Here is a 115,343-nt window from a genome sequence, read left to right on the forward strand (position 1 = left end):
GGTTAATTTAAGCCGCCAGTTCTCTCTGATATCGATTTGCCTGTACCCTGTTATCACGGTGGGCAATTGGTATCTGTTTACTCCCTGAATATCTTAGTGACTTAATTATCTGACAATAATTTTATTTTTTTATTTCAGAGATTAAATATTCATTTTTGTGACACGGTCAGTTACTTTTATTATCGATTGCCGGTATTCTGTCAGTTCTGTGATTATTGCTCAGGTGACGAGAGTTTATAAAATTTACAGGCGTGTTATTTAAGCATGATAACGTATAACAGCCAGTAATAGTTCTGGTGTCAGAATATTATCAGGTATAGCTGTTACTTAAATAATGAATATGATATTAGCAGTAAAGTTAACCTTTTAAAACAGGATGGTCAATGGATACCGTCGAACAGCTGAATGGAACATATTTTTATGCGGGTAAACCAAATATTATTGCCGCGGAACTATTCTTCATGATTTTTTGTGAGAATACAGCCAGGCAATTCGGTATCGGTATAGCTGATTTCGGGGCCGTTGTCGCTATTGTTTCCGGGAGAAACAACCTGGTGACAAGAGCTAAACCGGCTAATGCTATCAAAGGTACATCTTATGCATCGAGGGGGGCCAGAGCCGTTTTCGGGAAAATAAAATTTCCTTTCGGTATCTCGTTACCTACCTGGCCGGGAGGCTATACACCATGGACAGCGCGTCGTGTGATGGTGCGTAATCTTGCACCCTTTGTCGGCCGTTCAATACCTTTATTTGGGATAATTATTCTGGCTTCAGATGTCACACAAATCACTTATCTGACTGTGCGTGACTACAATACGATAGCCCGGGGCGATGATAAGTTATGGTAGAAACTATTGTGCAACGGGTTTATATGCTGGTACGGCCGTATGCCGGTACTTATCTTTTCAACCTTAAGACGGTGATATTAATGCCTGAAACCGATCTTGATACTGATCTGGGTATTGATGAACTTGAAGCTGAAGATCTGATGAATGATTTCTTCACACAATTTAACGTTGAACGGGGCAGTTTCAGAATTGAAACCTACTATCCACCGGGCACTTTGTCCCTGAATCCTTTCGCAAAAAAAACACTGATACCGGTCCCTGACTTTACTATCCGTATGCTGGTTGAATCAGCAAAGGCCGGGCGCTGGCTATTCGATTAACGCTACATAAGGGGGGTATAATGGCAGAACCTGTTTATTTATTTTTAACTGATGATCGCAGGGCGATTTTACCCGCGCTAACCAGTCCCGGTGAGCGGAAAATTGCCGGGTTTGAAGAGCATCACACTGCCCGACAACCTGTTTTACCCGCCGGTCGCCAGTCGTGGCTGATAACATCACAGATAACAAAATGTCTCGAGATTCAGGCTTCAGTGACATTTAGTAATTAATTATTAATATGATAATAATTCGCATTTACAATCATTAATATCGCGTCCAGATTAATCGTTATGGCGGGTGCATGGTGCGGCCGCAGGCAGTAATCTGTCAGGAGCGATAAGCAGAATGAAATCTTCAAAATTACTTATTGGTGTGGCCGCGGGGTCGGTGATGTTTTCGGCGACAGTGCTGGCCAAAGAGTATCCGATTGGCGGGCCAGTTGAACATCAGGGAATGCAGATTGCCTCATCTTATCTGCTGAATATCGAAACCAGTCCGTCACCGGAGTCGATGGTGATGGGTAACGATGTTATTCATCTGGAAACCGATGTCCATGCGACTAAAAATAATCAATGGGGATTTTCTGAAGGGGAGTGGATCCCCTATCTGTCGGTAGATTATGTGGTACAGAAACAGGGTGACAGCCATTTCCTGGAATTCGGTCAGTTGCTGCCGATGTCTGCTGACGATGGTGCGCACTATGCCCATAGCGTAAAAATGGCCGGCGCGGGTACCTATAAAGTCACCCTGAAATATAACGCCCCGGATGAACAGGGCTATGCACGCCATACTGATAAAGCCACCGGAATTCCGCGCTGGTTTGCCCCCTTTACCGAAACCTTTACCTTCCATTACCCCCAATAATCGCCGCACGGCAGGCGCACTGGCCTGCCGTCACTTTTCCCGAATCCTGTCCGTCCGTACTGCTTAACCGCACTTTTCCCGCTGATTGCCGCAACCCTTCTCTGAGGGCGGTGTACTGATCATACTGCCGGCTGCAAATCTGTAGCGGATGACAGCGCTCTGCACTGAGGGCCTGGCCGGTGGTAAATATTTATAGCCTGCTTAATAATAAATATCTTTGATGATGATTATCATATTTCCCGGGCAGAGGAAAAATAAAAACCAGTTAAATCAATGTGAATATTTTCGCGCGGGTTATTTATTGCGATATAACCGAATGTTTACCAATAAATAATTAATCAATCGTTCGGAAGATACAAAAAATGCGCTTCTGGTTTTATTTTTTCAATGCTTGAGTCAGATCCCATATTGAATGCTTAACTCTCTTAAAGCGTCATTTTATTGCAAGCTATGATTTATATTTCTCACGCACTCCGGTCTGCAGACAGCAAAAGGAAAAGTGATGAACCGTTTAATTATTATCATCCAGCATTATGACTGGGGCAGTAAAACCGCCCTGACAGAACTCTATGGTATTGAAAATTCAGCCGGTCAGCCGATGGCCGAATTATGGATGGGTGCCCACCCTGATGCCAGTTCGTCAATAATCACCGCGGGCCGGCAAATCAGCCTGGCCGATGTTATCCGTGATGATCCGCAGCAAATGCTCGGGGCAGAGGTTGCGCGGCGTTTTTCGGGGCTGCCGTTTCTGTTTAAGGTACTCTGTGCCGCCAGTCCGCTGTCCATCCAGGTGCATCCCCATAAAGCGGCGGCAGAGCAGGGCTTTGCCCGTGAGCAACAGGCCGGCATTCCCCATGACTCACCGTTACGTAATTACAAAGACCCTAACCATAAACCGGAATTACTCTATGCCCTGACGCCTTTTCGGGCGATAAACGGCTTCCGCTCGCCCCGGCAGATTGCCGGATTACTGACCCCGCTGGCTGGTACGGATCCGCTGATTGCCGCCTTTGTCGCCCGGCCGGGGACAGAGGCGCTGAAAGCGCTGTTTGCCGGTCTGCTGGGGATGCAGGGACAGGATGCTGCCAGGGCGGTACGTCGCTTATCAGAAGTCAGTGCTCACTTACCCGGTGAGGCATGGCAGGCAGTGCGCGAACTGCAGCAGTATTATCCGCAGGATATGGGGCTGTTTATGCCATTGTTATTGAATGTGGTGCAGCTGCAGCCCGGAGAAGCGATGTTTCTGTATGCGGGCACGCCCCATGCCTATCTTTCCGGCTGCGGGCTGGAAGTGATGGCCAATTCTGACAATGTACTGCGGGCCGGACTGACACATAAACATATGGATATTACTGAGTTACTGGCGAATGTTGATTTCACTGTCAGTCACCCGGAACAGCTGCGTGTCACTCCGGTTGTTTCGCAGGGTGAATTTAGTTTTCCGGTACCGGTCAGTGACTTCAGTTTCGCGGTGCATCAGTTGCAGGCCGTGCCCTGCGCCTTGTCATGGGGCGGACCGCTGATTGTATTCTGCCTGCAGGGCGAGGCCCTGTGTCAGTGCGCCGGGCAGCAGCTGAGCCTTCACGCCGGACAGTCAGCCTTTATTGGCGCCAGCGAACGGCCCTTGCTGGTCAGCGGCGACGGACGTCTGGCCGGGGCGTATTGTGAAATTTATTAATTATTTACTTTACCGGCAGCGCACAGTTTTTTCCCTGTGCTATATTTTTATCAATACCGGTTACCCGGAGAATGAAAAATTTAAATTTATTTAAATCAAAGTTATAAAAAAATGATCTGCCGCATTGTCAGCAGCTGAGTGCTCTGCCGGGCAGTATGATTTTAATTAACCTGTGTGAAATAATATATTCACCTGAGGCTAATATATTATTTTAAATAATAATTATTCATCTCCGTGATGCGCCGGTCGCCTCGTTTTACTGAGTCCCGTCACATATTTTATTTTTTTTAGGGAATAAAATAACTCTGTTTCCGAATACACTTTCCTGATATTTGCGTGTTTTTATCCTGACCATTGCAGATGCAGGACCTTTGAGAAAGATGTAGTTGATACGGGAGGTAGCAAGTGACTATTGCTATTGTCATTGGTACTCACGGTTGGGCGGCAGAACAATTGCTGAAAACCGCAGAAATGTTGTTAGGTGAGCAGGATAATGTCGGCTGGATTGACTTTGTCCCTGGTGAGAATGCTGACACCTTAATCGAAAAATATACCGCGAGGTTAGCAGCACTGGAGACCAGCCAGGGCGTGTTATTTTTGGTGGATACCTGGGGCGGCAGTCCGTTTAATGCGGCCAGCCGGATGGTAACAGAGAAAGAAAACTATGAGGTGATTGCCGGAGTCAATGTGCCGATGCTGGTGGAAACCTTTATGGCACGGGACGATAACCCGGCATTTAATGAACTGGTGGCGATCGCGCTGGAAACCGGACGTGAAGGGGTCAGGGCACTGAAATTTCAGCCAGAAACGGCCACCCCCGCCGTTGCCCCTGCCAGCCCTCAGCCGGTGAAAACCGCTACCGCACCGGCCCCGCAAAAGCCGATGAGTGACAGTGATTATATGGTGATTGGTCTGGCTCGTATCGATGACCGTCTGATCCACGGACAGGTGGCGACCCGCTGGACCAAAGAAACCAATGTGTCGCGCATTATTGTGGTCAGTGACGAGGTGGCCGCCGATCAGGTGCGCAAAACACTGCTGACCCAGGTGGCCCCGCCGGGAGTTACGGCCCATGTGGTGGACGTCGCCAAAATGCTGCGGGTTTATAACAATCCTAAATATGCCGGCCAGCGGGTTATGCTGCTGTTTACCAATCCCACGGACGTCGAACGTCTGGCCGCAGGCGGGGTGAAATTTACCAGTATTAATATCGGGGGGATGGCGTTCCGCCAGGGGAAAACCCAGGTCACCAATGCGGTGTCGGTCGATGCGCAGGATATCGGGGCCTTTAAAAAGCTCAATAGTCGCGGGATTGAGCTGGAAGTGCGTAAGGTCTCTTCCGATCAGAAAGTAAAAATGATGGATCTTATCGGCAAACTGGGCCAGTGATTGCCCGGCAGTCTGTCGTCTTATCAGTTTAACCTCACAGGAGAAGTACAATGGAGATAACCACACTTCAGATTGTACTGATATTCATCGTTGCCTGTATTGCCGGTATGGAATCAATACTGGATGAGTTTCAGTTTCACCGGCCCCTGGTGGCCTGTACCTTAGTCGGTCTGGTGCTCGGCGATATGAAAACCGGCATTATTATCGGCGGTACTCTGGAAATGATTGCCCTTGGCTGGATGAATATCGGGGCGGCGGTTGCCCCCGATGCGGCACTGGCATCGATTATTTCGACCATTCTGGTGATTGCCGGTCACCAGGGGATCGGGGCCGGTATTGCGCTGGCGATCCCGCTGGCGGCGGCCGGTCAGGTATTAACCATTATCGTGCGTACTATTACCGTTGGTTTCCAGCATGCGGCCGATAAAGCGGCCAATAACGGCAATCTGAGCGCATTATCCTGGATCCATGTGTCGGCGTTACTGCTGCAGGCCATGCGTATCGCTATCCCGGCACTGATTGTCGCGGTATCCGTCGGCACCAGTGAAGTGCAGTCGATGCTGAATGCGATTCCGGAAGTGGTGACCAATGGCCTGAATATTGCCGGTGGCATGATTGTGGTTGTCGGTTACGCGATGGTGATCAATATGATGCGTGCCGGCTATCTGATGCCTTTCTTTTATCTCGGATTCGTGACGGCGGCCTTTACCAACTTCAACCTGGTGGCGCTGGGCGTTATCGGCGCAGTCATGGCGGTACTCTATATCCAGCTGAGCCCCAAATATAACCGTTCTGCGGCCCCGGTGGCGGCATCGGGTAATAACGATCTTGATAACGAATTAGATTAAGAGGTGAGAGAAATGGTTGATACAACCCGTCCGACAGAGAAAAAGCTCACCCCCGGTGATATCCGTGGCGTCTTTATTCGTTCGAACCTGTTTCAGGGGTCGTGGAACTTTGAACGTATGCAGGCGCTGGGGTTCTGCTTTTCGATGATACCGGCGATACGCCGCCTGTATCCGGAAAATAACGATGACCGCCGTCAGGCAATCCGGCGTCATCTGGAGTTTTTTAATACCCATCCGTATATGGCGGCCCCGGTACTGGGGGTAACCCTGGCGATGGAGGAGCAGCGTGCCAATGGTGCCGCGATTGATGATGCGGCAATTAACGGCATTAAAGTGGGCCTGATGGGGCCGCTGGCCGGGGTAGGTGACCCGATTTACTGGGGAACGGTCCGTCCGGTATTCGCGGCTCTGGGCGCAGGGATTGCCATGAGCGGCAGCCTGCTCGGTCCTTTGCTGTTCTTTGTGTTGTTTAATGCCGTCCGTCTGCTGACTCTGTACTATGGTATTTCTTACGGATACCGCAAAGGGGTCGATATCGTAAAAGATATGGGCGGTGGCTTTCTGCAAAAACTGACCGAAGGAGCATCGATTCTCGGGTTATTTGTGATGGGGGCGCTGGTGAATAAGTGGACCCATGTCAATATACCGCTGGTGGTGTCGACGGTTGTCGACCCGAACGGGGCTGAGCAGGTCACCACGGTACAGACCATTCTCGACCAGTTAATGCCGGGGCTGGTGCCTTTGCTGCTGACGTTTGGCTGTATGTGGCTGTTGCGCAAAAAAGTGAATGCGCTGTGGATCATTATCGGCTTCTTCGTTATCGGTATTGCCGGTTATGCGGCCGGCCTGCTGGGAATGTAATCGCAGACAGGGCGGGGGCGATGGCTGCCCCCGCCGTTGAGGAGTGAGAAATGTCACTAACCGACAGCGTACTGGTGTTATTGAGTGTCTGCCTGCTGGGCTGGCTGCTATTTGATCAGGTCATCACCGGCTGGCTGAAAGGGCCGACCCTGCTGAAAGTGAGTCTGCTGCGCAGTAAGCGGATTGACGGGGCTATTTTTATCGGGCTGCTGGCGATTCTGCTGTACAACAATATCAATTCTGCGGGTGAGCCCCTGACCGGCTGGCTGTTATCCGTATTGCTGGTGGCCGGGGTGTATCTGGTGTGGCTGCGGCGTCCGGCACTGTTACTTAAGCCTCAGGGGTTCTGGTTGTGCTCGCTGTTTATCCCTTATCGCGCCATTCATAATATCCGTCTGTCAGAAGACGGGGTGCTGGTTATTCGTCTGGCATCACGTAATCTGCTGATCCGCGTACGTAATATTGATGATCTTGAACATATTTACCGCACCATGATTGCCACCAGCGACTAAGCGGTGCTACTTTAGCCATTCTTTTCCCCGCGGCGGATACCTCCCAATTCCTAAAAGCAGAAAAAATCTCATTATTTGTTTGGTGGTTGCCGCTGCGGACGGCACAATAGCTGTCATTATTCCGCTCTGCCTGAGCTACGCAGAGTATGGCAGTTTTACGCTTACTCAATGGATGTATGGACTATGAAAATTGCTATTGCCGGTACCGGTTACGTCGGGCTTTCGAATGGTATTTTGCTGGCACAACATAATGAAGTGGTGGCGTTAGATATTGACCAGAGCAAGGTCGATAAATTAAACCAGAAAATCTCACCTATCGTTGATAAAGAGATCGAACTTTATCTGGCGACCAGACAGCTTAACTTCACAGCCACCACAGATAAGACCCTTGCTTACCAGGGCGCTGATTTTGTGATTGTCGCGACCCCGACCGATTACGATCCGGTAAACAACTACTTTAATACCAAAAGTGTTGAGTCGGTGATCAGTGATGTGCTGGCGATTAATCCGCAGGCGACGATTGTGATTAAATCGACCATTCCGGTCGGCTTTACCCGTGCCCTGAAACAGCGTCTGGGGGTGGATAATATCATTTTCTCTCCGGAGTTCCTGCGTGAAGGCCGTGCACTGTATGACAATCTGTACCCGTCACGGATTGTGGTCGGCAGCCAGACCGAAGCCGGTAAAACCTTTGCTGCCTTGCTGGTTGCCGGTGCCGAGAAGCAGGATATTGAAGTACTGTTTACGGACGATACAGAAGCAGAAGCGATTAAACTGTTTGCCAACACTTATCTGGCCCTGCGTATTGCGTATTTTAACGAGCTGGACAGCTATGCTGAGCATCACGGTTTAAACAGCCGTCAGATTATTGAAGGTATTGGCCTGGATCCGCGTATCGGCAGCCATTATAACAACCCGTCTTTTGGTTATGGGGGATACTGCCTGCCAAAAGATACCAAACAGTTACTGGCTAACTATCACAATGTGCCGAACAACATTATCAGCGCGATTGTTGATGCCAACCGTACCCGTAAAGATTTTATCGCCGACAGTATTTTAAAACGTCACCCGAAAAAGGTCGGTATTTACCGGCTGGTGATGAAAGCCGGTTCCGATAACTTCCGTGCCTCGGCGGTACAGGGCATTATGAAACGCCTGAAGTCTAAAGGGGTGGAAGTGATGGTTTATGAACCGGTACTCGACGAACCGCTGTTCTTTAACTCGCAGGTGACCCACGACGTTAACGAACTGAAACAGCAGTGTGATGTGATTGTCGCCAACCGGCTGGTTGATGAGCTGAAAGATGTCAGCGATAAGGTCTATACCCGCGATTTATTTGGCAGTGATTAATCAGTAGCCATATTCATCCGTAGCCATAAAGAAAGCCCCGCAGCCACTGGTTGCGGGGCTTTACTTTGACTCCCTCAATTACGCCGCAGTTGCCCGTCTGTCTGCCTGCCAGCATCCTTGCTGGTCTGGTGTCATCCGGTTGAAGGCGCTGACTGCTGGTTTAACGTCACAACTGAAAGTGTGTTCAGGTGTTATGACTGTTAACTTCTTACTGCTTACTGCTTACTGCTTACTGCTTACTGCTTACTGCTTACTGCTTACTGCTTATTCTGCTGCTTTACTTAGTCTTCAGCGGTGGCCGTATCTCCCACTGCCACCGTCACCGCAATCTCAGCCCTGATGTTGTCTGCGATCCGCCAGCAGCTGATCAACACACCGGGTATCGTCCGCCTGGGTGGCTTCGATACGGGCAATATCATCACTGAACAGGGGCAGATATTTTTTATGGGCATAGAGTAACTGGTCGAGCAGTTGTCTGGCGTTATCACCGGCCCGGATCAGCGGGTTGATGGTAAAGGCATGCAGTGCCGCGCCATAGTCGCCACTGACCGCGGCCTCAATCACGGTCTGTTCCATGGCTTTCATCACCTGCAACATACCGCGTGCCGCAGGCGGGAACGTACCCCAGTTGAGGGGTTCAGCCCCGTGGGAAGTAATAACAGAGGACACCTCAGCAATACTGTCATAGGGCAGGTCGCTGAGTGCACCATTGTTACGGGTACTGACCACCATCATTTTACGGCTGTCATTATAAATTGATTCAATCAGGTCACAGGCGGCATCGCTGTAGTGAGCGCCGCCACGATCTGCCAGCTCGGCCGGTTTCTGTTTCAGGTTCGGATCTTTATACAGTTCAAATAACCGCTGCTCGGTGGCTTTCACCACTTCGGCACGGGTGGCATAACCGGCAAAATCCTCTACCGCGTGTTCCAGCATCTGCTGTTCCAGATAATAGTAACGGTGGTAGCCGCAGGGCAGCAGACCGAGGTGACGGACCTGCTCAATATTAAACGGGATCTGATGAATATTACGCAGCCCTTCATTCAGCTGCTGACCACCGTAGATGGCCTCCAGCAGACCGGCAGTATGTTCGGTGCCTTGCTTGTCCCATACCCGGTGCCAGTGGAAGTGGTTTAACCCGGCAAATTTAAAAAACAGAGCGTCTTCCGGCTGATTAAGCAGGCTGGTGGCCTGTTCAATATGGCTGAACGGGACATTACACAGGCCGATGGTTTTTTCCCACTGGCCGTAACGGATAGCCGCCTCGGTGACCATTCCGGCCGGATTGGTAAAGTTAACCAGCCAGGCATTGGGGCACTGCTGACGCATATCTTTAATAATATCGAGGATCACCGGAATGGTACGCAGGGCTTTCATGATGCCCCCGGCACCGTTAGTTTCCTGGCCCAGGTAACCATGGGCTAAGGGGATACATTCATCCTTTAGCCTGGCATCCAGCAGCCCGACGCGGAACTGGGTGGTGACAAAGTCTGCATCTTTCAGGGCCGCTTTACGGTCCAGCGTCAGCCGGACCTGCCACGGCAGCCCGGCAGCCTCAATCATCCGGCGGGCCATATTACCGACAATCTCCAGCTTCTCTTGTCCTGCTTCAATATCGACCAGCCAGATCTCTTTCACCGGCAGTTTATCTTTACGCAGAATCAGTCCTTCAATCAGTTCCGGGGTATAACTGGAACCGCCGCCGATAGTCACTATTTTCATTAGGCATCCTTTCTCTGTGAGTTGAGTGAATAAAACTTCTGGTATAACGCGACGATCTCTTCGGCCATTTCACGGCATAACATGGCATTCATAATATGGTCCTGGGCGTGCACCATAATCAGGCTGACCGGCACCCTGCCGGCACCTTCGTCCTCGCCGATCAGCCGGGTCTGCATATTGTGACACTGACTGGCCGCCGCGCCGGACTGTTGCAGAAAATCTTCTGCTTGCTGCCACTGGCTGTTGCGGGCTGCGCGTATGGCTTCCATGGCACAGGATTTCGATTCTCCGGCGCACAGGATCAGGTTAATAATGGTCTCTTCATCTATTTCCATATCAGTTCTTTCCATATCATTCTCCGCTGACGGTTTCTGCCGCCAGTAAACTGCGCTCATAAAGCTTATAGAACGGGTAGTAGATCAGGGCTGAACTTAAGGTCAGCAGCACCACCAGTAAGGCGGCGTTAATATCCCAGCCGGTTGCCCAGGCTGCGCCTATCGGGCCGGGAGAGGTCCAGGGGGCGAGGGAAATGATATGGGCCACCAGTCCGTACTTAATGGCAAACCAGGCAATAATGGCGTTAACCATTGGCGTGAGGGTAAAAGGGATAAAAAACAGGGTGTTCATCACGATAGGTGAGCCAAAAATCACCGGCTCGTTAATATTAAACAGCGACGGGACCAGCGATATTTTACCGATAGCCCGCAGATGGGCTGATTTGCTGCGCAGATAGAGCAGCACCAGCCCGATAGTCGCCCCGGAACCACCGAGGGTGACAAAAAACGACCAGAAAGGTTCGACAAAAATATTCTCTGCCGCCTGACCGCCGGCAATATTCATCTGATTCAGGCCAAGGTTCGTCAGCCAGAATGCCTGTAAAAAGCCGCCGACAATATTGGCGCCATGGATCCCGGCAAACCACAGGATATGACAGATCAGTACCGCAATAATGACCGCCGGCAGTGAGTCAGAGGCGGATAACAGCGGGCTGAACAGGTCCATAATCGCCTGAGGGATCAGCATGCCGCTCAGGGATTGCACCGCGAGGCTGATCGGGAATAACAGCAGCAGTATCAGAGATAACGGAATCAGCTGGTTAAAGGATTTACGGATATTATCCGGCACCTGCTCCGGCAGCCGGATACCGATATTATGTTTATGCAGCCAGTAAGATATTTCTGTCACACTGACCGCGACAATAATCGCGGTAAAGATACCGGAACCGCCGAGATAGCTGGCAGACATCACACCGTCGGTCAGGGGGCTGCAGACCAGCAAAAAAGCCACCAGTGACAGTAATGCGGTGTTCAGGGCTTCCATCCGGTAATGGCGGGCCAGTGCATAACCAATCGCCGGGCATATATAGACGGACATTATCCCCATAGTCATATTATAGGGCGTCAGCAGCTGTTGCTTATATTCTGCGGCAATATATAGCCAGCCACGGGCAATAAAAAAGTTATTCTGTTCAGAGAATGGCGGGTAGGCAAATATAAGCACAAAGGATCCGATAATCATAAATGGCATCACGGAAATAAAACCATCACGGATAGCCATGATATGTCTCTGGGCCGATATTTTTGCCGCCAGCGGCAGCATTACTTTTTCCAGCGCAGAAAAAATGCGATTAATATCCATATGTCCCCCGGCTGAATTACATGGCTAATGCTGATTGCAGAACTTTATCACCGCGCATCATTCCATAGTCCATTGCATCAATCACCGAGACGGGAATATTAAGAGGTGCCAGTTTTTCCTGAACTTCCGACAGTTTATATTTTACCTGTGGCCCGAGCAGGCAACAGTCAGTCTGTTGAAGGTTATCATCTAATTCATTGATACTGATGGCTTTGATATAAACATCGATCTGATTTTCACGGGCATACTTTTGCATGCGGGTGACCAGCATACTGGTCGACATTCCGGCGGCACAACACAGCAGTATATTTTTCATAAACCATCCCTGAGTCAATGGACATTCATCCTGAATAAACAGTCACCGTTGCTGTTTATACACGCGCCGGTAATTCTATATTGTGCGTATAATCACACGCGGAGAAATATTTTATTTTCTTATGTCTGGTAATGATATTTATCCGGGGACTGTAATTGATTTATTTAACCTGTCTGAATTACATGCTGTGTTATTAATTTCGGTTGATTTCTGACATTTTATTTTTATTACTCTGTTCTTTTTAAGACAGTAATAGTGCGGATAACCGGCAGACGGATATGTGCCGGTCACCGCAGTTAACAGGCCTGTAAAGCCGCTGGCAGGGGCACACAACCGCAGCAGGCAGGGCAGACTTTTGCACTCGCTGCAATAATGCTTTGCCGTAACCGCTATTTGATCTGTGGTACGGCTGTGCTTAACTGATCTGTATCACATTTTAGTGTTATCTGACGGTTCCCCGGGCTTGTCTGCTGCCACACGGGGAATTTCTATCATTATCACAGGAGTATGTATGCCCGTTGCGTTACTGGCTCTGGCGCTGAGTGCGTTTGCTATCGGAACCACCGAGTTTGTTATTATGGGATTACTGCCCGGGGTGGCAGAAAACCTGCATGTGTCGATCCCTTCGGCCGGGTGGCTGATCAGTGGTTATGCGCTGGGGGTGGCAATAGGTGCGCCGGTAATGGCATTACTGACCGCCCGGTTACCACGTAAGCGAACCCTGTTGCTGCTGATGCTGATTTTTATTGCCGGTAATCTGCTGTGTGCCACCGCTTCTGACTATCACCTGCTGATGGTAGCGCGTATTGTGACCGCCCTGTGTCACGGCGCATTTTTCGGTATCGGGGCGGTGGTGGCTGCCAGCCTGGTCGCTCCGGGCCGGCAGGCATCGGCTGTGGCCTTAATGTTTACCGGGCTGACGCTGGCCAATGTGCTGGGGGTGCCGCTCGGGACCTGGTTTGGGCAGTTATATGGCTGGCGTTCCACTTTCTGGGCGGTCAGCGGCATCGGGGTGCTGGCGTTTATCGGGCTGATCCTCAGTCTGCCGGTCAACCGTGACGAAAAACCGGTCAATCTGGTGAGTGAGATTGCAGCCCTGAACAACGGCAGGCTGTGGTTATCATTACTGATGACGGTCTGTTTTGCCGCGGCGATGTTTGCTCTGTTCAGCTATATTGCCCCGTTACTGTTACAGGTGACCGGGCTCAGCGAAAGCGGGCTCAGCTGGACCCTGTTTCTGGTCGGTGCGGGGCTGACCCTGGGGAATATTTTCGGCGGCTGGCTGGCCGATCGTAAACTGTCTTTCAGTTTACTGCTGAGTTTTACCCTGATGGCGCTGTTTTCGCTGCTGTTCCGCTGGACCAGTGGCGGATTCTGGCTGGCAGAGATCACCCTGTTTATCTGGGCGTTAGCCACTTTTTCGACCGTACCGGCCCTGCAAATTAACGTGGTACGTCACGGGAAGGAAGCACCGCACCTGGTATCGACCCTGAATATTTCGGCCTTTAATCTCGGTAACGCTATCGGTGCCTGGCTGGGCGGGGTAGTGATCAGTCAGGGGGCTGGCCTGACCTCAGTGCCGGTTGTGGCCGCGGTGCTGGCCGTCGCCGGTCTGCTGACCGCCGTGATCACTTTCCGTGGAGCGGCCGATAACAGCCCGCGTGAACTGCGTCAGTAAGCTGGCGCGGGCGGTTGCAGTTGCTGTTCAATCTGCCGGGTAAATATCCCCGCCTGTTGTTGTAAATGACGGACAAAACTGCCGGTCAGGGCAGAGGCTGGCCGGTGCAGCGGCCGGATCAGACTGACGGTAAAAGGCACGCTGATACTGAACCGTCGCATCACCACGCCGTGACCGGTGTAATCCAGTGCCGTCAGAGGATTAATAATCGACACACCAATAGCGGCTTTTACCATGGCACAGACCGAAGCCGCACTGTGGGTTTCCATCCGCAGCATGCGGCTGACCCCTTGTTCACGAAACAGGCTGTCCAGTAACTGACGGTAACTGTCATCTTTTGACAGGCTGATAAACGGCAGCCCGGCAAAATCCTGCGGGGTCAGCTGACTGCGTGCCGCCAGCGGGTGCTGTTCCGGCAGCACACAGACCTCGTCCACTGTCAGCAAGGGCAGCAGCTCGGTCCCGGCCGGCCGCTGGCGGGTTTCCGTCAGCCCGAGGTCGTAACGCTGCGCCGACAGCCACTCTTCCAGTAACGGCGATTCACGGGGAATAATATTCATACTGACTGTCGGATAACGTTCCAGAAACGGCTGACACAGGGCGGGCAGCAGTGACTGGGAAAAAGCCGGCAGGCAGGCGACTGAGAGTTCGGCCTGATGAAAGTCACCCAGCCCTTCGGCCGTTTCCCGTATTCTTTCCATGCCGTACCAGCTGCGTTCCACCTCTTCAAATAACCTGAGTGCCTGCACCGTCGGCTGCAGACGGCCGCCGATACGGCTGAACAGGCTGACCGCCAGCTGTTGTTCAAAGCGAGCCAGTTCGCGGCTCAGTGTGGGCTGAGAGGTATGCAGAAATTCAGCGGCCCGGGTCAGGTTATCGCGGGTCATGATGGCGTGGAAAATTTCAATCTGCCGCCAGGTTATTTTTTGCATCAGTGTATCTGTCCGTACCCGTGTACCTGCTGGCAGGGCGGGGAGAGTGAGTGGCGGTGGCCGGGGGCGCACCGGGCGCGGCAGCCCGCGCAACCTTCCATATCAGAAATGAATAGATAACAGATGAAATGATATTTTTCAATATGCATGGTCTGTGGCTTACTGTCTGTATCAGCACAGGAGAAGCGAACTTATGCCACGCCCGTTAACCACCAACGATACCGCCCTTAACCGGGATAATTTATTACCACTGGCACAACACTACCAGGGGCCGTTCTGGGCCTACGACGGCGATGTGATCCGCCGCCAGATTGCACGGCTTACGGATTTTGACGTGATCCGTTTTGCCCAGAAAGCCTGCTCGAATATTCATATTCTGCGGCTGATGCGTGCTGCCGGGGTAAAAGTTGACTCAGTTTCTCTCGGGGAAATCGAACGGGCGTTAGTGGCCGGTTATCCGGCCGGCGGTGACGATATTGTGTTTACAGCCGATGTGCTGGATAACGCCGTATTGCAGCGGGTGGCAGAACTGAAGATTCCGGTCAATGCCGGTTCTGTGGATATGCTGCATCAGCTGGCGGCGGTGTCTGCCGGTCATCCGGTCTGGCTGCGGATTAACCCCGGCTTTGGTCATGGCCACAGCCAGAAAACCAATACCGGTGGCGAGAACAGTAAACACGGTATCTGGTATCAGCAGCTGGATGCGGCATTACAGGTGGTACAGGATAAGGGGCTGACGCTGGCCGGTCTGCATATGCATATCGGTTCCGGTGTCGATTACCAGCACCTGCAGCAGGTGTGTGATGCCATGGTTAGCCAGGTGATCAGCAGCGGCGCGGATGTACCGGCCATTTCTGCCGGCGGTGGTCTGTCGGTGCCTTATCATTATGCAGAGGATGAGATAGACCCGGCCCACTATTTCAGCCTGTGGGACGGAGCCCGTCAGCGGATTGCCGCACATCTCGGCCATCCGGTGACTCTGGAAATTGAACCCGGCCGTTTTCTGGTCGCCCAGTCAGGCGTGATGGTCAGCCAGGTGCGGGCCGTGAAACAGATGGGTAGCCGCCATTTTGTGCTGGTGGACGCCGGATTCAGTGACCTGATGCGTCCGGCGATGTACGGCAGCTACCATGAAATTTCCCTGATGCCTGCCGACGGCAGCCCGCCGGATACCACCCGGTTGTGTGAGTCGGTTGTCGCCGGTCCCCTGTGTGAATCGGGTGATGTCTTTACCCAGTTGGAAGGGGGGATGGTTGAACCGCGTTGGTTACCGGCGGCGAAGGTCGGCGATTATCTGGTATTTCATGATACCGGTGCTTACGGGGCTTCGATGTCCTCGAACTACAATAGCCGGCCGCTGATCCCGGAAGTGTTGTTCAGCGGCGGGAAAGTGCGTGAAATCCGCCGGGCTCAGACCATCGGTGAATTACTGGCGCTGGAATCCGATGTCGCGGGCGAATAATCGTCGGCCGGGTCTTTAGCCCGGCGCGTCGTTACAGGTGGCCACCGAGTGACGGATCACCAGTGTCGGGTGGAACAGATGGGTGGTTTGCGGGGCTGGCTGCTGTTTTGATAATGCCAGTGCCAGCGAGGCAGCCTGCCGGGCCATGGTCACCACCGGATAACGGATGGTGGTCAGGCGCGGCCGCACATAGCGCGAAACCAGCACATCATCAAAGCCGATCAGCGACATCTGTCGCGGAACCTGAATACCGTTATCATTGAGGGCGGCCAGCGCCCCGGCCGCCATCGAGTCGTTATAACAGGCGACGGCGGTAAAGGCTTTCCCCTCCGCCAGCAAATGGATCATCGCCTGCTCACCGCCGGTTTCATCCGGGTCACCGTAAGCAATCAGCTGCGGGTTTAGCGGAATCTGATGTTCGCTGAGCGCCCGGTAGTAGCCCTCCAGCCGGTCACTGGCATCGGAAATCGCATGGTCGGAACAGATAAACGCGATATTCTCATGGCCCTGCTGAATTAAATGGCGGGTTGCCAGCCAGCCACCGTAGTTATCATCCAGCGCCACACAGCGCTGCTCAAAGCCCGGCAGAATCCGGTTAATCAGTACGATACCGGGGATATGGCGCATCAGTTCTGAAAGTTCATCATCGGGAATTTTTTTGACATGCAGCACCATGGCTTCGCACTGATGACGGATCAGCTGTTCGATGGCCAGCCGCTCCTGGTGCTCGTCATGATAGCCATTACCGATCAACAGAAAGTTATTGGTCTGGCTGGCGACCTCATCGACGGCCTTTACCATCGCGCCAAAAAACGGGTCGGAGACATCGGCGACGATCAGGCCGAGGGTGGCGGCGGTTTGTTGTGCCAGTGCGCGGGCATTGGCATTGGGCTGGTAATGCAGTTGCTGCATCGCGTCCTGCACGGCCTGACGTGAAGCGTCACTGGCTTTTGGCGAGTGGTTGAGCACCCGGGAGACAGTGGCGACTGATACACCGGCCAGTCTGGCAACATCCTTTATGGTAGCCATTGGTTTTTTTTCCGGTAAAGCGTTTACACATCGGGCCAGTGTTACGGAAAAGCGCATCCACTGCAAGGGAATAAGACGCAGCAGGGCCGCTGGCGGAGGCTGTCTGCGGCCGGTATTACCGGGCAGACCCCGGGGGAGGGTACGGACGGCCGGCAGCGGCAGGATTATGTATTTAAAGCGTTAATCTCTAAATAGCTGCTTACATTTTGCGGACAACTGTTGCGTTTATGTTGTGGAGCCGCGCAGCCATTAACGGGTAGATTAACAGTCCCAGAGGTATTGATGGGTGAACATCAAACATATTTGATTACACCAGCCTGCGCTGACGCGCAGGTTTTTTTTTGCCCGCGGTTTCTCATTTCTTCCCGTAGCCTGATATGCTGTCAATGTTTACTCTGCTTAACGATTACCAACTGATACACACTTTCGCTGTGATCCTGCGGGTAAATTGATTATAAGACAGGGTTAATACGCCTTAATTGTTTATAATTCAGCGGAATGTTATGCCCCGGACCAAGAAGACGCTGGGAAAAGACCAGACAAAAGCAACATTTAACCCTTTTCGATTTCGCCTGGTGTGCCTCGGTGTGGTCGCTTGCCTGGTCTTCCTGATTATGCGGGTCGGTGATCTGCAGTTGCTGGATCGCCCGATGCTGGAAAAAGAAGCCGACCAGCGCTCCCTGCGTGAAGTGGTTTTGCCGACTAACCGCGGCACCTTGCTGGATCGTAATGGCGATACTCTCGCCCTGAGTGTTCCCTCCCGCGACATTATCGCTGACCCCCTGAAAGTGCTGGAAGCTAATCCGGATTTTTATGACGCTAAGTGGACGTATCTGGCGTCGGCACTGAACTTACGTCCGGCAGAGCTGGCTGCGGCGATCACCGCCAGCCCGAAAAAACGTTTTCTCTACCTCGGCAGAAAAATTGAACTGGGGATTGCCAAAGATATCTCCGGACTGCATCTGGCCGGGATTTCCAGTGTCTATGATGACAGCCGTTTTTACCCGATGAGTGATGCGGCAGCGCCGCTGATCGGTATTGTCGGGGCAGATAACAGCGGCCTGAATGGAATAGAGCGCAGTTTTGATAAAATTCTGCAGGGCGAGCCCGGCAAAGAGAAGTACCGCCAGGATCGTCACGGCAATATTATCTCGATGATCAGTTACCAGCCACCGACCCAGCCGCCGACGGTACAACTGAGTATTGATAAATATATCCAGTACACCATGTACAGCAAACTGCGCGACGGGGTACTGCTTAACCAGGCCGATTCCGGGGCCGCAGTAATGGTACGGGTGGATACGGGAGAAATCCTCGGTATGGCATCTTACCCGTCCTATAACCCGAATAATTATGACGATGCAACGCCGGTTCAGATGCGTAACGTGGCGATTAACGATAGCTTTGAACCCGGCTCTACGGTTAAACCGCTGGTTGTGATGGAAGGTTTGCAGCGTCATCTGGTGCGGCCTGATTCGGTACTGGATACCACGCCATATACGGTTAACGGGCATCTGATCCGCGATGTCGGCCACTGGCCGCGTCTGACCATGACCGGTATTTTGCAGAAATCGAGTGATATCGGGGTCTCCCATATAGCTCTGGCAATGCCGGCGGATGTGTTAGTCAATACTTACCGCTCTTTCGGGCTGGGACGCCCCACCGACTTAGGCCTGACCGGAGAGAGTACCGGTTACTTCCCGCTGCACCGCCAGCGCTGGGCTGATATCGAACGGGCGACTTTTTCGTTCGGCTATGGGCTGCGTGTCACGCCGTTGCAGATTGCCCGCGAATACGCCACCCTCGGGTCATTTGGTGTCTACCGTCCGTTGTCGATAACCAAAGTAACGCCTCCGGTGCAGGGCACGCGGGTGGCTGACGATGATGTGGTGCGCAGTGTGGTGCATATGATGGAAAGTGATGCACTGCCCGGCGGCTCCGGGGTACGCGCAGCGGTGCCCGGCTATCGTCTGGCAATTAAGACCGGTACTGCAGAAAAAATGGGCAGTAACGGTAAATATGATGGCGGTTATATTAACTACACCGCAGGGGTCGCCCCGGCCAGCCATCCGGTGGTGGCACTGGTGATTATGATTAACCACCCGACGGCGGGGGCACACTTCGGTGGCTCAGTGGCCGCGCCGGTATTTGGTAATATTATCGGCCCGGTACTTAAGTATCTGAATGTACCGCCGGATGCCCTGTACAGCACCAATACGGATATTGCTTCCGCGCCCGCGCCTGTTACCGCACACTGAGTACAGGCTTTATCACCGGCCACCACATCTGCGGTGTGGCGGCCGGACGGTCGGCACTGACAGTCTGTTTTTTCTGATATTTATCGTCCGTATCCGCACCATTTTCTGCCCTCTGCCAGCCTGAGTAACAGGGTAGGTAACCTGTTGTCCTTACAAGGTTTAACCAAAACCTTACGTTTTGCCGGTGGAAAAACAGCACAGTAATTGTCAATAATACACCGGTTAATATGTTCACTTTACTGCACAAATATGGCTTCTGTCTGCTGTGTCCTCTTTCTCTGATAATCACGAAATCTGATGACAAATAACATAAGTAAACCGGTTCGACATCACTGGCTGAGATGGCTGTTATTACTGCTGTTGTGTGTGGTTATCGGCGGCGTGGTCTGGCGGGTCTGGTTTTCCGCGGGCGGCGGCGCAGGGCCGGGCGGGCACGGTTTTGGCGGACCCACCCTGGTCAATGCCGGCCAGGCCGGTGAAGCGGATGTCCCCGTCTACCTGAGTGCACCCGGTACGGTTATCCCTAATGCCAGCGTTACTGTGACCAGCCGCGTGGAAGGCCAGCTGGATAAGGTGTTTTTTACCGAAGGGCAGCGGGTTAGCGCCGGACAGCTGCTGGCACAAATTGATGACCGTGGTTACCGCGCCACTCTGGCCCAGTATCAGGGGGCACTGGCGCAGAATCAGGCTTTGCTGACCAATGCCCGTTTAACCCTTGCCCGTTACCGGAAGCTGTTCGCTGAGGATTCATTATCCCGCCAGGATCTGGAAAGCCAGCAGGCGACTGTCGGCCAGTACAGTGGTGCAGTGCAGGAAGATCAGGCACAGATTGACAGTGCGAAAGTGAATATCGGGTATGCCAGAATCACCGCCCCGGTCAGCGGCCGGGTCGGTCTGCGGCTGGTTGACCCGGGGAATATGATCCAGAGCGCCTCGACCACCGGCATAGTAACCATTACCCAGATGCAGCCCGCGGCGGTAACTTTCAGTGTGCCCCAGAGCAATATTCCGCGGCTGGTGGAAAAGCTGCATCATGACCAGCCGTTACCGGCGACAGCGTTTGACCAGAACGATACCACTCCGCTGGCACAGGGGGAGGTGCGGTTTATGAGTAACAGCATTGATACCAGTACCGGCAGTATTGAGCTGAAAGCGACATTCCCTAACCAGGATGAAACCCTGTATGCCAACCAGTTTGTTAACCTGCGGCTGCAAACGGATATTCTGAAACATGCCACCGTCGTCCCGGCGCAGGCCGTGCAACTGAGCAGTGACGGCAGTTTTGTGTTTGTGATCAATGCCGATAATACGGTGACCCGTACCGCCGTCACTCCCGGGCCTGCCTATGGCAGTGACCAGCAGGTAGTGCTGAACGGTGTGAAACCCGGCGATCGTCTGGTGACCGACGGCATTGACCGTCTGACGACAGGGGCCAGAGTCTCGGTAGCCAATGATCCGGCCAATACGGCCGCGGACAGCAGCGGACAGCCGCAGGCCGGTAATTAATGAATCCGTCCAGACTCTTTATTCAGCGACCGGTCGCCACCATTTTACTGATGGCCGGTATTCTGTTATCCGGCCTGTTCGCCTACCGTTTTCTGTCGGTGTCGGCATTACCGCAGGTCGATTACCCGACCATTCAGGTGACCACCCTTTATCCGGGGGCCAGCCCGACAGTGATGTCGACGTCGGTGACCGCGCCTCTGGAACGTAATCTGGGAGAAATGAGCGGCCTCAGCCAGATGACATCGGAGACGTCCGGCGGATCTTCACTGATCACCTTACGCTTCGGGCTGGATATTTCGCTGGATGTGGCTGAGCAGGAAGTGCAGGCCGCGATTAACAGCGCCAACAGCCTGCTGCCTGATGATTTACCGAACCCTCCGACCTATAAAAAAGTGAACCCGGCAGATACGGCGGTGATCACCCTGTCGGCCACCGCCGATAACCTGCCCCTGACGCAGGTGCAGGACCTGGTCAATACCCGTGTGGCACTGAAACTGTCACAGATTAACGGGGTAGGGATGGTCAGCCTGGCCGGGGGGAATCAGCCGGCGATTCGGGTGCAGTTAAACCCGCAGGCGCTGGCAGCCCATAATCTGACCCTTGCCGATGTGAACACGCTGATTAATAACAGTAATGTTAATGGCTCTAAGGGCGGATTTGACGGTAAATATCATTCGGTGACTATCGACGCCAATGACCAGCTGAGAACCCCGCAACAATACGCCAATCTGATCCTCACCTGGCAAAACGGTGCCGCCCTGCGGCTGAAAGATATTGCCACCATTACGCAGGGGGCGGAAAACCGCTTTCAGGCCGCCCGTGTTAACAATAAACCGGCGATTATCATTAATGTCCGGCGTCAGCCGGGTGCCAATGTTATTCAGGTGGTTGACAGTATTAAAAAGCAGCTGCCGTCACTGCAGGCGGCATTACCGGACGGGGTGACACTGTCGGTGGTCTCTGACCGCACCCGGACCATCCGGGCTTCGATAGCCGATGTACAGTTTGAACTCCTGTTATCGGTGGCTCTGGTGGTGATGGTGACCTTTCTGTTCCTGCGTAATCTGTCGGCGACCCTGATCCCCAGTGTGGCGGTGCCATTGTCACTGGTCGGCACTTTCGGTGTGATGTATCTGCTCGGTTTCAGCCTGAATAACCTGTCGCTGATGGCCCTGACGATTGCCACCGGGTTTGTTATTGATGATGCGATTGTGGTGGTGGAAAATATTTCACGACGGCTGGAAGAGGGCGAACCGCCGATGGAAGCGGCCCTGAAAGGCTCGCAGCAAATCGGCTTTACCCTGATTTCTCTGACCTTTTCTCTGATTGCGGTGCTGATCCCGCTGCTGTTTATGGGCGACGTGGTCGGCCGGTTATTCCGCGAGTTTGCCATTACCCTGGCGGTATCGATTCTGGTGTCGCTGGTAGTGTCACTGACCCTGACACCGATGCTCTGTGCTTATCTGCTGCGCCATATCCCGCCACAGAAACAGTCCCGCTTTGCCCGTAAGGGCGAGGCCGTGTTTGAGCGTATTATCCGCGGCTATGACCGGTTACTCGGGGGGGTTCTCCGCCATCAGAAAATAACCCTGCTGGTGGCGCTGGCGACATTTGCCCTGACGGCGGTACTGTATCTGCTGGTGCCGAAAGGTTTCTTTCCGCAGCAGGATACAGGACTGATCCAGGGGGTGACCGTGGCTTCCCAGGATATTTCATTCCGTGAAATGTCCCGTCAGCAACAGGCATTGGCTGAGCAGATACTGAAAAATCCTGCGGTGGCGTCCCTGACGTCGGTGATTGGGATTGACGGCACCAATACCAGCCTTAACCGCGGGCGGTTGCAGATTAACCTGAAACCTTTTTCACAACGCAGCCTTAGCGGGGCGCAGGTGACTGAGCAGTTACAGCAGGCGGCGAAGCAGGTCGCGGGGATTAAACTCTATATGCAGCAGGCTCAGGATCTGACCGTCAACGATCAGGTCACCCCGAGTCAGTATCAGTTCACCCTGGCCTCACTGGACAGTGAAACCCTGGTCAGCTGGACACCGAAGCTGGTGGCAGCACTGGAGAAACGCCCTGAATTTAACAGTGTGATCAGTAATCTGCAGGATCAGGGGCGGATTGCCTATCTGGATATAGATCGTGATAAAGCGTCGCGACTGGGGATCACCGCCTCCGACGTGGATACGGCGCTGTATAATGCGTTCGGCCAGCGACTGGTATCGACGATTTTCACCCAGTCCAGCCAGTACCGGGTGGTACTGGAAGTGGCCCCGCAGTATCAGAATAGCCCGCAGTCACTGAACGATATTTATCTGCCAACCTCAGTGACCGACAGTACGTCACCGGCGACGGATTCATCGTCCTCCGGCAGCAGTTCCGCGGACAGCAGCAGCTCCGCGACCACCACCCGCAGCGGGATGGTGAAACTGACGTCAATCGCTACCCTCCACCAGCGGCCAGGCGCACTGATGAATATGCGTCTGAACCAGTATCCGGCGGTTATGGTGTCGTTTAATCTCAATCCGGGCTACTCCATCGAACAGGGGCAGCAGGCGATCAGCGAAGTCAGCCAGCAACTGAAATTACCGGCATCGGTTAACCTGCAATATCAGGGTGAGGCAGCGGCCTTTAAGCGCGCCACCGGTAATACATTGTGGCTGATCCTTGCCGCCTTACTGACCATGTATCTGGTGCTGGGGATTCTCTATGAGAGCTTTATTCATCCGGTGACCATCCTGTCGACCCTGCCTTCGGCGGCGATCGGCGCGTTGCTGGCGTTACTGTTCAGCGGTACGGAATTCAGTCTGATTGCATTAATCGGGGTGATCCTGCTGATTGGGATAGTGAAAAAGAACGCCATTATGATGATTGATTTCGCCCTTGAGGCGGAAAAAACCCGCCATCTGTCGGCGCGTGAGGCGATCCATCAGGCCTGCCTGCTGCGCTTCCGGCCCATTCTGATGACCACCATGGCGGCCCTGCTCGGTGCTCTGCCACTGATGCTGGCCAGCGGTTCCGGCTCTGAATTACGTCAGCCGCTGGGGCTGGTGATTGTCGGCGGTTTAATTGTCAGTCAGGTGCTGACCCTGTTCTCCACCCCTGTCATTTATCTGTGGTTTGACGGGTGGTCGCGACGTGGTCAGCGCTTTATTAAACGCCGCCAGCAACACTCGCGGGAGGGGCAATGAGTATTACCCGGCTGTTTATTTTCCGGCCGGTTGCCACGCTGCTGCTGACGATGGCGATCCTGCTGCTCGGGGCGCTGGGTTACCGGCTGCTGCCGGTGGCCCCGTTACCGCAGGTGGATTTCCCGACCATTATGGTCAGTGCCAGCCTGCCAGGGGCCAGCCCCGAAACGATGGCGGCCACGGTGGCCACCCCGCTGGAGCGCGCGCTGGGCGAAATTTCCGGGGTCACGGAAATGACGTCCGACAGTTCTCAGGGCTCCACCACTATTATTTTGCAGTTTGATCTGAGCCGGAATATTAACGGTGCGGCACGGGATGTTCAGGCGGCGATTAATGCGGCCCGCAGCCTGCTGCCTGGCAGTATGCCGTCGCTGCCGACCTACCGCAAAGCTAACCCGTCTGACGCACCGATTGTGATGCTGGCCCTGACCTCCTCCAGCCGGACGCCCGGTGAACTCTACGATATTGCGGAAAGTCAGGTCGAACAGGTGCTGTCGCAGGTTAACGGCGTAGGCTCGGTGTCTCTGATGGGCAGCTCTTTACCGGCGGTACGTATTGATCTGCAGCCGGAAAAACTGACCGATTACGGAATTTCGCTGGATGCGGTACGCCGTGCCGTCGCCGACAGCACCTCCGACTTACCGAAGGGCTACCTGCAGGGCGATACCCTGTCCTGGTCTATCGACAGTAACAGCCAGCTGGACAGTGCCGCCCGCTACCGGAACCTGATTGTCCGTTATCAGAACGGCACTGCGGTACGTTTACATGATGTGGCGACGGTTTATGACGGGGTTCAGGATAAATACAGCGCCGGTTTTCTGAACGGTAAGCCGGCTGTGATGGTCGGCATCACCCGCCAGGCCGGTGCCAATATGCTGCAAACGATTGATGCCATCAAAGCGCAGCTGCCGGGGTTACGGGCTTCGATACCGGCCGATACAGATCTGCAATTGGTCATTGACCGGGCCCCTCTGGTTCGCGCCTCGCTGTACGATACAGAAGAAACTCTGCTGACAGCGGTACTGCTGGTGATCGGGGTAGTGTTTGTTTTTTTACGTCACTGGCGGGCGGTGGTCATTCCGGCCCTGGCGTTACCCGTGTCACTGATTGGCACCTGTATGGTGATGTATCTGCTGGGGTACAGCCTCGATAACCTGTCACTGATGGCGTTGATTATTGCCACCGGATTTGTGGTGGATGATGCGATAGTGGTGCTGGAAAATATTATGCGCCATATCGAAGCCGGACTCGGGCCGGTACGGGCGGCGGTGCGGGGCGCGCAGGAAGTCAGTTTCACGGTCCTGTCCATGACCGTCTCGCTGATTGCGGTGTTTATCCCGATTCTGCTGATGGGCGGGATTGTCGGACGTCTGTTCCGCGAATTTGCCGTCACCCTGTCAGTCTCTCTGGTGATCTCCATGCTGGTTTCCCTGAGCCTGACACCGATGCTCTGTGCCAGGTTACTGAAACGCCAGCCCCCGGCCACACGGCCGGTGCATCCGGTATTTCGCTGGACAGAGCAGCAGCTTAACCGGCTGCTGAATGCCTATACCAGGGCACTGCGGCTGGTGATGGCGCATCAGAAACTGACCATTTTCAGTCTGCTGCTGACCATTCTGCTGAACCTGTTCCTTTATTCTGTCGTGCAGAAAGGCTTTTTCCCCGACCAGGATACGGGGCTGCTGATGGGGGTGGTGCGTGCGGATCAGAATATTTCTTTCCAGGCAATGAAGCCGAAGGTGGAGCAGTTTACGGAGATTATCCGTGCCGACCCGGCGGTGGACACTGTGATGTCCTCAATGGGCGGCGGGATGTTTGGTTCACGAAATACGGCGAACTTCTTTATCCGGCTGAAAGATTTTAACCAGCGCACGGCGACGGCCACCGAGGTGGCAAACCGGTTGACCCAGAAAGCCCGCCAGGTTGCCGGGGCTCAGATGTTCCTGATGGCGGCCCAGGACTTGCATATCGGCGGGCGCAGTGCCAATGCCACCTATCAGTACAGCCTGCAGGCCGATGACCTCGACCTGTTACGGCTCTGGACACCGAAAGTCACGGCCGCATTACGCGCCATTCCGCAACTGACCAGTGTGGATTCTGATTCACAGACCGGCGGGCAGGAAGTGATGATTGATATTGACCGCGACCGTGCCAGCCGGTTAGGGGTCAGCGTGAGTATGCTGGATACCCTGCTGAATAACTCGTTCAGCCAGCGGCAGATTGCCACTGTCTACAAAACCCTCAACCAGTATCATGTGGTGATGATGCTGCAAAGCAGCGCGACCAGCGACCCGTCTGAGCTGCAACACCTGTATGTGATTAATAACAGCGGTGATCGGATCCCGCTATCGGCCTTTGCCCGTTTCAGCGGCGGCAATGCTCCTTTGTCGGTGGCCCATCAGGGACAGTCGGCGACCACGACTATTGCTTTTAACCTGGCCAACGGCGTATCCCTCGAACAGGCTCAGGGGCTGATCAGACAGGCGATGGCGAAGATTGCCCTGCCGGGCACCATCCAGGCGGGTTTCCAGGGCACCGCCAAAGCGTTCAGCGACCTGACGGCCACTATGCCGTGGCTGATTGCGGCGGCACTGGCGGCGGTGTATATCGTGCTGGGGATGCTGTATGAAAGTTATATTCATCCGCTGACGATCCTCTCGACCCTGCCGTCGGCGGGGGTCGGTGCCTTACTGTTATTACTGCTAACCCATACTCAGCTGACAGTGATTGCGCTGATCGGCATTGTGCTGCTGATTGGCATTGTCAAAAAGAATGCCATTATGATGATCGATTTTGCGCTGGAGGCGGAGCGTAAGCAGGGGCTCAGCCCGCAGCAGGCAATAATGCAGGCCTGTATTCACCGTTTCCGGCCGATTATGATGACCACACTGGCCGCGTTTTTCGGGGCACTGCCTCTGGCTCTGGGCCACGGCGGGGATGCAGACTTACGCAGTCCCCTCGGGCTGGCAATTGCCGGTGGTCTGGCCCTGAGCCAGTTACTGACGCTTTTTACCACCCCGGTGGTGTACCTGTGGCTGGACCGGTTAAGCCGGGCCACCAAACGACAATGGCACCGTGTACGGGCCTCAGGATCCTGACCGATGAAATTTGCTAAAAAACTGACTCCGCTCTGTCTGGCATTACTGCTTAGCGGCTGTATGGCCGGGCCGGATTATCATCGTCCTTCGGCCGATATTCCGTTGCAGTTTAAAGAAGCCAAAGGCTGGCAGCAGGCCAGTCCACAGGATGACCAGCCGAAAGGGGAGTGGTGGCGGGTATACCATGATCCGCTGCTGGATCAGCTGATGCCACAGGTGGCGATTTCTAACCAGAATATTGCCATGTATATGGCACAGTACCGGCAGGCACAGGCACTGGCGGCGTCTTCCAAAGCCAGCCTGTTTCCTGCCCTGACCGCCAGTGCCGGGTCTTCCCGTGCCGCCAGTCACAGCAGTGGCAGTTCGCCGGTTCAGCGTCTGTCTGACAGTCATTCAGCCAGTCTCAGCGCCAGCTGGGAACCGGACCTGTGGGGAAAACTGCGACGTCAGCTGGAAGAGAACCGCGCTTCAGCGGCAGCCAGCGCCGCCGAACTGGCTAATGCCACTCTCAGTGCACAGTCGGAACTGGCACAGGACTATTTTCAGTTACGGATTATTGACCAGCGTATTGCCCTGTATCAGCAAAGTATCGCTGCTTATGAAGGTTATTTACGGGTAATTACCCATAAATATCAGGCCGGCAGTGAGGATCGCGGCACTCTGGCCCAGGCACAGATGCAGCTGTCCTCGGCGCAGGCATCGGCACTCGACTATCACTGGCAGCGTGCCCAGCTGGAACATGCCATGGCCCTGCTGATCGGAAAAACCCCGTCACAGTTCTCGGTTGCAGCCGCGCCGTTACAGGCGACACTGCCGCCGGTTCCGTCTGTGCTGCCCGCCAGCCTGCTGCAACGTCGTCCGGATATCGCCTATGCCGAACGTAATGTGGCGGCTGCCAATGCGGCGGTCGGGGTGGCGATTGCCGGATACTTCCCCGACCTGACCCTCAGTGCCAGCGGCGGGTTTACCTCATCCGTATTACACAACCTGTTTTCATTACCGCAGCGGGTATGGTCTCTGGGGCCGGAGCTGAGCGGGACGGTGCTGGATTTCGGTGCCACCACGGCGGCGGTTGACCAGGCGCGGGCAGCCTATGATGCCCGCGTAGCGACCTATCGCCAGACGGTGCTGACGGCGGTACAGGGGGTGGAGAATAACCTGGTGGAACTGACCACCCTGCAACAGGAAATTGCCGCGCAACAACAGGCCACTGATGCCGCCGTGGAGTCTGCGCGGGTGACCCGTAACCAGTACAATGCCGGCATGATCGACTACCTCGATGTGGCGACCACGGAAAACAGCAGTCTCAGTGCCCGCCAGAGCCTGCTGGCATTACAGAGCAGCCAGTGGGTCACCAGCGTGGCGCTGATTACCTCGCTGGGCGGCGGCTGGGACAGGGCGACCCTGCCCGACACGGCGGAATCCCGTCATCAGTAATTGCTGATCCCTTTCTGAAATAACCTGTGTGCCTCAGGTGCCCGCGGCGCGGGAATCTGAGGTGCAGCACATTTTGCCACCGAAAAAGCGACATTTTCTGTCGGGGAATTGTTTACGGCGACACAAACGTGTTTAATCCGTCATATTGCGGTTTGAATCTTAAGGAGAGAGGATGTTTAGCTTATTGCGTGGCCTGTGCCGCTTGCTATGGCGGGTACGGCTGCACGGTGATTTATCGGTACTGAATAATCCCCGCGTACTGATCACCCCTAATCATGTTTCTTTCCTCGACGGTATCCTGTTAGGGCTGTTTTTACCGGTAAAACCGGTGTTCGCAGTCTGGTCCGGCCTGTCCGATAGCTGGTATATGAAAGCGCTGGGCGCGCTGGTGGATGTGGTCAGCCTCGATCCGCTGAAACCTATGTCAGTCAAACAGTTGATCCGTCTTACAGAGCAGGGCAGACCGGTGGTTATCTTTCCGGAAGGCCGGATCACCGTGACCGGCTCATTAATGAAGGTATACAGCGGTGCCGGTTTTGTGGCGGCGAAAACCGGTGCCAGTGTGGTTCCCGTCAGGATAGAAGGGGCAGAGTTCAGCTGGTTTGCCCGTAAAAGTGGTGACATCCGCCGCCGTGCTTTTCCGGACATTGCTCTGCATGTGTTACCCGCTACCCGTATTCCTATGCCGTCTGCGGGCAGTGCCAGACAGCGCAGAGCACTGGCCGGGGAGCATCTGCACCATATTATGATGGAAGCGAGAATGGCGGTCCGTCCCAGACATACCCTGTTTGACGCTTACCTGAGTGCGGCCAAACGTTATGGCTGGCGGCGGGCCTGTGTGGAAGATATCCGCTTTACACCCGACAGCTACCGCGGGTTACTGAAAAAAATGCTCGGGGTGGCCCGGCTGCTGGATAAACACTGTCCGCCCTGTGCGACCCCGGGTCTGTTACTGCCCAATACTGCCGTGACCCCGGCGGTGGTATTCGGGGCAATTCTCTCAGGCCGTGTGCCGGCGATGCTGAACTATACCGCAGGGGTTAACGGATTACAGGTGGCGGTAACGGCTGCACAGATCACCACCATTTTTACCTCTCGTCAGTTTCTGGAGAAAGGCAAACTGTGGCATCTGACGGAGGCGATCCGCGGGGTCAGCTGGGTGTATCTGGAAGATTTGAAACCGGCGCTGCAGTTACGCGATAAGTTGTGGGTTCTCTGGCATCTGCTGGTGCCCGGCCGGGCACAGGCCGCACAGCAGCCGGAAGACGCCGCGATGATCCTGTTTACCTCCGGCTCGGAGGGCAACCCGAAAGGTGTCGTTCACAGCCATAAAAGTCTGCTGGCCAATGTTGAACAGATCCGTACGGTGGCAGATTTCCGGCCAGGGGACCGTTTTATGTCATCCCTGCCGTTATTCCATGCCTTCGGCATGACTGTCGGCATGCTGACCCCCTTGTTTACCGGGGCTGAGACTTTTCTCTACCCCAGCCCGCTGCATTACCGGGTGATCCCTGAGCTGGTCTACGACCGTAACTGTACCGTGTTGTTTGGCACCCCGGCCTTTCTGACCCGTTATGCGCAGTTTGCCCACCCTTATGATTTAGCCAGAGTGCGTTATGTGGTGGCCGGGGCCGAAAAACTGCGTGATTCGACCCGTGATCTGTACCTGGAAAAGTTTGGCCTGCGGATCCTCGAAGGCTATGGCGCGACAGAATGTGCGCCGGTGCTGTCGATTAATGTGCCGATGGCAGCCCGCTTCTCCACGGTTGGCCGTATTTTACCGGCCATGGACTTCCGGCTGATTTCGGTGCCGGGCATAGAGAACGGTGGCCGTCTGCAGGTCAGCGGGCCGAACCTGATGAAAGGCTACCTGCGGCTGGAAGCGCCCGGGGTGATTGAACCGCCGGTGGCGGATAACGGCGAAGGGGTCAAAGAGCCGGGCTGGTACGATACCGGCGATATTGTCAGTTTTGATGAGGACGGTTTTTGCCAGATTCAGGGCAGGGTGAAACGGTTTGCCAAACTGGCCGGTGAAATGGTGTCGCTGGAGGTGGCCGAAAGCCTGGCTCTGCGGGTGTCGGCCGGGTATCAGCATGCATCTTCGCTGAAAAATGATCCCCTGCGGGGTGAGGCTCTGGTGCTGTTTACCAGCGATCCGCAATTAACCCGCGAGCGGTTATTAGAGGCCAGCCGTGAACTCGGCTACAGCGAGTTAAATGTGCCGCGTGATATCCGCTTTCTGTCACCGCTGCCGATGCTGGGCAGCGGTAAACCCGACTACCTGCAACTGAAAGCGCTGGCGGCGACGCCAGCCGAAAACGGAAATAACAATGAATGAATTAAGCTCAGGCACTGCTGCTGGCAGGGCTTCTGGCTTACGTCCGGTATTACTGGCACAGTTTTTTTCGGCATTCGGCGACAATGCCCTGTTGTTTGCCACCCTGGCACTGATGAAAAAAGACAGCTATGCGGACTGGACTCAGCCGGTACTGCAGATAGTGTTTGTGGTGGCTTATATCCTGCTGGCACCGTTTGTCGGACAGCTGGCCGACAGTTTTCCCAAAGGCCGGGTGATGATGGTGGCGAACGGGCTGAAATTTACCGGTGCGGTACTGATTGGTCTCGGTGTTAATCCCTTTGCCGGTTACGGGCTGGTGGGGATTGGTGCGGCGGCGTACTCGCCCGCCAAATACGGTATTCTCGGCGAACTGATCGATAAACAGCAACTGATCCGGGCGAACGGACTGATGGAAAGCTCGACCATCGTCGCTATTCTGCTCGGTTCGGTAACCGGCGGCCTGCTGGCCGACTGGCATATTTCCACCGCGTTACTGTTATGCGCGGTGATTTACGCTCTGGCGGTGGTTGCTAATATGCTGATACCCGGCTTACGGGCAGCCACACCGGACAAAAACTGGCGCTGGCGGCAGCTGCTGTCACGCTTCCGCCATGATGCCGTCAGCCTGTGGCAGGATAGCGATACTCGTTTTTCGTTAACCGGCACCAGTTTATTCTGGGGAGCCGGGGTCACCTTACGTTTTTTGCTGGTACTGTGGGTTCCGGTGGTGCTGGGGATCACTGATAATAAAACCGCGACGCTGCTGAACGGGATGGTCGCGGTGGGGATTGTCGGCGGAGCGTTGCTGGCAGAACAGCTAATTTCACTGCAGCATACTCAGCGCTGTATACCGGCGGGGATACTGGTTGGCGGACTGGTGATTATGTTTACCCTCAGCACACATGAGTATAGCGGTGGTTTCTGGCTGTTACTGCTCGGCGTCTGTGGCGGACTGTTTGTGGTGCCCCTGAATGCATTATTACAGGTGCGTGGCAGAGAGTCGGTCGGCGCGGGTCCGGCGATTGCGGTACAGAATTTTGGTGAGAATATTGCCATGCTGCTGCTACTGGCCCTGTATACCCTGACCATCCGGCTCGGGGCCTCAGTCATTGTTACCGGGATGGCTTTTGGCGGGCTGTTTTCGCTGGCGATTGCCGGTTTATGGCTCTGGCAGTGGCGCGGTAAATCTGCGGTGCGGCAGTAAGTCAGAGGCTGCACCGCGGCCGGGGCCGCAGTGCAAAACCGGTCAGGGAGCCGGATACGTATAACGGCGATGGATGGCTTCCAGCTGCTCCATCAATTCACTGCTCAGGCTGAGGTTAACGCTGTCGATGTTTGCTTTCAGCTGTTGCAGTGTGGTGGCCCCCAGCAGAGTACTGGCGACAAACGGTTGCTGACGAACAAAGGCCAGTGCCATCTGTGAAGGGTCGAGCCGGTGTTGTTTTGCCAGCGCGACATAGGCAGCGACTGCTTCAGCAGACTGCTGCCCCGAATAACGGGTAAAACGGCTGAACAGAGTATTTCTGGCATTGGCCGGTTGTTGCCCGTTGAGGTACTTACCGCTCAGGGTGCCGAAGCCCAGAGCAGAATAGGCCAGCAGCTCCACCCCTTCGTACTGGCTGATTTCGGCCAGTCCCACTTCGAAACTGCGGTTCAGCAGGCTGTACGGGTTCTGGATGGTGACAATCCGCGGTAACTGATGCTTTTCTGCCAGTTGCAGATAGCGCATCACTCCCCAGGGGGTTTCATTCGAAACACCGATATAACGGATCTTTCCGGCGCGGACCTGTTCTGATAACGCGTCCAGGGTTTCCAGCAGGGTAACGGGGATATTTTCTTCCGTGTACTGGTAGCCGAGACGCCCAAAGAAGTTGGCCGGGCGTTGTGGCCAGTGCACCTGATAGAGGTCGAGATAGTCAGTATTCAGCCGTTTCAGGCTGGCATCCAGTGCGGCACGAATATTTTTGCGGTCCACCACCTGGCCTGCGCGGATTTGGGCATCGCTGCCGCGTGCCGGTCCGGCGACCTTACTGGCGAGGATGATTTTGTCGCGGTGACCGGTTTTTTTCAGCCAGCTGCCGATATAGGTCTCGGTCAGCCCCTGAGTTTCAGGGCGGGGAGGGACCGGATACATTTCTGCCGTATCGACCAGGTTAATGCCCTGACTGAGCGCGTAATCTAACTGGGCATGGGCATCGGCTTCACTGTTTTGCTCGCCGAAGGTCATGGTGCCCAGACCCAGTTGACTCACTTCCAGCGAACTATGGGGAATACGATGGTAGAGCATGGCTGGCTTCCTTTTGTCATGATGGGTTAAGGGAAATCTACACCGGCACCGGGGGCAAGTCTACAGCAGGGCGTGTTACGGGAAGTGTCGCCGGGCCGCGCTGAGTGGTGACGGCAGTGTTACCGGCTCGTCAGGTTATTCCGCGGATTAAGTCAGGGAGACGGTATGGATAATGTGCAGCGGCCGGGCGGGTGTTCCGGCCGGACAGCGTCAGCGTTCGATAATGCCGGAGATATCGTCGCCGTTAATCTGAATTTTGTTGCCGGCTTCGTCCGTATACTGTACCAGCCCGGTATCTTTATCGATTTGTGGTTTACCGTCGGTCATTATCATCCGGCCATCTTTGGTGGCCATAACATAATGACTGCTGCAACCGGCTGACAGAACGGTCCCCAGTAATACACCGCACAGTGCGGTGATTTTTATCATTTTCATCTTGTCTCCCGACGTAAATTTATACGTTACCGCTATCAGTAATAAATGATTTCTGTGCAGTAAACAAACCAGACGGGTCTGAAACAGGCAATAAACATCAGGCAGGCAACAAAATTCACGGGCTGAGTAACAAAAGCAGCGTGCCGCGACGGGCGGCACGCTGTTTCGCGGGCGGCTACGATCAGTGGTTTTTTTTGTTGCCGCGCAGCAGGTTGAGTAATTCGACACCCATTGAAAAGAACATCGCAAAGTAGATATAGCCTTTGGGAACATGCACCGAAAAACTTTCCAGCATCAGGGTAAAACCGACCAGGATAAGAAAAGCCAGCGCCAGCATTTTTATGGTCGGATGACGCTCGACAAATTCGCCGATCGCTTTTGCGGCAAACATCATCATAATCACCGCCACGATCACTGCCGCCATCATAATAAACAGATGATCGGACAGCCCGACGGCAGTGATCACCGAGTCGAGGCTGAAAATGATATCCAGCAACATGATTTGCACAATCGCGCCGAAGAATGAATGTACGCGACTGGCTCTGACCTCTTCACCGCCTTCAATCGTTTCATGAATTTCTTTGCCGGACTTCCAGATCAGGAACAGTCCTCCGGCCAGCAGGATCAAGTCACGGGCGGAAAACTCATGACTGAACAGGGTGAACAGGGGGGTAGTCAGGCGTACAACCCAGGCAATTGAGGCCAGCAATGCCAGCCGCATCAGCATGGCGGCCATCAGACCCAGACGGCGGGCTCGGTTTTGCTGGTGTGCAGGCAGTTTTGCCACCACCAGTGAAAGAAAAATAATATTGTCGATACCGAGAACGACTTCCAGAACAATCAGTGTCCCGAGCGCCAGCCAGGCATTAGGGTCCGCAATCCACTCGAACATACTCACATCAATCCTAAACAAAAGCTAAACGAAGAGTATAACCGGGCAGTATTCCCTGACTAAAGTAAAAAATGACGGGCCAGCAGCGGGCCGGTAAAGGTTTTCTTTAAGTAAAAACCCCGTGGCAGGGTCAGTACCGGCTGCCCCTGCGGGCCAATAGCTTCAGTCAGGGCCTTACTGTTGGCGGCTTTGGGACGGATTTGCAGGTACTGACCGTGGCGGGCGGTAATATTCTCTACCCTGCCCAATACGATCATCTCCATCAGTTCTTCCCAGTCTGCGCGCAGTTGCTGTTCTTCTTCCGCCGAAGGACGCCATAACAGCGGGCTGCCGATACGGCGATCTTTCAGCGGAATTGCGCGGTCGCCTTCCACCGGCATCCACAGTACACATGAAAGTTTATGCCGCAAATGGCAGTGTTGCCAGTCAACACCGCTATTACCGGTCAGGGGGGCTACGCAGACAAAGGTGGTTTCCAGCGGCCGGCCAAGACGGTCAACGGGGATTGTTTTCAGTTCAATCCCCAGATGGGAGAAATCCTGCTCTGCTTTACTGCCGGCACTGGCACCGAGGTGGCGTTCGAGTAATGTGCCAATCCAGCCTTTATCGCGGCGCAAGTCGGCAGGCACGGTTATCCCCAGCCTGCCGGCCAGCTCTTCCATCGATTGTCCGGCCAATGCACAGGCCCGTTGCATTAAGATCTGTTCGCTTTCCGGCGCAGACAAAGGTTCAGGAGAATAAGACATTCGGCCTCATGAGTTGGTTAAAAAACACTCGCCGTGGTACAGGCGCGGATCTGCAGAATAAATTATCGGGGATAAAGCTAATAATAGCATGATTAATCATGGTTTTTTAATCCGTTTTCGGTTGTACCCTCTGACCTGTGACCGGTTTATACCCTGTTGTCATCGATAATAAACAGGATTATCCGCCCAGTTATCCACAGAAAAACTGGATAACTGTGTATTAACCTGACTACTGGTTCGATTTACAGCCTTGACTTTGCCACCCTGTGCCATTTTTCAGGCAGTAATGGATAAGTTATCACCATAAAATGTGGATAAAAATGCCGGTGGTTATTTTTTGTTCAGTGAGTTAAGTTATCTTTATAGCTGGCAGCTAATCCGGCTTTTTTTATCGCGCTTATATTAATTATCTATTTGTAATTTAAGTGTTTTATTTCTGTCTTTTTTTATGGGGAATCGGGTTTTACTGGTCTATTATTCATTAAATTCCCGCGTTCTGCACAAAGCTATCCACAGAAAAGGTGCATAAAATTGTCTCCGGCTACCGGCTGCTGTTTATAACTTGGCTAAGAATTGTGAGTTATTCCGGAATTATTCTGATGAAACCCTGACAGCCAATGGTTTACCGTCTGTAAGGAGTATGAAACAATCAGGCTATCTGAAGATAGATTTGAGGTAGTCTGGTGATCGATGATGATGGCTACCGCCCGAATGTTGGGATTGTGATCTGTAACAGGCAGGGACAGGTATTGTGGGCCAGGCGCTTTGGACAGCATTCCTGGCAGTTCCCCCAGGGAGGTATCAACCCCGGGGAAACGCCGGAACAAGCGATGTATCGCGAATTGTTCGAAGAAGTCGGATTGCATCGTAAAGATGTCAGAATTATTGCATCGACCCGCAACTGGCTGCGTTACAGGTTGCCAAAACGTTTGGTGCGTTGGGATACCCGGCCGGTGTGCATCGGCCAGAAACAAAAATGGTTTCTGTTACAGCTGCAATCTCATGATGGTGCCATTAACGTACAGGGAAGCAGTACCCCCGAGTTTGATGGCTGGCGATGGGTGAGTTTTTGGTATCCGGTTCGCCAGGTGGTCTCTTTTAAACGTGATGTTTATCGTCGGGTGATGAAAGAGTTCGCTACCGTAGTGATGTCTGTCACGGAAAATTCACTGCAACGCAGTCAACCCTCCGGCCGAAGAAAAAGAGGATAGGGCATGCCGCTGATGCTCACCCAGTTGCGCGATATTGTGGAAAAGGTTGCCGGTGCTTCCCGACTCAATGAAGCACTGGAAATACTGGTTAATGAGATCTGCCGGATGATGGATACCGAAGTCTGTTCGGTGTATCTGGCTGACCATGAGCGTCAGTGCTACTACCTGATGGCGACACGCGGTTTAAAAAAACCGCGTGGCAGAACCATTACCCTGGCTTTTGACGAAGGCATTGTCGGGCTGGTCGGGCGTCTTGCCGAACCGATTAACCTCGCCGATGTTCAGAGCCACCCCAGTTTTAAATTTATCCCGTCAGTGAAAGAAGAAAATTATCGTTCTTTTCTCGGTGTGCCGGTAATTAACCGCCGTCAGGTGACGGGGGTACTGGTGGTACAGCAGCGGGAACTGCGTTCCTTCGACGAATCGGAAGAGTCTTTCCTGATGACCCTCGCGACTCAGGTCGGCGCATTACTCTCCCAGTCGCAGACCGGACAGTTGTTTGGTTTGTTCCGCCAGAGCCGTATTAAAGCTATCGCCGCCTCGCCCGGGGTAGCCGTCGCCCCCGGCTGGGTTGACCATGTACAGCCGACCCTTGATCAGGTATCGCGCGCATCGACACTCGACAGCGAGCAGGAGCGGGAGCGTCTGTTACTGGCGATCAGTGAAGCCGGTGACGAGTTCCGTCGCTACAGTAAACGTTTTACCAGCAGTGTGCAGAAAGAAAGTGCGGCTATTTTTGACCTCTACTCGCACCTGCTGAGTGACCCGCGCCTGAAGAAAGATCTGCTGGCAGAAATAGATCGTGGTTCAGTCGCCGAATGGGCCGTGAAAACGGTGATTGAACAATACGCGGGTCAGTTTGCCGATTTAAAAGATGCCTATCTGCGGGAACGCAGTGGCGATATCCGTGAACTTGGGCAGCGGCTGCTGTTTCATCTTGACGACAGCCTGCAGGGCACGAATGCCTGGCCGGAACGTTTTGTTCTGGTAGCCGATGAACTGACCGCGACGGCCCTGGCCGAAGTTCCGCCGGAACGTCTGGCCGGTGTGGTGGTACGTGACGGTGCCGCCAACTCCCATGCGGCTATTTTAACCCGTGCCATGGGGATACCGGCGGTGATGGGCGCGGATATCCGCCCCGAACAGCTGCACAAGCAGTTACTGATTGTTGACGGCTACCGTGGTGAGTTGCTGATCGATCCTGAACCTATTCTGATTAAAGAATATCAGCGGCTGATCCGTGAAGAAAATGCCCTGAGTAAAACCGCCGAAGCCGAAGCGGAACACCCGGCAATGCTGAAAAGCGGCGAAGCGGTGGAAATTCTGCTGAATGCCGGGCTGAGTGCCGAGCTGGAACAGGAAATGAACAGTTGGGTGGATGGTGTCGGCCTGTATCGTACCGAAGTGCCGTTTATGCTGCAAAGCGGGTTTCCGTCCGAAGAAGAGCAGGTAGCCCAGTATCAGGGGATGTTACAGCTGTTCAATAATAAGTCTGTCACACTGCGCACCCTGGATATCGGTGCCGATAAGCAACTGCCTTATATGCCGATCAGTGAAGAAAACCCCAGCCTGGGGTGGCGGGGGATCCGCCTGACTCTCGATCAGCCGGAGATTTTTCTGGTACAGGTCCGTGCCATGCTGCGGGCCAATGCCGCCTCAGGCAACCTGAATATTCTGTTACCGATGGTGACCAGCATCGACGAAATCGATGAGGCGCGTAAACTGATCGAACGTGCCGGTCATGAAGTGGAAGAGATGCTGGGGTATGTGATCCCGCGTCCGAAAATCGGCATTATGATTGAAGTGCCCTCGATGATATTCCTTATCCCGCAGGTGGCCCGTAGTGTCGATTTTATCTCGGTCGGCAGTAATGATCTGACCCAGTACCTGCTGGCTGTCGACAGGAATAATACCCGGGTGGCAAACCTTTACGATTCATTACACCCTTCAGTATTACAGGCCTTGTATCATATCAGCGCCGAAGCCCGTCGCCATAACCTGCCGCTCAGCCTGTGTGGTGAGATGGCCGGTGACCCGATGTGTGTGGCACTACTGACAGGTATGGGATTCCGCCATTTAAGTATGAACGGCAAAAATGTCCCGCGGGTGAAATATCTGCTGCGTCATCTGGATTGTGACGAAACAGAACAGCTGACCGCGCAGGTATTACAGGCCAGTACCGCCAGCGAGGTGCGTTATCAGGTGGTGGTGTTTATGGAGCGGCGGGGGCTGGGAGGCTTAATCCGCGGCGGGCGATGAGACTCATTGCTGTTTACATTTGCCGGTCACACGCCGACAGCGGCTGTGCTATGATGCGCAACTCTTTACGGCCAGCGCGGGAGATCTCTCAGTACCGGCTGGCTTTCAGATAGAAAAATAATGGTGAAAGATGACAAACGGCTACCTCGCTTTTCCAAAATTTGACCCGGTGATTTTTTCTGTCGGCCCGGTTGCTCTTCACTGGTACGGTCTGATGTACCTGATCGGATTTATCTTTGCCATGTGGCTGGCAGGACGCAGGGCCAGTAAGCCCGGCAGTGGCTGGACCAAAAACGAAGTCGAAAATTTACTGTATGCCGGTTTTCTCGGGGTATTCCTCGGCGGCCGTATCGGCTATGTGTTGTTTTATAACCTGCCGCTGTTTCTCGCCAACCCCCTGTATTTATTTAAGGTCTGGGATGGCGGTATGTCATTCCACGGCGGACTGATTGGTGTGATCGTGGTTATGCTGGTATTTGCCCGCCGCACCCACCGGACTTTCTTCCAGGTGTCAGACTTTATTGCCCCGCTGATCCCGTTTGGGCTGGGTGCCGGTCGTCTGGGGAACTTTATTAACGGTGAATTATGGGGCCGCGTGGACCCGAATTGTCCGTGGGCGATGCTGTTTCCCGGCTCCCGCAGCGAAGACCTGGCGCTGGTGGCGACCCACCCTCAGTGGCAGTCACTGCTGGATACCTACGGTGTGCTGCCGCGTCATCCGTCACAGATTTATGAGCTGTTACTTGAAGGGGTGCTGTTATTTATCATCCTGAATGTATTTATTCGTAAACCGCGTCCGCGGGGAAGTGTGTCTGGTTTGTTCCTGATTGGTTACGGCGCTTTCCGGATCATTGTTGAGTTTTTCCGCCAGCCGGATGCCCAGCTTGGGTTATTTGGCGGCGTAATCAGTATGGGGCAGATCCTGTCCATACCAATGATTCTGGCCGGTGTTATTATGATGATTTGGGCTTACCGTAGCAGCCCCCTGAAACAACCGGGTGAAGTAAAATGAAACAGTATCTGGATCTGATGCAGAAAGTATTAAACGAAGGTGCATCAAAAGATGACCGTACCGGCACCGGTACCCTGTCGATCTTTGGCCACCAGATGCGCTTTGATCTGCAACAGGGATTTCCGCTGGTGACCACCAAAAAGTGTCATCTGCGTTCAATTGTGCATGAGCTGCTGTGGTTCCTGCAGGGTGATACTAATATTGCCTATCTGAAAGAAAATAAGGTCAGTATCTGGGATGAGTGGGCCGACGAAAACGGTGATTTAGGGCCGGTTTATGGCCAGCAATGGCGCAGCTGGCCGGCGGCCGATGGCCGTCATATTGACCAGATCAGCGAAGTGATCCGTCAGCTGAAACAGGACCCGGATTCACGGCGGATTATTGTTTCTGCGTGGAATGTCGGCGAACTGGATAAAATGGCGCTGGCTCCCTGCCATGCTTTCTTCCAGTTTTATGTTGCCGGGGGGCGCTTAAGCTGTCAGCTGTACCAGCGCTCATGCGATGTTTTCCTCGGTCTGCCCTTTAATATTGCCAGCTATGCTTTACTGGTACATATGGTCGCTCAGCAGTGCGATTTAGAGGTCGGTGATTTTGTCTGGACCGGCGGGGATACCCACCTGTACAACAACCATCTGCAACAGGCGCGCCTGCAACTGACTCGTGAACCGCGTCCGCTGCCGACCCTGAAAATTAAGCGTAAACCGGACTCTGTTTTCGACTATCGTTTCGAAGACTTTGAGATTGAAGGCTACGATCCGCATCCGGCGATTAAAGCCCCGGTCGCTGTCTGAACCGATACGCCTGAGGCTGGCTGAAAAGGCGGCAGAGCATTATTGCTCTGCCGCCTTTTTTATCGCAGCCGATAAACCCTGCAGTGGATCCGGCGTTTCGGCAGAATGTTGTTATCTGCGGTAATTTAATTACGGCGGGTTACGCACTCAGCGGCCTGACTGCTGTTGTTCTGACGGAAGAACCTTCAGTATAGGGGAATGAAAACCTACTGCCCGGCAGGGGACGCTGCCGGATTTACCTTACCGGAACTGGCGCTGGTGCTGCTGATTATTGCAGTGCTGACGGCCGGTGGCGGATATTACCGGCAATGGTCAGGCTATCGTCAGCAATTATCAGACACTGCCAGCCAGTTGCATCTGTTTCTGGCCGGGGTACGGGAGAATGCGAACCGTACTCACCGTGATCTGCCACTGAGGGTACGTCAGACCGCTGATGGCTGGTGTATTGATGCCAGTCCGTCGCCTTCGCCCGGAGACTGCCAGACCCGCGGGCGTTTTGTCTGGCAGGCACCTTACCCGCAGGTCGCGCTGCTGGCCGTGAATGGTCAGCCGGGGTTTTACGGGCGGCGCAGTGTGGCGCGGGCCGGCAGTATTGAGTTTGGTCAGCCGCGACAGGCGTGGCGGATTATTATTTCTGCGCGGGCACGGATCCGCGTCTGTCAGCCAGCACAGGAGGGATGCCAGTGACCGCACCGCAACCTGTACCGCCCTGTTGCCAGCGGGGATTTACCCTCAGTGAAATGCTGCTGGCGATGCTGATCTGCGGGGTGGTTTTACTGGGGGCGGCACAGTTTTTTCCGCGACTGTTTCAGCAAAGCCGTCAGTTACAGCAACAGAATCTGCTGACTCAGGAGCTTCGCCAGCTGATGCTGGTACTGGAGAAAAATCTGCGCCGTGCCGGGTTCTGCCAGCAGAGTCCCTGTGCCGGCCGCGGGGTGACAGTCAGTGACCAGGGACGCTGTCTTATCCTGCGGCTGCAGGAACGGCGCTATCCGGCGGACGGCAGGCCCGGCGGACTGGCCAATGAAAGTTATGGATACCGCTGGCGGGACGGCAGTATCGAAACTCAGCGCGGTGTGCAGCACTGCCGGGAAACGGGCTGGGAACGGCTGACGGACCCGGCCACATTACGGGTGGATGCCCTGCGCTTTGAGTCTCAGCTGCCACGGGTCGGTATTTATCTGCGGATATCGTCGGGCTCGGGAGTGACGGTCAGCCGTCAGCACTGGCTACTGGCAGAAAACCTGTGAACCGGCAGGGTAGCAGTCCGCTGGTGATGGTATTGATTCTGTTACTGAGCGGGACGTTATTACTGCATAGCAGTGCCCGTTTGCTGACCAGGGGGATGGCAGGAGCCGCGGATGAATCACAATATTTGCAGGACTTTTATCAGGCGCAGTCTTCTCTGGCGTGGGGGGAGCGTCAGTCATGGCCGGATAACAATGGCTGGCAGTGCCGCCGGGTACCGGTCGCGGGTGGCTACAGCTGTTTATTATGGCAAACGGCGGATAGCGGGTTGTTACTGGGCCAGTCGCGTAATGCGGAAAAACAGATCTGGCGTATTATCCGCCGTGCGTTCCCTGACCAGCCGCAGATTATGGCGGTTGCCGGTGGCTGGACCGATCTCTGTCCGCTGGCCGATGAGAAGCGCTGTACGGTTTCAGTCGCAGGGGTTCAGCCTGACCGAAAGCCTGATAGCGCTACTGATCCTGTCCCTCGGGGTAGTGATGTTATCCGGTTACCATCAGCAACTGGTGACGGCCTATCGGCTACAGTGGGCGCAGCGCGACGCGGCCTGGGCGGCGACCCGGTTGCTGGCCGGTAAGCCGGTGGCTGGCTGGGAAAATGAACTGAAACAGGAGGTCACCGCCGAAGGCTGCCGCCTGGTAACGGCGCAGGTCAGGGGCCGGTTTAACCGCCATTTCAGGCTGCAGCAGTTGTTTTGCCCGCCTTTCGGTCAGCGTTTACCGGAATAACTGCTGCTAATGCTTGCAACCGCTAAATCAGAAGGTACAGTGACGGTCACCGCCGGCAGCCGTTTCAGGAGACAGTATGTTCAGTGTTTACCATTCCAATCAGCTGGATATTTTAAAGGATCTCACTGCCCATCTCATCAGGATGCAGCCCCTGAGCGATCCTTTTGCCAAAGAAGTTGTGCTGGTGCAAAGCCCCGGCATGGCTCAGTGGCTACAGATGGCGCTGGCTGACGAGTTCAGTATTGCCGCCAATATCGAGTTTCCCCTGCCGGCAACCTTTATCTGGCAGATGTTTATGCAGGTGCTGCCCGGGATTCCCCGGCAAAGTGCCTTTAATAAAAGTGCCATGAGCTGGAAGCTGATGACCTTACTGCCGGAGATGCTGGCGCGGGACGACTTTTTACCCCTGCGCCATTACCTGAATGATGATGACGATAAACGAAAACTGTTCCAGCTCAGCAGCCGGATAGCCGATTTATTTGACCAGTATCTGGTGTACCGTCCTGACTGGCTGAACCAGTGGCAGCAACAGCAGCTGGTAGAGGGATTAGGCGACGCCCAGCAATGGCAGGCTCCCTTATGGCGGGCGCTGGTGGAATATACCGCCGAACTGGGGCAGCCTGAATGGCACCGTGCCAATCTGTATTCACGGTTTATTCAGGCCCTGGAGACCGGTGATACGCCGCCGCCGGGGCTGCCGCCACGGGTATTTATTTGCGGTATTTCGGCCCTGCCCCCGGTATATTTGCAGGCTTTACAGGCCCTGGGACGGCATATTGATATTCATCTGTTGTTTACTAATCCGTGCCGTGACTACTGGGGCGACATCCGTGACCGGACGTTTCTTGCCCGACTACAACACCGCCAGCGTCAGCAGATTAACTCTTCGCAACAACGGCCGGTGTTCCGTGAACCAGAGCAGGCCGCCTCGCTGTTTAATGAGGACGGAGAGCAACAGCTGACCCAGCCGCTGCTTGCTTCCTGGGGAAAGCTGGGACGCGATAACTTATATCTGCTGGCTCAGATGGATGCACTGGATAATGAAATTGATGCCTTTGCCGGGCCGGGGGAAGACAGCCTGCTGCATTGTCTGCAACAGGATATTCTGACCCTTGAGGACCACTCGGTCAGCGGGCTGACCAGCGAACAATATAACCACAGCGGCAGTAAACGCCGGTTATCGCCCGAGGATGATTCGTTTTCGCTGCGTGCCTGTCACAGCCCGCAGCGTGAAGTTGAAGTTTTACAGGATTACCTGCTGGGACTGATGGAGGCCGATCCGCAACTGAAACCGCGGGATATTATCGTGATGGTCGCCGATATTGACAGCTATTCACCTTTTATCCAGTCGGTATTTAACGGGGTTAATCGTCAGCGGCATATTCCGTTTGCCATCTCCGATCGCCGTGCCAGTCAGGCCCATCCGGTGATCCAGGCCTTTTTACAGTTACTGTCGCTGCCCGACAGCCGTTTTACGTCGGAAGATGTTCTGGCCCTGCTGGAAGTGCCGGCGCTGGCTGCCCGTTTTTCGATTAATGAACAGGGGCTGCGAACCCTGCGCCACTGGGTGGATGAATCCGGGGTGCGCTGGGGGCTGGATGACAGCAGCGTCAGTGACCTGTCGTTACCGGTGACGGGCCAGCATACCTGGCAGTTTGGCCTGCAACGTATGTTGCTGGGGTATGCCCTGGAAAGTGAGCAGGGTGACTGGCAGGGGATTCTGCCTTATGACGAGTCGGCCGGACTGATGGCCGAACTGGCCGGGCAGCTGGCCGAACTGCTGAGTTGCCTGGCTTATTGGCGTCAGCGTTTACGCCAGTCTCTGTCTCTGCGGGACTGGCAGCCCTGTTGCCGCGAGATGATTGATACCTTTTTTAGCGGCGACACAGACAGTGAAACCGCACTGGCACTGATTGATGAACAGTGGCGGCAGCTGACAGAGCAGGGGATTGAAGCACAGTATCCGGCTCAGATTCCGGTGACCATATTGCGGGATGAATTACGCGGTCTGCTGGACCAGCAGCGTATCAGCCAGCGTTTTCTGGCGGGGCAGGTGAATTTCTGTACCCTGATGCCGATGCGTTCCATTCCGTTTAAGGTAGTCTGCCTGCTGGGAATGAATGACGGTGTTTATCCCCGGACGCTGACCCCTTCCGGATTTGACCTGATGCAGCAATCGACGCGCCGTGGCGATCGCAGTCGCCGGGATGATGACCGTTACCTGTTTCTTGAAGCGCTGGTATCAGCCCGCGACCGTCTGTATATCAGCTATATCGGCCGCAGTATTCAGGATAACCGTGTGCGTCTGCCATCAGTACTGGTGAGTGAACTTTGTGAATATATCTCTCAGAGCTTTTGCCTGCCCGGCGATGAAGCCCTGAACGTGGATGACAGTGCACAGCAGGTACTTGAGCACCTGCTGCATCAGCACAGCCGTACCCCGTTTGCGGCCGAAAACTTTATGCCACAGGCTGCGCGGCAAAGCTTTGCCAGTGAATGGCTGCCTTCTGCCCGCGGTCAGGGAGAAGCCCTGCCATCCTTTGTTCAGCCGCTGGCGGAGTTTTGTTGCGACGAAATATCCCTGGAGGAGTTACTGCGTTTCTGGCGGCATCCGGTGCGGGCCTGGTTTACCCGGCGGCTGGGGGTGAGTTTTCTGGCGGAGGAAGATGACCTGCCGGATACGGAGCCTTTTGTACTGGATAATCTGCAGCGCTATCAGATCAACAGTCAGCTGCTGAATGCCCTGATTTATCAGCAGGACAGTGAGCAGTTTTTCCAGCGGCAGCGGATGGCGGGTCATCTGCCTTACGGGCCTTTTGGCGCCCTGTTCCGCGAAAAACAGTTAGCCGATATGCAGGAGATTGCCAGTCAGGTGAGCGGACAACTGGCCGATACCCGCAGTATTGAGGTGGATCTGGAATTACAGGTACGGCTGACGGGCTGGCTGACCGGGGTACAGGATGACGGTATTCTGCGCTGGCGGCCGGGAGAGCTTAATCTCAGTGATGGCCTGCTATTATGGATTGAGCACGTGGTTTACTGTGCCCTCGGTTACCAGGGGATCAGCCGCATGTACGGACGTAAAAACAGTGGCTGGCGTTTTCTGCCCCTACCGCCGGAGCAGGCCCTGCAGCAGCTGGAACAGCTGATCGATGGCTTTCTGCAGGGGATGAACCAGCCGTTGTTACTGCTGAACCGTTGCGGTGGCAGCTGGCTGACCAGCAGCCTGAGTGCTGATAAGCAGCAACTGCTGACCGATGAAGAAACCCGGCGCAAGGCATTACAAAAACTGACGGATGCCTGGCAGGGCAGTTTCCAGGTGCCGGGCGAAGGCAGTGATCCTTATTTGCAGCGTCTGTGCCGTGAACCCGGCCCGCAGGTGATTAGCGAAATCTGTGCGGCGGCCGGACAGTGGTATCTGCCGGTGATCCGTGCCCATGTGGCCGAATAACTGCAGCCTGACAGGCCGGACTAAATTAATCATAAGTAAGGGATGATGAATATGCAGCAGGCAGAAGCACTGGACCCGTTAGTTTTACCGTTGCAGGGCCAGAGGCTGATTGAAGCATCTGCCGGGACCGGCAAAACCTACACTATAGGTATTCTCTACCTGCGTTTGTTGCTGGGGCTGGGAGGTGATCATGCATTTCACCGTCCGTTATCGGTGGAAGAAATTCTGGTTGTGACCTTTACCGAGGCGGCGACTGCCGAATTACGTGGCCGTATCCGTAATAATATTCATGGTCTGCGTATTGCCTGTATCCGGGCTGCCGAACCGTCTCCGGCGGAAAGCGGCGGGGCGCTGGCGGAGCAGGATGCCGCCTGGCAGCCATTGCTGGCACAAATTACTGATTTTTCTGGCGCGGCGGCACGGCTGCTGGCGGCAGAGCGGCAGATGGATGAAGCCGCTATATTTACCATCCACGGTTTCTGCCAGCGGATGCTGAATATGAATGCATTTGAATCAGGGATGCTGTTTGAACAGCAACTGGTCGAAAATGAACAGCCTTTGCTCGGGCAGGCGGCCGCAGATTTCTGGCGGCGCTATTGTTACCCGCTGGATGAAGATGTTGCGCGGATCGTACTGGAAACCTTTAGCGGCCCGGAACATTTATTAGCCTCTCTGCTGCCCTGGCTGCAGGGGGAAATGCCGGTGATTAAGTCAGCTCCGGCCGAAGAACAGAGCCTGACCGGGCGGCATGAGCAGAATATTCAGCGGATTAATACACTGAAACAGGCGTGGAGCCAGGCCGCTGACGATCTGCGGGATATTATCGAACAGTCCGGTGTTGATAAGCGCAGTTACAGTAGTAAGCACTTACCTGTATGGCTGGATAAACTGAAACAGTGGGCGGCTACCCCGACCCGCGATTATCAGATCCCTAAAGAGCTGGCGCGTTTCAGTCAGCAGGTACTGGCCGAAAAAACCAAAAAGGGTGAGGTTCCGCAGCATCCGCTGTTTAGCCAGGTCGGGGACTTTCTGCAGCAGCCTGTCACCCTGTATGACTGCCTGGTCAGCCATGCCCTGCGGGAAATCCGTGCCTCCGTGGGATTGCAAAAACGTCAGCATGCCCTGCTGAGTTTCGATGACTTACTGAGTCGTCTGGATTATGCCCTGCAACATGACAGCGGACCGGCACTGGCAGAATCGGTGCGTCAGCGTTATCCGGTGGCGATGATTGATGAATTCCAGGACACAGACCCGCTGCAATACCGGATTTTCAGCACCCTGTATGGCGGTCAGCCACAGCATGCCATGTTACTGATCGGTGACCCGAAACAGGCGATTTATGCATTCCGCGGGGCGGATATTTTTACTTATATCTCTGCCAGAAAAGAAGTCAGTGCTCACTATACCCTGGGGACTAACTGGCGCTCGTCGCCGGGGATGATTACCAGTGTTAATCGCCTGTTTTCGGCAGCCGCACAGCCGTTTATTTTCGACGAAATTCCGTTTCAGCCGGTGGCTGCCAGCCCGAAGAACCATGCCCTGAGCCTGCGGCTGGACGGGGTCAGCCAGCCGGCAATGCGCCTGTGGCTGGCTCCCGGTGAAGGTATGGGGGTAAGTGAGTACCAGCAATTTATGGCCAGCCAGGCGGCAAATGATATTGCCCGCTGGCTGATCGCCGGGCAGCAGGGAACCGCCTGTTTTGTTGACAGCCAGCAACGTGAGATGCCCGTGACCGCTGCCGATATTACCGTACTGGTCCGCAGCCGCCAGGAGGCCGGCCTGATACGCGAGGCCTTACAGGCTAACGGGATTGCGTCGGTGTACCTTTCCAGCCGCGACAGTGTCTATCAGACTGCTGAAGCGCGGGAACTGTTGTGGATTTTACAGGCGGTGCTGGCCCCGGAACAGGAACGTACCCTGCGTACCGCCCTGGCAACCTCGGTGATGGGGCTGGATGCCGCGGCACTGGAACAGATAAGCCAGCACAGTGAAGGCTGGGATGCGATGACCGATCTGTTTGCCGGCTGGCAGCAGCTGTGGCGTCAGTCGGGGGTGCTGCCGATGCTGCGGGATGTGATGATAAAACAGCAACTGGCAGAAAATCTGCTGGCCAGTGAGGGCGGCGAGCGGCGGCTGACGGATATTATGCATCTGGGCGAACTATTGCAGGAAGCGGCAGTACAGCTCGACAGTCCGCACGCGCTGGTGCGTTTTCTCAGCCGTCAGATACTGCACCCGGACATTAATGGCAGCAGTCAGCAGTTACGCCTCGAAAGTGACCGTCATCTGGTACAGATAGTCACGATCCATAAATCGAAAGGGCTGGAGTATCCGTTAGTCTGGCTGCCGTTTGCCGCCAGCTGGCGGCCTGCAGATGCGGCCCTGTATCATGACCGGGACAGTTTAGCCGCGGTTCTGGATTTACAGCAGGAACCACAGAGTATGCAACTGGCCGAACAGGAACGACTGGCCGAAGATTTACGTCTGTTGTATGTGGCACTGACCCGGTCAGTCTGGCATTGCAGCATCGGGGTGGCCCCGTTATTCCGTGGTAACCGCAAACCACAGGGTGAAACCGACCTGCACCACAGTGCGATTGGTTATTTATTGCAACAGGGGCAGCCTGCCAGTGCCACTGAATTATCGGCGCGGTTAACACAACTGGCCGATGACAATATTGCCATTAGCGTGGCGGATAACCCGCCGGCCGCCCGCTGGCAGGACAATGTTGCGGCAGATCCGCAACTGGCCAGCCGTCGCCTGACCCGTTCACTGAATGATTTCTGGCGGGTGACCAGTTATTCCGGCCTGCAGCGTCACGGCAGTGCACGTTTACTGGATGTTATGCCGGGATTTGATATTGATGCGGCCGGAGAGCAACAGACAGAGCAACCGCCGCAGCTGACGGCCCACCATTTTCCCCGTGGCGCGGGGCCGGGAACCTTTTTACACAGCCTGTTTGAACAGCTGGATTTCAGCCAGCCGGTCCCTGAGCCCTGGCTGGCTGAACAGGTCGCTGCCCATGGCTATCCGCCCCACTGGGTGCCGGTATTGCAGCAGTGGCTGGAGACTTTGCTGACCACGCCGTTACTGGATGAAGGCCTGTCCCTGTCGGCGCTGCCGGCGGGTGACCGGCTGGCGGAGATGGAGTTTTATCTGCCGATTAAGGGGCTGTTACAGCCGCAGGCGCTGGATGCCCTGATGCGGCGCTATGATCCTCTGTCACAACAGGCGGCTCCGGTGGATTTTTATCAGGTACAGGGGATGCTGAAAGGTTTTATTGACCTGGTGTTCCGCTGGCAGGGTAAATATTATTTGCTGGACTATAAATCTAACTGGCTGGGGGCTGACAGCAGTGCCTATACACCTCAGGCGATGCAACAGGCGATGACTGACCACCGTTATGATCTGCAGTATCAGCTCTATAGCCTGGCGCTGCACCGTTATCTGGCCCACCGTATCCCTGACTATGACTACCGGCAGCATTTCGGCGGGGTGTTCTATCTTTTCCTGCGCGGGATGGGCGGTGAACAGCCGGAGAACGGCGTGTTTTTTACCCGCCCGGCGGAAGCGTTTATACAACAGCTGGACAGTCTGTTTGCCGGACAGGAAGGAGTCAGCGATGACTGAATTTGAACAGTTACTGAAACAGGCGCAGGAAGCGCAGATGTTCCGTCCGCTGGATGTGCGTTTTGCACAGCTGACGGAGAACAGCGGTTCTGCGCCGCGCCTGCTGGCCGCCGCCTGCCTCAGTGCCAGTACCGGCGAAGGGCATGTCTGTCTGCCGTTAGCCTTGCTGCATCCGGAGGCGTTATACAGCGGGCGTCAGCTGACGCTGGCGCAGGCCCTGTGGCAGGCAGCCGGTGCGCCGCAGACGGTCAGCCAATGGCAGCAGCTGCTCAGCGAGTGGCAGGCGGTCAGTGAGGGCTCACTGGCGACGCCGCTGGTGTTATCCGGTCAGCGGCTGTATCTGCACCGCATGTGGCACTATGAGCGACAGGTGGCCGGATTTTTCTCGGCTGATTTTCGTGCCGATCCTCCGGACAGCCGGCAAATACGGCAGGTGCTGGATCAGCTGTTTGGTGAAGCCGGCGATAACTGGCAAAAAGTGGCGGCTGCGGTAGCCCTGACCAGGCAGCATGCCGTGATTTCCGGCGGGCCGGGAACCGGCAAAACGACCACCGTGGCACGACTGCTGGCGGCCTTATTACTGCTTGAACCGCGGCGCTTACGTATCCGTATGGCGGCCCCGACCGGTAAAGCCGCGGCCAGGCTGACTGAGTCACTGGGCAAGGCCCTGCAGGCTTTGCCGGTGGATGATACCCTGAAAGCACGTTTTCCTGATGAGGCGACCACCCTGCACCGGCTGCTGGGGGCACGGCCGGGGACCCGCCGGTTACGTTACCATGCGGGTAACCCGCTGCACCTGGATGTACTGGTGGTGGATGAAGCGTCTATGGTTGATTTATCGATGATGGCATCGCTGATCAGCGCCTTACCGGCCACTGCGCGGGTGATTTTTCTCGGTGACCGCGATCAGCTGGCCTCGGTGGAAGCCGGGGCGGTACTGGGAGATATCTGTCGTTGTGCAGAGTATGGTTACAGCCCGCAACGGGCCAGAGAACTGGCACAACTGACGGGGGCGCAGCTCACCGGGCAGGAGATACCGGATGCGCCACGGGTCCGTGATAGTCTGTGTCTGTTACAACAGAGCTACCGGTTTGCTGCCGGATCAGGGATTGGGCAACTGGCTGCAGCGGTGAATCAGGGCGATACCGCCCGGTTTAACCGGGTGCGGCAGGAGGGCTACCAGGATATCGCATTACAGCCTCTGGAGTGTGCTGAACACTGGGTAACTATGCTCAACGATATCAGTGATGGCTACGGGCCGGTACTGGAAATGATCCGGCGTCAGGCACCGGCCGCAGAGGTATTGCAGGCGTTCAGCCGTTATCAGCTGTTATGTGCATTACGTGAAGGGCCTTTTGGGGTCAGCGGCCTCAACCAGCGCATTGAACAACGGCTCCGTCAGCAGCAGCGGCTGGCAACCAGTGCAGGAAACAGCCACTGGTACAGGGGACGGCCGGTAATGATCACCCGTAATGACAGTGCGCTGGGGTTATTTAACGGTGACATTGGTATTACGATGGCCGATAACAGCGGTCAGCTGAAAGTCCACTTTATGCTGCCTGATGGTAACGTCAAAGCGGTGCAACCCAGTCGTTTACCTCCCCATGATACGGCATGGGCGATGACCGTCCATAAATCTCAGGGGTCCGAGTTTGACCATACGGCACTGGTACTGCCGCCACAGTTCAGCCCGGTACTGACCCGTGAGCTGGTATATACGGCCATTACCCGCGCCCGCAGGCAACTGACCATTTACAGTGATGAACGGCTGTTTCTCCGGGCGATACAATCACGGACGCAGCGGCGCAGCGGGCTGACCGATCAGCTTTCTCGCGACCCGGCAGCATAATATCTCCCCCTGCCCGCAGGCGGGGGAGTTAAGGTATCAGGTCAGGCTCAGCATCAGTACTTTGGAGCGGCGCTGATAGTTGTACATTTTCTTTTTTGTTTCAGGTAAAGAGTCGATATCGACCGGCACAAAACCCCGCTCCTGGAACCAGTGGATGCTGCGGGTGGTCAGGACAAAAATTTTCCGGAGCCCCGCCATTCTTGCCTGCAGGCAGATGTGCTGTAACAGCAGGTCGCCGCGCGAAGAACTGCGGTATTCCGGATGCACCGCCACACAGGCCATTTCACCAATCATTTCATCGGCGAAAGGATAGAGTGCCGCACAGGCGATGGTCAGATTATCGCGTACCACGACGGTGAATTTATTAATCTCCATTTCCAGTTGTTCCCGTGAGCGGCGCACGAGGATCCCTTGCTGCTCAAGCGGCTGGATCAGATCCAGGATGCCACCGATATCATCGATCGTCGCTTTACGGATCTGTTCAGCAGATTCCATAACAACCTGAGTCCCAATCCCGTCGCGTGAGAACAGCTCCTGTAACAGGGCACCGTCTTCCTGATAGCTGATCAGATGACTGCGGCGAATACCACTGCGACAGGCCTGTACAGCTCCCCGTAAAAAACGCACGGTACCGGACAGATAGTTGCCCTGTTGTTCAAAAGCATCAATCCGTTGCTGTGCCTGATTCGGGAACATTTCAGAGACAATGTTACCTGCCTCGTCGGCGACCCCCTGTCCGGAGCAGAAACCGATCATTTTTTCGGCTTTCAGCTTTATCGCCACCTGAGTGGCAATTTCTTCTGATGGCAGGTTAAAACTTTCTCCGGTGACCGACACGGCGACCGGGCCGATTAACACAATGGCATCGTTATCCAGCTGACGGTGAATCGCCTGATGATCAATGCGGCGGATACGTCCTGAATGGCAGTAGTCGACCCCGTCATCGACGCCCAGCGGCTGAGCAATCACAAAATTGCCGCTGACAACATTAATATGGGCGCCCTGCAAAGGCGTATTACCTAGACTCATGGAAAGGCGGGCAGTGATTTCCAGTTGCAGCCGGCCAGCGGCCTGTTTTACCAGTTCCAGGGAGGCAGCATCGGTGACACGGGTGTGTTTGTGATACCGGGGGGCTATCTGATGGTCGGCCAGGTTGGCATCAATTTGCGGACGTGCGCCGTAGACCAGCACCAGGCGAATACCCAGGCTATGCAGTAAGCCGATATCGTTCACAATACCGGAAAAGTTGTCATGCTCGATGGCTTCACCACCCAGCATAATGACAAAGGTCTTGCCACGATGGGCATTAATATACGGGACCGTATGACGAAACCCCTGCACTAATTCGGTACTACGTTCCTTCACGGCACACTCCGGAGTGAATTGTTATTCGGTTTTTATGTATTTTTATTCTTTTCCGGAGGGATTTGCAAGGGCTGAAACTGACGTTTTTTTACCAATTTAATCGTGCCAAACCAGGTAATAAACTTCATTATCATGGAGTTCCGTAAATATTGTACCGGCCGTTAAGCAAAATTGTTTTCTTTCACCAGCCACTGTTTGTTCTCTTTTTAACCCTATGGACAGGATGTCTATGTCAGCAGAATATCCGTTTTTCAGCCGTCGCCGGTTATTACAGGCCACTGCCGTATCAGCCTTACTGGCAGTTACCCGTACCCGCGGTGCGGCAGGGCCGGTGATGATTGCGGTGCGTATCTGGCCGTCATCAGCCTATACACGGGTTACCCTTGAATCGAGCGGGCCATTACGTTATCGCCAGTTCAGGCTGAATGATCCTGAACGTCTGGTGGTGGATATTGAAGATGTGCAACTGAACCAGGTGGTGAAACAGGCGGCCGGCAGCGTCAGCAGTACCGACCCGTATCTGCGTGAAGTGAGGGCCGGACAGTTTACGGCCACGACACTACGCATTGTGCTGGTGCTGAAGCAGCAGGTCACGCCGAAAATATTTGCCCTTACCCCGGTTGCTGATTTTAAGCACCGGCTGGTGGTCGATCTTTATTCCGGCCTCAATACCGACGGTGACCCGCTGACCGCCTTTCTTGCCCGTTATTCCGCCGGCGAAGCCGTGACGCCGCCAGCGCCGGGTAAAGCTGGCCGCGATCGTCCGCTGATCGTGATGATCGATCCCGGCCATGGCGGGGAGGATCCGGGCGCGCGTGGCAAAGCGGGCACCCGTGAGAAAGATATTGTACTGAGTATCAGCCGCCGTCTGAAAAAACTGATAGATAAACAGCCACTGATGACCGCCTTTATGACCCGCAGTGATGATGTTTTTATTCCGCTGCAGGTCCGTGTGGCCAAAGCTCAGCGCCTGAAAGCCGATATGTTGATATCCATTCATGCTGATTCTTTTACCCGTCCTGCCGCCAACGGCGCTTCCGTATTTGCCTTATCAACCCGCGGGGCCACTTCGGCCGCTGCCCGCTTTCTGGCGGACAGTCAGAATGCCTCGGACAGTATTGGCGGGGTTAATCTCAGTGGTGATCTTTACCTGGATCGTACCCTGTTCGATATGCTGCAACGCCGGACCATCAGCGACAGCCTTAAACTGGGGCAGCATATGCTGCGGCATATGGGGAAAATAACCCGTCTGCATAAACAACAGGTCGATCAGGCCGGGTTTGCCGTATTAAAAGCACCGGATATTCCGTCTGTACTGGTAGAAACGGCATTTATCAGCCATCCGCAGGAAGAGAAAAAACTGCGCACAGCAGGTTATCAGCAGCAGGTGGCAGAGGCGATTGTCGGGGGAATTAAAGATTATCTGGCAGAGAGGCGGAACGTTTAAGGCATTTTCCTCTGCCAGTGGCAGAGGAAAATATGAAGGGCACAATCAGACGGCGGATTTCACCTTATCTCCGGCATCCCGTCCGGCGAGGAATCCGTAAAAGATATAGCCCAGCAGGGTGATAATAGTGCCGCCGAAAACGGCTTCCACACCGCAGGAATACACACCGTAGATACTGTACAGCACGGCGAAAGTACTGACGATGGAGGCAACCCGGTACTGAGATTTCGTCACATGGTTTTTCTGCATCATTACCTGCAAACCGGTCATGGATAATACGTAAGGCACCATATTAATAAATACCGCCAGGTTTAACAGCATGTTGAACTGTTTCAGCAGGTTAGGCGAAATAGTCATGGAAGCCAGTAACAACTCCAGTACCAGCATAATCAGCATACCGGCAACAGGCGCATCGCTTTTGCTGACTTTAGCGAATACCTGCGGGAATAATTTATCATCGGCCGCAGATTTCGATACCTGCGCATTGGTGAACTGCCAGCCCAGCAGGGAACCGATACAGGCAATAACCGCCAGTGCGGTAATAATCTGACCTACCAGCGGGGTAAACATCATTGAGAATACCAGCCCGAAAGGAGCATCGGAGGTTACCAGTTGTGCATTCGGGACAATCCCCTGAATAACTGTGGTGGAGGCGATATAAACAATAGCGGCAAACCCGGTACCAAACAGACATGCCAGCGGGACATTACGTTCCGGATTTTCTACCGCATCAGAGTTAGCCCCTGCCGATTCAACACCGAGGAAAGCCCACAGAGTCAGTGAGATACCTGAAGAGATAGCACCACCGGTAGACATGTAATGAGGGTTCCAGGCCGCACTGAAGATAGCCGGATCGAACCAGAACCAGCCGAGTACAGACAGCCCGGCAACCGGAATAATGATACCCCAGATAGTAATGTTCGAGATTTTACCGGTGATTTTAGGCCCTTTAAAGTTAGCAACCATAGTGACGACCAGGATGGCGACAACTGTCAGGAAGGTATGCACCGGTGAACTTTTGATCCAGGGGGCAAACGGAGCCATATAACCCGCAGCGGAGACAGCAATAGCCACACAACTGATAACCAGACAAATATAGTAGGTATAAGAGGCAATAAAGAAGGCCGATTTTCCGTGGGCTTCTGCGGCATAAGCGGACATCCCGCCTGAGCGGCGGCACAGTGCACCACATTTGGCGAAGGTATAGGCGATACACATCGCACCGACGACAGTAACTGCCCACGATAAAATGGAAATTGCACCCGTTTCCGCAAGGCTGGCGGGCAGCATGATAATGCCTGAGCCCATCATATTTACGGCCACGAGAACGGTCAGGTCAACGACCCCCATTTTCCTGGAATTTGAAGCCATAACATTCTCCTGGTTTAATGTAATCCGGCAGATTTATTATCAATATTTAAATTCATTTATTGTGAATTTAAATATTTATGGTTGTTTTATTAATTAGCTTTTTGCTGGCTATAAAGTAAAGGTAATTACCGGAAATTAAAATTGATCAATATCAAGAAATAATCCTAAAAAATTATTTTTATATAAATATTCAGATATCATCTTTTGATAAATCCATATTCTAATGGTTTGTTTTTATTGTGTTTTTTGTTTTATCTTCTGCAAATCATTGATATTAAAAAACAGGCCATTTGAATGACTATTTAAATATTTTTTTTCGGCAAAAAATAGGCTGGAAAAAATAAAGTCTATAGTTTAATTTCCTCTTCATCAGGTCAGTGAGTTTATTGATAATCTCTCTTTCACCAGGTATCTGAACATTTATTGCTTACTTTTATAATAAGTAATATCCGCCCTGATCATTTATACAAAGTATAATAATGAGGATCTTATGTGTGATAAAAACTATTTAGTGGTTGTGAATAAGGCTATAAGCACCACAACACCACTGACGCCGATAGAGCAAACTGTCGAAAAAATCACCACGTCGTTGTTTAGCAAAGGGGAGCAGGTCAGATTCTCTGCCAACTATGCTGAAGCCACTAACTATGTCAGCTCCACCGCCCCGGTCGACTGCGTGATGCTGGAGTGGGCTCCGGAGAAAAGTGCAGAAATTACTGCATTTTTAAAACAGTTACGTATCCGTCACGAAAAAGCCCCCGCATTTCTGCTGATTAATTCTCACCAGGATAATGCATCAGTCACAGCGGAAGTGATGGGTGATGTCAGCGAAACGTTCCTGGTTCTGGACGATACCACTGACTTTATTGTCGGCCGTTTACAGTCCGCCGTCGCCCGCTATGAAAAAGTCATTATGCCGCCACTGATGGCGGCAATGATGAAATATGCCAAAGAGAAAGAATATTCATGGTCAGCGCCGGGACATCAGGGCGGTATTGGCTTCTGTAAAACGCCGGTGGGCCGTAAATTCTTTGATTTCTACGGTGAGAATATCTTCCGTACCGATATGGGTATTGAAAGGGCGTGTCTTGGCTCGATGCTGGATCATACGGGGGCTTTTGGTGACAGTGAAAAATATATTGCCGGTGTATTTGGTGCCGACCGCTCTTATTCACTGGTCGTCGGGACGTCCGGGGCTAACCGTACCATAATGCAGGCTTGCTGTACCGATCAGGATATTGCTATCTGTGACCGTAACAGCCATAAGTCCATTGAACAGGGATTAATGTTAACCGGTGTTCATCCGGTATATATGACACCGACCCGGAATGCTTACGGCATTATCGGACCTATCCCGAAAGCACAGATGCAGCCGCAAGCATTACAGGCACAAATTAAACAGAACCGGTTTGCCAGTCACGCGGCTAACCCGCGTCCGGTGTACAGTGTGGTGACTAACTGTACCTACGACGGTCTTATCTATAACGGTGATACTATTCAGCATCTGCTGGGTCAGAGCTGTGACCGTATTCACTATGATGAAGCCTGGTTCGGTTATTCCCGCTTTAACCCGATTTATAAAAGCTTCCATGCAATGCGTGGTGATAAAGCGGCACATACGGCCGATCAGCCAACAATTTTTGCCACTCACTCGACCCATAAATTACTGAATGCACTTTCTCAGGCGTCTTATATTCATATCCGTGAAGGGCGCGGTAATGTGAAACCGGCTCAGTTCAGCCAGGCGTATATGATGCATGCCACCACCTCACCGCTGTATTCTATTGCGGCGTCTAACGATGTGGCAGCAGCGATGATGGAAGGTAATCAGGGGGTTAATTTAACCACCGAAGTTATTGAAGAAGCCGTTGAGTTCCGTCAGGCAGTGGCCCGTGCTTACCGTGACGCAGAGCAGAATAATGACTGGTTCTTTAAACCGTGGAACGCTGAGACGGTAACCTGTCCGCGGACCGGCAACCGCTATGCGTTTGCGGATGCACCGGAAGAGTTACTGGTGAAAGAGCAGTCGTGCTGGACCCTGGATCCGCAGGACAGCTGGCACGGGTTTAATGATCTGGATGAAAACTGGGTGATGCTGGATCCGGTGAAAGTCAGTCTGCTGACACCGGGCCTGAACGGCGATGGCAGCCTGCAGGATAATGGTGTCCCGGCCGCGCTGGTTACTGCTTATCTGTCCAGTCTCGGGATTGTGCCTACCCGGACCACCGATTTCCAGGTCATGTTCCTGTTCTCTATGGGGGTGACCAAAGGTAAATGGGCAACTCTGATGAACAGCCTGATTTCGTTCAAAAAACATTATGATGCTGATGCATTGTTATCTGAAGTTTTACCGGGACTGGTCGAAACAGATCCTGAATTGTATGGCACGATGACCATGCAGCAACTGGGTCAGCGGATGATTAGTTTCCTGAAAACCCATAATCCGAGCGAACAGCTGAATAAAGCCTATTCAACTCTGCCACAGATGGATATGCTGCCACGTGATGCCTATACCCAGCTGGTCAGAGATAATACTGAACTGGTATCCATCTATGATCTGGCGGGCCGTACTGCCGCGAACTCGGTAATCCCTTATCCGCCAGGAATTCCGATGCTGATGTCCGGTGAAAACTTCGGTGATAAAAACAGTCCGCAGATTGCTTACCTGCAGGCGTTACAGGCATGGGATGATGCCTTCCCGGGCTTTGAACATGAAACGGAAGGTGCCGAAAAAGAGCAGGGTGTTTATCACGTCATGTGCGTCAAGGCAGTATAACGCTACGGTTCTGAGCATTCAGTATTTATAAGTACAGCGATATTATCTGTACTTAGCATCGGGCAGCAGGGGATACTTTGCTGCCTTTTTATTCTCAGGACGTAAAAATAATTATTCATTTATAAATGTTCAGAGTTATTTATATAAGAACTTCTTAGATCAGTATGTTTGTCATTAAAAGTTATCGGATGTATTTATTTGTGCGGCTTCTGTACATATAATGCTATAGCCGCTGAGATACATGATTAAAGTCAATGAATGATTAGTATATGAATATTTATCGGGAATATTCTGGCCGGAAATGGTATTTCTGTGCGCACAACAATAATATTCCCTATGTATTAATTAATTCAGAGAAACACCATGGCCGATATCATAAAAAACATTAAACATTTAGACCTCGATAAAGCATTTCAGCAGCTATTAAGAGAGGAACGATTTGGCTCTCAGGCCGAATTTGTCGATTATCTGACTGCCAATGGCTTTGAACATATTAACCAGTCCAAAGTTTCCCGTATGCTGACCAGCTATGGCGCGGTACGCACCCGTAATGCGCGGATGGAAATGGTTTATTGTCTGCCCGCCGAACGGGGTATTCCCACGGCAAAAACTACCCTGAAAAGCTCAGTTCTGAGTGTTGAAACCAATGACTGGATGGTCGTTGCCCATACGGTGCCCGGAGCGGCTCCCCTGATTGCCCGGTTACTTGATTCCTGTGGTAAATCTGATGGAATATTAGGTACAGTTGCCGGTGATGATACTATTTTTGTCGTTCCTGTAATTGGTATTAATTCTCAGCAGTTACATCAGTCAGTGGTCAGTATTCTTAATTCCGACGGATAATGGAAATAACTATCCGTATTCAGTGAATAAATAATGGATTATATTTTCTGTGGTCAACTTATATGAAGGTGATTTATGGATATAAAATATATTCTGGCTGAAAAAGTCAGACAGGCAATGACACAATGTCATATAACCACAGATAAGCCGGTTTCAGCCCGTCCTTCAGCCAGGCCAGAATATGGTGATTATCAGATAGACAGTATGATGGCAATTGCCAAATCACAGGCAACGGACCCGCTGAAATTAGCGCAACGGGTTGCCGGCGAGCTGATGAATAATTCACAGTACCGGCATATTATTGCCCGGGCAGAGGCCGTTCACCCCGGGTTTATTAATCTGTTTCTTAATGATCGCTGGTTACTGGAGCAGGCAGAGCTGGCATTTAATGATCCGCGTTCAGGGGTGGCCAGACAACCGGCACAACATGTGGTGGTGGATTATTCTTCACCGAATGTCGCCAAAGAGATGCACGTCGGGCATTTACGCTCGACCATTATCGGTGATGCCAGTGTCAGAACTCTGGAATTTCTCGGTCATAAGGTGACCCGGGTAAATCATATTAGTGACTGGGGAACTCAGTTCGGGATGCTGATCACTTATCTGGAGCTGGCCGAAAACGACGGAAATATTTCGCTGTCTGATCTGGAGGGTTTTTATCGTGCGGCGAAAAAACGCTACGATGAGGATCCGGCCTTTGCCCTGAAAGCCCGCAGTTATGTGGTGAAATTACAGCAGGGCGATGAATATTGCCGCCGGATGTGGCATAAGCTGGTGGATATTTCCATGGCCCAGAACCAGAAGAACTATGACCGGTTAGGGGTATCGTTACAGCGCAAAGATATCCGCGGCGAAAGTGCTTATAACGATATGCTGCCGGAGATTGTGGATGATCTGCTGGAGCGGGGGATTGCCACCGCCGAACAAGAGACGGTTATGGTTTTTCTGGACAGTTACCGTAATAAGCAGGGAGAACCGATGGGGGTTATTGACCGTAAGCAGGATGGCGGATACCTGTACACCACCACGGATATTGCCTGTGCCAAATACCGTTATCAGGCCCTGCACGCTGACCGGATCCTTTACTATATTGATGCCCGGCAACACCAGCATTTAATGATGGCCTGGGAAATTGTGCGCCGTGCCGGTTATGTTCCCCCGTAGGTCAGCCTGGAGCACCATAAGTTCGGTATGATGCTGGACAAAGAGGGTAAACCCTTTAAAACCCGTGAAGGGGGAACCATACGGCTGGCAGAGTTACTGGAAGAAGCGGTGGTGCGTGCTCATAAACTGGTCAGCGAAAAATCCCCCGACTTATCGGCAGCAGAGCTGACGGAGCTTTCAGAAGTGATAGGGATTGGGGCGGTAAAATACGCCGATCTGTCGAAAAACCGTATCACCGACTATGTGTTTGACTGGGATACCATGCTCAGCTTTGAAGGGAATACGGCCCCTTATATTCAGTATGCCTGCGCACGTATCAGTTCGATATTGCGCAAAGCGGAAAGCAGTCACCCGCTGGCCGCGACCTTATCAGGTGATTTGCTGTTCAGCTCGGCAACTGAACGTTCCCTGACAGTGAAACTGCTGCAGTTTGAAGAGGCGCTGCTGGCGGTGGCGAAAGAGGGGATGCCGAATATTATGTGTAATTACCTGTATGAACTGGCGTCGCTGTTCTCTGGTTTTTATGCCAGTTCACCGATCCTCAGCCATGATCATCCGGCGGAACGGCAAAGCCGTCTGGCACTGGCCGCGCTTACCGGGCGGGTATTACGTCAGGGGATGGATGCCCTGGGGTTAAAAGCGCCGCAAAGAATGTAATGTTTAACCGCAGGCCGTCAGGCCTGCTATATTGCAGACCAAAAAAAAGCTTATCAAATATGATTTGATAAGCTTTCTTAGTATTGGTTGCGGGGGCCGGATTTGAACCGACGACCTTCGGGTTATGAGCCCGACGAGCTACCAGGCTGCTCCACCCCGCGTCCGTGGATGCGCACTATACTCTTCATGGCCTCTGATGCAACCCATTTTGCAGAAAAACCGTAAAAAAAACCGCGGGCTGCTGAATTTTCCGGCACTTTTTGTTTTTTTATGTAAATCCCCGGCACCGGCCGGACGGATGATTTAATTATTATCATCCCTCTGCTATCTTCGCCTCAGATTATCTATTGAAGGCAGCGTAATGAAAGGAAACTGGGCGAAATATGCAGTGACAGGGGCATTTCTGGCCATATTAGCCGGATGTTCTTCAAAACCCACTGATCGAGGTCAGCAGTATAAAGACGGAATACTGGAACAGCCGTTTGCATTAGTGAATCAGCCTAATGCCAAGGGGATACCGGTCAATGCCCGTGATTTTGCAGAGCAGGTCCGGCAGATCCAGCTGGCGTCCGGCGGATTATTTAACCGTAATCTCGGGACTTATCAGGCGATTGAGAACTGGCTGGCGGCCGGAGGAAATACCCGGCAATTACGTCAGTTCGGGGTAAATGCCTGGCAGATGGAGGGAATGGATAATTACGGTAACGTGCAGTTTACGGGCTACTATACGCCAGTGATCGAAGCCCGTTATACCCGACAGGGTGAATTCCAGTACCCGATCTATCGTATGCCGCCACGCAAACGGGGATATAAATTACCCAGCCGTGCTGAAATTTATAACGGAGCTATCAGTTCACGTTACGTGATTGCGTGGAGTAATTCATTAATTGATAACTTTATGATGGATGTGCAGGGCAGTGGTTACGTCGATTACGGTGATGGCCGGCCACTGACCTTTTTCGGCTATGCCGGTAAAAATGGCTGGGGCTACCACAGTATCGGTAAAGAACTGATCGATCGCGGCGAAGTAAAGCGTGAAGATATGTCGATGCAGGCGATCCGCGAGTGGGCTCAGAACCATTCCTACCCGCAAGTGCGTGCTTTGCTGGAAACAAACCCGTCGTTTGTGTTTTTTAAACCCGAAGAATATACCCCGGTGCGGGGCGCCAGCGCGGTACCGCTGATTGCTAAAGCCTCGGTGGCTTCCGACCGCTCCCTTATCCCGCCCGGTACTGTGTTACTGGCGGAGATCCCGCAACTGAATGATAAAGGGAAATTTAACGGCACTTACCAGATGCGGCTGATGGTTGCGCTGGATGTCGGCGGGGCGATAAAAGGACAGCATTTCGATATTTATCAGGGGATTGGCCCAGAAGCGGCACATCTTGCCGGTTTTTATAATCACTATGGCCGCGTCTGGGTGTTAAAATCAGCCCCGGGGACAGGTGTTCTGACCCGGTAACGGATCCCGGCGGCGGGGCCGGTCAGCCGATTATCCGCCGGGCGGTGTTGCTCGGCGGCAGAAAATAAAGTGAACAGAAAGAGGATCTATGCCGGAAGTTACCGAAGCCTGGCGCCAGCGTTTTGGCGGTACTGGCCGCCTGTATGGTGAGCAGGCGCTGAATTTTTTTGCTGAGGCTCGTTTTTGCGTTATCGGTATTGGTGGCGTCGGGTCATGGGCGGCTGAGGCATTAGCCCGCACGGGTATCGGCAGCCTGACATTGATCGATATGGATGATGTGTGTGTGACAAATACCAACCGGCAAATTCATGCATTGCGCGCTAATACCGGTCAGTCTAAAACGGAGGTGATGGCGGAGCGTATCCGGCAGATTAACCCGCAGTGTGAGGTTGTGTGTGTGGATGATTTTGTGACGCCGGACAATGTTGCACAGTTAATCGGTGACGGGTTTGATTATGTCATTGATGCGATTGACAGTGTCAGACCAAAGGCTGCCTTACTGGCCTATTGCCGTCGTCACAAAATACCGCTGATCACCACCGGTGGTGCGGGCGGCCAGACTGACCCGACACAGATTGCGGTGGCTGACCTGGCGAAAACCATTCAGGATCCGCTGGCAGCCAAACTGCGTGAACGGCTGAAATCTGATTTCTCAATAGTCAAAAACAGCAAGGGTAAGCTGGGAATAGACTGTGTGTTTTCCACCGAAGCGCTGGTCTACCCGCAACCGGACGGCAGCGTATGTGCCTCGCGCAGTACAGCGGAAGGCCCGAAGCGCATGGATTGTGCCTCGGGTTTCGGGGCAGCAACCATGGTTACTGCCAGCTTTGGTTTTATTGCTGTTTCCCATGCCCTGAAAAAGTATATTGCCCGTAAACAGCGTCAGCTGGCTGCCGTGGCAGCACAGGAATAAGCGGGTATCAGGCGGTGGCAGCCCTCAGACGGATGGCGGCGGCCAGAGCATCCAGTCCGCTGCTGCGGCTGGCACTTAGCTGGTTTTTCAGGCCCAGCCGCTCAAATATCTGTAACGGATCAAGCACAGCCAGTTCACTGGCTGTTTTCCCTTCGCACTCCGTCAGTAACACGGCCAGCAGTCCTTTGACGATCCGCCCCTCACTGTCACCGTAAAAATGAAAGCGGCCATTATCCAGTAACTGGCTGCCGAGCCAGACACGGTTTTCACAGCCGGAAATTTCAATCTCAGGTTGTTTCAGCTCTTCCGGTAGTGCGGGTAATTTTTTACTCAGCAGGATCAACTGCCGGTAACGTTCTTCCCAGTGGCTGAATGCAGAAAACTGCTCAGCTAACTGTGCGGCGGTGATTTCTGTGGCAAACGGATGCGGGGCAATCACAGGGGACATAAAGTTACTCACTTAGTAGCTGAATAGCAGTACTGACTGCACGAACCAGCGCGCTGACATCCTGCTGATTATTATAAGGGGCAAATGACGCGCGTACGGTACCTTCAGTATGCAGCGCGGTCATCAGCGGTGCGGCACAATGCTGGCCGGCACGCAGGGCAATCTGCTGCTCGGCTAGTAAGGTGACCAGATCAGATGCATGGATCCCCTGCACCGTAAAGGAGAGCAGCGGTGCGTTATGCTGGCGGAAACTGCGGAATCCCGGCAGCGCTGCCAGCTGTGTTTCTGCCGCCTCTGCCAGTGCACGGCTCCAGTGTTCGGCGGCCTGATGGTCGAGCGCGGATAAGAAATCGAGGGTTGCAGCGAAGGCATACACCCCGGCAATATTGGGGGTGCCTGCTTCAAAGCCCCAGGGGGCCGGCCGCGCGGTGAAGCCGTCAAAACTGACCTGCTCGATCATTTTTCCCCCGCCGACCGAAGGGGTCATCTCCTGCAGCCGCTGTTCTCTGGCAAACAGGACACCCAGCCCGGTCGGGCCGTACATTTTATGGGCAGAAAAAACATAGAAATCAATCGGCAATGCCTGTAAGTCAGGGGGCTGATGTACCACGCCCTGGGCACCATCAACCAGTACTTTTACGCCGGCCGCCTGCGCCAGCCGGGTGATTTTTTCCAGATCCGGCATAACACCGGTGACATTTGACATCTGGCTGACGGCCAGTAACCGGGTGCGTGCATTCAGCAGTGCCGGCAGCAGGTCATAACGGGGTAAACCGGCAGAGGTGACCGGCCATTTGACCACTTTTGCGCCGCGGGCTGCGGCCACCATCAGCCACGGAATAAGGTTCGCGTGATGTTCCATTTCACTGACCAGTATTTCGTCGCCGGGCTGCAATTGCCCGGCCAGCCAGCTATTTGCGACCAGATTAATGGATTCTGTGGTGCCACGGGTCCAGATGATTTGTTGTGTCGCTCCGGCATTCAGCCACTCTGCAACCTGCTGGCGGGTATTTTCATAGCGCCTGGTCATCCTGCGGGCTCCGCTGTGCTGGCTGCGATGGACGGTACCGGCACTCTGGTAAAATGCGGTACTGGCGTTGATCATTGCCAGTGGTTTCAGGGCTGTCGCAGCACTGTCCAGATAAATTTCATCTTTGTCCAGCGCCGGGAACTGGCGGCGGAAGTCCGCAGGGTTAAAACCATTCATAACGTACTCTTGTCCGATAAATTTAAGATAAGGCTGAAAACCGGGCCGCTGACTGGCAAGTTGCCCGGTTTGTCATATGCTTTATGTAGCCGACTGTTGTCACTACAGGACGACAGTGCTGATAGCGATCAACAGTCAGGTCGCACCATGAAATAATGGCTGACAGTGTAAGATACTCTTAAGGAGATAATAAATGAAAAAGCCAGTCGCAGCAGTTTTCGTTATTTCAGCGCTTGTGTTCACTCTGGCCGGTTGTTCTTCTAATTACATTATGCATACCAGTGATGGCCGTACCCTGGTGGCTCAGGGGAAACCGGTGCTTGATGATGATACCGGTATGATGGTTTATAAAGACAGTAATGGTCATCAGCAACAGATTAACCGTGCTGATGTAAAAGAGATGAGCAGGGTCGGCCAGTAACCCTGGTGGTCGCAGCCGTGGTGTCACCGGCGGCTGCTCTGTTTTTCTGAGACTGTCGCTCCCACCGCCGGTCTTTTTTATCCGCGAATTTTTCCTCGGAATATTACCGGCGCAGCCCCTCTTTTTCAGCAATCACTGTCCGGATATTCATTAAATAAATCTATCCAAAAATGCGTTTACATGCCGCGCAAACGATTGTTATCTGTCGTTGTGTGATTGGCTAATCAAAAATACTGAATTTTTATTGCCTGCCAGTGGGATATGCCGCCAGGGGAATTTCAGGCAAAAAAAAACACCGCATAAAGCGGTGCTGTAAAAAATATAAACTATGGACAGACAGGGTATATCACAGGAAATAAACAGGTCTGAAAAACAGACCAAATGCAAACACAACATCACCACCCAAAGCCAAAAGCAAGCGGTCTGACAGAGACTGAATGCTTTCCGTTCCGGCTCAGGAAAGTGCGGCAACTATAGGTATTTGCTGGAGCTTCCTCAATGGACAATTTATAATGCTTCGGATAAAAAAAACTAATGCCTGGTGCTTTGCTGCCCCGGGTGTCTCTTTAGTCTTTGGGTCTGAATATTGTTATGTCAAAACGACTGCCTCCGCTAAATGCCCTGAAAGTGTTCGACGCCGCAGCACGGCACCTGAGTTTTACCCGTGCTGCCGAAGAGCTGTTTGTGACTCAGGCCGCTGTCAGCCACCAGATTAAGTCGCTGGAGGATTTTCTCGGATTGAAACTGTTTCGCCGCCGCAATCGTTCGCTGCTGCTTACCGAAGAAGGGCAGAGTTACTCGCTGGATATTAAAGACATTTTTTCTTCCCTGAATGATGCAACCCGTAAGTTGCAGGCCCGCAGTGCCAAAGGGGCCTTAACCGTCAGTCTGTTACCCAGCTTCGCCATTCAGTGGCTGGTTCCCCGCCTGTCCAGCTTCAATCAGGATTGTCCGGGGATTGATGTCCGTATCCAGGCTGTCGATCGTGAAGAAGATAAACTGGCGGATGATGTGGATGTGGCTATTTTTTATGGCCGGGGCAACTGGCCGGGATTGCGGGTGGAGAAATTATATGCAGAATATCTGCTGCCGGTCTGCTCTCCGGCGTTACTGACCGGGGAACATTCCCTGAAAAGTCCCGCTGATTTAATTCACTTTACCCTGTTACATGATGCGTCACGGCGCGACTGGCAGGCTTATACCCGGCAGCTGGGGTTGTCACAGGTGAATGTGCAGCAGGGGCCAATTTTCAGTCATTCATCGATGGTTTTACAGGCCGCGATCCACGGACAGGGGATCGCACTGGCGAATAATGTTATGGTGCAGAGCGAACTTGAGAGCGGGCGACTGATCAGCCCGTTTAATGATGTTTTAGCCAGTCAGAATGCTTTTTATCTGGTTTGTCATGACAGTCAGGCAGATCTGGGTAAAATAGCCGCTTTCCGGCAATGGATTCTGGCAAGAGCCGCCAGTGAGCAGGAAAAGTTTCGTTTCCGGTATGATGAACACTCCCCGCAGTGGCCCGCTGGCACGATGAGGAACAGGTAATGTCCAGCCGTACAATGTTTATTTTTGTCGCTATCAGTGGGTTTCTGCTGGTGGCATTCGGGGCATTTGGCGCCCATGTATTAAGTAACACTCTGGGAAATAATGAAATGGCCTGGATCCACACCGGGCTGGAATATCAGGCGTACCACACCCTGGCAATACTGGGTCTGGCGGCGGCGATGCTGCGCCGGGCCAATATCTGGTTCTACTGGAGTTCAGCGATGCTGGCTCTGGGCACGGTGTTATTCAGCGGCAGTCTGTACTGCCTGGCGCTGTCTCACCTGAAAATTTTTGTATTTGTAACGCCTGTCGGAGGTCTTTGCTTCCTGGCAGGATGGTTTTTGATGTTGATTGGCGCCCTGCGTCTGAAACGAAAGGCGAGCAGCCATGAATAAAGTTTTATTATATTGCCGGTCCGGTTTTGAAAAAGAATGTGCGGCTGAAATCACTGCCCGTGCCACGGCATTAGAAGTGTACGGTTTTGCCAGAGTTAAAGATAACTCCGGTTATGTTATCTATGAATGTTATCAGTATGAAGATGCCGATAAACTGATCCGCGAAATTCCCTTCCGGTCGCTGATTTTTGCCCGGCAGATGATTGTCGCCGGTGAACTGCTGCGTGATTTACCGCCGGAAGACCGTATTTCGCCGATCAGCGGTATGCTGACCGGTGTGACAGAGAAAGGCGGTGAACTGCGGGTTGAAGTTCCGGATACTAACGAAGCTAAAGAGTTACTGAAGTTCTGCCGTAAATTTACCGTACCGTTACGCGCGGCATTACGGCAGAACGGTATTTTGCTGAAATATGAAAGCAATAAACGGCCGGTGGTGCATGTGTTCTTTATTGCGCCCGGAACCTGTTATGTCGGTTATTCTTACCCTGATAATAACTCGGCATTATTTATGGGGATCCCGCGGCTGAAATTTCCGTCTGATGCCCCGAGCCGTTCGACCCTGAAACTGGAAGAGGCATTTCATGTGTTTATCCCTGCGGATGAATGGGATGAACGGCTGGGCAGCGGGATGTACGCGGTGGATCTCGGTGCCTGTCCCGGTGGCTGGACATATCAGCTGGTGAAACGCAGCATGATGGTATACGCCGTGGATAATGGTCCGATGGCACCTTCCCTGATGGATACCGGGCAGGTGATGCATCACCGGGAAGACGGATTTAAATTCAGGCCACCAGGATCGAATATCAGCTGGCTGGTCTGCGATATGGTAGAGAAGCCGGTCAGGGTAGCGACACTGATGACTGAATGGCTGGTAAACGGCTGGTGCCGGGAAGCTATCTTTAACCTGAAATTACCGATGAAAAAACGTTATGAAGAAGTGACCAGTAATCTGCAGATGATCGAACAGGCGCTGGCTTCAAACGGGGTTAATGCACAGATTCAGGCGCGCCAGCTGTATCATGACAGGGAAGAAGTGACTGTGCATATCCGCCGTATCTGGAGCGCAACCCCGGGACGGCTCGACGAGCGTCACTGATCAGCGTCGCTGCCGGCGGGCAGATAACGTAAACTTTTTAAATTGCCCTGCAGGTTCAGGCCGGTGGATAAACGTGCCACCCGGCGTGACAGCAGGGCGATTTGTTCTGTCCCCTGCAGTTTTTTCTGCCACTTCTCCGGTACCTGATCGAGTTGCTGATACAGCTGTTCAAGGGTATTAAACCGGTTAATCAGTTCGCTGGCGCTTTTCGGGCCTATACCGGAAACACCCGGAATTTTACTGCTACTGATCCCGCATAATCCCCAGTAATCAGGCAACTGCTGCGGACTGACACCATATGTTTCGCGGATAAAGGGCACATCCAGCCAGCGTTTCTGAAAGTAGTCCCGTAACCGGATATCCGGAGCCAGTAACTGACAGTATCCTTTGTCCGTAGAGACAATGGTGGTCTGATGTCCGGCCTGAGACATTTTGCTGGCCAGGGTTGCGGCCAGATCATCGGCTTCATCCTCTCCGGCCTGCCAGCAGTGAATACCAGAGGCTTCGAAAAGCTGTTGCAGAGAAGGCATCAGTTGTTTTAAGTCATCCGGCATGTCCGGGCGACCGGCTTTATAGCCACTGAGTTGCTGATGACGCCAGCCCCGGCGCTGGTGAGGATTATCAAATACCGCCACCACATGGGTCGGCTGACTATGCTGCAAAAGCTGGCGCAGGGCAGAGCGGGTACCGGCAGCACAACTTCCGGCCTGCACCGCGTGAATACGGCGGATAAGATTTAATGCGTCAATAATCAGTAAATGGAGTGTCATAATCGCCGGAGAGTCGCTAAAGGGGACCAAAACCGCCAGTGGCGGAAAGTCTGCCGGCGGGATCCCCGGCCGGCAAACATGCTGTCTTATTTGATAATTTCGTAGCAGGGAATATAGGCACTGCCCGGTAATTTCATCCGGTGCTGTGCAATAAAGCCCTGCAACAGGGTATCCATCCGCTGCATGATATCTGCATCGCCATGAATTTTAAACGGCCCGTGGGCGTTAATTTCGCGGATCCCGCTGTCTTTTACGTTACCGGCGACGATACCGGAAAACATCCGCCGCAGGTCAGCGGCCAGTTTATCCCCGGGCTGATCTTTATACAGGTTCAGGGCTGCCATATTGGCATGGGTCGGCTGAAACGGCAGTTGCAGATCCGGCTCAATCCGTAATGACCAGTTAAAGCTGTAAGCATCGCCGGTTTCGCGTCGATACTCTTTGACGGCGGGCATTGCCTGTCTGATAGTTTTAGCTACAGCCGGTGCATCGCCGATAATGATTTTGTAATGGCGGGTCGCCTCTTTACCGAGGGTATTTACAATAAAGTCATCCAGTATCCGGAAATAGTCGGCACTTTCTTCGGGGCCGGTCAGGATCAGAGGCAGCACCTGTTGACTGTTAGCCGGGTGCATCATAATACCCAGCAGATAAAGCAATTCTTCGGCAGTGCCGACCCCGCCCGGGAAGATAATAATACCGTGGGCGATACGGACAAATGCCTCCAGACGTTTTTCGATATCCGGCATTATGATCAGTTCATTGACCAGTGGATTTGGCGGCTCAGCAGCGATAATTGAAGGCTCTGTCAGGCCGATAAAACGACCGTCACGGTAACGCTGCTGGGCATGGCCGACGGCGGCACCTTTCATCGGGGCTTCCATAACTCCGGGGCCGCAGCCGGTACAGATATTCAGTTCCCGCAGGCCAAGCTGAGTCCCGACATCGCGGCAGTACTGATATTCCACCGGGTTGACCGAATGTCCGCCCCAGCACACAACGTTATTCGGTAACTCACCGATATGCAGCGCACGGGCATTACGTAAAATGGAAAACACCATATTGGTGATAAATGCTGAATCTTCACTGTGCGGGTCACGGAAGCGCCGGGAGTTGTTCAGTTGTCCGGTAACAAACAGAATATCCCGCAGTACTGCAAATAAGTTGGCTTGTAAGGAACGGATGATTTGCCCGTCGACAAAGGCATCTTCCGGCGGATTAATCAGTTCCAGTTTTACCCCGCGTTCGCGGCGCAACACATTAATATCAAAATCGCCGAAGCGTGAAAGTAATTGCTGGCTGTTATCTGTCTGACTGCCTGAATTGAGTACCGCCAGCGAACAGTTACGGAACAGCTGATATAAATCGCTGCTGGCTGTTCTTTTCAGCATATCGACTTCCATTTGTGAAAGCAGATCCATGGCCCCTAACGGGCTGATATGTGTAATCAAGAGAACTCCTTACTCCCCCGGAGGGGCTGCTGCATCACACAGCGGCTGAACATTGATTTGCCGTGACGCCGGCTCCCTGTCCGGTTATCTCAGGGATCACCGGGTTATCAAAGTATCGCTGTAGTCTCAGTTTTCACAAGGTTTTTACGTGCCTATTCTGTTTGCAGCCAGGAAGTTGCGGCCTGTTTCCCGGTCACTGACAGTGATATTGCGGTAATGACCGGGCAGTTTGCAGACAGTATTACTGGCGGGCCAGCCGTACGTCCGGGGCATCAAAGGGAACATTACTGCGCCACGGGTTGATATCCAGCCCGCCACGCCTTGTGTAACGGGCATAGACCGTCAGTTCCTGTGGCTGACAGAAGTGCAGTAAATCATTAAAAATACGCTCTGCACATTGTTCATGGAACTCGTTGTGCTGACGGAAAGAGAGCAGATAACGTAACAAGGCTTCCCGACGAATACGCGGGCCACGGTAGCGAATCATAACGGAGCCCCAGTCCGGCTGGGAGGTAATCAGACAGTTTGATTTTAACAGATGGCTGACCAGGGTTTCTTCGACCAGTTGCTGGTCCGTAGCTTCAGCCAGTAGTGTATTGTCGAAATGGTAATTGTCGACGCTAATCGGCAGGTCATCGATACATTCGCCGTCAAAGGCACCGATCGGCTGGCCGGCGTATTCACTCAGGCCATGCAGGGTGATGCGGACAGTGCCTTGCGCACAGGCGGCGAGATCCTGTTCCAGGGTACGCCTTACGCTGTCACGGTCAGCGAATTTTGTCTGGTTGAAGCTATTGAGATACAGTTTAAAGCTTTTAGACTCAATCAGATTCCGGCTGTCGGCGCTGAGGGCCATATTACCGATGGCGACTTGCGGAACACCCTGATTATTCAGCCATGACAGTTCATAAAGTGTCCACAAGTCTTCGCCGTGAAATGGCAGGTTATCGTCCCGCAGATTCAGTGCATCACGGTTAAGGCTGCGGGGAACCGCCTGTAATAACTGCGGTGCGTAATGTTCCGTATAGGATGTTTGTTTACCCAGAGTCAGTCCGTCGAGCGCCTGATGATGGTCATAATGATTCATAACAGTACCACTGATAAAATAGAGTTGTGCTCAGTGTACCCGATCAGAAGTGAGAAAATGAATGATGCAGCAAATCTCAGAGGCGATGGCGGGTTTTACCCGCCGTTATTGCGACCAGTGGCAGCAGCAAACCGGCCATTTACCCTACAGTGAAGCATTGTATGGCATGGACTCTCCCTGTATTACCGCCAGCGATCAGCATGGTGTTTACTGGCAACCGCGGGAATTTACTTTACCTGCCACCCTGGATGCAGTGGAACGCGGGCTGGGGATTGTGATTCAGCCTGCCGTTGCCGGCTGGTATACCAGCCAGTTTGCCGGCGATATGCATGCTGCATGGCAGGGAGCACCTCTGACCCTGTTACAGGCATGGAATGAAGATGACTTCAGTCGGGTACAGGAGAATCTGATTGGTCACCTGGTGATGAAACGCCGTCTGAAACAGACGCCGACACTGTTTATCGCTGCTACCGATCTGGACACTGAGATTATTTCGGTCTGTAACCTGAGCGGGGAAGTGATCAGAGAAGCACTCGGCACTAAAAAACGTGAAGTTTTGTCGAAAACTGTCGATGATTTTCTTAGTGAATTAGATGTTGTTGTAACAAATTAAGCAGTTTGTTTGTTTTCGATGGTGAGAGATCCCTGATACAGAGCGGAGTACAGGGAAAAGTCCCCCTTTATTTATCGACGAAGAGTGTTTATAAATCCTTATTTATTAAGTGGTTTATTTTTAAAGTCGTTGAATTATATGAAAAAATAAGATTATTTCAGTGTAAATTTTGTTGCGAAAAACCACAACTCTGCCAGAATGGCTTCCACGGGCAGGATGCCAGGGAAGTCAGGTTTTCAGGAAGAAAACAACCCAGGGATGGTGGTGTTTTTACAGGATGTAGAACACCGCAAGGTTATTTCAGGAAGAAGTAACCTGCTCTTATAAAAGAGCAAAATACACCTCCGCAGGAGGGGAATATAGCTGTAGTGGATATATGGCACCTCAATGGACCAGATGACCGTCAGGATGATACGGTAGCAACTGAAAAAATCCATTGAATCGCAGGGAGCACCAACGTAGCCGGATTGCTGCAAACAGATTGGGAGTACTGTTTTTACAGTACTCCCTTTTTTATCTCCATCACTTTTCAGCTCTGCAATGGTATGCTGGCGCGGTTTTTATCAGTATTAAGGAGAAAAGCTGTGGCTTTGCACCCCATTATCCTTCAGCGCCTCGTGCAACTGGAACAGATTTTACGTGACTATCAGCTGTGGCAGCAGAATGCACCTCATCCGCAGGCGATGCAAAGTGATCAGCCTTTTTGCCTGGATACCCTGCACCCCCTTGAATGGCTGCAATGGGTTTTTATTCCGCGCCTGACGGCCATGATCGATAGCGGCGGCCCGTTACCCGATAATCTGGCGATTGCGCCTTATTTTGAAATGGCACTGGATCCGCAACTCAGTGTTCGTCCGGTTTTGTTAGTGACCTTGAGAAAACTCGATGGCCTTTTCACACAAGAATCCCCGTAATGCTTGAAATTATTTATCAGGACCGATGGCTGGTGGCGGTGAATAAACCCGCCGGGATGCTGGTTCACCGCAGCTGGCTGGATCGCCATGAAAAGACCTTCGTTATGCAAACGTTACGTGATCAGCTGGGACAGCATGTGTTCACGGTTCACCGGCTGGATCGCCCGACGTCCGGGGTGTTGTTATTTGCATTGTCCGCGGATGTCGCCCGGTTATTATCCCAGCAATTTGAACAGCATCAGTTACAAAAAACCTATCATGCGGTGGTGCGTGGCTGGCTGAAAGACGCCGGGACCCTTGACTATCCGCTGATGGAAGAGCTGGACAAAATCGCCGATAAACATTCTCAGGCCCCGCGAGAGGCGCAGTCAGCCGTGACCGGTTACCAGCCGCTGGCAGAAGCCGGGCTGCCGGTGCCGATTGGCCGTTATGACAGTTGTCGTTATACCCTGATGGAACTGACACCCCATACGGGGCGTAAGCATCAGCTCCGACGGCATATGTCCCATTTACGGCATCCGATTATCGGTGACAGCAGGCATGGCGATTTACGGCAGAACCGGGGGGCAGCCGAGCATTTTGGCTGCCGGCGGCTGATGCTGCATGCCAGCTGTTTATCCCTGACGCATCCGCTAACCGGGCAGCCTTTACAGTTGCGGGCGGGTCTGGACAGGGTCTGGCAACAGGCCTTTGTACATTTTGGCTGGCAGGAGTTACTGAATCGCTTCCCGCTGGCTGCCGAACTGGCAGAATGGGATGACAGTCGATCGACAGACACGGGAGAGGGCTGATGGCAACTATCGGAATTTATATCGGGACCGTCTACGGGAATGCTTTGCTGATTGGCGAACAGGCGGAGCCTTTACTGGCAGCCGCAGGGCACCGGGTACAGTTATTTGAAGAACCGACCCTCAGCCAGTGGCTGGATGAGAGTATCCAAATCAGGCTGATTATTACTTCGACCACCGGACAGGGCGATTTTCCCGACACTATTGGCGGATTGTTTTCAGCGATGAAAGAGCAGCAGGGTTATCAGCCTGAGGTGCGTTACGGTCTGATTGCTCTCGGCGACAGCAGTTACCCGGATTTTTGCGCCGCAGGGCTGGCATTTGACCAGTTATTACAGCAGCAGCTGGCCCGGCGTATCGGTGATGTTCTGATGATCGATGCCGGTGAATATCCTGAGCCGGAAATGGCCGCTCTGCCCTGGCTTGAACAGTGGGTTACTTTGTTGTAAACGTGTCTTTTTCTGCCGTTTTGGTTACCGGCATGCTGTATCCGGCTGCCGGTGACGGAACTTTTTGCCCCGCCCCCGGCCGGAAGTGGCCTGAACGCCGGGAGAGTTGTCATTTGCCCGGAGATATTTTTGTATTTTTTAACGCCACGTTAGCGTGTTTTTACGTATCATTAATCTCAGAAGCAGCAGCGGGCCGGATGTTATCATCGTCCCGCACAGCATATCCTAAGCGGACCTGCGTCATCTGCCGCCACTGCCGACTCAGCATCAGAAGGTGTGATTGTTGTCTGAGGGCATATACAGCGGATTTTGATTGTCGAAAACCGTGATGTCACTGACAATAATGGCAGGGAACGGGGCAGTTGCGGGCAGTCGCTATTATGACCGTTTATTGTAAACATAAACTATACATCAGGAACCTGCCAGCCGTCAGACAGCACCGATATCTGCGTGCCCGGTTTTAATAAAAACGACTGACGGGTTCCATTCGTTCCCTGACATTTGCCGGACAATTTTCCGGCAGCCATCGGGCAATGTGCAATATTAAGAGAATAAATAACTGATGGTGCAATTTTACTCATCCGCGAAACGTCCCGGCCCCCGCAAAGAGCTGGTGGTTACTATTGATGACCTTGACCCTTTTGGTCAGGGGGTTGCCCGTTATCAGGGAAAAACATTGTTTGTCAGTGGTGCACTGCCGGGTGAAAAAGTACAGGTCAGGGTACTGGAAGATAAACGTCAGTACTCGCGCGGTAAAGCAACCCGCATACTGACAGGCAGCCCGCAGCGGGTGACACCTGCTTGTCCCCACTTCGGGGTATGTGGTGGCTGCCAGCAGCAGCATGTTGCCGAAGACCTGCAGCAGCAGAGCAAGGCCCGTGCTTTACAGCGTATGCTCAGCCAGTCAGCCGGAGGTAATATTGAGGTGCAGAAAATTATCCGGGGGGATAGCTGGCATTACCGGCGTCGTGCCCGGCTGAGTTTGCGGTGGAATAAACAGCAGCATCAGCTTGATATGGGGTTCCGTAAAAATGGCAGTAGCGAGATCGTCAATATCGGGCAATGCCCCGTATTGGTGCAATCTTTGTCAGAACTGCTGCCGGCACTCAGGCAGTGTTTAGGCGGTTTGCAGGCAGTTCGTCAGCTGGGTCATATTGAACTGGTACAGGCTGATAATACTGCCGTACTGGTGTTACGCCATCTGCAGCCACTTTCTGCAGGCGATATTGCAAAACTGGAACGATTTTCGCAGAGTCATCAGCTGACATTGTTTTTTGCTGCTGAGAATGACACTCTGCAGCATGTTTGCGGAGAACTGCCTTATTATCAGTCGCATAACCTGAAACTGACTTTCAGTCCACAGGACTTTATTCAGGTGAATGATACGGTTAACCAGCAGATGGTGACTACCGCGATTGACTGGCTGGCATTACAACCCGACGACAGGGTATTAGACCTGTTTTGTGGCATGGGCAATTTCACCCTGCCACTGAGTAAGCAGGCAAAAAATGTAGTGGGTGTTGAAGGGGTTGCAGCATTAGTTCGTCAGGCAGCGTATAATGCGCAGCATAATAATTTGCAGAATGTCACATTTTGTCAGCATGACTTAGAACAGGATGTGGCAGGACAGCACTGGGCGGCACAGGGGTTCAGTAAAGTACTGCTCGACCCTGCCAGAGCCGGTGCTGCCGGCATTATGTCGCATATTATTGCGCTGGCACCTGAAAGAATTGTTTATGTGTCTTGTAATCCGGCAACCCTTGCCCGCGACAGTGAACCTTTACTGGCGGCAGGTTATTCCGTGCAACGGGTCGCCATGCTGGATATGTTCCCGCATACCAGCCATTTGGAATCAATGGTGCTGTTTAGCAGAACCTAAACGACCGGACCGGTCGTCATGCAGGAGAAGTTATGGTTGCGGTACGAAGTGCGCATATGAATACGGAGGGAGAATTTGCCCTCGAACAGTGGATTGCCAGCCTGGGGATTGCCAATGAGCAGTCCTGTCAGCGACTGGCGGACTGCTGGCGTTATTGCGAAACGGAAACCAGCCACCATCCGCTTCAACCGATGTTACTGTGGCGCGGTGTTGAAATGGTCGAAATTCTGACTGAACTCAGTATGGATAACGACACATTGCGGGCGGCATTACTGTTTCCGCTGGCAAATGAAAATGTGGTTACTGAGGAGCAGTTAGAAGAGCGCTTCGGCCCGGGCATTGTTTCACTGGTACATGGTGTCCGGGATATGGATGCCATTCGCCAGCTGAAAGCCACACATAATGATTCGATGGCATCAGAACAGGTGGATAATGTTCGTCGCATGTTACTGGCGATGGTGGAAGATTTCCGCTGCGTAGTGATCAAACTGGCCGAACGGGTTGCTCATTTACGGGAAATGAAAGATGCCCCGGAAGATGAACGGGTACTGGCGGCCAAAGAGAGTACCAATATATATGCTCCCCTGGCGAACCGGCTGGGTATTGGTCAGTTAAAATGGGAGCTGGAAGATTACTGTTTCCGTTATCTGCATCCGGATGAATATAAGCGGATAGCCAGACTGTTACATGAACGGCGTATTGACCGTGAACAGTATATCGAAAATTTTGTAGACGGCTTGCGACAGGAAATTGCCCGTGAAGGGGTAAGGGCGGAAGTGTATGGCCGGCCAAAGCATATTTACAGTATCTGGCGAAAAATGCAGAAAAAATCTCTGTCTTTCGATGAGCTGTTTGATGTGCGTGCGGTGAGGATTGTCGCTGAACGTTTGCAGGACTGTTACGGTGCGCTGGGAATTGTTCATACCCTGTATCGTCATTTACCCAGTGAATTTGATGACTATGTGGCAAATCCGAAACCGAACGGTTATCAGTCAATCCATACGGTAGTGCTCGGCCCGCAGGGCAAAACTGTCGAAATACAGATCCGGACCCGGCAGATGCATGAAGATGCTGAGCTTGGAGTGGCTGCTCACTGGAAATATAAAGAAGGGCCGGGGATCACCAGTGCCCGTGGTGCGGCTGGCCATGAAGAGCGTATTGCCTGGTTGCGCAAACTGATTGCCTGGCAGGAAGAGATGGCAGACAGTGGCGAAATGCTGGAAGAAGTCCGCAGTCAGGTGTTTGATGACCGGGTGTACGTCTTTACCCCGAAAGGGGATGTTATTGACTTGCCTTCCGGATCAACGCCCCTCGATTTTGCTTACCATATTCATAGTGATATTGGTCACCGCTGTATCGGTGCCAAAATTGGCGGCCGGATTGTGCCTTTTACCTATCAGCTGCAAATGGGCGATCAGGTCGAAGTGATAACCCAGAAACAGCCAAATCCAAGCCGTGACTGGCTGAATCCTAACCTCGGCTATATTACTACCAGCCGCGGCAGGGCGAAAGTGCATGCCTGGTTCCGCAAACAGGACAGGGATAAAAATATACTGGCCGGACGTCAGATCCTGGACAGTGAATTGAGTCAGCTGGATATCAGCCTGAAAGAGGCCGAAAAACTGTTGTTGCCGCGCTATAACATGACGTCTGTCGAAGAGATTCTGGCGGCGATTGGGGGCGGCGATATTCGTCTGAATCAGATGGTTAATTTCCTGCAGGCGAAACTGAACAAGCCGACAGCCGAGGAAGAAGACCGTATCGCGTTACGCCAGCTGACCCAGAAAAGCCATAGCCAGCAAAACAGTAGCAAAGAGAGTGGCCGGGTGGTGGTGGAAGGGGTCGGAAACCTGATGCATCATATTGCCCGTTGCTGCCAGCCGATTCCGGGGGATGATATTGTCGGCTTTATCACCCAGGGACGCGGTATATCTATTCACCGTGCCGACTGTGATCAACTGGCAGAGCTGATTAACCATGCGCCGGAACGTATTGTGGATGCGGTGTGGGGAGAGAGTTACTCGAGTGGTTATTCGCTGGTGGTACGGGTAGTTGCCAATGATCGCAGCGGCCTGCTGCGGGATATCACCACCATACTGGCCAACGAAAAAGTGAATGTACTGGGTGTCTCCAGCCACAGTGATACTAAAAAGCAGCTGGCGACCATTGATATGGATATTGAAATTTATAATCAGCAGGTACTGGGCCGGATTCTGGCCCGCCTGAATCAGGTACCTGATATTATCGACGCCAAACGTCGTCATTAACCCACTGGCGGTAGTGGCATTCGCCTGTCGCGGGAGAATGCCGTTACTGTCAGGCCAGCCTTTCTTTTTACCGGACTGACCAATGAATCAATCAGATACCGCACTGCAACGTCTGCTGGATATTATGCAGCAGCTTCGAGACCCGCAGCAGGGTTGCCCGTGGGATAAACAGCAAACCTTTGAGACTATCGCCCCTTATACCCTCGAAGAGACTTATGAAGTGCTGGATGCGATTTTCCGTCAGGATCACCATGATTTGCGTGAAGAACTCGGGGATTTACTGTTCCAGGTGGTGTTTTATGCACAGATCGCCCGCGAGCAACAACTGTTCGATTTTTCCGATATCTGTAGCGCTATCAGCGAAAAGCTTGAACGGCGTCATCCGCATATTTTTGCCGGTAACAGCGTGACCGGGGTCGGTGAGATTAACCAGCGCTGGGAACAGCTGAAACAGCAGGAGCGTGAGCAGAAATCGCTGACTTCTGCGCTGGATGATATTCCGCGGGCGATGCCAGCCCTGATGCGGGCCTATAAAATTCAGAAGCGTTGCAGCAATGTCGGGTTTGACTGGAATGAAACCGGGCCGGTGCTTGACAAAGTACATGAAGAAATTGCTGAAGTGATGGAAGAAGCGACCCGGGAAGAGATTAATCCTCAGCGTCTGGAAGAAGAACTCGGTGATTTATTGTTCGCCACTGTTAATCTGTCACGTCATCTTGGCAGTAAAGCAGAGACAGCATTGCAAAAAGCCAATGATAAATTTGAAAAACGGTTTCGTCAGGTTGAACAGATTATTGCCGGACAAGGACTGAGCCTGCCGGAGGCGACATTATCGCAGATGGAGGCCGCCTGGCAGCAGGTTAAACAGCAGGAAAAAAACGGTCAGGGAACGAATAACTGACAGCGACGGATCTGTTTTTCAGTGCCGCTCTGCCGCCGGGCAGGCTGGCTGCTGAAACGGGTCACTCTCCAATCCCCGACAGCGTCTGTTTCCGGCCCCGTCACCTGCAGCAGAACTTTCTGCCACCCCGATGGAGCCAGCGGGCCGGAGATGTTTTCCTGCCATCAGGTGACGTTTTTTTACTGAATAATACCGGCAGAAACGGATTGTCCGTTCTATAATTACCGGTGTTTTTGTACATCCGGCCGTCGATTCAGCCACTCAGATGATTAATAACACTTTTTATTCCGTAGCTAACTCGTTTCAGCTTTTTGCGTAAAAGGGATAAAATTGTGATTAAAATCAATCCCGGTGCTGATCATATGCCGTAATGTGTGACTTACGCAGAGTGAAGAGTAAATGAATCATCAATTGTGGCGGATGCGGCTTTCGGGTAGACTGTGTTCCCGTCCTGGTGATTCCACCATCTTTAAACCTTAACTCTCAGGTTCAGCATGACAACGAACTATATTTTTGTGACCGGCGGGGTCGTTTCCTCTCTGGGTAAAGGCATTGCTGCAGCCTCCCTGGCAGCTATTCTTGAAGCTCGTGGTCTGAAAGTGACCATTATGAAGCTTGACCCTTATATTAACGTCGATCCAGGCACCATGAGCCCAACCCAACATGGTGAAGTATTTGTCACTGATGATGGTGCAGAAACGGATCTTGACTTAGGACACTACGAGCGTTTTATCCGCACCCGTATGTCCCGTCGTAATAACTTTACCACCGGACGAATTTACTCCGAAGTGTTGCGTAAAGAACGTCGTGGCGACTACCTGGGGGCGACTATCCAGGTTATTCCTCATATCACTAATGCGATTAAAGAACGCATTATTGAAGGCGGCGAAGGCCACGATGTGGTGCTGGTGGAAATTGGTGGTACGGTCGGTGATATTGAATCACTGCCATTCCTCGAAGCTATCCGTCAGATGGCGGTGGACGTTGGTCGTGAACATACCCTGTATATGCACCTGACCTTAGTCCCTTACCTGGCTGCCGCCGGTGAAGTGAAAACCAAACCGACTCAGCACTCGGTAAAAGAGTTGCTGTCGATTGGTATTCAGCCGGATGTTTTAATCTGTCGTTCAGATCGTGCGGTACCGGCCAATGAGCGGGCGAAAATTGCGCTGTTCTGTAACGTGGCAGAAAAAGCGGTTATCTCGCTGAAAGATGTTGATTCAATTTATAAAATTCCGGGTATGCTGAAGTCTCAGGGTCTGGATGATTTTATCTGTAAACGTTTTAACCTGAATGCTCCGCAGGCTGATTTGTCTGAATGGGAACAGGTTATTTACGAAGAAGCCAATCCGGGCGGTGAAGTAACCATCGGGATGGTCGGTAAATACGTTGAATTACCTGACGCCTATAAATCAGTTATTGAAGCCCTGAAACATGCCGGACTGAAAAACCGCGTGACAGTGAACATTAAACTGATTGATTCTCAGGATGTTGAGACCCGTGGTGTTGAGTTACTGAGTGGCCTGGATGCGATTCTGATCCCTGGTGGCTTCGGTTCCCGTGGTATTGAAGGTAAAATCATCACCGCACAATATGCCCGTGAAAACAACATTCCGTATCTGGGCATTTGCCTGGGAATGCAGGTTGCACTGATCGAATTTGCCCGTAATGTGGCAGGTATGACCGGAGCCAGTTCAACAGAGTTTGAACCTGACTGTAAATATCCGGTTGTTGCGCTGATCACCGAATGGCGTGACGAAGAAGGTAATGTTGAAGTTCGTGATGAGAAGAGTGACCTCGGCGGGACGATGCGTCTTGGAAGCCAGGCTTGCCAGTTGTCTGATGACAGCCTGGTCAGCCAGATGTATGGCTCTCAGACGATTGTTGAACGTCACCGTCACCGCTATGAAGTGAACAATCTGCTGCTGAAACCTATTGAAGCTGCAGGTTTACGGATTGCGGGTCGTTCCGGAGATGACCAGCTGGTAGAAATTATCGAAAACCCGAATCATCCGTGGTTTGTGGCCTGCCAGTTCCATCCGGAATTTACCTCTACACCGCGTGATGGTCATCCGCTGTTTGCCGGTTTTGTCAAAGCATCGGTTGATTATCAGAAAAGTCTGGCGAAGTAAGCTTATCATGGCAACGCGCGAACTTTTCGCGCGTTGCTTGTCTTAAGATTGAGAAGTTTCAGCTTAACTTGTACTGAGGAAAAACGAATGTCCAAAATCGTAAAAGTCATCGGTCGTGAAATTATCGATTCACGTGGTAACCCGACTGTTGAAGCAGAAGTACATCTGGAAGGTGGTTTCGTTGGACTGGCAGCTGCACCGTCAGGTGCTTCCACGGGTTCCCGTGAAGCGCTGGAACTGCGTGATGGCGATAAATCTCGTTTCCTGGGTAAAGGCGTGACTAAAGCAGTCGCGGCGGTTAATGGCCCGATCGCTGACGCGGTAACCGGTAAAGATGCCAAAGACCAGGCAAATATCGATAAGATCATGATCGAGCTGGATGGTACCGAAAATAAATCTAAGTTCGGTGCTAACGCAATTCTGGCCGTTTCTCTGGCGGCAGCAAAAGCAGCTGCAGCGTCTAAAGGTCTGCCTCTGTACGCCCATATTGCTGAACTGAATGGTACTGCCGGTAAGTTCTCTATGCCACTGCCGATGATGAACATCATCAATGGCGGCGAGCATGCGGACAACAACGTAGATATTCAGGAATTTATGATCCAGCCGGTTGGCGCTTCCAGTGTCAAAGAAGCTATCCGTATTGGTTCAGAAGTTTTCCATCATCTGGCAAAAGTACTGAAGGCGAAAGGCCTGAATACGGCAGTCGGTGATGAAGGTGGCTATGCACCTAACCTGGCTTCTAATGCTGAAGCACTGGCTGTTATCGCCGAAGCGGTAAAAGCTGCCGGTTATGAGCTGGGCAAAGATATTACTCTGGCGATGGACTGTGCCGCCTCTGAGTTTTATAACAAAGAAACGGGTAACTACGAGCTGAAAGGCGAAGGTAAGACCTTCACTTCTCAGGAGTTCACCCACTATCTGGAACAGCTGACCGAACAGTATCCGATCGTTTCTATCGAAGATGGTCTCAACGAGTCTGACTGGGATGGTTTTGCTTACCAGACGAAAGTCCTTGGCGATAAACTGCAGCTGGTCGGTGATGACCTGTTTGTCACTAATACCAAAATCCTGAAAGAAGGTATTGAGAAGGGTATCGCTAACTCTATTCTGATCAAGTTCAACCAGATCGGTACTCTGACCGAAACTCTGGCTGCGATCAAAATGGCGAAAGATGCCGGTTACACCGCCGTAATTTCTCACCGTTCCGGTGAAACAGAAGATGCCACGATTGCTGATCTGGCGGTAGGTACCGCAGCCGGTCAAATCAAAACCGGTTCAATGAGCCGTTCTGACCGCGTTGCAAAATATAACCAGCTGATCCGTATCGAAGAAGCACTGGGCCAGAAAGCCCGCTTTAACGGACGTAAAGAGATCAAAGGCCAGGCATAAATTTTCTGCCACCTGCTAAGGTTATCAGCCCCCGGCGCTTCAGGGCCCGGGGGCTTTTTTATGTGCGGATTTTAATAACAGACGTCTGACGCATCCTGTAACTGCAGATTAATTTTCTCTATCTCCGCGAAACTGAGTAAATCAAACGGATAAATAATCCCGGCCCGTGCCTGCCGTTTTTCCTGCGGGACGAGGCGAAAGATATCTACCGGAAAAAAGTAACGATTAATCAGCCCTTCGGGCAACTGACGGATCCCGGTATGAAAAGTCAGGAATCCACTATTTTCGCTGCCATCATAATCCATACCCGGCCATCGTTGCTGTATTCCTTCCTGTGCCAGAGCCACTTTCTGTTGCCGGGCTTGCAACCGGCCGGTCAGGTATTTCATAAAGTGCGGAGAATCAAGGAACGAACTGAGCAGCGCACTGGTCAGCGGATTGGTATCACTGGTCAGTAACGGGATAAATTGCCGTATCAGCTGTATAAATTGCGGAGATGCGGCGATACAGCAGACATTAATACCGCTGCCGGTCAGCTCAGCCAGATGGGTAAGATAGATGATATGCGGGTCAGGGTACTGATGCCTGAGGGCCGGGGTCACGGACTGGCCAAAGCCCAGCATCGCAAAGCAGTCATTTTCTATGATCAATGCATTATGACGACATGCCCATTCATACAGGGTGTGGCGTCTGCTGTCACTGAGAGAGACCCCCATCGGAAACTGACGCGCCGGTGAGGTAAAGATAAGGTCAGCGCCAGCCGCAGGGAAATCTGCGACACAGATCCCTTGCTGATCGACAGCTATCGGAAGTACGCGGAAATTGAGGCTGCGGAACAGTTCACGAACATGCAGCGGGCAGGGATCTTCTACCAGAATGGTGGGTTGCTGGCGGGTACTGGCAACACTGGCGCCGATCAGTAACAGTGCTTCCTGCATCCCGGAAGATAACACCATATTCTCTGGCAGCAGAGAGATACCCCGTGAGATCAGAATAAAGCGACATAAACTGTTTTTCAGCCGTTTATCGCTGACTTCCCAGCGATTCCAGCCGGTTTGTAACTGGGGAGAGCTGCTGCCCAGACACCAGCGGCGGATAAAATGCTTAGGTAATTGTGTGCGGTTATGACGTTCCAGCGATTGATAGGCTGCGGTCACCGGGGGCTTTTTTTCGCTGTGCGGTGGCTGTTTTTCGGCCGTCTTACCGATTTGTGGCTGAGGATCACGGCCTTCCGGGGCGCTGATCACCAGATAACCGCTGCGTTCATGCCCCTGGATATAGCCAAGAGACTCCAGAGTTTTATAGACCACCAGCACCGTCCCGCGGGAGACGTTATATCGATCACTCATGATCCGTATGGAGGGTAAAAAGTCGCCCCGTTTCAGGATACCTGAAAAAATCATCTGGCTGATATCATCAATAATTTGTTTTTTAATCGCTTGTTTGCTTTGCATCGATACATGTTCCCTATGAATATCACTTAGTTATTATTTTTATTTGCAGATATAAATAGCACGATGAGAAAGTATTTCGCAAGATAAATAAACTATTGTTATCATTTTGTTTTAAAATATCCATGCATTGTTAGTGTTGATCATTTCATTTATCCTTCCATCAGGAGGAAGGTATTCATAGTCTGGATATAGTTTCATTTGTTATGAATTTTTCCTATGAAATTAAATGTCGCGTATGCTCATGTTACGTTATTTGAGAATAACTAAAATCTAATAGCTGGTTTATATGACTGCTTTGTGTCAGATTATATTTTATATATAAACAGTGTCATTTTTTAATTTAACTTCTGCTACTTGTATATTCGGGGTCGGATCGTATTATTTTAGGGTGACCCGGGATGCCGGGGCACAGAGTCTGGAGCATTAATATTAATTATATTTAATAGGTAATATTATATTTAAGGATGAAGAAAATGATTAACCAACTGACCTCGTTATCTCTGAAAGCTCAGCTTTTCGTGACTGAAAGCGGCCGGCGTGCATTTCAGGTAATGCGTAAGGAAGATGGCGTGACGGCCATTGAATATGCAGTGATTGCTGTGGCGGTCAGCGGTATGTTGCTGACGCTGTTTGGTTCTCAGGATGCGCCATTCCTGAAAGCGATTACCGATAAATTTACCCTGCTGGCAGATAATATCAAACAAGCGAATCCTTGATAAATGACATCACCTGTCTATAAGGAGGAGCAGTTATCCTCCTTATTCTGAAATACGTATGAAGGTATTTATTCTTTTGCTGTTAGGGATAGTGCTGTTATCCGTCTGTTATACAGATATCACTAACAGAAAAATAAAAAACAAGGCTGTCTTTCTGGTGGCTTTGTTTTCAGCTTTATTATCCGTCACCAGTACTGGCTCGTTAAATTTACTCTATCCGTTAATAGTGTTAATCGTCGGTTTTTTACTGGTGTTCGTCAATGTGATCGGTGCGGGAGATATAAAGCTTATTGCGGCACTCAGTCTTTCTGTTCCTGCAGGCCAGATACCCGAATTTATATTATGGATAACCTTATCCGGGGTGCCACTGATTCTGGTTGTCGTTGTACTGCGGCTGGTGTTACCGGCCAGAAAAACGATGACCCTGCCTTACGGGGTTGCAATAAGTATCGGCTATTTACTTCACCTTTTGGGATAAACAGGACAACCAGTGAACCAGAGACTATTAGTAATTCTGGCTGTTTTATTACTTATTGTCGGGGCTTTTGGCTTGCTGATGAATAGCGGCCCGCCACCGCAGAGTTCTGCACCGGAGCCGCTGATGCAGGTCAGCTATTTTGTCAGCGAAAAGATATTGCCCACAGGCAGCCTGCTGCGGGATGAGGATTTCGTGATTAAAACCGAGTTCCTGCCTGCCGATAGCCGGGAGGCCACCGAAGAATCTCCTGAATCATTGCGCGGGATGTTTCTGGTAACAGATAAAGCGCCAGGAGAGCGGATCAGTCCGGCAGATGTCAGTGTTGATGATCCAAAGAACAAACTCGCGGCGGCCAATATGATCCGTTACAACATTGTCGTTAATGAGGAATTTACCGGTGCGTTACAGCAACTGCGTGCAGGTGATTACGTCGATGTATATTTGCGGTTTTCCTCAGAAAATACCAAAGCACGGCGTAAAAACAGCGAAAGCCTGTTATACGGAGAATCATCACTCAGTTTTTTCCGCATTTTTGAATCGCGAAGGGTGATCAGCCGCCCTGAAAAAGCAGCGCCTTCATTACTGGAGCGTAAATCATTGATAGAAAGCGGTAATAAGGGAGAAGTGACCGGCAGTCTGTCCCTTGATCTTGAACTGAGCCCTGCGGACCTGAAACGTTTATACAGGGTGACCCGGAAATACGACATTATTCTGTTTCCCGGGGGGGCCGGTAATGTTCAAAGGAAGACGTTGAGTGAACAGCAAGGAGCAGCTAAATGAATTTTCTGGTCAGACTGATTAACCCCATTCCCCGTTTGTACTTCTGGCTGAGCGGCCTGCTGCTGCTCAGTGTCTTACTGTCCGCCAGTGCCGCTGCAGAGACTCTGTACCTGGCGAAAGGGGGTGCCAGAACCCTGAAAATGAATACGGTCATTGATACGGTTTTCACCACTGATCCGGAAATTGTCGATTATAACCTGATCAGTGATCGTGAAGTGGTGATCTACGGTATTCAGAATGGTATTGGCGAGATCCTGTTGGTACAGAATGATGTGACGCGCAAAATTCAGGTGGTGGTCGATCCGCTGGTCGGTAAGCTGGCGGCACAGATTCAGGACCAGTTTCCCGGTTCAACCATTGAACTCAAAAAAGTCGGGGACAGCTATATCCTGGCGGGTATCGCGGTAGATGAAGAAAGCAGAGACAGTATTTATCAGATTGTCGGCGAAGCCCTGGGAATGGAAGCCGATACGGAAGTGGTGCGGATATCTACCGAAAATATGGGCGATATCAAAATTCCGTCCCTGACCCAAATCAGCTACAAAAAATTGCAGAACCGTATGCGACTTCCGCAGGCCAATCAGGTAAATGTCAAAATATCCATCGTTGAGCTGAATAAAAGTTACAGCGATACCCTGGGCATTGAATGGGGGCAGTCACTGGATGTCGGGAACTTTGTGCTGAATAAACTCCGCTTTAACGCCAGTGAGTTAACCTCAATGATCCATGCCCTCGGCAATGAATCGGTGGCAAGGGTACTTGCTGAACCAAATTTATCGGTACTGTCAGGTGAGACGGCTGATTTTCTGGTCGGCGGAGAAATCCCCATTATGACCAGCTCCTCCAATGGGACCAGTGTCGAATATAAAGAGATTGGCGTCAGGATGACTATCGGGGCGAAAGTTGAAAACAGTCAGAAAGTTAAGTTAATGATTTATCAGGAGGTGAGTAATGTCGATGACCAAAGTACCTCGACGGATTCCACCTATTATTTACCTGCCCTGAAATCCCGTAAAGCCAGAACAACGGTTGAACTGGCTGACGGAGAGAGCTTTGTACTGGCGGGATTACTCAGTGAATCTGAGCAGGAAATTCTGAAAAAAGTCCCCTTTATTGGTGATATTCCGGTATTAGGTGCCTTTTTCCGTTCGACAGCAGCGCGCCGGGAAAAAACAGAGCTGGTGGTGGTGGCGACCATTAATCTGGTCCGGCCTGTCTCCTCAAGCCAGGTCACTTTGCCTGCATGGCAGCGTAGCAGCCTGCTGGAGCGCTATTTTAATATCAGTAATGTGACCGGCAGCAGTGCAGAAAAAGGTGTAATCAGTTTTATAGAACAGGGCGGCTTTATTTACTAGAGAGGCAGTTATGCGGCAATGGATTCTGCTGTTAATCGGATTATGGAGCGGCTTTGGTCTTGCCGCTCAGGGGTACCAGTTTAGCCTGAAAGGGCGCAGTGATATTGACCAGGAAATACTGGTGGCTGAGGTTATCTCGTTCCATCAGTATCTCGGGGGCGGGCTGACTGTGCAGTGGTATCTCAGTGATGCGGATCAACTGGCGAAACGGATTAAACAGCGGCTGATCAGTGCGGGAATTTCACCTGAATATGTACAGTTGCAGAAGCAACCGACACAAAATAGTGCAGAGACTGCTGCGCTGGTCAGTATCATGCTGAATACAGAAAAAAATGGTTCGCTGTGTCAGTCACAGCAAAGCACCTATCGTTTTGATACTTATCCGGATATTGGCTGTGCAGTAGACAATAATCTTAAAGCCTCACAGCGGCGTGAAACCACCATAAACTGACTGGCAGGGAGGCCGGATGTTGTTATTTTCGTCCAGTGATAAACGGCAGGATACACCGACAGAAAGCGTGCTGGTGATCGCCGCCACGCCTTCCGTGATGGAGAAAGTCTGTGAACAACTGGCTATCAGGGACAGTGGCGAAGTTCGCCGCTTTACCGGGACGGTACCACAGCTTGAACATTACACGGAATCAGCCAATGTTGATGTGGTGATTTTTGAAGTCACCCCTCAGGACTCACCGGAATCTGTTGCCCGGCTGATGGAGTTACATATTGCGCGCACTGCAATACAGATTGCGGTCGGTGCCCAGGACTCTCTGATACTGGCAGACAGTTATCTGCAGCAGGGGATTTTTTACTGCCACTATCCGTCACAGCTGAATCGTATTGGTTCGCTGATATCAGCAAAAAATCAGCCTGGCAGAGATATGACCAGCGCCGTCAAAATCGCTATTCTTGGCTGTAAAGGTGGTATAGGGACCTCCTTGCTCAGTTACCATATTGCAGAAGATATCGCCAGGTTACGTCAGTCACCGACTCTGCTGGTACAGGGCAGCGGCGGCAGCCGCAATCTGGACCTGATTTCCCGGGTATCGATCAGTAATGAAGTGACGTTGTTGCAGAATAATTTCTTTGCCATGTATGAAGAAAAAAGTCATGCCTGGCGTTTCAATAATTCGGTCTACGATCGTCACCAGTGTGTGGTTTTTGATTTCAGCGCTTATAACGCTGCTGATGAAGACATTGAAAATGTTCTGACCCATTCTGATTGTGTCTTGCTGGTCTGTGACCGGAATCTCTCCTCAGTACGGGTGGCTAAAAAAATCCTTGAAGCGAATGCCCACCTGCAAAGCAGTCATAACGGCATTAAACGCCTTTACCTCTGTTTTAATCAGCATCACCCCAAAGTCAGTGGCGAGGTGAATGCCCGTGAGGCCGGTGACCTCGTCGGCCAGCCTGCTGATGTCACGGTGCCTTATATGCTGAAGTCCGGTGATCCGTCACTGAATATCGACTTTAGTGGTAAGCAGCGGCGGGTTTTACAAAATATAAGTTACCTGTTGTTAGGCAAGAAAAAAGAGTTACCAGGATCATTATTTTCAGCAGTAAAGCAGCGGCTTACAGGGAGGTCTGACTAATGGTGAACCCGAAATATGCGGAGTTGTCCCGCCAGTTACGCAGCCTGGCACTGCCCCGGCTGGAGCTCGATCTGATCGATAAATTACTGGATGATCGCACCGCGCTGATCCGCGAAATATCGCAGGTGATCCACCGCACCAGTGTCGAGCACAACCAGTATTTACCTTCGGAGGAAACCAGAGAGCTGGCATCTTCAATGGCTGATGAAATACTGGGCGTCGGACCATTACGGGAGTTAATGGAAGATGAATCGGTCAGCGATATTCTGGTCAATGGCCCGGACAATATTTTTGTCGAACGCAGCGGGAAGCTGGTATTCACCGGTAAACGCTTTATTGATAACCAGCAGCTGACGGAAATTGCCAAACGGCTGGTCGGTCGTGTCGGACGGCGGGTTGATGAATCCCAGCCGCTGGTCGATGCCAGGATGGCGGATGGCAGCAGGCTGAATGTGGTGATAAACCCTGTGGCTCTCGACGGGACTTCGATCTCCATCCGTAAATTCAGTAATGTGTCACGTACCCTGCGGGATCTGGTGAGCTGGGGAGCAATGAGTGAACAGATGGCGAATTTTCTGTCGATCGCGGTTCGCTGTCAGACCAATATCGTTATCTCCGGCGGAACCGGTTCGGGGAAAACCACCTTACTGAACGCATTATCACAGCATATCAATAGTGATGAGCGAATTATTACTCTCGAAGATGCGGCAGAACTGAAACTGCAACAACAGCATGTGGTGAGGCTGGAAACTCGTATGGCCGGGGCTGAAAATAGCGGCCAGATCACAATGCGTGATCTGATGATTAACACCCTGCGTATGCGGCCAGACCGGATTATTGTCGGAGAGTGCCGTGGCGGTGAAACTTTTGAGATGTTGCAGGCGATGAATACCGGCCATGATGGTTCTATGACCACCCTGCATGCTAACTCGCCACGTGATGCGCTCGCCAGGCTGGAAAACATGGTAATGATGGCCAACCTTAACCTGCCGGTGGATGCTATCCGACGCAATATTACTTCGGCAATTAATCTTATTGTCCAGACTAACCGCCTGTACGACGGGTCGAGAAAAATTACCCATATTACTGAGGTGATGGGCCTCGAAGGCGACACGATTGTTATGCAGGATATTTTCAGCTTTGCCGTGGATGACAGTGTCCAGGGCAAAGTTGTGGGGCGTTTTACTACCCCCGGATTTTCTGTTCGTTCCAGTGTTTATCGGCGGGCCAAAGCATATGGCTGCGATGATTTACTAAAAACTGTATTTGGGTAGGCAATGAATCTGTTATTCATGTTACTGCTGATAATGGCGGGGTTATGTCTGCTGATTGTTTTGCAACGTAATCAGTTTACCCGCAAATCCTTATCTTATTCCGGACAGCGGAAGCAGATGCTGCTCTCAATTATCAGCCAGAAAACCGCCCGGGTGTCTGAGGAAACCCCGATTATCTCGCGGCTGAAAACCGGTATTACGGATAAGTTATCCGCGATCTTCCGGCTTTTTTATGCCGGCAGTACCGGTGCGCTGATTAAAAATCTGACTATCCCGTTATTAATAGCGATGGCGATACTGGCGCTTAATGCTCTGTATATCGGCCTGCCCCTGAGCTGGGTTGCTGCCGCCAGTCTGGTTGCCTGTTACCTGGTGTTTTATAAAATTATTAAAAAACGCCATTACCAGCAGTTTTCACTCGATTTCAGTGAAGCACTGACCACGATTGGCGGAGCAATTACCTCCGGACGGACATTTTTGCAGGCAATGTCTGATTACAGCCAGAGCCGGAACAACGGCCTGTCACGTGAGTTTTCGGTTATTTCGCGGCGACTTAACTTTGGCGAGCAGGCGGAGGTTGTATTTATGGAGTCGTGGCGCAATTACCCCTATCGCGAATATTACTTTTTTATTGTTGCTATCCTGCTGAATATCAACAGCGGTGGCCGGTTGCGTGAGGTGCTGGGCAAACTTCAGCGGTCTATCTCTAACGGCATTGCTATGGAGAAAAAAATGCTGTCGATGACCTCAGAAATGCGCATGTCATCAAAGATCACCGGGGCCATTCCCTTCGTATTTCTGATTTTACTCAAGTTTATCAGCCCGGAGAACTTCCAGTTTGTACTTGAAGACCAGCAGGGCCGCGTATTGCTGTATTACCTGATAGGCAGTGAAGTCACCGGACTGCTGGTCATTAAATTTCTGATGAGGAAATTATAACCATGAACCCGATGCTGGTAATGATGATAGTAATTGTGCTGGTAATTACCGGGAACCTGTTACTGAGAAAAATACGGAACCGGAAATTACAGCAGGCGTTAACTGTAGCTGATGCCAGTGTACATAAACTTAAAATTCAGCAACTGAAAGAACACCATCATACGGAAATAGTGCTGGAACAGAATAATCCGCTGCTGAATATTTACCGCAAGCTTGATGCCAATATGGCTTACAAAGGATTGCTGGCCATGGGGATGTTTATGCTGGTGGTGGCCGGGGCCTTTTTTTCCGGACAGCCTCTCAGCCGGCAATCCTTGCTGATGGCGGCGATGATAAGTCTGGTATCGACGATTATTTTGCCGGGCATGCTGAGGTCGGTGTTTGTCAAACGCAGGGTCAAAACACTCAGTGCTGAGCTACCCTGGATGATCGAATTACTGGCTATCGGTGTGCAGTGCGGTATGACCATTGAGCAGGCATTCAAATTTTTATCTGACAAGATGTCCGGAATTAATCCTGACTTTGTTCCTTTTATCAGTCGTCTGGTCCGACGTACCGAGGTCAGCGGACTGAGTGTTGCTCTGGAGCATTTTTATCGTGAATGACCGTCAGCAGAAACCCGGATGTTTTGCGCCATGCTGCAACAAAGTATTCAGTACGGCTCATCAATGTATGAACAGCTGGTTGAGCTGGCCAGGGAAATCAGAGAGGTTCAGTTACTGGCGACCGAAGAAAAAATCGGTCAGCTCGGAGCGAAGATGAGTGTGCCACTGATTCTGTTTTTTATGTTTCCGGTCATTATTATCGTTGCAGCACCGGGGGTCATGAGGTTGATGGGGAATATGGGGAATTAATAACGTGAAACTAGTAAAACCGACAGTAATAACAGTTCTCTTTATGTTGCTGACAGGCTGTAACCAGACGACCACAATTGCCGGTAAAAAATTTGCGCTCAGTGATGGTTCCGCGAGTGAACAGATACTGTTAAAAACAGGAAATTATTCCGGTCTGATTAAAATGAAGCAGGAGGAACTGAAAAAAAATAACTCGCCACAAATAAGATATCAGCTGGCCGAATACTATTATCAGGCCGGTGATTTTCAGTCATCGTTATATCATTTGCAGAAACTGATGGTATCCGGTGCTGATATGAAAGTGTATCTGCTGGAGAGTAAAAATCTTAATTCCCTGAGGAAATATAAAGAAGCGCTGAACTTTATCGGCATCGCGTTAAATAAAAACCCCAATAGCGGAGAGGCCCTGAACCTGAAAGGTGTCATTCAGGCTGAAATGGGTGATCTGAACGGGGCCCTCGACAGTTTCGGGCTGGCGAGAAATGCGTATTTTCAGGAAGAATCGGTAGTGAATAATATTGCCATGATCTATATCGTTCAGAAACGTTATCACGAGGCGGTACAGATGTTATTACCGGTTTATCTGCGCGGTTACCGTAACCCGCAACTGGATCGTAATCTGGCATTTGCGCTGGTGAAAACCGGTGATCTGCGTTATGCCAAAGAGATTATCAAACGTGGCAGTTATGCTAAAAATCCAGATATGCTGGTGGCGGATCTTTTCAGGGTTGAAAGTTTTTGAGGATAAATACCGGAGCCGGTTATGCGAACAGTACTCAAAAGATTACGACAGCGTCTCTCCCGTGAACAAGGGGTGGTCACCATAGAGTTTTCGTTAATTTTTATTATTTTCGTATTTTTTATTTTTCTTATTTTTGAAATAAACCGTTTTCTTTATGTTTCCGCCTCTCTCGACCTGACCCTGTCAGAAGCCGCGAGAATGACATCCCGTACTGAACAGAATAATGGCGACTACACGGCGTTATTTGCCGCGAATGTGGCTCAGGAAAGTGCATTCTGGAAAATGTTTGTCGATCCGAAAAACTTTACGTTGAAAGTGACCTATTGCCGTTCGGTAAAAGACTCGCTGAAAGAGAATTGCTTTACCGGTGCGGGCCAGCAATATCCGCTGGCAATTTACAGTGCCGGTTATCGCTACCGGCCATTATTATTCGCTTTTGATAATAACAGTGCGGTGAAAAAGCTGGTTGCAATGCTGGATGCTTCTTTAAGCAGAAAACTGGTGTATGTGCAGGAATATGAGCGGGGAGACCAGTGATATGTGGCTGAAACAGAGCATTCTCGCGCAGGGAAAGTCAGAACAAGGATCAGTGCTGGTGGAAGCGGCATTTATTTTTACCTTACTGACGATTCTGAGCTGTGCGGCGCTGGATTACGGATTCTGGCTGATGACACGCAGCAAAGCTGAACGGATAAATTATTCCCTGGCTTCGGTGATCAGAGAGCGGGTTAATCTGTATGACGGCCGGGAAACCCTGACCAGCAGTGATGTCAGTCAGCTTGCTGAACTGGCCCGGTTTATGGCCGGGGACAACAGTGTCAAAACACTGTGTGTGCAGGTCGAAAGCCTCAGTTTTAAAGAGGTGACGACCCGGCGTCAGGTCGACCAGTATCAGAAAATGACCGCCGGTGCGGCAAAATGTAGCACTTCTGCCAGCGCCCTGACCCGGTATGCGGAACTGTCGCCGATGAGTATCCGCGGGCGCTGGGTACCTTTATATCAGGTCACCTTAAGTGTGCCTGCCCCGGCAGGCAGCTTATCGGGATTACTGAGTGCTGTCGGTGCCCTGCCGGAAACAATTACGGTATCTAATATCGTATTGGCCCGCTGAGCAGGAGGTAATAATGAAGTTTCCGCATCTGTTACTGCTCAGCAGTTGTTTTTTTCCTCTGACAGTCACAGAGGCCGCCGCTAAGCGGAGTGCATTTACCGCTAAGATTCAGGCAGTGATTTTTCTTAACAGTGAGATTCCGGAATCTAACCGGCTCAGCAGAGAAATTAATCAGCAACTCTATCTGAGTACCACGCTGGCACGAAAACTGGAAGTGACGATGATAGATATTAACCCGTCGGGGTACCTCCGCTCAGGACCGGCGCGGTATCTTAAAGATCCGGCGGGCATTTGGGTGGCGAAATACCGGCCAGTTGCGGTTCCGGCACTGTTTTGTATTCAGGGAAGTCGCCGCATATCTTATAACTTAACGACAGCGGAAGACATACGGAAATGTTTATAAAAAAACGATTATCTGTGTTAAGACGGTTCAGCTGTGAACGCGGTGTGATGATTATTCCCATGGCGATACTGCTGCCGATACTGGTCGGGCTGATGACCCTCGGGATTAACAGTGTTTCGATGATGTCCGGCAAAGCCAGAATGGCGGATGCGGCTTCTGAAGCAACCCTGGCGGTCTCTGCAGCGACCCTGGCAAACGACACACAAACCGCCGAAGGGCTGAAAGAAATTGAAACTAACCGTGCAATGGTTGAAGCCTGGATAAAATATTATTTCCCCGGCCTGAAAACCATTCCTGAAATAAAATTTAACGTCGTACAGAATCAGAAATTACCTTCTTCCGATACCCGTTATACCCGCTATAGCGTGGATATCGCCATGGATCTGCCACTGCTGTTTACTTACCAGACAGTGACAGCCGGTAAGAGCAGCTACTCACTTAATTCCGGCAGCGGCAATGTGAATAAGTACGTCTCGAAACCCGCCGACTATGTATTTGTGGTGGATTTCTCTACGTCACAAAGGGGGACCAGGATCAGAATACTGAAAAGTGTGTTTGCTGAAATTACAGATTTTGTACTGAAAAACAGCCCGGAGTCGAAGATTGCGATTGTACCTTTCAGTACCGGGGTTTCAGTGATCATGCCGGGAACCAACCAGCGCGGCGGGCAAAACGTTGGCTGCTCGGTATTATTTGTGCCTAATGACGGCTGGAATATTAATTACCCGTTCTGGAGTGATAAAAGTGTCTCGACTAAACTGGCTTCCGGCAGCCTGAATGGCATGACGTACGATATGGACACGGCCCGCTATGATTTTTATAAGAAATATGTAGCGAAGTCTGCGCCGGTGCTCAGTGAAGCGGCGATGCGTAATCAGTGGTGTCGTAAAAATGACAGTTACGGGAAAACTACAGGCAGGGCACAGTATTCCTGTTTTGACCCGCGGGATAAGTATCCGCAACCTGCAGATCCCCGTAATCAGCTGGAAGATATTTTTACGGCGCAGTCTCTGCGACTGATCGAAAATGAATATGCGAAAGCCGCCAGAGTGTTCACCACCCAGAAATCGGCTTACACCATCGAACATGATGAGGCGATCAATTACACGGCGACACTGGATAAAATGTTCTCCGATGAGGCGATTATCACTTTCCCGATGCTGTGGTCAACGGCCTCAAGTGCGTCCTCCGCCTACCGGCCTTATTACCAGATGTGCCAGCAGGGCGGCTGGTGGAAACACAGTACCGGTAATGATCTGACTAACCAGAGTGCCGCTTCCTGGCTGATACCGTTAACGGATTCTAAACCAGCGCTGGATCAGTTCCAGAATATGGAACCTTCGGGCTGGACACATTTATCCGCGGCGTTAATCCGTTCGGTGCCGGTAATGATGGAAGGCAGTAACCGGCGTAAAGTTTTTATTATGATGTCTGACGGTGAGGAGAGCCGTTACCCGCAAATCACTACCGATAAATGGCTGAAAAGCTACAAGCTGTGTCAGAAAATAGAAGAAGGCATTCTGGCCCGTCCGCAGACCAATGCCGGTAAAGTCGAACTCTATTATATTTCCACCACCAACGCCCGTACCTGGGTGAAATACTGGGGGGAAAATTGTACCGGTGCCGCCCGGTCTAAAACGGCCACTCAGCGCGATGATTTAATCAAACTGATTAAAGGTATTATTACCGATGAAACCGGTCATCTGACGTCCAGTTAATCAGGCGACCTGTCAGCCAATGAATCCTGCGGCGGCACGCCGCAGGATCTGACATGATCTGCGGCGCAGGATCTGTAATAATAGCCGATTACTGAACCGCAGATATGAGCCATAAATGCAGTACCCGATCAATGAGATGTTCCAAACCCTTCAGGGGGAAGGTTTTTTTACCGGCGTGCCGGCAATTTTTATCCGCTTGCAGGGTTGCCCCGTTGGCTGCAGCTGGTGTGATACTAAACATACCTGGGATAAGTTACCGGAAAATGCTGTGCCGGTAGGCGATATTCTGACCAAAACTGTTGAAAGCGATAAATGGGGTGATGCAGATGCCCTGACGATACTGAAAATGATCAGTGATCAGGGCTGGACGGCCCGTCACGTAGTGATCACCGGCGGTGAACCGGCAATCTATGATCTCTGTTCACTGACCGAAGCACTGGAAGCTTTCGGCTATCGTTGCCAGATAGAAACCAGCGGTACTCACCCTGTCCGCTGTTCCGCAGAGACCTTTGTCACTGTATCGCCTAAAGTGAATATGCGTGGTGGCTATGATGTACTGCCGCAGGCACTTATCCGGGCGGATGAAATCAAACACCCGGTCGCCCGTCAGCGAGATATTGAAGCGCTGGACACGTTACTGGCACAACTACAGGACGATAAACTGCGGGTGATTGCGTTACAGCCGATCAGCTGTAAGCAAGAGGCGACAGAGCTGTGTATCAGCACCTGTATTGAAAGAAACTGGCGTCTCTCTATGCAGACCCATAAGTATCTGAATATTGCCTGATCGGCGGGAAATACCGCCAGCAGTGCGCGGATCAGCCATGATCCGCGGTGCTTTACCGGTAAATGTGTATTATCCGCGATAAGTACACCCGGCAGTACAGGTCTCTTTAATCATAACCGCGCTGAGTAACGGTAATAGCGGTTTCATTTTCTGCCAGATCCATACGGCCAGCACTTCACTGGTCGGATTTTCCAGCCCGTCAATTTCGTTCAGATAGTGGTGATCCAGTTGTTCATACAGGGGGTTGAATAATCTTTTCAGTTCGGCAAAATCCATCACCCATCCCGTATGCGGGTCCACTTCGCCGGTAATTTCCAGACGGACCAGAAAAGAGTGTCCGTGCAGGCGGCCGCATTTGTGTCCGTCCGGGACATGGGGCAGGTAGTGGGCAGCTTCAAACTGAAACTCTTTGAATAGTGTGGTGACTGGCATAATAATTCCCGAGTGTTAAAGTCGCAGATTCTACCGTAAAACTCTTCCCGCCTCACATTTTTCCCGGTTATTTTGCCTTTTGCAGGCAGTTATCTGCTGCCGGTGAACGTCTGGTGCCGCTTACCACTTTTTCCGGTTAATTTTAACGAAAAAACCATTTAGCTAATTTGGTTATGTGATATGCATAAGCTGTCTTTTGTGTGCATACTTTTACAGTTAACCTTACTTTCTTTACTCCTTTTTTCCGCCGATGATACTGGAATCATAAACGCAATGACCAATCAGGCCCCACAGCTCCCGCTTTCGGCGGAACAGCTGGCACAACTACAAGCAACAACACAGGATTTTTCCGTTACCCAGCTGGCCTGGCTTTCAGGTTATTTCTGGGGGCGGATCAGTGGAGATAACCCTGCACCAGCCGGCACTGCGTCTCCGGTGGCAGCGGCTGTGGATCAGGCCCCGACGGTTACCCTGATTTCCGCATCTCAGACCGGTAACGCACGGCGGCTGGCAGAACAGCTGCGTGATGAGCTGCTGGCGGCAGAAGTCACCGTCAGTCTGGTGAATGCGGGCGATTATAAATTTAAGCAGATAGCTCGCGAAAAAATCCTACTAATAGTGACCTCTACACAGGGGGAAGGGGAACCGCCGGAAGAGGCCGTTGCCTTACACAAGTACCTGTTATCAAAGAAAGCGCCGGCCATGAAAGAGACCGCATTTGCGGTATTTGGTCTGGGGGACTCGTCCTATGAATTTTTCTGTCAGGCGGGTAAAGATTTCGATCAGCGGCTGGCGGAGCTGGGGGCTGAACAGCTGCTGGCTCGCGCCGATGCGGATGTTGATTTCAGTGCCACCGCGGATCAGTGGCGGCAACAGATTGTTTCGCTGCTGAAGCAGCGTTTACCGCAAGCATCTGCCGGGCAGGTTGCACAGGCCGCCAGTGGTGCCCGTGATGAAATTGACAGTTCTCCCTACAGCAAAGAGCAGCCACTGGTTGCGTCTCTGTCGGTGAATCAGAAGATCACCGGTAATGATTCAGAAAAAGATATCCGTCATCTGGAAATTGACTTAGGCGATTCCGGATTACGTTACCGTCCCGGAGATGCTCTGGGGGTCTGGTATGAAAATGATCCACAGCTGGCAGAAGAGTTACTGAAATTATTGTGGCTCGACGGCGCTCAGCAAATCAGTATCAAAGGTGAGAGCATGCCGCTGGTCCGGGCACTGCAACTGCATTTTGAACTGACAGTAAATACCGCGCAGATTGTCGAAAAATATGCCCATTTATCCGGTAACAGTGAGTTACTGTCACTGGTTAATGACAAAGCGGCACTGCAGGCCTATGCACAGCAATGGCCGATCGTCGATATGGTGCGTCATGCGCCGACAGAATTACAGGCACAACAGCTGACAGACCTGCTGCGTCCGCTGACCCCTCGCTTATATTCCATTGCTTCATCGCAGGCTGAAACCGAAGACGAAGTCCATATTACGGTGGGTACTGTGCGTTACCAGGTTGAAGGCCGTCCGCGTAGTGGTGGTGCTTCCGGATTCCTGGCCGATCGTCTGCCGGAAGAGGGGGAAGTCCGGGTATTTATTGAACATAACGATAATTTCCGCCTGCCGGCTGACCCGCAAACGCCAGTAATAATGATTGGTCCGGGTACCGGTATTGCCCCGTTCCGAGCTTTTATTCAGCAACGGGATAACGACGGGGCCAGCGGTAAAAACTGGCTGTTCTTTGGTAATCCGCACTTTACTGAAGATTTCCTCTATCAGGTGGAATGGCAAAAATATGTCAGAGACGGTCTGCTGACCAATATCGATCTTGCCTGGTCCCGTGACCAGCCACAAAAAATCTATGTGCAGGACAAACTACGGGAAAAAGGTGCTGACGTCTGGCGCTGGATTGAAGAAGGTGCACATCTGTATGTCTGCGGAGATGCGGGACGGATGGCGAAAGATGTTGAACAGGCACTGGTCGATATTATTGCCGAATACGGACAGATGGACCGGGATGCTGCCGACGAATATTTGAGTGAGCTGCGCATATCGCGCCGTTACCAGAGAGATGTGTACTAATGAGTAATAAAACCCCGGGCCCACTGGTCGTGGAAGGCAAGCTCACTGATGCTGAGCGTCTTAAAAAACAAAGTGATTTTCTGCGTGGCACCATTACTGACGATCTGTCCGACGGACTGACCGGCGGTTTCCGCGGAGATAATTTTCTGCTGATACGGTTCCATGGTATGTACCAGCAGGATGATCGTGATATTCGTGCCAGCCGTACTGAGCAGAAACTGGAACCGCGTCATGCCATGATGCTGCGCTGCCGGTTGCCTGGCGGCATCATCACCCCGCAACAATGGCTGGCGATTGACCGTTTTGCTGCCGATAAAACCCTTTATGGCAGTATCCGTCTGACTAACCGCCAGACATTTCAGTTTCACGGTATTCTGAAGAAAAACGTGAAACCGGCCCATCAGATGCTGCATGACGTCGGACTGGATGCACTGGCTACGGCCAACGACGTTAACCGTAATGTTCTGTGTACCTCTAACCCGGTGGAGTCTGAACTGCATCAGGAAGCCTATGAATGGGCAAAACGTCTGTCTGAACACCTGCTGCCACAGACCCGCGCTTATGCGGAAATCTGGTGGGATCAGGAGAAAGTGGCCACCACTGACCAGGAACCGATCCTCGGGGCGACCTATCTGCCACGTAAGTTTAAAACCACGGTCGTTATCCCGCCGAATAATGATGTCGATTTGCACGCGAATGATATGAACTTTGTGGCTGTTGCCGAAAATGGCAAACTGGTGGGTTTTAACCTGCTGTTAGGCGGGGGATTATCAATTGACCACGGCAACAAAGCGACTTATGCACGCACCGCCAGTGAAATCGGTTTTCTGCCGCTGGATAAAACCCTGGATGTTGCAGAAGCGGTGGTGACTACCCAGCGTGACTGGGGCAACCGGACTGATCGTAAAAATGCGAAAACCAAATATACCCTGGAACGCGTCGGGGTTGATGTGTTCAAAGCAGAGGTCGAAAAGCGTGCCGGGATCCGTTTCGATCCGATCCGCCCGTATGAATTTACTACCCGTGGCGATCGTTTCGGCTGGATCAAAGGGATTGACGGTAAGTGGCATCTGACACTGTTTATCGAAAATGGCCGTTTGCTGGATTCGCCACAGGCCAGTATCAAAACCGGCGTTGCCGAAATTGCGAAAATTCACCAGGGGGACTTCCGGCTGACGGCGAACCAGAACCTGATTATTGCCGGGGTGCCGGAAGATCAGAAACAGGCCATCGAAACACTGGCACGGGCACATGGTCTGATGGAGTCAGTTACGACCCAGCGTGAAAACTCCATGGCCTGTGTGGCATTCCCGACCTGTCCGCTGGCCATGGCCGAAGCTGAGCGTTTTCTGCCGGCTTTTGTCGATGAGGTGGAAAAAATTATGGCGCGTCACCATATGGCCGATGAGCATATAGTCCTGCGTGTGACTGGCTGTCCTAATGGTTGCGGCAGGGCATTACTGGCCGAAGCCGGTTTAGTCGGTAAGGCGCCCGGACGCTATAATCTGCATCTTGGCGGTAACCGTATCGGTACGCGTATCCCGCGGATGTACCGCGAAAATATTACTCCGGAAGAGGTTCTGGCGGTGCTGGACGAACTGATTGGCCGCTGGGCCACAGAACGTCAGGCGGAAGAAGGTTTCGGTGATTTTCTGATCCGCAGTGAGGTGGTCAGACCGGTACTGGATCCGGCGCGGGATTTCTGGGAGTAACGGAGGCGATAATGGCTGAATTACAATTAGCAGCACTCAATGCACTGGACAAATCACAGCAACAACAGGCGCTGGCGGAGGTAAACCAGCATCTGGACACTCTGAGTGCGGAGCAACGGGTCGTCTGGGGGCTGGAGAATATACCCGGCCCGGTGGTCCTCAGCTCCAGTTTTGGTATCCAGGCGGCGGTCTGCCTGCATCTTGTGACCCGTCAGCAGCCGGATATTCCGGTGATCCTGACGGATACGGGTTACCTCTTTCCGGAAACCTATCAGTTTATCGATCAACTGACGGAACAATTACAGCTGAACCTGCAGGTGTTCCGTGCCCGCGAATCCGCGGCCTGGCAGGAAGCCCGTTATGGAAAACTATGGGAACAGGGTGTCGAAGGCATCGAAAAGTACAATATGCTGAACAAGGTTGAACCGATGAATCGTGCCCTGCAGACCTTACAGGCATCAGGGTGGTTTGCCGGGCTGCGCCGTGAACAGTCTCAGAGCCGTGCCGGGCTGCCGGTATTATCAATTCAGCGTGGTGTTTTTAAACTGCTGCCGATCATTGACTGGGATAACCGCCAGGTCTATCAGTATCTGAAACAGCATGGCCTGCAATACCATCCCCTGTGGGAGCAGGGCTATCTGTCGGTCGGCGATACCCACACGACCCGTAAATGGGAGCCGGGAATGGCTGAGGAAGAAACCCGCTTCTTCGGGCTAAAGCGGGAGTGTGGCCTGCACGAAGGCTGATGGTTGTCAGCCGGCAGTAGCGCTGAGTTGCTTCAGCAGAGGCAGCAATATCTGTACTGCCTGCCGGCAGCGTGTAGCCAGCCGGCCCGGCATTTTCTGGTCAATCGTTTCCAGATTGTCGCGGCTGGTTTTATCATCCAGCAGCGCAGTCGGGTGTCGGTGATTGTTATCTTCAGCTGTGACCAGCAAATACGGGATTCCGGCCTGGTCGAAAGGGGTTGTCTGCTGATGTTCTGTCCCTGTCAGCTGTCTGGCATGCAGCGGGATATGCAGTTGCCGGGCGATTGCCATTGCTTTACCGGCAGTGCGTGCGCGTTCTGTGGCTGACGTATTTGCGCCACTGACCAGTTCCAGCCGTCTGCCAGCCACCAGTTGATTGAGATTAATAACCAGTAACGTATTGTGTTTCTCTTCATCACTCATGCGCGAAAAGTAATTTTCCATGCCCTGCATATTATTTTCGGTAGCGCTGAGTGCCACAAAACGAATCCCATAATCTGAGTGTGTTCCGGCCAGCTGTTTCGCCAGTTCCAGCATAATTCCTAGTCCGGCAGCATTATTATCGACACCCTGCAGGCGTAATCCGCCGATATTCTGCTGCTGTTCTGCCGGGGTCCCGGCAATTCGCGTATCCAGATGGGCTATCACGAGGATATCTTTCGCCTGCTGACCACTTTTTCCGGCAATTACCGATGTTGCGGTAACCTTCTGCCATTGGGCTGCGGTGGTACGCGGTTGCCAGCGATAGCCGGTATTCTGCTGGCGGATGTCACTCCGGTAGCCCAGATCATGGAATTGCTGGTTAAGATAATCAGCAGTCATCAGTTCTGCAGGGCTGCCCGCCATCCGGCCGGGGAAAAAAACGGCAATATGGCGGGTTTCTGTATCAGCGTAGTGGCCGGGCTGGTCTGGACGGGCGGCAATACTGCTAAAAGTCAGGCCGCAACTGAGTACCAGCAGGCAGTATCTCAGGCGGAAAAGGGCAAACATAGTACAGGTTCCTTCAGGGACGAACGGCAACGCCGCAATAGTCAGTAGTATGTAACTCTGTCGCGGCCACGGCTATCTCTGTTTCTCTGAAAGACGGGCATTTTGTGCGGTGATAAACACATTGATTCTTCTGTATATTCCATTCTGTTACAGCTCATTCCAAAACGACATTTCAATACGCTCGTGGCAGTCGTATAGTTTCTGTTATTCAGAATAATAACGCTAAGGGCATTGTGGACTATCTTCCTGTATTTGCAGACCTTACCGGCCGTCCTGTTTTGGTGGTTGGCGGTGGGGATATTGCTGCGCGAAAAATTCATCTGTTACGTCGTTCGGGGGCGGTGATCCACGTAGTTACACGGCAGCTCTGTAACGAACTGCAGGAACTCCACCAGCGACAGGACATTCACTGGCTGGCTACCGCCTTTACCGAACAACAGCTTGACCGCGTATTCCTGGTAATAGCCGCGACCGATGATCCCGGGCTTAATCAGCGGATATATGACGCCGCTGAGCAACGTCAGAAACTGGTCAATGTGGTTGATGACCAGGCCCGCTGTACCTTTATCTTCCCGTCGATTGTTGACCGTTCACCGCTGGTGGTCGCCATCTCTTCCGGTGGTAAAGCCCCGGTGCTGGCGCGTTTCTGGCGGGAAAAACTGGAAGCATTACTGCCCTCCAGCCTGGGGAATATTGCCCGTATTGCCGGACAATGGCGTGATCGGGTTAAACAACAGTTACCGGGAGTGAAACAGCGTCGTTATTACTGGGAACGGCTGTTCAGTGGCCGCTTTAGTGCGCTGGTAGCCGCAGGGCGGATTACTGAGGCTGAGCAACTGGCGGAGCAGGAACTGCACCACCGGGAAAGTCCGAAAGGCGAGATCTATCTGGTTGGTGCCGGGCCGGGCGACCCGGGGCTGCTGACCCTGCGCGGATTACAGGTATTACAACTGGCAGATGTGGTGCTGTATGACCACCTGGTCAGCGAACAAGTACTGGACTTGTGCCGCCGCGATGCTGACCGTATCTGTGTCGGTAAACGTGCCGGTGCCCATCTGGTGATTCAGGAAGAAACTAACCAGTTACTGGTCAGTCATGCACTGCAGGGGAAACGGGTAGTACGACTGAAAGGCGGAGACCCCTTTATCTTTGGCCGTGGTGGCGAAGAATTGCAGGTAGCGGCAGCAGCAGGAATTCCGTTTCAGGTCGTGCCCGGTATCACTGCAGCTTCCGGCGCGACGGCCTATGCCGGTATTCCCCTGACGCACCGTGAACATTCCCAGAGTGTGCTGTTTATTACCGGACACTGCCGGCCGGGCAATGAACTGGACTGGCCGTCACTGGCACGTGCCCGCCAGACACTGGCTATCTATATGGGGGCGGTGAATGCGGCGACCATCAGCAGCCAGCTGATTGCTCATGGCCGTGACGGCACAACCCCGGTGGCCATTATCAGCCGCGGCACACGGGCCGATCAGCAAATTATAAAAGGTACGCTGGCAGAACTGGAGTCACTGGCACAACAGGCCCCGTCTCCTGCGTTACTGGTTATTGGCGAGGTGGTTCTGCTTCAGGATCAGCTTGCATGGTTTCAAACTTCATCATCGCAGCTCCACGAAGACCCGCTGCTGAACCCTTCTGTTTGAGGAACGTTGTATGGATCAAGAACGATTAACTCATCTGCGCCAGCTGGAAGCAGAGAGTATTCATATCATCCGTGAAGTTGCTGCTGAGTTCAGTAACCCGGTAATGATGTACTCCATTGGTAAAGATTCCTCAGTGATGCTGCATCTGGCCCGTAAAGCATTTTACCCTGGTAAATTACCTTTTCCGTTACTGCATGTGGACACCGGCTGGAAGTTTCGCGAAATGTATGAATTCCGCGATCGGACAGTGAAAAATATCGGTGCTGAATTGCTGGTGCATCGTAATCCTGAAGGTGTTGCGATGGGGATTAACCCTTTTGTCCATGGCAGTGCCAGGCATACGGATATTATGAAAACAGAGGGGCTGAAACAGGCCCTGAATAAATACGGCTTTGATGCGGCTTTTGGCGGTGCCCGCCGTGATGAAGAGAAATCCCGCGCCAAAGAGCGTATTTATTCTTTCCGCGACCGCTTTCATCGCTGGGATCCGAAAAATCAGCGTCCTGAGTTATGGCATAACTATAACGGCCAGATTAACAAAGGCGAAAGTATCCGTGTTTTCCCGCTCTCTAACTGGACAGAGCTGGATATCTGGCAGTATATCTTCCTGGAAAATATCGAAATTGTTCCGCTTTATCTGGCAGCCCCGCGCCCGGTACTGGAACGTGATGGCATGCTGATGATGATTGATGATGACCGGATTGATCTGCAGCCGGGAGAAGAGATTAAGCAACGAATGGTGCGGTTCCGTACGCTCGGCTGCTGGCCGCTGACGGGCGCTGTGGAATCAGAAGCTCAGTCATTACCGGAAATTATTGAGGAGATGCTGGTCTCGACCACCAGTGAACGTCAGGGTCGTGTGATTGACCGTGATCAGTCCGGTTCAATGGAACTCAAAAAACGCCAGGGATATTTCTGAGGAAACTGCCATGAATGAATTATTAGCACAACAGATTGCCGAACAGGGCGGGGTGGAAGCCTGGCTCACCGCACAGCAACATAAAAGCCTGTTACGTTTCCTGACCTGTGGCAGCGTCGACGATGGAAAAAGCACCCTGATTGGTCGTTTATTACACGACACCCGCCAGATTTATGAAGACCAGTTATCTTCATTACAGAACGACAGTAAACGTCACGGTACTCAGGGAGAAAAACTGGATTTGGCTTTACTGGTTGATGGCTTACAGGCTGAGCGTGAACAGGGTATTACCATTGATGTCGCCTATCGCTATTTCTCTACCGAGAAACGCAAGTTCATTATTGCGGACACCCCGGGTCACGAGCAGTATACGCGGAATATGGCTACCGGAGCTTCGACCTGTGATCTCTCTATTCTGCTGATTGATGCCCGTAAAGGGGTGCTGGATCAGACCCGCCGCCACAGTTATATCTCGACACTGCTGGGCATTAAACACCTGGTTGTGGCAGTCAATAAAATGGATCTGGTGGACTATAGCCAGGATGTGTTTAATCAGATCCGGGGCGAATATCTGGACTTTGCCAGCCAGTTACCCGATGACCTGGATATTCGTTTTGTGCCTCTTTCGGCACTGACCGGTGATAATGTCGCCTCAGCCAGTGATAATATGCCCTGGTATAACGGCCCTGGCCTGCTGGAAATCCTCGAAACTGCAGAGATCCGCCAGCCAGCGGAACATCAGCCGATGCGTTTCCCGGTACAGTATGTGAACCGTCCTAATCTTGATTTCCGCGGTTATGCCGGTACGCTGGCATCCGGCCAGGTACGGGTCGGCCAGCAGGTGAAGGTACTGCCTTCCGGAGTAAAATCATCCATTGCCCGTATTGTGACTTTTGATGGTGATCTGACAGAAGCTAATGCCGGTGAAGCCATTACACTGGTGCTGAACGACGAAGTTGATATCAGCCGCGGAGATCTGCTGGTGGATGCGGACGAGACCCTGCAGGCGGTTCAGTCAGCGGAAATTGATGTGGTATGGATGGCGGAAAAACCCTTAACGGCAGCCAGCAGTTACCAGATTAAAGTTGCCGGAAAACAGGCCCGCGCGACGGTCGACAGTATCCTGCATCAGGTTAATATTAATACGCTGGAGACTTCTGCAACCGATCAGCTGCCTCTGAACGGTATTGGCCGGGTCAGGGTCACCTTTGATGAACCGCTGGTGATTGATCCTTACTCGAAAAATCCGGTGACCGGCGGCCTGATCTTTATTGACCGTTTAACCAATGTCACCGTCGGTGCCGGTATGGTCTATGCTCTGAGCGATGAGCGGGCTGAAGCAGATGCCCTGCGCTACGGTGCATTTGAGCGTGAGTTAAACGCACTGATCCGCAAACATTACCCCCACTGGGGCGCCCGGGATATTTCAGGGGAACGTTAATGGCTGAACATGATGATAATGTCGTCTGGCATCCCCACACGATTAGCCGTAGTGAACGTGAACAGCGTCAGGGGCACCGTGGCGCAGTTGTCTGGTTCACCGGGCTGTCCGGGTCCGGTAAATCAACGCTGGCAGATGCCGTCGAACAACGTCTTTTCCAGTCAGGGGTGAATACTTTTCTGCTGGACGGGGACAATGTCCGGCATGGCCTCTGCAGGGATCTCGGTTTCAGTGATGATGATCGTAAAGAGAATATACGTCGTGTCGGTGAAGTCGCAAAACTGATGGCCGATGCAGGGTTACTGGTTCTGACCGCGTTTATTTCTCCGCACCGCAGTGAGCGGCAAATGGTCAGAGAATTACTGGCGGCGGGGCAATTTGTTGAAATTTTTGTCGATACCCCGCTGCATGTCTGCGAGACACGGGATCCGAAAGGCCTTTATCGTAAGGCACGGGCCGGAGAACTGACTAACTTTACCGGGATTGATGCAGTTTATGAGGTGCCGCTACAGCCGGAACTGCATCTGGATGGTGAACAATTGGTTACAAAACTGAGTGAGGAAATTATCGATCTGCTGCGCAGGCAGGATATTATCGGTCGTTAAGACGGCGGGCGTTGCTCTGACCCTGCCGGTTACTGACAGGATTGATATGCAGAACGTGACTACCTTACCAGCCAGACAACATGACACCCCGGACGGGAGGCCACGCGCCTCTCTTTCCGGCGGGATCATCGGCTTCTTTGCGTATCTTTTTGCGCTGGCAACGCCTTTCTTTTATTTCGGGGCCAGTGTGCTGTTTTTCTTTATGTATACCTGGCCTTTTTTCCTCGCACTGTTACCCGTTTCGGTGATTACCGGGATTGCACTCAGTATCTGGCTGAACAATCGTCTGTTCCGGACTCTGATATTCACCCTTCTGATTGTTATTTCTTTTTTCTGGGTATTATTTTCCTTTCTTGCTGGCTGGAAATAGCCATTGACGGCAGAGTTCTCCCTGATAAAAACCGGCCTTAGTGCTACGGACATACCGCTTCCGGTAACTGAATTATTATGAAAAATACGACATTTTTGTCTCCGCAGTGGAGTCCGGCCAAAAGTTGTGGGATGATTGAGCCGTTTTTCAGGGGGCGGGGATGGGAAAACTGACAATATTGTTACTGATTTTACTTGGCTGGCTGCAATACTCTCTGTGGCTGGGTAAAAATGGTATTCATGATTACACAACGGTAAATCAGGAAGTCGCTGTTCATCAGGCGGGTAATGCCAAACTGAAAGCGCGTAATGATCAGTTGTTCGCAGAAATCGATGATCTGAACGGTGGTTCGGAAGCTATCGAAGAGCGGGCACGTAATGAGCTGGGCATGATACGTCCCGGCGAAACTTTCTATCGTCTGGTGCCGGAACAAAATAAACGCAGTGCGCAAGCCGCAATGCCAAACCAACAACGATAAAAACGACACAATGAATAGCACCGTATCCCTTCCGGATGTGATTGCTGTAGTTCCGGCCGCTGGCATCGGCAGCCGGATGCAATCTGATCGTCCAAAACAGTATCTGACCATTGGTCAACACACTCTGCTTGAATACAGCATTGCTTCTTTACTAAAACATCCGGCAGTCAGACAGGTCATCGTGGCATTACATCCGGATGATCAGCAGTTTTCTCAGTTACCGCTGGCCAGCGATCCGCGTATTACTGCGGTAACCGGCGGCGACAGCCGTGCTGATTCTGTGTTTGCCGGCCTGCAGGCGATCACCGGCAGTGGCTGGGTACTGGTGCATGATGCTGCACGGCCTTGTCTGCACCCGGATGACTTACAGCGGTTACTGCAACTGACATTAACCAGTCAGCAGGGCGGTATTCTGGCTTCTCCGGTCCGCGATACAATGAAACGCGCCGGGCCCCGCCAGAGTCTGATCGCCCATACGGTAGACCGGGAAGGGCTCTGGCATGCACTGACGCCGCAGTTGTTCCCCGTCCCCCTGCTGAGAGAATGTTTACCGCGGGCCATGGCTGAAGGCGCGGTGATCACTGATGAAGCATCTGCTGTTGAACATTGCGGTTATCATCCGCAACTGGTGCACGGTCGCAGCGATAATATCAAAGTGACCCGCCCTGAAGACCTGGCACTGGCAGAGTTCTTTTTAACCCGCATACACGCAGAGGAGAACGCATAATGCGTATCGGCCATGGTTTTGATGTTCACGCATTCGGCGGCGAAGGTCCGCTGGTGATAGGCGGTGTCCGGATCCCGTTTGACCGCGGTTTTATTGCCCATTCAGACGGTGATGTGGCGTTACATGCCCTGACCGATGCCCTGCTGGGTGCAGTAGCAATGGGTGATATCGGTAAACTGTTCCCCGATACCGATCCGGCTTTCAAAGGTGCCGACAGCCGCGGGTTACTGCGCGAGGCCTGGTTAAGAATTAGCCAGAAAGGTTATCAGATTGGTAATGTCGATGTCACTCTGATTGCCCAGGCCCCGAAAATGCTGCCGCATGTTGCCCAGATGCGGGTCAATATTGCTGAAGATCTGGGGTGCCATATGGACCAGGTGAATGTGAAAGCCACCACCACCGAAAAACTCGGCTTTACCGGACGTGGTGAAGGCATTGCCTGTGAAGCAGTAGCATTACTGATGGTGGCTGAGAAATGAAAATCCATGAACTCCGCTATCTGCATGGTGAACCGCAGTTAACCGGAATGATTAAAACCGTGGCTGATGATTTCCGGGTCACCGAAGATTTAGGCTATCAGCCGGACGGTGAAGGTGAACAACTGCTGGTCCGGTTGCGTAAAACCGGCTGCAATACGCGGTTTGTGGCTGAGGCACTGGCTCGTTATCTGAAAATACCGGCCAGGGAAGTCAGTTTTGCGGGAATGAAAGATCGCCATGCGGTGACCGAACAGACTTTTTGCCTGCGCCTGCCGGGGAAAGAGATGCCCGATATGCGGGGGTTCACTGTCGAAGGCTGTGAAATTCTACAGGTAACACGCCATAAACGGAAAATTCGCACCGGAGCGCTGGCCGGTAATGCTTTCAGCCTGATTATTCGTCAGGTCAGTGACCGGCAGATGGCGGAACAACGGCTGGCACTTATTGCTGGCAGTGGTGCCGTCAATTACTTTGGCGAACAGCGGTTTGGCCGTAACGGGCATAACCTGACGATGGCCGGACAGTGGGCCCGGGGAGAAATTACCATCCGTGATCGCAGTAAACGGAGCTTGCTCCTGTCTGCGGCCCGAAGTGCTATCTTTAATCAGGTCACCAGTGCACGTCTGACGGCGCAGGGTGACCTGAAAACGGTGATGCCGGGTGACTGTGTGCAACTGACCGGACGTGGCAGCTGGTTTGTTGCGAACGATGAAGAACTGCCTGATGTCCGTCTGCGGGTTGCACAGGATCAATTACGGCTGACCGCTCCGCTGGCGGGGCGAGGCAATGCCGGCCCTCAGGGCGATGCATTATTGTTTGAACAACAGATCCTGGAACAGTATCCGGAACTCTGTGCATTGCTGGTGAAGGAAAAAACAGATGCGGCACGTCGCGCCATGCTGGTAGTACCAAAAAATATGCACTGGGAATGGCTGGATAATTCAACTCTCAGGCTGGATTTCTGGCTGCCGGCAGGCAGTTTTGCCACCAGTGTGGTCCGTGAACTGTTACAACAGGGAGGTGAGTTTGAGGATATTGCTGAGTAATGATGACGGGGTATTTGCCCCGGGCATTCAGGTGCTGGCGCGTGAATTACGCAAAATGGCTAACGTACAGATAGTCGCGCCGGATCGCAACCGCAGCGGTGCCTCCAATGCGCTGACGCTGGAAGCGCCTCTGCGTACTTTTACCCACAGCAATGGCGATATCGCGGTAATGATGGGCACTCCCACAGACTGTGTATTTCTGGGGGTTAATGCCTTAATGCAGCCCAAACCGGATATCGTTGTGTCGGGGATTAATGCCGGTCCTAACCTGGGTGATGATGTGATTTATTCCGGTACTGTGGCTGCCGCTATGGAAGGGCGTCACCTGGGGTTACCGGCACTGGCTATTTCTCTGAACGGACAGCGGCACTATGACACCGCGGCCGCGGCCGGTTGTGCCATTTTACAGGCGTTACAGCGGGTGCCGCTGCGGACCGGGCGTGTGCTGAACATTAATGTTCCGGACCTGCCGATGTCTGAAATTAAAGGATACCGGGTGACCCGTTGTGGCCGTCGCCATCCGTCAGATCAGGTGATCACTCAGAAAGATCCCCGCGGAGAAACGATTTACTGGATAGGTCCGCTGGCCGGAGTTCTGGATGCCGGACCGGATACAGATTTTTCTGCTATTGAGCAGGGTTATATCTCTATTACCGTACTGGATGCAGATCTGACTGCCCATCGCACTCAGGAAAAACTGGCGGACTGGCTGAAACTGGCTGAGGTCGCGCTGCCATGCTAAACAAACGCATTGAAACGTTACTGGCACTGTTGCGTAAGCAGGGAATTTATGATGAGCATATTTTACGTGCGATCTCAGAAGTCCCGCGGGAACATTTCATTGATGAGGCGTTTGAACACAAAGCATGGGATAACAATGCGCTGCCGATAGGATATGGTCAGACCATTTCTCAGCCCTATATGGTCGCACGGATGACCGAACTACTCGGGCTGACTCCCCATTCACGGGTGCTGGAAATCGGTACCGGCTCAGGTTATCAGACTGCAATTCTGGCCCACCTGGTCGATCATGTTTATTCTGTAGAGCGGATTAAAAGCCTGCAATGGCAGGCCAAACGGCGGCTGAAGCAACTGGATTTACATAATATCTCTACCCGCCACGGTGATGGCTGGCAAGGCTGGCCTTCCCGCGGACCGTTTGATGCTATTATTGTCACCGCTGCACCCCCCGAAATTCCAGCGGCCTTATGTGGTCAGCTCAGTGAACAAGGGGTGATGGTCCTGCCCGTCGGTGATGAACAGCAGGTATTAAGACGCATCCAGCGTTCAGGTGATGATTACATTGACGATATGATCGAACCTGTGCGCTTTGTACCACTAATTCAGGGTGATCTGGCCTGATAATAATGATTAACTAAAACGGTAAATTATCGCGTAGTGGGGTACGGACAGGAAAGTCCGGATCCACCCGCCCTTTTAGTGGTCATCGCCGTACTCTGCCGGGAGCTGTTCCCGGTATACGGCGACCGGTCATTTCACTGCCGCTTGTTATTATGGGGGAACAATGAGCACGGGAAGCACACTTTTTCAATTACGCCGCCTCGCGGCACTGACGATTGCAGCGGCAGCGCTGGCAGGATGCAGTTCAGGAGATAATACCCGCGCCCCGATTTCTGCTATTGGTGGCAGTGCGGGCGGACACAGCGGTAACAGCGGGCTGGTAAATTCACAACAGGCTTCTGCCCGGCAAATAAACAGCAGTGTCCCTTCAGGCCCCGGCACGCAGATGACATCTTCTCAGGGCCGTATCCAGTCCTCCTCCGTCCCGGCGACACCGGTCCGGACAGAAAATGGTCACATTGTTTACAATCGCAGCTATGGGAATATTCCTAAAGGGAGTTATAATGGCCCGACCTACACGGTCAAACGGGGAGACACCTTGTTCTATATTGCCTGGATCACTGGCAATGATTTCCGTGATCTGGCACAGCGCAATAATGTCGCAGCACCCTATGGTCTCAGTGTAGGTCAGGTGTTACAGGTGGGTAACAGTACCGGCCAGCCTATTACCGGAGCTAATGCAATTTCGATGGCTGATTCTTCTCAGCCTTCAGAAAATCAATCAATTAGACCTAAGGCATCGCCGGTTGCACCGCAACCAGTAATTACGTACTCTGAAGATTCAGCTAACGAAACAAGTAATACAGCAAACAGCGGCAGTAAGCTGTTACCGTCAAGACCGGTGATGACAGGAAGTGCTTCGGCACCGATTACCGCTCCGGTGAGTCAGCCGACGGTCAGCAGCACATCGAACAGTCAGACGCCAGTCACCGGATGGCGCTGGCCGACCGATGGCAAGATTATTGATAACTTCTCGGCCTCAGAAGGCGGCAATAAAGGTATTGATATTGCCGGTTCCCGTGGTCAGCCAGTTGTCGCTACTGCTGCAGGTCGGGTGGTGTATGCAGGTAATGCCCTCAGGGGATACGGTAATCTGATTATCATTAAACATAATGATGATTACCTGAGTGCTTATGCGCATAACGATACCATGCTGGTCCGCGAACAACAGGAAGTGAGCGCAGGACAAAAAATTGCAACCATGGGCAGTACAGGTACCAGCTCAGTCAGGTTGCATTTTGAAATTCGTTATAAAGGAAAATCCGTCAATCCATTGCGGTATCTACCGCAGCGATAACAGGCAGAGCTGAAATGGCTCTGCCCGGGATAAGGGGAGGAGCCATTGATGAGCCAGAATACGCTTAAAGTTGATGAGTTACATGATGATGCTTTTGATGAGAATGGTAGTGAGACCTTCGATGAAAATGCACTGGTAGCAAATGACTCTAAAGATGATGAAGTTACGGAAGATGACCTGCTATCTCAGACCACCAACCAACGGGTTATGGATGCGACCCAGCTGTACCTCGGAGAAATAGGATATTCTCCGCTTCTGACCGCAGAAGAAGAAGTGTTTTTTGCCCGTCGTGCATTGCGTGGTGACGTGGCAGCCCGTCGGCGGATGATCGAAAGTAATCTGCGGCTGGTGGTAAAAATATCACGGCGTTACAGCAATCGCGGACTGGCGTTGCTTGATCTTATTGAGGAAGGGAACCTTGGTTTGATTCGCGCGGTAGAAAAATTCGATCCTGAACGGGGATTCCGTTTTTCTACCTATGCGACCTGGTGGATCCGTCAGACCATTGAACGGGCCATTATGAATCAGACCCGCACTATCCGCCTGCCGATTCATATTGTCAAAGAGCTGAATGTCTATCTGCGTACCGCACGGGAACTGGCTCACGTGCTGGACCATGAGCCTAGTGCGGAAGAGATTGCCGGCCAGCTGGATAAACCGGTCGAAGATGTCACCAGAATGCTGCGTTTAAACGAACGTATTACCTCAGTGGATACCCCGTTAGGAGGTGACTCTGATAAAGCGCTGCTGGATATTATTTCTGATGATAATGAAACCGGTCCCGAAGATCGCACGCAAAACAATGACATGAAACAAAGCATTGTTAAATGGCTGTATGAACTGAACCCAAAACAACGGGAAGTGCTGGCAAGACGTTTTGGACTACTGGGCTATGAAGCGGCTACCCTGGAAGATGTCGGACAGGAGATATCCCTGACCCGTGAACGTGTTCGCCAGATTCAGGTAGAAGGCTTACGCCGGTTGCGCGAGATTCTGCAGGGGCAGGGGCTGAGTATTGAAGCGTTGTTTCGCGAGTAACGTCTTAGTGTAACAGTTACCGGTAATATCGGTAATTACGATACTGAAAACCTAAAACAGCCTGCTGAGACAGGCTGTTTTCTTTTTTAGTCCGCAGCGTATAGCTTCACTACAGCAGGTTTTTTAAACGGTAGATCCACTCCAGTGCCTGGCGGGGTGACAGGCTGTCGGGGTCCAGAGCGTCGAGGGCTTCCACTGCCGGTGAA

100 protein-coding genes, 1 tRNA gene and 1 pseudogene (1 of these 102 running past the window's edge) are annotated in these 115,343 nt (G+C 52.4%); 80 read left to right on the plus strand and 22 right to left on the minus strand.

Annotated features, from left to right (window positions below; genetic code table 11):
* Positions 1-383 precede the first annotated feature (383 nt).
* The 9 genes from JK198_RS08220 (at position 384) to JK198_RS08260 (ending at position 8,670) form a co-directional block, all read left to right on the plus strand.
* A complete protein-coding gene (locus JK198_RS08220; protein ID WP_212710407.1) occupies positions 384-848 on the plus strand; it encodes an STM2901 family protein in 465 nt (154 codons plus the stop codon).
* Positions 842-1,168 (plus strand): DUF1493 family protein, encoded by a 327-nt coding sequence (locus JK198_RS08225; RefSeq protein ID WP_212707705.1) that lies wholly within the window; start codon positions 842-844, stop codon positions 1,166-1,168. The genes JK198_RS08220 and JK198_RS08225 overlap by 7 nt, the downstream gene beginning before the upstream one ends.
* Positions 1,169-1,513: 345 nt before the next feature.
* Positions 1,514-2,032, plus strand: coding sequence for an iron transporter (locus JK198_RS08230; protein ID WP_212710406.1), 519 nt, complete (start codon positions 1,514-1,516; stop codon positions 2,030-2,032).
* 502 nt (positions 2,033-2,534) lie between these two features.
* On the plus strand, positions 2,535-3,710 hold the full coding sequence (manA, locus tag JK198_RS08235) for a mannose-6-phosphate isomerase, class I (RefSeq protein ID WP_212710405.1): 1,176 nt from the start codon (positions 2,535-2,537) through the stop codon (positions 3,708-3,710).
* A gap of 405 nt (positions 3,711-4,115) precedes the next feature.
* Entirely contained in the window at positions 4,116-5,099 is a 984-nt protein-coding gene (gene manX, locus JK198_RS08240; RefSeq protein ID WP_212707708.1) for a PTS mannose transporter subunit IIAB, read from the plus strand.
* Positions 5,100-5,149: 50 nt separating this feature from the next.
* Complete coding sequence (locus JK198_RS08245; protein WP_212707709.1) at positions 5,150-5,947, plus strand: PTS mannose/fructose/sorbose transporter subunit IIC; 798 nt, start codon at positions 5,150-5,152, stop codon at positions 5,945-5,947.
* A 12-nt stretch (positions 5,948-5,959) separates the two neighbouring features.
* Positions 5,960-6,808, plus strand: coding sequence for a PTS mannose transporter subunit IID (locus JK198_RS08250; RefSeq protein WP_212707710.1), 849 nt, complete (start codon positions 5,960-5,962; stop codon positions 6,806-6,808).
* Positions 6,809-6,858: 50 nt separating this feature from the next.
* Positions 6,859-7,320 carry a DUF986 family protein gene (locus tag JK198_RS08255; RefSeq protein WP_212710404.1) on the plus strand — a complete coding sequence of 154 codons (462 nt, stop codon included), beginning with the start codon at positions 6,859-6,861 and terminating at the stop codon, positions 7,318-7,320.
* Positions 7,321-7,503: 183 nt separating this feature from the next.
* Positions 7,504-8,670 carry a nucleotide sugar dehydrogenase gene (locus tag JK198_RS08260; RefSeq protein ID WP_212707712.1) on the plus strand — a complete coding sequence of 389 codons (1,167 nt, stop codon included), beginning with the start codon at positions 7,504-7,506 and terminating at the stop codon, positions 8,668-8,670.
* Positions 8,671-9,000: 330 nt separating this feature from the next.
* On the opposite strand, the gene JK198_RS08265 is transcribed toward JK198_RS08260, so the two are convergent.
* The 4 genes from JK198_RS08265 to JK198_RS08280 are packed head-to-tail and all read right to left on the minus strand — an operon-like array spanning position 9,001 to position 12,346.
* Positions 9,001-10,392: a 6-phospho-beta-glucosidase gene (locus JK198_RS08265; protein WP_212707713.1), complete on the minus strand. Its 1,392-nt coding sequence runs from the start codon at positions 10,390-10,392 to the stop codon at positions 9,001-9,003.
* A complete protein-coding gene (locus tag JK198_RS08270) occupies positions 10,392-10,727 on the minus strand; it encodes a PTS lactose/cellobiose transporter subunit IIA (RefSeq protein ID WP_212707774.1) in 336 nt (111 codons plus the stop codon). The genes JK198_RS08265 and JK198_RS08270 overlap by 1 nt, the downstream gene beginning before the upstream one ends.
* Positions 10,728-10,743: 16 nt before the next feature.
* Positions 10,744-12,030, minus strand: coding sequence for a PTS sugar transporter subunit IIC (locus tag JK198_RS08275; RefSeq protein WP_212707714.1), 1,287 nt, complete (start codon positions 12,028-12,030; stop codon positions 10,744-10,746).
* A gap of 16 nt (positions 12,031-12,046) precedes the next feature.
* On the minus strand, positions 12,047-12,346 hold the full coding sequence (locus JK198_RS08280) for a PTS sugar transporter subunit IIB (RefSeq protein ID WP_212707715.1): 300 nt from the start codon (positions 12,344-12,346) through the stop codon (positions 12,047-12,049).
* A 511-nt stretch (positions 12,347-12,857) separates the two neighbouring features.
* On the opposite strand from JK198_RS08280, the gene JK198_RS08285 reads away from it, so the two are divergent.
* Complete coding sequence (locus tag JK198_RS08285; RefSeq protein ID WP_212707716.1) at positions 12,858-14,024, plus strand: MFS transporter; 1,167 nt, start codon at positions 12,858-12,860, stop codon at positions 14,022-14,024.
* On the opposite strand, the gene JK198_RS08290 is transcribed toward JK198_RS08285, so the two are convergent.
* Positions 14,018-14,956 carry a LysR family transcriptional regulator gene (locus JK198_RS08290; RefSeq protein ID WP_212707717.1) on the minus strand — a complete coding sequence of 313 codons (939 nt, stop codon included), beginning with the start codon at positions 14,954-14,956 and terminating at the stop codon, positions 14,018-14,020. The genes JK198_RS08285 and JK198_RS08290 overlap by 7 nt on opposite strands.
* A gap of 193 nt (positions 14,957-15,149) precedes the next feature.
* On the opposite strand from JK198_RS08290, the gene lysA reads away from it, so the two are divergent.
* On the plus strand, positions 15,150-16,418 hold the full coding sequence (gene lysA / locus JK198_RS08295; protein WP_212710403.1) for a diaminopimelate decarboxylase: 1,269 nt from the start codon (positions 15,150-15,152) through the stop codon (positions 16,416-16,418).
* A gap of 15 nt (positions 16,419-16,433) precedes the next feature.
* Here the strand turns inward: lysA and galR are convergent, their stop codons facing one another.
* Positions 16,434-17,447: an HTH-type transcriptional regulator GalR gene (gene galR, locus JK198_RS08300; protein ID WP_212710402.1), complete on the minus strand. Its 1,014-nt coding sequence runs from the start codon at positions 17,445-17,447 to the stop codon at positions 16,434-16,436.
* Between the two features lie 503 nt (positions 17,448-17,950).
* Here galR and JK198_RS08305 point away from each other — a divergent pair.
* The 7 genes from JK198_RS08305 (at position 17,951) to lplT (ending at position 32,479) form a co-directional block, all read left to right on the plus strand.
* On the plus strand, positions 17,951-19,705 hold the full coding sequence (locus JK198_RS08305; RefSeq protein ID WP_212710401.1) for a penicillin-binding transpeptidase domain-containing protein: 1,755 nt from the start codon (positions 17,951-17,953) through the stop codon (positions 19,703-19,705).
* Positions 19,706-20,002: 297 nt separating this feature from the next.
* On the plus strand, positions 20,003-21,211 hold the full coding sequence (locus JK198_RS08310; protein WP_212707721.1) for an efflux RND transporter periplasmic adaptor subunit: 1,209 nt from the start codon (positions 20,003-20,005) through the stop codon (positions 21,209-21,211).
* Positions 21,211-24,402: an efflux RND transporter permease subunit gene (locus JK198_RS08315; RefSeq protein ID WP_212710400.1), complete on the plus strand. Its 3,192-nt coding sequence runs from the start codon at positions 21,211-21,213 to the stop codon at positions 24,400-24,402. The genes JK198_RS08310 and JK198_RS08315 overlap by 1 nt, the downstream gene beginning before the upstream one ends.
* Positions 24,399-27,500: an efflux RND transporter permease subunit gene (locus tag JK198_RS08320; RefSeq protein ID WP_212710399.1), complete on the plus strand. Its 3,102-nt coding sequence runs from the start codon at positions 24,399-24,401 to the stop codon at positions 27,498-27,500. The genes JK198_RS08315 and JK198_RS08320 overlap by 4 nt, the downstream gene beginning before the upstream one ends.
* Before the next feature lie 3 nt (positions 27,501-27,503).
* Positions 27,504-28,937 carry an efflux transporter outer membrane subunit gene (locus JK198_RS08325; protein ID WP_212707724.1) on the plus strand — a complete coding sequence of 478 codons (1,434 nt, stop codon included), beginning with the start codon at positions 27,504-27,506 and terminating at the stop codon, positions 28,935-28,937.
* A gap of 172 nt (positions 28,938-29,109) precedes the next feature.
* Entirely contained in the window at positions 29,110-31,275 is a 2,166-nt protein-coding gene (gene aas / locus JK198_RS08330) for a bifunctional acyl-ACP--phospholipid O-acyltransferase/long-chain-fatty-acid--ACP ligase (protein WP_212707725.1), read from the plus strand.
* Complete coding sequence (gene lplT, locus JK198_RS08335; protein WP_212710398.1) at positions 31,268-32,479, plus strand: lysophospholipid transporter LplT; 1,212 nt, start codon at positions 31,268-31,270, stop codon at positions 32,477-32,479. The genes aas and lplT overlap by 8 nt, the downstream gene beginning before the upstream one ends.
* A 42-nt stretch (positions 32,480-32,521) precedes the next feature.
* On the opposite strand, the gene JK198_RS08340 is transcribed toward lplT, so the two are convergent.
* The 4 genes from JK198_RS08340 to mutH all read right to left on the minus strand — a co-directional run bounded on the left by JK198_RS08340 (position 32,522) and on the right by mutH (position 35,635).
* A complete protein-coding gene (locus tag JK198_RS08340; RefSeq protein ID WP_212710397.1) occupies positions 32,522-33,562 on the minus strand; it encodes an NADP(H)-dependent aldo-keto reductase in 1,041 nt (346 codons plus the stop codon).
* A gap of 210 nt (positions 33,563-33,772) precedes the next feature.
* Positions 33,773-33,991, minus strand: a complete 219-nt coding sequence (locus JK198_RS08345; RefSeq protein WP_249213036.1) for a YgdI/YgdR family lipoprotein — start codon at positions 33,989-33,991, stop codon at positions 33,773-33,775.
* A 187-nt stretch (positions 33,992-34,178) separates the two neighbouring features.
* The gene (locus tag JK198_RS08350) at positions 34,179-34,889 is read right to left on the minus strand and encodes a TerC family protein (RefSeq protein WP_212707775.1); all 711 of its coding nucleotides are present in this window, start codon (positions 34,887-34,889) and stop codon (positions 34,179-34,181) included.
* Positions 34,890-34,948: 59 nt separating this feature from the next.
* Positions 34,949-35,635 (minus strand): DNA mismatch repair endonuclease MutH, encoded by a 687-nt coding sequence (gene mutH / locus JK198_RS08355; protein WP_212707729.1) that lies wholly within the window; start codon positions 35,633-35,635, stop codon positions 34,949-34,951.
* Positions 35,636-36,318: 683 nt separating this feature from the next.
* Between mutH and rppH the strand changes: the two genes are divergently transcribed.
* The 11 genes from rppH to recD all read left to right on the plus strand — a co-directional run bounded on the left by rppH (position 36,319) and on the right by recD (position 51,814).
* On the plus strand, positions 36,319-36,846 hold the full coding sequence (gene rppH / locus JK198_RS08360) for an RNA pyrophosphohydrolase (RefSeq protein ID WP_212707730.1): 528 nt from the start codon (positions 36,319-36,321) through the stop codon (positions 36,844-36,846).
* A 12-nt stretch (positions 36,847-36,858) separates the two neighbouring features.
* Positions 36,859-39,105, plus strand: coding sequence for a phosphoenolpyruvate--protein phosphotransferase (ptsP, locus tag JK198_RS08365; protein ID WP_212707776.1), 2,247 nt, complete (start codon positions 36,859-36,861; stop codon positions 39,103-39,105).
* 130 nt (positions 39,106-39,235) lie between these two features.
* Positions 39,236-40,117 carry a prolipoprotein diacylglyceryl transferase gene (lgt, locus tag JK198_RS08370; protein WP_212707731.1) on the plus strand — a complete coding sequence of 294 codons (882 nt, stop codon included), beginning with the start codon at positions 39,236-39,238 and terminating at the stop codon, positions 40,115-40,117.
* Positions 40,114-40,908: a thymidylate synthase gene (thyA, locus tag JK198_RS08375; protein WP_212707732.1), complete on the plus strand. Its 795-nt coding sequence runs from the start codon at positions 40,114-40,116 to the stop codon at positions 40,906-40,908. The genes lgt and thyA overlap by 4 nt, the downstream gene beginning before the upstream one ends.
* A gap of 198 nt (positions 40,909-41,106) precedes the next feature.
* The gene (locus JK198_RS08380; RefSeq protein WP_212710396.1) at positions 41,107-41,595 is read left to right on the plus strand and encodes a prepilin-type N-terminal cleavage/methylation domain-containing protein; all 489 of its coding nucleotides are present in this window, start codon (positions 41,107-41,109) and stop codon (positions 41,593-41,595) included.
* Positions 41,586-42,158 carry a prepilin peptidase-dependent protein gene (locus JK198_RS08385; protein WP_212710395.1) on the plus strand — a complete coding sequence of 191 codons (573 nt, stop codon included), beginning with the start codon at positions 41,586-41,588 and terminating at the stop codon, positions 42,156-42,158. Before JK198_RS08380 ends, JK198_RS08385 begins: the two co-directional genes overlap by 10 nt.
* Positions 42,155-42,733 (plus strand): DUF2509 family protein, encoded by a 579-nt coding sequence (locus JK198_RS16810; RefSeq protein WP_212710394.1) that lies wholly within the window; start codon positions 42,155-42,157, stop codon positions 42,731-42,733. Before JK198_RS08385 ends, JK198_RS16810 begins: the two co-directional genes overlap by 4 nt.
* The gene (locus JK198_RS08390) at positions 42,636-42,884 is read left to right on the plus strand and encodes a prepilin-type N-terminal cleavage/methylation domain-containing protein (protein WP_249213027.1); all 249 of its coding nucleotides are present in this window, start codon (positions 42,636-42,638) and stop codon (positions 42,882-42,884) included. Before JK198_RS16810 ends, JK198_RS08390 begins: the two co-directional genes overlap by 98 nt.
* Positions 42,885-42,960: 76 nt before the next feature.
* Complete coding sequence (gene recC, locus JK198_RS08395) at positions 42,961-46,335, plus strand: exodeoxyribonuclease V subunit gamma (protein WP_212710393.1); 3,375 nt, start codon at positions 42,961-42,963, stop codon at positions 46,333-46,335.
* A 45-nt stretch (positions 46,336-46,380) separates the two neighbouring features.
* Positions 46,381-49,965 carry an exodeoxyribonuclease V subunit beta gene (recB, locus tag JK198_RS08400; protein ID WP_212710408.1) on the plus strand — a complete coding sequence of 1,195 codons (3,585 nt, stop codon included), beginning with the start codon at positions 46,381-46,383 and terminating at the stop codon, positions 49,963-49,965.
* Positions 49,958-51,814: an exodeoxyribonuclease V subunit alpha gene (gene recD, locus JK198_RS08405; RefSeq protein WP_212710392.1), complete on the plus strand. Its 1,857-nt coding sequence runs from the start codon at positions 49,958-49,960 to the stop codon at positions 51,812-51,814. Before recB ends, recD begins: the two co-directional genes overlap by 8 nt.
* Before the next feature lie 36 nt (positions 51,815-51,850).
* On the opposite strand, the gene argA is transcribed toward recD, so the two are convergent.
* Positions 51,851-53,179 (minus strand): amino-acid N-acetyltransferase, encoded by a 1,329-nt coding sequence (argA, locus tag JK198_RS08410; protein WP_212707738.1) that lies wholly within the window; start codon positions 53,177-53,179, stop codon positions 51,851-51,853.
* Positions 53,180-53,408: 229 nt separating this feature from the next.
* Here argA and JK198_RS08415 point away from each other — a divergent pair, with 229 nt between their 5' ends.
* On the plus strand, positions 53,409-54,626 hold the full coding sequence (locus JK198_RS08415) for an N-acetylmuramoyl-L-alanine amidase (RefSeq protein ID WP_212710391.1): 1,218 nt from the start codon (positions 53,409-53,411) through the stop codon (positions 54,624-54,626).
* Between the two features lie 45 nt (positions 54,627-54,671).
* Here the strand turns inward: JK198_RS08415 and potE are convergent, their stop codons facing one another.
* A complete protein-coding gene (gene potE, locus JK198_RS08420) occupies positions 54,672-55,997 on the minus strand; it encodes a putrescine-ornithine antiporter (protein WP_212710390.1) in 1,326 nt (441 codons plus the stop codon).
* Between the two features lie 490 nt (positions 55,998-56,487).
* On the opposite strand from potE, the gene adiA reads away from it, so the two are divergent.
* The 3 genes and pseudogenes from adiA to argS all read left to right on the plus strand — a co-directional run bounded on the left by adiA (position 56,488) and on the right by argS (position 61,437).
* Entirely contained in the window at positions 56,488-58,773 is a 2,286-nt protein-coding gene (gene adiA / locus JK198_RS08425; RefSeq protein ID WP_212707741.1) for an arginine decarboxylase, read from the plus strand.
* 375 nt (positions 58,774-59,148) lie between these two features.
* The gene (gene argR, locus JK198_RS08430) at positions 59,149-59,616 is read left to right on the plus strand and encodes a transcriptional regulator ArgR (protein WP_343876692.1); all 468 of its coding nucleotides are present in this window, start codon (positions 59,149-59,151) and stop codon (positions 59,614-59,616) included.
* A 75-nt stretch (positions 59,617-59,691) separates the two neighbouring features.
* Positions 59,692-61,437, plus strand: a pseudogene (gene argS, locus JK198_RS08435) (arginine--tRNA ligase).
* 84 nt (positions 61,438-61,521) lie between these two features.
* Here the strand turns inward: argS and JK198_RS08440 are convergent.
* Positions 61,522-61,598, minus strand: a tRNA-Met gene (locus JK198_RS08440).
* A gap of 200 nt (positions 61,599-61,798) precedes the next feature.
* Here JK198_RS08440 and mltA point away from each other — a divergent pair.
* Both mltA and tcdA read left to right on the plus strand, forming a co-directional pair.
* Positions 61,799-62,899 carry a murein transglycosylase A gene (gene mltA, locus JK198_RS08445; RefSeq protein ID WP_212707744.1) on the plus strand — a complete coding sequence of 367 codons (1,101 nt, stop codon included), beginning with the start codon at positions 61,799-61,801 and terminating at the stop codon, positions 62,897-62,899.
* Between the two features lie 88 nt (positions 62,900-62,987).
* On the plus strand, positions 62,988-63,812 hold the full coding sequence (gene tcdA / locus JK198_RS08450; RefSeq protein ID WP_212710389.1) for a tRNA cyclic N6-threonylcarbamoyladenosine(37) synthase TcdA: 825 nt from the start codon (positions 62,988-62,990) through the stop codon (positions 63,810-63,812).
* Between the two features lie 7 nt (positions 63,813-63,819).
* Here tcdA and csdE read toward each other — a convergent pair whose 3' ends face one another.
* Both csdE and csdA read right to left on the minus strand, forming a co-directional pair.
* The gene (gene csdE / locus JK198_RS08455; RefSeq protein ID WP_212707746.1) at positions 63,820-64,260 is read right to left on the minus strand and encodes a cysteine desulfurase sulfur acceptor subunit CsdE; all 441 of its coding nucleotides are present in this window, start codon (positions 64,258-64,260) and stop codon (positions 63,820-63,822) included.
* Positions 64,261-64,264: 4 nt separating this feature from the next.
* Positions 64,265-65,467: a cysteine desulfurase CsdA gene (csdA, locus tag JK198_RS08460; RefSeq protein WP_212710388.1), complete on the minus strand. Its 1,203-nt coding sequence runs from the start codon at positions 65,465-65,467 to the stop codon at positions 64,265-64,267.
* A gap of 193 nt (positions 65,468-65,660) precedes the next feature.
* On the opposite strand from csdA, the gene JK198_RS08465 reads away from it, so the two are divergent.
* From JK198_RS08465 to rlmM, 4 genes are all read left to right on the plus strand, one after another.
* Complete coding sequence (locus JK198_RS08465) at positions 65,661-65,888, plus strand: YgdI/YgdR family lipoprotein (RefSeq protein ID WP_212707748.1); 228 nt, start codon at positions 65,661-65,663, stop codon at positions 65,886-65,888.
* A gap of 591 nt (positions 65,889-66,479) precedes the next feature.
* Complete coding sequence (locus JK198_RS08470; RefSeq protein ID WP_212707749.1) at positions 66,480-67,436, plus strand: transcriptional regulator GcvA; 957 nt, start codon at positions 66,480-66,482, stop codon at positions 67,434-67,436.
* Positions 67,436-67,831, plus strand: coding sequence for a DUF423 domain-containing protein (locus tag JK198_RS08475; protein ID WP_212707750.1), 396 nt, complete (start codon positions 67,436-67,438; stop codon positions 67,829-67,831). Before JK198_RS08470 ends, JK198_RS08475 begins: the two co-directional genes overlap by 1 nt.
* Positions 67,824-68,927: a 23S rRNA (cytidine(2498)-2'-O)-methyltransferase RlmM gene (gene rlmM, locus JK198_RS08480; protein WP_212710387.1), complete on the plus strand. Its 1,104-nt coding sequence runs from the start codon at positions 67,824-67,826 to the stop codon at positions 68,925-68,927. The genes JK198_RS08475 and rlmM overlap by 8 nt, the downstream gene beginning before the upstream one ends.
* Here the strand turns inward: rlmM and xni are convergent.
* The 3 genes from xni to queF all read right to left on the minus strand — a co-directional run bounded on the left by xni (position 68,921) and on the right by queF (position 72,235).
* Positions 68,921-69,697 carry a flap endonuclease Xni gene (xni, locus tag JK198_RS08485; RefSeq protein WP_212707752.1) on the minus strand — a complete coding sequence of 259 codons (777 nt, stop codon included), beginning with the start codon at positions 69,695-69,697 and terminating at the stop codon, positions 68,921-68,923. The two genes, rlmM and xni, sit on opposite strands and share 7 nt — an antisense overlap.
* A gap of 86 nt (positions 69,698-69,783) precedes the next feature.
* A complete protein-coding gene (gene ppnN, locus JK198_RS08490; RefSeq protein ID WP_212707753.1) occupies positions 69,784-71,148 on the minus strand; it encodes a nucleotide 5'-monophosphate nucleosidase PpnN in 1,365 nt (454 codons plus the stop codon).
* A gap of 241 nt (positions 71,149-71,389) precedes the next feature.
* The gene (gene queF, locus JK198_RS08495) at positions 71,390-72,235 is read right to left on the minus strand and encodes an NADPH-dependent 7-cyano-7-deazaguanine reductase QueF (protein WP_212707754.1); all 846 of its coding nucleotides are present in this window, start codon (positions 72,233-72,235) and stop codon (positions 71,390-71,392) included.
* A gap of 61 nt (positions 72,236-72,296) precedes the next feature.
* Here queF and syd point away from each other — a divergent pair, with 61 nt between their 5' ends.
* The 9 genes from syd to eno all read left to right on the plus strand — a co-directional run bounded on the left by syd (position 72,297) and on the right by eno (position 83,567).
* Entirely contained in the window at positions 72,297-72,848 is a 552-nt protein-coding gene (gene syd / locus JK198_RS08500) for a SecY-interacting protein (RefSeq protein WP_212710386.1), read from the plus strand.
* Between the two features lie 584 nt (positions 72,849-73,432).
* Complete coding sequence (locus tag JK198_RS08505; protein ID WP_343876688.1) at positions 73,433-73,762, plus strand: YqcC family protein; 330 nt, start codon at positions 73,433-73,435, stop codon at positions 73,760-73,762.
* The gene (gene truC, locus JK198_RS08510) at positions 73,762-74,553 is read left to right on the plus strand and encodes a tRNA pseudouridine(65) synthase TruC (RefSeq protein WP_212707757.1); all 792 of its coding nucleotides are present in this window, start codon (positions 73,762-73,764) and stop codon (positions 74,551-74,553) included. The genes JK198_RS08505 and truC overlap by 1 nt, the downstream gene beginning before the upstream one ends.
* The gene (locus tag JK198_RS08515; RefSeq protein WP_212707758.1) at positions 74,553-74,999 is read left to right on the plus strand and encodes a flavodoxin; all 447 of its coding nucleotides are present in this window, start codon (positions 74,553-74,555) and stop codon (positions 74,997-74,999) included. Before truC ends, JK198_RS08515 begins: the two co-directional genes overlap by 1 nt.
* A 562-nt stretch (positions 75,000-75,561) precedes the next feature.
* Positions 75,562-76,878: a 23S rRNA (uracil(1939)-C(5))-methyltransferase RlmD gene (rlmD, locus tag JK198_RS08520; RefSeq protein ID WP_212710385.1), complete on the plus strand. Its 1,317-nt coding sequence runs from the start codon at positions 75,562-75,564 to the stop codon at positions 76,876-76,878.
* A gap of 32 nt (positions 76,879-76,910) precedes the next feature.
* Positions 76,911-79,145 carry a GTP diphosphokinase gene (gene relA, locus JK198_RS08525; protein ID WP_212707760.1) on the plus strand — a complete coding sequence of 745 codons (2,235 nt, stop codon included), beginning with the start codon at positions 76,911-76,913 and terminating at the stop codon, positions 79,143-79,145.
* 82 nt (positions 79,146-79,227) lie between these two features.
* Entirely contained in the window at positions 79,228-80,046 is an 819-nt protein-coding gene (mazG, locus tag JK198_RS08530; protein ID WP_212710384.1) for a nucleoside triphosphate pyrophosphohydrolase, read from the plus strand.
* Positions 80,047-80,540: 494 nt separating this feature from the next.
* A complete protein-coding gene (pyrG, locus tag JK198_RS08535; RefSeq protein WP_212707762.1) occupies positions 80,541-82,178 on the plus strand; it encodes a glutamine hydrolyzing CTP synthase in 1,638 nt (545 codons plus the stop codon).
* Positions 82,179-82,265: 87 nt separating this feature from the next.
* Positions 82,266-83,567 carry a phosphopyruvate hydratase gene (gene eno / locus JK198_RS08540; protein ID WP_212707763.1) on the plus strand — a complete coding sequence of 434 codons (1,302 nt, stop codon included), beginning with the start codon at positions 82,266-82,268 and terminating at the stop codon, positions 83,565-83,567.
* A gap of 71 nt (positions 83,568-83,638) precedes the next feature.
* On the opposite strand, the gene JK198_RS08545 is transcribed toward eno, so the two are convergent.
* Positions 83,639-85,021 (minus strand): PLP-dependent aminotransferase family protein, encoded by a 1,383-nt coding sequence (locus JK198_RS08545; protein WP_212710383.1) that lies wholly within the window; start codon positions 85,019-85,021, stop codon positions 83,639-83,641.
* 473 nt (positions 85,022-85,494) lie between these two features.
* On the opposite strand from JK198_RS08545, the gene JK198_RS08550 reads away from it, so the two are divergent.
* From JK198_RS08550 to queE, 16 genes are all read left to right on the plus strand, one after another.
* Positions 85,495-85,737, plus strand: a complete 243-nt coding sequence (locus JK198_RS08550; RefSeq protein ID WP_212707765.1) for a Flp family type IVb pilin — start codon at positions 85,495-85,497, stop codon at positions 85,735-85,737.
* 58 nt (positions 85,738-85,795) lie between these two features.
* On the plus strand, positions 85,796-86,215 hold the full coding sequence (locus JK198_RS08555) for a prepilin peptidase (RefSeq protein ID WP_212707766.1): 420 nt from the start codon (positions 85,796-85,798) through the stop codon (positions 86,213-86,215).
* A 12-nt stretch (positions 86,216-86,227) separates the two neighbouring features.
* Positions 86,228-86,995 (plus strand): hypothetical protein, encoded by a 768-nt coding sequence (locus tag JK198_RS08560; RefSeq protein WP_212707767.1) that lies wholly within the window; start codon positions 86,228-86,230, stop codon positions 86,993-86,995.
* On the plus strand, positions 86,992-88,350 hold the full coding sequence (locus JK198_RS08565; RefSeq protein ID WP_212707768.1) for a pilus assembly protein N-terminal domain-containing protein: 1,359 nt from the start codon (positions 86,992-86,994) through the stop codon (positions 88,348-88,350). Before JK198_RS08560 ends, JK198_RS08565 begins: the two co-directional genes overlap by 4 nt.
* Before the next feature lie 10 nt (positions 88,351-88,360).
* Positions 88,361-88,801, plus strand: a complete 441-nt coding sequence (locus JK198_RS08570; RefSeq protein ID WP_212707769.1) for a hypothetical protein — start codon at positions 88,361-88,363, stop codon at positions 88,799-88,801.
* Between the two features lie 16 nt (positions 88,802-88,817).
* Positions 88,818-89,939, plus strand: a complete 1,122-nt coding sequence (locus JK198_RS08575; RefSeq protein WP_212707770.1) for a hypothetical protein — start codon at positions 88,818-88,820, stop codon at positions 89,937-89,939.
* Positions 89,939-91,213, plus strand: coding sequence for a CpaF family protein (locus tag JK198_RS08580; RefSeq protein WP_212710382.1), 1,275 nt, complete (start codon positions 89,939-89,941; stop codon positions 91,211-91,213). The genes JK198_RS08575 and JK198_RS08580 overlap by 1 nt, the downstream gene beginning before the upstream one ends.
* Before the next feature lie 18 nt (positions 91,214-91,231).
* Complete coding sequence (locus JK198_RS08585; protein WP_212710381.1) at positions 91,232-92,152, plus strand: type II secretion system F family protein; 921 nt, start codon at positions 91,232-91,234, stop codon at positions 92,150-92,152.
* 2 nt (positions 92,153-92,154) lie between these two features.
* Positions 92,155-92,757, plus strand: a complete 603-nt coding sequence (locus JK198_RS08590; protein ID WP_212715360.1) for a hypothetical protein — start codon at positions 92,155-92,157, stop codon at positions 92,755-92,757.
* Positions 92,758-92,775: 18 nt separating this feature from the next.
* A complete protein-coding gene (locus JK198_RS08595; protein ID WP_283092707.1) occupies positions 92,776-93,006 on the plus strand; it encodes a type II secretion system F family protein in 231 nt (76 codons plus the stop codon).
* Positions 93,007-93,010: 4 nt separating this feature from the next.
* Entirely contained in the window at positions 93,011-93,748 is a 738-nt protein-coding gene (locus JK198_RS08600; protein ID WP_212710378.1) for a tight adherance operon protein, read from the plus strand.
* 21 nt (positions 93,749-93,769) lie between these two features.
* Positions 93,770-94,285, plus strand: a complete 516-nt coding sequence (locus JK198_RS08605) for a TadE/TadG family type IV pilus assembly protein (RefSeq protein WP_212709470.1) — start codon at positions 93,770-93,772, stop codon at positions 94,283-94,285.
* Entirely contained in the window at positions 94,266-94,859 is a 594-nt protein-coding gene (gene tadF, locus JK198_RS08610) for a tight adherence pilus pseudopilin TadF (protein ID WP_212710377.1), read from the plus strand. The genes JK198_RS08605 and tadF overlap by 20 nt, the downstream gene beginning before the upstream one ends.
* Before the next feature lie 13 nt (positions 94,860-94,872).
* On the plus strand, positions 94,873-95,262 hold the full coding sequence (locus JK198_RS08615) for a hypothetical protein (RefSeq protein WP_212709468.1): 390 nt from the start codon (positions 94,873-94,875) through the stop codon (positions 95,260-95,262).
* 44 nt (positions 95,263-95,306) lie between these two features.
* Positions 95,307-96,980, plus strand: coding sequence for a vWA domain-containing protein (locus JK198_RS08620; RefSeq protein ID WP_212709467.1), 1,674 nt, complete (start codon positions 95,307-95,309; stop codon positions 96,978-96,980).
* A 115-nt stretch (positions 96,981-97,095) separates the two neighbouring features.
* Positions 97,096-97,767, plus strand: coding sequence for a 7-carboxy-7-deazaguanine synthase QueE (queE, locus tag JK198_RS08625; protein ID WP_212710376.1), 672 nt, complete (start codon positions 97,096-97,098; stop codon positions 97,765-97,767).
* A 69-nt stretch (positions 97,768-97,836) separates the two neighbouring features.
* Here queE and queD read toward each other — a convergent pair whose 3' ends face one another.
* Complete coding sequence (gene queD, locus JK198_RS08630; protein WP_212709465.1) at positions 97,837-98,199, minus strand: 6-carboxytetrahydropterin synthase QueD; 363 nt, start codon at positions 98,197-98,199, stop codon at positions 97,837-97,839.
* Positions 98,200-98,472: 273 nt separating this feature from the next.
* Here queD and cysJ point away from each other — a divergent pair, with 273 nt between their 5' ends.
* The 3 genes from cysJ to JK198_RS08645 are packed head-to-tail and all read left to right on the plus strand — an operon-like array spanning position 98,473 to position 102,739.
* Positions 98,473-100,281, plus strand: coding sequence for an NADPH-dependent assimilatory sulfite reductase flavoprotein subunit (gene cysJ / locus JK198_RS08635; RefSeq protein ID WP_212710375.1), 1,809 nt, complete (start codon positions 98,473-98,475; stop codon positions 100,279-100,281).
* Positions 100,281-101,993 carry an assimilatory sulfite reductase (NADPH) hemoprotein subunit gene (gene cysI, locus JK198_RS08640; protein ID WP_212710374.1) on the plus strand — a complete coding sequence of 571 codons (1,713 nt, stop codon included), beginning with the start codon at positions 100,281-100,283 and terminating at the stop codon, positions 101,991-101,993. The genes cysJ and cysI overlap by 1 nt, the downstream gene beginning before the upstream one ends.
* An 11-nt stretch (positions 101,994-102,004) precedes the next feature.
* On the plus strand, positions 102,005-102,739 hold the full coding sequence (locus JK198_RS08645) for a phosphoadenylyl-sulfate reductase (RefSeq protein ID WP_212709462.1): 735 nt from the start codon (positions 102,005-102,007) through the stop codon (positions 102,737-102,739).
* A gap of 6 nt (positions 102,740-102,745) precedes the next feature.
* Here the strand turns inward: JK198_RS08645 and JK198_RS08650 are convergent, their stop codons facing one another.
* Complete coding sequence (locus JK198_RS08650; RefSeq protein WP_212709461.1) at positions 102,746-103,729, minus strand: aminopeptidase; 984 nt, start codon at positions 103,727-103,729, stop codon at positions 102,746-102,748.
* Positions 103,730-103,962: 233 nt separating this feature from the next.
* Between JK198_RS08650 and cysG the strand changes: the two genes are divergently transcribed.
* The 13 genes from cysG (at position 103,963) to rpoS (ending at position 115,137) form a co-directional block, all read left to right on the plus strand.
* A complete protein-coding gene (cysG, locus tag JK198_RS08655; RefSeq protein WP_212709460.1) occupies positions 103,963-105,375 on the plus strand; it encodes a siroheme synthase CysG in 1,413 nt (470 codons plus the stop codon).
* Positions 105,376-105,385: 10 nt separating this feature from the next.
* A complete protein-coding gene (gene cysD / locus JK198_RS08660) occupies positions 105,386-106,294 on the plus strand; it encodes a sulfate adenylyltransferase subunit CysD (RefSeq protein WP_212709459.1) in 909 nt (302 codons plus the stop codon).
* 10 nt (positions 106,295-106,304) lie between these two features.
* Entirely contained in the window at positions 106,305-107,735 is a 1,431-nt protein-coding gene (cysN, locus tag JK198_RS08665; RefSeq protein WP_212709458.1) for a sulfate adenylyltransferase subunit CysN, read from the plus strand.
* A complete protein-coding gene (cysC, locus tag JK198_RS08670) occupies positions 107,735-108,340 on the plus strand; it encodes an adenylyl-sulfate kinase (RefSeq protein ID WP_212709457.1) in 606 nt (201 codons plus the stop codon). Before cysN ends, cysC begins: the two co-directional genes overlap by 1 nt.
* Positions 108,341-108,386: 46 nt before the next feature.
* On the plus strand, positions 108,387-108,710 hold the full coding sequence (locus JK198_RS08675) for a DUF3561 family protein (protein WP_212709456.1): 324 nt from the start codon (positions 108,387-108,389) through the stop codon (positions 108,708-108,710).
* 160 nt (positions 108,711-108,870) lie between these two features.
* Positions 108,871-109,188 carry a cell division protein FtsB gene (gene ftsB, locus JK198_RS08680; RefSeq protein WP_212709455.1) on the plus strand — a complete coding sequence of 106 codons (318 nt, stop codon included), beginning with the start codon at positions 108,871-108,873 and terminating at the stop codon, positions 109,186-109,188.
* Positions 109,189-109,198: 10 nt separating this feature from the next.
* A complete protein-coding gene (ispD, locus tag JK198_RS08685) occupies positions 109,199-109,915 on the plus strand; it encodes a 2-C-methyl-D-erythritol 4-phosphate cytidylyltransferase (RefSeq protein WP_212709454.1) in 717 nt (238 codons plus the stop codon).
* Entirely contained in the window at positions 109,915-110,394 is a 480-nt protein-coding gene (gene ispF / locus JK198_RS08690; RefSeq protein WP_212709453.1) for a 2-C-methyl-D-erythritol 2,4-cyclodiphosphate synthase, read from the plus strand. The genes ispD and ispF overlap by 1 nt, the downstream gene beginning before the upstream one ends.
* Positions 110,391-111,440, plus strand: a complete 1,050-nt coding sequence (gene truD, locus JK198_RS08695; protein WP_212710373.1) for a tRNA pseudouridine(13) synthase TruD — start codon at positions 110,391-110,393, stop codon at positions 111,438-111,440. The genes ispF and truD overlap by 4 nt, the downstream gene beginning before the upstream one ends.
* Positions 111,421-112,182: a 5'/3'-nucleotidase SurE gene (gene surE, locus JK198_RS08700; protein WP_212709451.1), complete on the plus strand. Its 762-nt coding sequence runs from the start codon at positions 111,421-111,423 to the stop codon at positions 112,180-112,182. Before truD ends, surE begins: the two co-directional genes overlap by 20 nt.
* Positions 112,176-112,802: a protein-L-isoaspartate(D-aspartate) O-methyltransferase gene (locus JK198_RS08705; RefSeq protein ID WP_212709450.1), complete on the plus strand. Its 627-nt coding sequence runs from the start codon at positions 112,176-112,178 to the stop codon at positions 112,800-112,802. The genes surE and JK198_RS08705 overlap by 7 nt, the downstream gene beginning before the upstream one ends.
* Positions 112,803-112,965: 163 nt before the next feature.
* Positions 112,966-114,099 (plus strand): murein hydrolase activator NlpD, encoded by a 1,134-nt coding sequence (gene nlpD / locus JK198_RS08710; RefSeq protein WP_212709449.1) that lies wholly within the window; start codon positions 112,966-112,968, stop codon positions 114,097-114,099.
* A 48-nt stretch (positions 114,100-114,147) separates the two neighbouring features.
* A complete protein-coding gene (gene rpoS / locus JK198_RS08715; RefSeq protein WP_212709448.1) occupies positions 114,148-115,137 on the plus strand; it encodes an RNA polymerase sigma factor RpoS in 990 nt (329 codons plus the stop codon).
* Positions 115,138-115,246: 109 nt separating this feature from the next.
* Here rpoS and mutS read toward each other — a convergent pair whose 3' ends face one another.
* Positions 115,247-115,343, minus strand: the 3' end of a protein-coding gene (mutS, locus tag JK198_RS08720) for a DNA mismatch repair protein MutS (protein ID WP_212710372.1). 2,471 nt of this gene lie beyond the right edge of the window; only the last 97 of its 2,568 coding nucleotides appear in the window; the start codon falls outside the window, past its right edge; the stop codon is at positions 115,247-115,249.

The organism is Tatumella sp. JGM91 (assembly GCF_018257575.1).
Lineage (GTDB): Bacteria > Pseudomonadota > Gammaproteobacteria > Enterobacterales > Enterobacteriaceae > Tatumella > Tatumella punctata.

Excerpts from the sequence above, each read along its gene's own strand:
- JK198_RS08515 (WP_212707758.1), top strand. The coding sequence starts at position 74,553 with ATGGCAACTATCGGAATTTATATCGGGACCGTCTACGGGAATGCTTTG.
- mltA (WP_212707744.1), top strand. The coding sequence starts at position 61,799 with ATGAAAGGAAACTGGGCGAAATATGCAGTGACAGGGGCATTTCTGGCC.
- recB (WP_212710408.1), top strand. The coding sequence starts at position 46,381 with ATGAATATGCAGCAGGCAGAAGCACTGGACCCGTTAGTTTTACCGTTG.
- JK198_RS08650 (WP_212709461.1), bottom strand. The coding sequence starts at position 103,729 with ATGTTTGCCCTTTTCCGCCTGAGATACTGCCTGCTGGTACTCAGTTGC.
- tadF (WP_212710377.1), top strand. The coding sequence starts at position 94,266 with ATGAGCGGGGAGACCAGTGATATGTGGCTGAAACAGAGCATTCTCGCG.
- potE (WP_212710390.1), bottom strand. The coding sequence starts at position 55,997 with ATGGCTTCAAATTCCAGGAAAATGGGGGTCGTTGACCTGACCGTTCTC.
- JK198_RS08605 (WP_212709470.1), top strand. The coding sequence starts at position 93,770 with ATGCGAACAGTACTCAAAAGATTACGACAGCGTCTCTCCCGTGAACAA.
- JK198_RS08275 (WP_212707714.1), bottom strand. The coding sequence starts at position 12,030 with ATGGATATTAATCGCATTTTTTCTGCGCTGGAAAAAGTAATGCTGCCG.
- JK198_RS08250 (WP_212707710.1), top strand. The coding sequence starts at position 5,960 with ATGGTTGATACAACCCGTCCGACAGAGAAAAAGCTCACCCCCGGTGAT.
- JK198_RS08285 (WP_212707716.1), top strand. The coding sequence starts at position 12,858 with ATGCCCGTTGCGTTACTGGCTCTGGCGCTGAGTGCGTTTGCTATCGGA.
- JK198_RS08230 (WP_212710406.1), top strand. The coding sequence starts at position 1,514 with ATGAAATCTTCAAAATTACTTATTGGTGTGGCCGCGGGGTCGGTGATG.
- cysI (WP_212710374.1), top strand. The coding sequence starts at position 100,281 with ATGAGTAATAAAACCCCGGGCCCACTGGTCGTGGAAGGCAAGCTCACT.
- JK198_RS08675 (WP_212709456.1), top strand. The coding sequence starts at position 108,387 with ATGCAGAACGTGACTACCTTACCAGCCAGACAACATGACACCCCGGAC.
- truC (WP_212707757.1), top strand. The coding sequence starts at position 73,762 with ATGCTTGAAATTATTTATCAGGACCGATGGCTGGTGGCGGTGAATAAA.
- JK198_RS08305 (WP_212710401.1), top strand. The coding sequence starts at position 17,951 with ATGCCCCGGACCAAGAAGACGCTGGGAAAAGACCAGACAAAAGCAACA.
- rpoS (WP_212709448.1), top strand. The coding sequence starts at position 114,148 with ATGAGCCAGAATACGCTTAAAGTTGATGAGTTACATGATGATGCTTTT.
- JK198_RS08415 (WP_212710391.1), top strand. The coding sequence starts at position 53,409 with ATGTCAGCAGAATATCCGTTTTTCAGCCGTCGCCGGTTATTACAGGCC.
- JK198_RS08470 (WP_212707749.1), top strand. The coding sequence starts at position 66,480 with ATGTCAAAACGACTGCCTCCGCTAAATGCCCTGAAAGTGTTCGACGCC.
- JK198_RS08555 (WP_212707766.1), top strand. The coding sequence starts at position 85,796 with ATGAAGGTATTTATTCTTTTGCTGTTAGGGATAGTGCTGTTATCCGTC.
- JK198_RS08290 (WP_212707717.1), bottom strand. The coding sequence starts at position 14,956 with ATGCAAAAAATAACCTGGCGGCAGATTGAAATTTTCCACGCCATCATG.
- JK198_RS08550 (WP_212707765.1), top strand. The coding sequence starts at position 85,495 with ATGATTAACCAACTGACCTCGTTATCTCTGAAAGCTCAGCTTTTCGTG.
- JK198_RS08590 (WP_212715360.1), top strand. The coding sequence starts at position 92,155 with ATGAACCCGATGCTGGTAATGATGATAGTAATTGTGCTGGTAATTACC.
- JK198_RS08245 (WP_212707709.1), top strand. The coding sequence starts at position 5,150 with ATGGAGATAACCACACTTCAGATTGTACTGATATTCATCGTTGCCTGT.
- JK198_RS08340 (WP_212710397.1), bottom strand. The coding sequence starts at position 33,562 with ATGCTCTACCATCGTATTCCCCATAGTTCGCTGGAAGTGAGTCAACTG.
- JK198_RS08345 (WP_249213036.1), bottom strand. The coding sequence starts at position 33,991 with ATGATAAAAATCACCGCACTGTGCGGTGTATTACTGGGGACCGTTCTG.
- JK198_RS08325 (WP_212707724.1), top strand. The coding sequence starts at position 27,504 with ATGAAATTTGCTAAAAAACTGACTCCGCTCTGTCTGGCATTACTGCTT.
- JK198_RS08595 (WP_283092707.1), top strand. The coding sequence starts at position 92,776 with ATGTTTTGCGCCATGCTGCAACAAAGTATTCAGTACGGCTCATCAATG.
- JK198_RS08545 (WP_212710383.1), bottom strand. The coding sequence starts at position 85,021 with ATGCAAAGCAAACAAGCGATTAAAAAACAAATTATTGATGATATCAGC.
- queE (WP_212710376.1), top strand. The coding sequence starts at position 97,096 with ATGCAGTACCCGATCAATGAGATGTTCCAAACCCTTCAGGGGGAAGGT.
- JK198_RS08575 (WP_212707770.1), top strand. The coding sequence starts at position 88,818 with ATGTTGTTATTTTCGTCCAGTGATAAACGGCAGGATACACCGACAGAA.
- JK198_RS08570 (WP_212707769.1), top strand. The coding sequence starts at position 88,361 with ATGCGGCAATGGATTCTGCTGTTAATCGGATTATGGAGCGGCTTTGGT.
- rlmM (WP_212710387.1), top strand. The coding sequence starts at position 67,824 with ATGAATAAAGTTTTATTATATTGCCGGTCCGGTTTTGAAAAAGAATGT.
- eno (WP_212707763.1), top strand. The coding sequence starts at position 82,266 with ATGTCCAAAATCGTAAAAGTCATCGGTCGTGAAATTATCGATTCACGT.
- ptsP (WP_212707776.1), top strand. The coding sequence starts at position 36,859 with ATGCTCACCCAGTTGCGCGATATTGTGGAAAAGGTTGCCGGTGCTTCC.
- JK198_RS08270 (WP_212707774.1), bottom strand. The coding sequence starts at position 10,727 with ATGGAAATAGATGAAGAGACCATTATTAACCTGATCCTGTGCGCCGGA.
- truD (WP_212710373.1), top strand. The coding sequence starts at position 110,391 with ATGAAAATCCATGAACTCCGCTATCTGCATGGTGAACCGCAGTTAACC.
- lgt (WP_212707731.1), top strand. The coding sequence starts at position 39,236 with ATGACAAACGGCTACCTCGCTTTTCCAAAATTTGACCCGGTGATTTTT.
- JK198_RS08565 (WP_212707768.1), top strand. The coding sequence starts at position 86,992 with ATGAATTTTCTGGTCAGACTGATTAACCCCATTCCCCGTTTGTACTTC.
- pyrG (WP_212707762.1), top strand. The coding sequence starts at position 80,541 with ATGACAACGAACTATATTTTTGTGACCGGCGGGGTCGTTTCCTCTCTG.
- thyA (WP_212707732.1), top strand. The coding sequence starts at position 40,114 with ATGAAACAGTATCTGGATCTGATGCAGAAAGTATTAAACGAAGGTGCA.
- JK198_RS08320 (WP_212710399.1), top strand. The coding sequence starts at position 24,399 with ATGAGTATTACCCGGCTGTTTATTTTCCGGCCGGTTGCCACGCTGCTG.
- JK198_RS08380 (WP_212710396.1), top strand. The coding sequence starts at position 41,107 with ATGAAAACCTACTGCCCGGCAGGGGACGCTGCCGGATTTACCTTACCG.
- ftsB (WP_212709455.1), top strand. The coding sequence starts at position 108,871 with ATGGGAAAACTGACAATATTGTTACTGATTTTACTTGGCTGGCTGCAA.
- csdE (WP_212707746.1), bottom strand. The coding sequence starts at position 64,260 with ATGTCCCCTGTGATTGCCCCGCATCCGTTTGCCACAGAAATCACCGCC.
- cysC (WP_212709457.1), top strand. The coding sequence starts at position 107,735 with ATGGCTGAACATGATGATAATGTCGTCTGGCATCCCCACACGATTAGC.
- JK198_RS08315 (WP_212710400.1), top strand. The coding sequence starts at position 21,211 with ATGAATCCGTCCAGACTCTTTATTCAGCGACCGGTCGCCACCATTTTA.
- JK198_RS08385 (WP_212710395.1), top strand. The coding sequence starts at position 41,586 with ATGCCAGTGACCGCACCGCAACCTGTACCGCCCTGTTGCCAGCGGGGA.
- JK198_RS08475 (WP_212707750.1), top strand. The coding sequence starts at position 67,436 with ATGTCCAGCCGTACAATGTTTATTTTTGTCGCTATCAGTGGGTTTCTG.
- JK198_RS08260 (WP_212707712.1), top strand. The coding sequence starts at position 7,504 with ATGAAAATTGCTATTGCCGGTACCGGTTACGTCGGGCTTTCGAATGGT.
- mutH (WP_212707729.1), bottom strand. The coding sequence starts at position 35,635 with ATGTCTTATTCTCCTGAACCTTTGTCTGCGCCGGAAAGCGAACAGATC.
- JK198_RS08265 (WP_212707713.1), bottom strand. The coding sequence starts at position 10,392 with ATGAAAATAGTGACTATCGGCGGCGGTTCCAGTTATACCCCGGAACTG.
- cysD (WP_212709459.1), top strand. The coding sequence starts at position 105,386 with ATGGATCAAGAACGATTAACTCATCTGCGCCAGCTGGAAGCAGAGAGT.
- relA (WP_212707760.1), top strand. The coding sequence starts at position 76,911 with ATGGTTGCGGTACGAAGTGCGCATATGAATACGGAGGGAGAATTTGCC.
- JK198_RS08280 (WP_212707715.1), bottom strand. The coding sequence starts at position 12,346 with ATGAAAAATATACTGCTGTGTTGTGCCGCCGGAATGTCGACCAGTATG.
- ispF (WP_212709453.1), top strand. The coding sequence starts at position 109,915 with ATGCGTATCGGCCATGGTTTTGATGTTCACGCATTCGGCGGCGAAGGT.
- JK198_RS08255 (WP_212710404.1), top strand. The coding sequence starts at position 6,859 with ATGTCACTAACCGACAGCGTACTGGTGTTATTGAGTGTCTGCCTGCTG.
- queD (WP_212709465.1), bottom strand. The coding sequence starts at position 98,199 with ATGCCAGTCACCACACTATTCAAAGAGTTTCAGTTTGAAGCTGCCCAC.
- nlpD (WP_212709449.1), top strand. The coding sequence starts at position 112,966 with ATGAGCACGGGAAGCACACTTTTTCAATTACGCCGCCTCGCGGCACTG.
- JK198_RS08615 (WP_212709468.1), top strand. The coding sequence starts at position 94,873 with ATGAAGTTTCCGCATCTGTTACTGCTCAGCAGTTGTTTTTTTCCTCTG.
- recD (WP_212710392.1), top strand. The coding sequence starts at position 49,958 with ATGACTGAATTTGAACAGTTACTGAAACAGGCGCAGGAAGCGCAGATG.
- xni (WP_212707752.1), bottom strand. The coding sequence starts at position 69,697 with ATGACACTCCATTTACTGATTATTGACGCATTAAATCTTATCCGCCGT.
- JK198_RS08310 (WP_212707721.1), top strand. The coding sequence starts at position 20,003 with ATGACAAATAACATAAGTAAACCGGTTCGACATCACTGGCTGAGATGG.
- mazG (WP_212710384.1), top strand. The coding sequence starts at position 79,228 with ATGAATCAATCAGATACCGCACTGCAACGTCTGCTGGATATTATGCAG.
- ispD (WP_212709454.1), top strand. The coding sequence starts at position 109,199 with ATGAATAGCACCGTATCCCTTCCGGATGTGATTGCTGTAGTTCCGGCC.
- manA (WP_212710405.1), top strand. The coding sequence starts at position 2,535 with ATGAACCGTTTAATTATTATCATCCAGCATTATGACTGGGGCAGTAAA.
- JK198_RS08580 (WP_212710382.1), top strand. The coding sequence starts at position 89,939 with ATGGTGAACCCGAAATATGCGGAGTTGTCCCGCCAGTTACGCAGCCTG.
- tcdA (WP_212710389.1), top strand. The coding sequence starts at position 62,988 with ATGCCGGAAGTTACCGAAGCCTGGCGCCAGCGTTTTGGCGGTACTGGC.
- aas (WP_212707725.1), top strand. The coding sequence starts at position 29,110 with ATGTTTAGCTTATTGCGTGGCCTGTGCCGCTTGCTATGGCGGGTACGG.
- cysN (WP_212709458.1), top strand. The coding sequence starts at position 106,305 with ATGAATGAATTATTAGCACAACAGATTGCCGAACAGGGCGGGGTGGAA.
- JK198_RS08645 (WP_212709462.1), top strand. The coding sequence starts at position 102,005 with ATGGCTGAATTACAATTAGCAGCACTCAATGCACTGGACAAATCACAG.
- JK198_RS08350 (WP_212707775.1), bottom strand. The coding sequence starts at position 34,889 with ATGTTCGAGTGGATTGCGGACCCTAATGCCTGGCTGGCGCTCGGGACA.
- lysA (WP_212710403.1), top strand. The coding sequence starts at position 15,150 with ATGCCACGCCCGTTAACCACCAACGATACCGCCCTTAACCGGGATAAT.
- recC (WP_212710393.1), top strand. The coding sequence starts at position 42,961 with ATGTTCAGTGTTTACCATTCCAATCAGCTGGATATTTTAAAGGATCTC.
- JK198_RS08390 (WP_249213027.1), top strand. The coding sequence starts at position 42,636 with ATGTTATCCGGTTACCATCAGCAACTGGTGACGGCCTATCGGCTACAG.
- JK198_RS08705 (WP_212709450.1), top strand. The coding sequence starts at position 112,176 with ATGCTAAACAAACGCATTGAAACGTTACTGGCACTGTTGCGTAAGCAG.
- JK198_RS08585 (WP_212710381.1), top strand. The coding sequence starts at position 91,232 with ATGTTACTGCTGATAATGGCGGGGTTATGTCTGCTGATTGTTTTGCAA.
- syd (WP_212710386.1), top strand. The coding sequence starts at position 72,297 with ATGATGCAGCAAATCTCAGAGGCGATGGCGGGTTTTACCCGCCGTTAT.
- rlmD (WP_212710385.1), top strand. The coding sequence starts at position 75,562 with ATGGTGCAATTTTACTCATCCGCGAAACGTCCCGGCCCCCGCAAAGAG.
- JK198_RS08465 (WP_212707748.1), top strand. The coding sequence starts at position 65,661 with ATGAAAAAGCCAGTCGCAGCAGTTTTCGTTATTTCAGCGCTTGTGTTC.
- lplT (WP_212710398.1), top strand. The coding sequence starts at position 31,268 with ATGAATGAATTAAGCTCAGGCACTGCTGCTGGCAGGGCTTCTGGCTTA.
- galR (WP_212710402.1), bottom strand. The coding sequence starts at position 17,447 with ATGGCTACCATAAAGGATGTTGCCAGACTGGCCGGTGTATCAGTCGCC.
- adiA (WP_212707741.1), top strand. The coding sequence starts at position 56,488 with ATGTGTGATAAAAACTATTTAGTGGTTGTGAATAAGGCTATAAGCACC.
- JK198_RS08225 (WP_212707705.1), top strand. The coding sequence starts at position 842 with ATGGTAGAAACTATTGTGCAACGGGTTTATATGCTGGTACGGCCGTAT.
- queF (WP_212707754.1), bottom strand. The coding sequence starts at position 72,235 with ATGAATCATTATGACCATCATCAGGCGCTCGACGGACTGACTCTGGGT.
- csdA (WP_212710388.1), bottom strand. The coding sequence starts at position 65,467 with ATGAATGGTTTTAACCCTGCGGACTTCCGCCGCCAGTTCCCGGCGCTG.
- cysJ (WP_212710375.1), top strand. The coding sequence starts at position 98,473 with ATGACCAATCAGGCCCCACAGCTCCCGCTTTCGGCGGAACAGCTGGCA.
- JK198_RS08220 (WP_212710407.1), top strand. The coding sequence starts at position 384 with ATGGATACCGTCGAACAGCTGAATGGAACATATTTTTATGCGGGTAAA.